Consider the following 107,034-nt stretch of genomic DNA (forward strand, 5'->3'; position numbering starts at 1 on the left):
AACAACGAAAATTCTACAGATAGCCTCCATTAAAAATGGGGGGATTACCAAAGAATCTAATTCTACTTTTTCCGTATTTTAGTATGGTATTAAGTGTTGATTAATTAACTAAATAAATACAAAATACGCGGCTTATTTACTATTTGCTTACTTTGCGTTCTGGGTTGGCGTCATTTACGAAAAGAAAACTGATAAATTATGCACAAATACTTCGATAAAACAGAAAGAGAATTAATAGTAAGGTTTTTCTCATCAATAGGCTTTATATCCACATTTTTGATGTCGTGTATTGCATTTACTAATAGCGAATATTTTCTTTTTGTGACACTTGTCGGTTCGACACTTATCTATATTTGGGCATTTAATATTTACAAAGAGGTAGAAAAGTCTGCAAATGCGATTTTATATAATCTTTATGGATTGATGCTTTACTTAGTTGTTACTGGCGGCGCTGAAGGTACAGGGCCAATTTGGATATTTATTGTATCACCAGTAACATATTCTATTCGAGGATTAAAGCGAGGGACATTTGATATATTCATATTTTTGCTAGCGATAATGTTAGGCTTTTATTGCGCAGATATGTTTAATATTTATGAATATAAACCAGCACAATTTCCTTATAGAATTGTATTTTCGTTTATTATTGTCGCTTTACTCACAGGCTTTTATGAACAATCAAGAGAGAAGTACAGCAATAAAATAATAGCTTTAAGTCAAAGAAATGAACGATTAGCAACAATCGATCCATTAACTGAGCTTCCTAACCGTCGTCATGCAATGAATAAGTTAAGTGAATTCAAAAAGGAACATGCTTACAAAGGCATACCTTTTGTATTGCTACTAGCTGATGTTGATAACTTCAAAAAAATTAATGATAAATATGGACATAACTTTGGCGATGAGGCACTTATTCATTTAGCTAAGATTTTTAAGAAAAATATTCCACAAAATGCTGTTGCTTCTCGTTGGGGGGGAGAGGAGTTCTTAATAGCAATACCTAATGTAAGTGTTGCAGAAGGGGTAAATGTAGCAGATAAAATCCATGATTCACTTAAAAAAGCAGCGGTAAGTTTACGTACTAATACTGTAAACTTAACAATTAGTATTGGTGTTGTTCAAAGTGAAGAAAACAGATCAATTGATCTTGATATTAAACATGCTGATCAGCAACTCTACAAAGCCAAAGAGCAAGGTAAAAATAGAACTTGCTCAGCTTAGTAACCATCTATATTTGCTAATCCATAGAGAAGGAGTCAAGAGAAGGTTTCGTTTTGGCCTTTCTTCGTTTTACACTCATGTAGCAAAAGAAATTACAGGTAATTTGGAGCGCAATAAGTATCGTGTAACTCCCTTTTAAGTATTGTGAATCTCTGTCAAACTCAACAGCTAAATATAAACCGGCGAATAACAATTGAAACACTAAAACTATATTTACAAAGCGTAATAAACGTTGTTTAAATTGAGTATGTTTAAATCGACTTAAAAGCATTAAGAGCACACATACTATTATTAAAAGCCAACTAAAACCTATACACATATAAATGACACTATTTTGCATTATATTTATCTCTTAGCAATTTGATACATGTTGATTTGTTATAAATCGGTAGCTAAATAGCACTAGGCATGTGCCATTATCAGTTCTTTTGCGTTAGCTTTAGCCGTCTTACTTACGTTGTCTCCAGCTAATAGGCGAGCTATTTCATTAACTCGTCCATCTTTATTTAAAGGCAGCATATGAGTAAATGTTTCACCTTGAGCAATTTCTTTAGCTACAAAGAATTGTTGATGCGCACTGCTAGCTACTTGCGGTAAATGCGTTACACAAATTACTTGAGTTGATTTACCTAACTGACGTAATAGTTTTCCAACTGCCGATGCGGTAGGGCCTGATATACCTACGTCAACTTCATCAAAAATAAGTGTTGGGGTTGTTACTTTTTGTGCAATAATCACTTGAATTGCTAAGCTAATACGCGAAAGCTCTCCCCCAGATGCTACTTTAGCAAGCGGTTGTAGTGGCTGTCCTGGGTTAGTTGAAACTAAAAATGATACATTGTCGTACCCTAAACTGTTGGGTGCACGCTCAACTTCTTGAGTTAATGCTATTTCAAATACACCATTTTCCATTGACAGGTTAGCCATACTCTCACTGATCAAAGTGTTTAGTGTATTTGCGTACTCTTTACGACTTTTGCTTAACTGATCGCTTGCCTGTTGGTATGTCACTCGCGCATTTTCTATTTCGGATTCTAGTTGTTCTAATCGAGCACTATTAGTACTAATTGACTCCAGTTCCTGTGAAATAGATTGATGAAACTCAACTAGGGCTTGTGGTTTTATATGGTGTTTGCGAGCTAAGTCCATTGCACCACTTAGTCTATTTTCTACTTCAACTAAGCGAGCCGGGTCTAAATCTGCTTGCTCAGTGTAACCACGCACTTCGCGACTCGCTTCTTCAACTTGTACAGCGGCTTCGCTAAGCATAGCAGCTACGCTTACTAAACTTTCGTCATATTGAGCCAGTTCGGTAAATTGCTGAGCACTATGCTGTAACAACGAGCACGCATTTTGTTCATCGCTTTCGTAAAGGTGCTGTAGCTCTCGTTGGCAGGCTTCTAAAATGGTTTGGCTATTACTGAGTTTATAATGCTCAGCCTCTATTTGTTCAAATTCATTTTCTTGCAAAGCAAATTCATCTAGTTCTGCAACTTGATATTCTAAAAGTTGTTTTTGAGCCGCTTGCTGTAATTGTTGCTGCTCTAGGTGCTTAAATTCTTTTTGTAAGTTAGCGAACAGCTTATAGTTTTGGCTCACGCCGTTCACTAAATCATTGTGACCGGCATAGGCATCAAGTAATTGCAATTGATGCTCAGCTTTCAAAAGATGCTGATGGGCATGTTGCCCATGAATAGAAATTAAATATTGACCAAGTTCTTTTAGCTGTGCGGCGGTTACCGCACTACCATTAATATAACTTTTACTGCGGCCATTTTTACATACCACCCTACGTAATAAGCACTCGTTATCGGCATTTGCTAACATGTGTCGTTCTAAAAAAGCGTTAGCTAGTGGAAGTGCACTTAAATCAAATTGTGCACATACTTCTGCCTTGTCAGTGTTAGGGCGGACCGCTGAGGCTTCTGCTCGCTCACCTAAACACAGTGAAAGCGCATCAATGGCTATAGACTTACCTGCACCTGTTTCACCGGTGATGGCGGTCATACCGTTTTGCCATTCGGTACTTAAATTACTTACTATTGCAAAATTTTTAACTTCTAAACCAATTAACATACTGTTTATCCATCCAGTCAATTAACTGTGAATTTATACAGTGTTTTGGTTTTTTGCAAATTAATTTTTTAGTATTTAAGCAACACTTGCCTCTTCGTTAATAGGAGAGTCATTAGTTTTTTGTTGCAAAAATTCAACTTCTTCTTTTTTATCAATGTGTTGATGGATGTCTTCTGTTTGGATAGTAAATATTAACGAAGGTAGTTCAGTGTCATAAAAAGCTTTGTTATATAAAATACCTTGATGAGGTAGCTCAGCTATAAAGTGCTGTAAGTTATCAATTAAACTTTTAGCCGAATTAGTTTGATAAGTTTTATTTAATTCGTTAGTTAAAGTGCTGACGAGTAAATCAGTTACATCTTCTAATTTTTGTAAATTGTCATCATTATGTGCTTGTACTACAAAAAAATTACTAACAATTGCCTGGACTCTAGGAACGTGTTTCGGGCGTATTACCTTAACATCCAACAATTCATTTAGTTTGCTTTTCAAACGTGTACTAATTTTTGAAACTCGATCATTAAAAATTCTCTTCTTGGTTTCGCTTGCTATACGACGATTATTTTCAACTATTAAATAGCTACCTAGTAGCGTAATTAATAACAAAAGTGAAAAAAATACAACATACGTCATTTGCTATAGTTCCTAATAATATTATTTTTTATTTTGCGATATTTTGCTCTAAAGTCTTACACTTGGCAATAAAATTAGTATAAACGACTACCCCAATTTAATTTAGTACGTAAAACGTTGTAGTAAGAATAATTTTTTGGATGAATTAAACGCAGTTTTTTATCTGCTTTCTTAATGACAACCTCATCGCCAGGTAAAACAGCAAGCACAACATGGCTGTCGCAACTTACCTGTAGGCTATCTGTATTTTCTAGGCTTAGCTTTAAGCGTACTTCGTTATCAGCATCAACGACTAATGGTCTGCTCGATAATGTATGTGGGAACATAGGTACTAACGAAATAGCATTAAGCTCTGGTGTCAAAATAGGTCCGCCACCTGAAAGTGAATACGCCGTTGAGCCTGTTGGTGTTGATACAATTAAGCCATCCGAGCGCTGTGAAAATACAAAATCTTTATTAATAAAGGCTTCAAACTCAATCATATGTGCAACTTTATCGGCATGAAGCACTGCTTCATTGACCGCAGAATTAGCGCTTTTTAATTCGTTGTGGCGGTATACCTCTACTTCAAGTAAAAAGCGATTTTCTTCAATAAAATCACCACTTAAAACTTGTTCTAAACTTGGTTCAAAACCTTCAGGGTTTAAATCAGTTAAGAACCCAAGGTTCCCCCTGTTAACACCGATTACTGCTACGTTGAAACGGGCTAAAACACGTGCTGCGCCTAACATGTTACCGTCACCTCCAACGACAATAGCCAAATCAGCTAGTTCCCCTAAGTCGACTAACTTAACTAGTTTATCTGTGGGTACATCAACTAACTGGCCACCAGTGCGTTTTTCTACGATAACCTCAAAACCAAGTGCCAGTAAAAATGTATGCAGACGTTGTAGTGTTGCGGCTGCACCAGGGTGGTTTGGTTTACCAATAAGGCCAATGGTTTTAAAAGGAGAATCCATAATGTGTACACTGTAAGTTTGAATGTTTGTAGAGTAACCCAAAAGAGAAGTGTTTGAAAATACAGATCTTAGCTTAAATTGGTATGATTAACTTACCTAGGTAATTAATTTAGTTTTATTAGCTACCAGCATACTATGTGACTTGAAATAACTGTAAATGCCCCGATATATCAGACATGCAACAAGATGTAGATAACATGAAATTAAATCCACGAGATCAGCAAATTTTTTCAGCTGTTATGAACATGTACTGTAATGGTGAGGGGTTACCCGTCCCATCAACAAAAATTGCTAAGCTTAAAGGCATGGCTGTGTGTTCGGCTACGGTACGTAATGCGATGGCTCGCTTAGAAAAAGTGGGCTTATTGTATTCACCTCATACATCTGCAGGCCGTGTGCCTACAAATGAGGGGTTTGATTATTGGTTTGACGAGTTCTTTCCACTCGCTGATATTGCTAATTATTGGCAACCAGAGCAATCACAACTCGTTGAGCTAGCGCATGGTTTGAGCCAAAAATATCAGGTTTGTTGTTGTGTGGGTTTGCCACAAGCCAGCTCGCAGCAAGTATTTAGAGTAGAGGTACTTGATTTTGATTCTACCGACTGGCTTATTTTATTAATAGACAGAGCAGGGCAGAGCCATAATATTTGTATTGATAAGCCTCATGATTCGTCAGACTCTGTTCGTTATCAGTTTGCAACGTGGCTAAACACCGTCTTTAGTCAACAAACCTTGATGGAAGGTTTATACCGTATGCAAGCTATGGCTAATACCGCGCCTCGAAATTGTCACGATTCGCTTAATCAATGGACGCGACAACTAAGCCAAAAATTAGGCTCAGATAACAGTATTGTTGTTGGCGAAAATTACCTTTACAAACAAATTGATTGTGAACAAAGCTTAAATATTGGCGTCTCATTTTTAAATTATGTAGAAGATAAGCTCGCTTTTAAAAATGGGTTATCGGTACTTAATAGCGAAAAATTACCTTTTACTGAGTGCGATGAATTGATTGTAATAAGTGTCCCGTACTTTCAAAATCAAGAATACCAAAGCCGCTTTTGTATAATTTGCCCTAAATCAGCGCAAATTGAAGAAATAATCCAAGAATTTAAATTAATTGAGACATCTAACTCTTGAATCTTTTTATTCAATCCCCATAATTACCGCAGTTGAAAAGAATTGGAGCACGTATTTTATGTCTGAGCAGACACAAAACCCTGAGCAAGAAGTAGAATTAAACGAAGAAATTTCTAAAATGCAGGCTGATGTAGAAGCAGCAGTAGAAGCCGCTGATCAACATGCAGAACAAGAGCAAAGCCCTGAAGCAGAAATTGCGATGTTATATGCAGAGCTTGAGGCCGCTAAGCAAACTATTGCTGATCAAAAAGATGGTGTTGTTCGCGCAGCAGCAGACGTAGATAATATTCGTCGTCGTGCAGCACAAGATGTAGAAAAAGCGCATAAATTTGCACTAGAAAAATTTGCTAACGAATTACTACCTGTAATTGATAACCTTGAACGTGCTATTGAGTTTTCTGATAAAGAAAATGAGACTTTAAAGCCGTTGCTTGAAGGTATCGATATGACGGTTAAGAGCTTCAATGACGCTGTTTCTAAATTTGGTGTTGAAATTGTAAACCCACAAGGTGAGATGTTTAATCCAGATTTTCATCAAGCAATGTCAATTCAACCAAGTAACGATGTAACACCTAATACAGTACTTGCTGTTATGCAAAAAGGTTACACATTGAATGGTCGTTTATTACGCCCTGCAATGGTTATGGTTTCTAAAGCTGCTGATGCTTAATTGAATTATTAGTTTTAAAAAATGCCTCATATTGAGGCATTTTTTTTGTCTTTTTTATAGTGAATTAACTGTACGAGCATAGTGAGTAACACGGCACTAAACATTAAGCTTGAAAATGGCACTGCGCTTTTTGCATGCATAATAGCGAGTAACGGGCCAACTAATGCGCCACTGCCAAAACGAAGTGTGCCAATTACGGCCGTTGCCGTGCCTGTGTTTTTTTCAAACTTCATTAATATTAGCGAGTCAGCATTACTTGCCGTGACGCCTAAGCTCATCATTAATGGCGCAATAGCAGCCACAATATAATAAAGTGATAAATGCAATAAGCTAAATGTTAATAGCGCAAGCCCCGATACAAACCCACATACAAGCCCAATATAGAGCATCTTTCGAGAGCCTAGCCTTGGTACAATTCGCGTATTTAAAAAGTTACCAAACATCAGCGCCATTACATTAAAGGCAAATAATACACCAAATAATTGTTCTGACACTTCATATAAATCTAAATATATAAAAGGTACTGAGGTTAAAAAGCAAAAAAATCCAAATGATACAAACATAGAACTGAGTATGTCGGCACGTGCATCTTTATTACTGAGCACTGTTTTATAGCTATCAAAAAATAAAGCGAGACCCTTTTTTTCATTTTTGTGAATAGGAATATCGATTAGATATACTTGTACAAACGCTAATATTAAAAAGCTATATCCAGCAAGCACCAAGAATATGGTTGACCAAACAGAAAACCCTAAAATAAACGAGCCAACTGAGGGGGCAACTAACGGTGCTACCATCATGATCATCGATACATACGACATTCCTTTAGCTGTGTTTTGCTGATAAATATGGCGAATAATACCCGGTACTACTACCGTTGCTGCAGCTCCCGTAAATGCTTGTACTGCTCGAAGAGTCCAAAAGGCATGGATTTCGGTGGTAAATGCAAGTGCAAGTGAGCTTGCGCCAAATAGGGTTAAGCCAATACGGGCGAGCTTACGGCGGCCAATTTGATCGGCAATCGGGCCAAAAAATAACATCCCCAATGAATAACCTGCTAAGTAAATACTCAACGATATTTGTACATTTGGCATATTAGTGTGTAAATCGTTTGCAATTACCAGCATGGCGGGCAAATACATATCAATAGCCAATGGCGTAATCGCCACAATACTGGCTAATAAAGGCAATAAAATACGGGTATTAAAAGACGAGGCTGAGGCGTCCATGTGTAAACTCAACAATCACTAAAAACAAGGACTGTAGTGTAACAGGGCATTGTATTTGGATAAACTTAGTTCGCCTGCTAAGTTTATCGTCTTATCGCATCTTGTTAATATAGCGCTATATAAAGCAAATATTTTAAATTGGTACTGTGTTTGCTATTCTACAAGCAATAAAAAATTAATTGCTTAAGAGAATTACCATGAAAAAACTAGTACTTGCAGTATTAGCGACAGCCGTTTTGGCTGGTTGTAAAACGTCGCCAACAGGACGCACACAAATAGCGCTTTATTCAGACCAACAAATGAGTGAAATGGGCACTGCTAGTTTTGCTGATATGAAAAAAAACCAACCAATTAATAAAGATGCAAAAACAAATGCATATGTAAATTGCATTGCTGAAAAAGTAGTGGCTGTATTACCAAAAGAATACGCTTCGCAAAATTGGGAAGTGGTTGTATTTGAAGATGAATCTGCTAATGCTTTTGCACTACCAGGTGGTTACATTGGTGTTCATACTGGCTTATTAAAAATTGCTACTAATCAAGACCAATTAGCAACAGTACTAGGGCACGAAGTAGGGCACGTAATTGCTGAGCATTCAAATGAGCGTGTTTCACAAAGCTCTATTTTAGATACCGGTATGCAACTTGGTAGTGCGGCACTTGAAATGGGTAACATTCAATATCGTAATGAAATTATGCAAGGCTTAGGTTTGGGCGCACAGTATGGTGTTGTTTTGCCATTTAGCCGCTCGCACGAATCAGAAGCCGATACTATTGGTTTAGATTTAATGGCTGAGGCTGGCTTTAACCCACAAGAGTCAGTAACCCTTTGGCAAAATATGAGTGCGGCAGGTAGTGGTACAACACCTGAGTTTTTATCAACTCACCCAGCGCCAAGTAACCGTATTAAAAACTTACAAGCGCAAATGAGCAAAGCACTTAGTGAGCAAAGTACTGCTAAAGCACAGGGTAAAAACCCACAGTGCACACTGTAGTTAAGCGCTTTACTATTTGAAGTAGTGTACGTTTAGTATTAATGCGTAATTAAAATAAAACCCCTGTAAGTATTTTACCTACAGGGGTTTTATTTTAGTTCTTAAGCGTGGTTATTCAGCAGAAAGTGCTTGTTTAAATACATTTTTAAAGCGTTCGAAATCTTCAATGTGCGGCAGATGCCCTAAGTTATCAAGCTCGAATAATTGTGCGTCAGGGATAAGTGTTGCAGCGTGTTTGCCTAATTTATCATATCGACCAAGCTCGTAATTAACACCCTCTTTTTTCCAGTTACGGCCAGGGCCGGTTCTATCCCGCGTACCTATAATTAATTTAACCGGCATAGTTAAATCTTTAAATTCGGTTATTACAGGTTGAGTGAAAATCATATCGTATGTTTTTGCATTCACCCATGCCATTTGTTCTTTATCTGATCCTTGTATTTGCCCTGTTATGAAGTCAGTTAAGGCTGAATATGTGGCATTCCACTTACCATCGTAGTAATTTTTTTGTTGATATTTTCTTACGCCTTCCGGCGTTTTTGAAAACTCATTTTTATAGAAAAAATTTGTATCTTTGTAATCAACATACTGCAAGTAGTTTTCAAGCCCAATAGGGTTTAATAAAATTAGCTTTTTAGTTGTATTTGGATACATTAATGCAAAACGACTCGCTAGCATTCCACCCATTGAGTGCCCTAATACAATCGACTCTTTTATATCAAGTGAGTCCATTAACGCATGAGTATGATGAGCAAGAGCCGCAAATGAATACTGGTAATTAGTTGGCTTAGACGACTTACCAAAACCAATTTGATCTGGAATTAATACCCCATAACCTAAAGATTGCAGATATTGCGCAGTGGTAGTCCAGTAATCTGCATTAAAGTTTTTGCCATGCATAAGTGTAACTGTTGGCATGTCGGATTTGGTTGGCTTTAAGTAAATATAGGCCATTTTTAATGATTGTTTTTGCGACTCAAGTGCAAAGTAATTTACTTTAAAATCGTATTCGTAATTAGTTAAAAGTGCATCATAAGAAAGGGCAGATGTATCTTGAGAAGTGCCAGCTAAGGCATTGTTTGTTAGTACTAATAAAGTAGAGAAACAAATAACTTTAATCGACGACATTCAGTTACTCCTATTAAAGGCGAGCGCTTGGCTTAAAAGAAGTACAACAATAACTAAGTATTTACACCTGTTCAATTAAATGTTTTACGTGGACGAAAAGAAGCGAAGCTAAAATAAAGCTTCGCTTATTAATTACTGAGTAAAGAGCTGATTGTTAAAGCTTAAAACGTCCACTCAATATGGATTTGTGGTACCGATTCAGTGACTTCAGTACCTAGTTTATTGTGCCAGTATTGTAATTCCATACCCAACAGGAGTGTGTTTTCTTTCATTTGAAGAGCGTGGCCCATATCCCACACTAAAATAGGCTGTGCGAGTATCCAAGCTTGTACATCGTTACCAAATTCATCTTCACGTTCAGCAATGTATTCAGCGTGGCCTTTAAAGCTAAACTTTTGTGAGCCAATAGAGAAAGGGTACTCAAAAGCTACATCAAGCATCCAGCTATTAGTTTCAATAGGTGCACCGCCTTTTGCTACACCTTCACTATCGTCAATGTAAGCTGTGAACAACGTTTGAAAAAAGTTAAAACCAGGTACATCCCAGCTTAATTTAACACCTGGTAGGTATTTCATTACTTTTGCATCACCAGCAACGTTAATACCGCCCGTAAGGCCAACATCTAATAATGCACCAGAGCCAATTTTTTCGCCGCTAATGGCCGATAAGCTTACCGTTGAGTACCATTCACCATAAAAATCAGCATCTTGGTAACCATCATCTATATCGTCTTTACTGTAATCGATAAAGAAGAAGTTATCGCCGTAGTCATAGCCCGATGCATGTTGAACCGAGTAAACGGTAGTATCGGACTCTTGTTTAGAAAATGGATTTTTTTGACTTCCATTATTAATGTGTAGTGCTGTACTGCTCCAATTAGCAGCAAAAGCCGACGATGATAAAGCAAGAGAAGTAAAAGTAATAAAAGGGAGTAATTTTTTAAATTTCATAACTGTTTAATAACTATAATTTTAGTGACACGCGGAAGCAGAGATTATAGCAGAAGAGATTGATTTGTTGATCGCTAATTTAACACATGTTGCAGCTTACTTTATAAGCTGCAACATGTGGAGACGCAATTTATTACGCTTTATTTCGGCGCAAGCAAATGATAGTTATTGCCGTAAATGCTAGGATAAAACAATAATAGGAAGAGGTTGATACTTCCCAAGGGCTTATTTTAAACGTAGCGCCAAGTAACAATGCTTGTGCGCCGTATGGTAAAGAACCCTGCGTTACACAAGCAAAAATATCTAGCAAACTTGCAGAGCGTTTACCGCTTATTTCACCATCATCAGCAAGCTTTTTAGCAATAGGGCCGGCCACAATAATAGATACGGTGTTATTGGCAATACAGACATTACTTGTTAAAACTAACGCAGCGATACCTAATTGATCTGCCACTTTACGGTGCCATTTGGCAATTATTTTAGTAATTGCTTGAATTTTTTGAGCAATGTAATCAAGGCCACCATTAATACGAATAAATTCAGATAAGCCACCAATAAACATTGATAGTAAAAATATTTCCTGCATATCGGTAAAGCCTTTGTAAATGTCTTTTACAAAGCTTGCGCCTTCATAACTTCCTGTAAAGCCCATTAATGCGGCAAAAATAATACCGCTAAACAACACTACAAAGACGTTCAAGCCAGCAACTGCTAGCACTAAAATAAAGGCATACGGAAGCACTAACCAAATATCGTAATCCTTGGTTTCAACAACTTGAGCAGCAGGTGTTAAATAAAACAATAAGCCAATAGTCAGTATTGCAGCAGGGACAGCAATTTTAAGATTCTCTTTAAACTTGTCTTTCATTTCACAGCCCTGCGTGCGCGTAGCTGCAATAGTGGTGTCTGAAATAATAGATAAGTTATCGCCAAACATAGCGCCAGATACAATCGTACCGGCCATTAATGCTGGATCTATACCTGTTTTAATTGATACCGCATAAGCGATAGGGCCAATGGCGCCAATCGTACCCATTGACGTACCCATTGCTGTTGATACAACCGCTGCAATTAAAAATAAACCAGGGAGTAACAACGAAGGTGGAATAAGCGATAGGCCTGCATTTACTACCGCATCTACACCACCGGTTGCACTGGCAACGGCAGAAAAAGCACCCGCAAGTAAGTATATTAAACACATGGTAATAATATTGTTATGTCCGGCACCTTTAATAAAGGTTTCTACACATTGGTTTACCGTGCCTTTATTTAAAATAAACGCAAGCATGATGGCGGGCAATATAGCAACAGGTGCGGGTAGTTGGTAAAAAGCATAATCAACCCCTTGCGATTGCAAATACAAACCTGAGCCTAAAAATAGCGCTACAAAGGTAAGTAGGGGAAGTAAAGAAAGTATTGCTTTGTTTTTATTAAATGATGGCTGCATCATAATCCTCATAACCAGTAAAATTTATCACAGCCAAAACTCCTCTTTTAGCTGAATTTAGCAGTACAACTTTTTAAAAAAAGTTGTTAGCCGCAGCGTCCGCAAGCCAAAGACCAAATCGACGCGAAAGAGAAGTTTAAATGTATAGATGGCTAAAGTAAACTGGTATTGTTATTATTATTAAATTAAAAGGTCACCTGACTATTGCATGACTTTTAGATAATATCTATAAAACAACGCGATTTTCAGCGATTAATATTTATCCAACTGCATAAAAATACCTACCTACGTATTTTGTAATGCCCGGATATATGGCTAATAAACGGATTCAAATTAAATTAGGTAAAAACCATGACTACAAATCGAATAGGTGTTTTTGGTGCTAACGGTAGAATGGGCTTAGCTCTATTAGAAGCCGCGACAATTAAAGAACAAACACAACTTACAGGTGCATATGTTCGAAGCAGTTCATCGCTATTAGGCATTAATGTAAATCAAGTAAACAGCGCAGCCGATAACAGTGTTAGCTTTAGCGACGAAACTACAATAGATAATGTAGATGTTTTAATCGACTTTACGCTGCCAGCGGGTATGAAAAACCATTTAAAAACCGCTGTAGTGCAGAAAATTCCTATGGTAATTGGCACAACAGGTTTAACAAATGATGATATGGCGCTATTACACGATGCCGCTAAACATATCCCTATTGTATTTGCGCGAAATTACAGCGTAGGTGTCAATGTATTACTCAACCTTGTGCAAACTGCAGCGACTAAGTTTGGTGACGATTTAGATATCGAAATATTTGAAGCGCACCACCGTCATAAAATAGATGCACCATCGGGTACCGCACTGGCAATAGGTGAGTCAATCGCGCAAGCGAAAGGCTGGGATCACGACGAGGTTGCGGTATATGACCGAAGCCAAGTAGAAACAGCTAAATCTCAAAATGAGATTGGTTATTCTGTCCTAAGAGGGGGCGATATAGTAGGTGAACATACCGCATACTTCGCTACAATGGGCGAAAGGCTTGAATTAACACATAAAGCAAGTTCGAGAATGACGTTCGCTTTAGGTGCTATAAGGGCTGCAAGCTGGTTGAAAAACAAACCTGCTGGACTTTATGATATGCAAGATGTGCTAGATCTTAAGTAGTTTAGTTACTATTTTAACTGTTTGGGTCTAATTTCACCTACAGTGACTTATTTGTAACAATTAACCAAATAATGTTAGACCTAAATAGCAACTTCATGTAATATGCAGCCAATTTGCCAAAAATTACTAAATGCGTGTTTCCAATTATACCCAAGTGGCTAGTAAATCCGGGGTTTCAGTGGGAATGAAAATAGTTTTAGGCAAGAAAAATGATTGAAGGTTGAATGCTTTACATCTGCATCATTTAAGACTGCGTAAAACAATTTAAGCTCACAAAAATCTGGTTTTGACGATCCCTCTGGGTATTGGCGGGGTGTTAAGCAATTGCTTACTCCCGTTTTTTACTGTTAGGAGGTTTAACTTGACTAAATCCGCTCTGTTAGTCCTAGAAGACGGCACAGTGTTTCGCGGTACTGCAATCGGCGCTGACGGCATGTCAGTCGGTGAAGTGGTATTCAATACGTCTATGACTGGTTATCAAGAAATTTTGACTGATCCATCATACGCGGAACAAATCGTAACTTTGACGTACCCACATATCGGTAATACGGGTACCAACAGCGAAGACGAAGAAGCGAATCAAATTTGGGCTAAAGGCCTAGTGATCCGTGATTTGCCACTGCTAGCAAGTAACTTTCGTAACGAGCAATCGTTAGATGATTACTTAAAAGAACGTAATATTTTAGGTATTGCGGACATCGACACCAGAAAGCTAACTCGAATTTTGCGTGATAAAGGCGCACAAAACGGGTGTATTGTTGCCGGTGACGAGCTAGACGAAAACAAAGCGTTACAAGCCGCGCAAGCCTTCCCAGGTTTAAAAGGTATGGATTTAGCAAAAGTTGTCTCAACCAAGGAAAATTTTGAGTGGCGCGAATCAAGCTGGACATTAGGTGAAGGATTTAAAACCCTTGACGCTGCTGATGAAAAGTTTCATGTTGTTGCCTACGACTTCGGTGTAAAACGTAATATTTTACGTATGCTTGTAGACCGTGGTTGTAAACTTACAGTAGTACCAGCGCAAACTTCAGCCGCTGACGTACTTGCTTTAAACCCTGATGGTATCTTCCTATCTAATGGCCCTGGTGATCCTGAGCCATGTACTTACGCTATTGAAGCCATTCAAGCCTTTTTAGAAACCGACACACCTATTTTTGGTATCTGTTTAGGTCATCAGTTATTAGCCCTTGCCTCAGGTGCTAAAACAGAAAAAATGAAATTTGGCCACCACGGCGCTAACCACCCAGTTAAAGACCTAGACCGCGATGTAGTTATGATCACAGCTCAAAACCATGGTTTTGCAGCTCAAGAATCAAGCCTACCAAGTACGCTTCGTGCCACGCATAAATCATTATTTGATGGAACGCTTCAAGGTATTCATCGTACAGATAAACCTGCGTTTAGCTTCCAGGGTCACCCTGAAGCAAGCCCTGGTCCACACGATGCAGCACCATTATTTGACCACTTCATCGATTTGATGCAAGCGCGTAAACACTAATTTAACTGGAGTAATAATGCCAAAACGTACCGACATAAAAAGCATTCTTATCTTAGGCGCAGGCCCAATTGTAATTGGTCAAGCTTGTGAATTTGACTACTCTGGTGCTCAAGCGTGTAAAGCACTTAGAGAAGAAGGCTATAGAGTTATATTAGTTAACTCAAACCCTGCAACTATCATGACCGACCCTGAAATGGCTGATGCTACCTACATCGAACCAATTCACTGGGAAGTGGTAGAAAAAATTATTGAAAAAGAAAAGCCTGATGCAGTACTGCCTACAATGGGTGGTCAAACAGCATTAAACTGTGCACTTGATTTAGACAAGCACGGTGTATTGGCTAAGCATGGCGTTGAGCTAATTGGCGCAACGGCTGATGCAATCGACAAAGCAGAAAACCGTGAACGCTTTGACGTAGCAATGAAAAACATTGGTCTTGAATGTCCACGTGCTGAGATTGCTCACACAATGGAAGAAGCAAAAGATACAATGACCCGCATTGGCTTGCCATGTATCATTCGTCCTTCTTTCACCATGGGTGGCACCGGTGGCGGTGTTGCTTACAACATGGAAGAGTTTGAAGAAATTTGTGAGCGCGGTTTAGACTTATCGCCAACAAACGAATTATTGATTGATGAATCACTCATTGGTTGGAAAGAGTACGAAACAGAAGTTGTACGTGATAAAAACGATAACTGTATTATTGTTTGTACCATTGAAAACTTTGACCCTATGGGTGTTCACACTGGCGATTCAATCACCGTTGCACCAGCGCAAACGCTAACCGACAAAGAATACCAAATTATGCGTAACGCCTCTATGGCGGTATTACGTGAAATTGGTGTAGAAACTGGCGGTTCTAACGTGCAGTTTGGTATTAATCCTGAAGATGGCCGTATGGTTATCATTGAGATGAACCCACGTGTATCACGTTCATCTGCACTTGCATCAAAAGCAACGGGTTTCCCAATTGCTAAAATTGCTGCAAAGCTAGCAGTAGGTTACACGCTTGACGAGCTTCAAAACGATATTACTGGCGGTAAAACTCCAGCATCTTTTGAGCCTTCAATCGATTACGTTGTAACAAAAATTCCTCGCTTTAACTTTGAAAAATTTGCCGGTGCGAACGACCGTTTAACTACGCAAATGAAATCGGTTGGCGAAGTAATGGCGATTGGTCGTAACCAACAAGAATCATTACACAAAGCATTACGTGGTCTTGAAGTGGGCGCAACAGGTTTTAACCCAATAGTTGCACTTGATGACCCTAAAGCGAAAGAAAAAATCATTCGCGAATTACGCGAGCCAGGTGCTGAGCGTATCTGGTACATTGCCGATGCAATGCGCCATGGTATGAGCGTTGATGATGTTTATGAGCTGACTAAAGTTAATCGCTGGTTCTTAGTACAAATAGAAGATATTTTAAAAGACGAAGCAAAAATTGGTGAAGTAGGTATGGCTGGTTTAAATGCCGACTTCCTACGTAAACTTAAACGCAAAGGTTTCGCAGATCCACGTATAGCTGAAATTGCTGGTGTATCTGAAGCTGAAATTCGTAAAAAACGCCACCTATTGAACATCGTGCCAGTATACAAGCGTGTTGATACGTGCGCCGCAGAATTTAGCTCAGACACAGCTTACATGTACTCATCTTACGATGAAGAGTGTGAAGCAAACCCAACAGATAAAGACAAAATCATGGTTATTGGTGGCGGGCCTAACCGTATCGGCCAAGGTATTGAATTTGATTACTGTTGTGTACATGCCTCGCTTGCGCTTCGCGAAGACGGCTATGAAACCATTATGGTTAACTGTAACCCTGAAACAGTATCTACCGATTACGATACATCGGACAGATTATACTTCGAACCAATTACACTTGAAGACGTACTTGAAATTGTACGTGTTGAAAAGCCTAAAGGCGTTATCGTGCAGTACGGTGGTCAAACACCACTTAAATTAGCACGTGAGCTTGAAGCGAATGGCGTGCCAGTAATAGGTACTTCACCAGATGCGATTGACCGTGCAGAGGACCGCGAACGCTTCCAACAACTTGTTGAGCGTTTAAATTTACTTCAGCCAGAAAACGCAACAGTAACTTCAACTGAAGAAGCACTACTTAAATCAGTTGAGATTGGCTTCCCATTAGTTGTACGCCCGTCGTATGTACTAGGCGGTCGTGCAATGGAAATTGTATACGACGAAGATGATTTACGTCGCTACATGACCGAAGCGGTACAAGCATCAAACGAAGCACCTGTATTACTGGACCGTTTCTTAGATAATGCGATTGAAGTTGACGTTGACGCAATTTGCGACGGCGAGCAAGTAATCATCGGCGGTATCATGGAGCACATTGAGCAAGCGGGTGTTCACTCGGGTGACTCAGCCTGTTCATTACCAGCACATTCTTTATCACAAGAAGTGCAAGATGTAATGCGCAAGCAAGTAACCGACATGGCGCTTGAGCTTGGTGTTGTTGGCTTAATGAATACACAGTTTGCCGTAAAAGATGGCAAAGTGTACTTAATTGAAGTCAACCCGCGTGCCGCACGTACTGTACCGTTTGTATCAAAAGCAACCGGTGTAGCGCTTGCAAAAGTGGCGGCTCGTTGTATGGCGGGTCAGTCTTTGGCAAGCCAAGGTATCACTAAAGAAGTGATCCCTCCTTATTACAGCGTTAAAGAAGTTGTTTTACCATTTGCTAAGTTTCAGGGTGTGGATCCAATTCGTGGCCCTGAGATGCGCTCAACGGGTGAAGTGATGGGTGTTGGTGATACTTTCGCCGAAGCATTCGCAAAAGCACAATTAGGTGCAAGCAACACTTTACCACGCGGTGGTCGCGCGTTATTATCTGTTCGTAATAGCGATAAGCCACGCATTGTTGAATTAGCCAAGATTATGACCGACTTAGGTTTTGAACTTGACGCAACGGGTGGCACGGCACAAGCTCTTGAAGAAGCTGGCATTGAAGTACGACGTGTAAACAAAGTATATGAAGGCCGCCCGCATATTCTTGATTATATCAAGAATAAAGAGTACAGCTATATCGTTAATACCACCGAAGGTCGCCAAGCGATCGAAGATTCGAAGGTGTTACGTCGTGGTGCATTGCAAAATAAAACCAACTATACGACAACCTTGAACGCGGCTTTTGCTAACTGTACTGCTAACAAAGCAGATGACCGTAGTAAAGTAACGTCAGTTCAAGAGCTACACCTGCGATTGAACTAAGGAAATGTGCCAAGGCCAACTAGGGCCTTGGTGTTAAGTGAGAAAAGTATGCAATCAATTCCGATGACAGTTCGTGGCGCAGATTTACTGCGCAAAGAGCTTAACGAATTAAAAACAGTTACCCGTCCAAAAATTATCGCCGACATTGCTGTTGCGCGTGAACACGGTGACTTAAAAGAAAACGCTGAGTACCACGCTGCACGTGAGCAACAGGGTTTTTGTGAAGGTCGTATTCAAGAAATTGAAGCGAAGCTTTCAAATGTTCAGATAATCGACGTAACTAAAATGCCAAATACGGGCAAAGTTATTTTTGGCACCACAGTAACTATAGTAAATGTAGATACTGATGCTGAAGTAAAATACCGTATTGTAGGCGATGATGAAGCAGATATTAAAAACAACTTAATTTCTGTTAACTCACCGATTGCACGTGGCTTAATTGGTAAACAAATGGACGACGCAGTGTCTATTGAAACGCCAAAAGGTATCGTTGAGTACGAAATCATTGAAGTTGAGTATCTTTAACGCATAACTCACTTTAACGTTTTAAATAAAAACCGATGTAATTACATCGGTTTTTTTATGCCTTAAATAAATCACTATACTGATAAGAGTGTTCATATTGCATAAAGAGTAAGCATGATGATATAGGTACATAATCACTTCATTAAAAGGAACACTCAATGGCTAATATACTTTACCCAGCGCCTTTGAAAGTAGGATCACAAATAGCAATTTGCTCGCTTTCATCAGGTCTTAAAGAAAAATACCATGCTCGATTAGACATTGTTATAAATGGACTAAAACAACGAGGGTATGATGTTGTTGAAGGGGAGTTTTTACGTCAAAACAAACCACGTGAACAGCTTAACGCAAAAGCGCATGCTCAGCAGCTAATGGTTTTTTTACTTGATGATGAAATAGATGCGATTATGCCGCCGATGGGTGGTGAGCTGGCAATGGAGATACTGCCACTACTTGATTTTAACGCCATTAAAGAAGCAAAGCCTAAGTGGTTAGTTGGTTTTTCTGATGTGAGTACTATTGCATGTGCATTAACAGCTAAGTGCCAATGGGCAACCCTTCACAGCGCTAATCTTATGCAGTTACACCCAGATGAAAAAAATCCGTATAGCTTACAAATATTTGAAACTCTGACCTACGAAGCCGGTAGTAAATTTGAGCAAGGTCCTTCTTCTTTATATCAAAAAAATAAGCCTGATTACGCGCAAAACCCGAACGAATTACTCAGCCCGAGTGAGCCCACAAATTGGCAATGTTTAAACTACACAGATAAACGTACCATAGAAATGTCTGGTCGGTTATTTGGTGGGTGTTTAGATACCGTAGGTTTATTGCTTGACTCGCCATTTTTAGCGCTGCATGAGTTTAAGAAGCACAGCGCACCTGAAGGACTTATTCTATACCTTGAAAACTCAGAGCTTACACCGACAACCGTTGCACGATTTTTACTGTCATTAAAATTAGCGGGCATATTTGACGACATCAATGGTTTGATTTTAGGGCGAAGTGAAATTACACAAAGTCATTACGATGCCTTTGATTATCGCCATGCGTTAGATGTAGCGCTAGGTGGGTGTTTATTTCCTGTAATTATTGATGCGGATATAGGGCACGTTCAACCTAACTTAAATTTGGTCAATGGTGCTACCTGTACGCTAGTTGCTGATATAAACGAAGGTATAGTAGATCGCGCATCGTTAAATATCCAACTTTCGTAGTTTTTATTGTATTTAGTTTTGAAAAACAAATAAATACAAGCGTATAATATGCCTACAGTAAGTGCTAATGCTTACTGTAAATTCTCAGGGCGGGGTGAAATTCCCCACCGGCGGTATGTTTAATGTTTTTTATGACTTAAACGAGCCCGCGAGCGCTTTATTTAACCTATTTTAGGTTAAGTAAAGGTCAAGCAGATCTGGTGAGATGCCAGAGCCGACGGTTACAGTCCGGATGAAAGAGAATATGGCTTATTATACTAAAACCAATTTTATTAAAGGCATGATCGTTGTATCGCGTTAAGTGAGCTATTTTCTTTGCGCTATAATTTAGTCACTAATTTAATGTTATTGGTATAACAGTGTGCGCTGCATTTTGCTGCGTGCTTTTTGTTATTTTATTTAAGCTATTTTGGTAGTGATTGCTTTAAATTTAAGTGATGTATTACTGATCCTTTCACAGTCCTGAATCTATTATTTTTATTTGGAATATAATGATGATTCAGTCTCTACTTACTCAATTCGGCGAAAGCCATACCCGCGTACAAAGCGCCATCACTGCACTACAGCAAGGCCAAGGCGTACTTGTTGTTGATGATGAAAACCGTGAAAATGAAGGCGACTTTGTTTTTTCAGCTGAGCACCTAACGACTTCTCAAATGGCCGAAATGATTCGCGAAGGCAGCGGCATTGTTTGCTTATGCATGGGGGAGGAGCGCATTAAACAGCTCGACTTACCGCAAATGGTAACCCACAACACAAGTCAAAATAACACCGCTTATACAGTCACTATTGAAGCTAAGCATGGCGTTACAACAGGCGTGTCTGCTGCTGATAGAGTAACTACTATAAAAGCAGCGACAGACGATAACGCCAAACCAAGTGATTTATCGCGCCCAGGGCATGTGTTTGGTTTAAAAGCACAAACGGGTGGCGTATTAGTGCGTCGCGGCCATACCGAAGCATCCGTTGATTTAATGCGACTTGCCGGCTTAAAACCATTTGGCGTAATTTGCGAACTGACAAATCCAGATGGTTCAATGGCGCGCTTACCTGAGGTGAGTGATTATGCTAATAAACATAATATGACCGTGGTTTCTATTGAAGATTTAGTGCAATACATTCAGGCTGCACAGCGCAAAGTAAGTTAAACTGCTTTAAAGCAAAAAAACCACTTATTTACATAAGTGGTTTTTTAATATTGTTATCATTTAAGTTTATAACGTATTACTTATAAAACCTGAATAACTTGCTCTTTTGCTAAGCGAGATTTAGGCAGTTTGGCATTATAATCTTTAGAGTCATCATGGTAGCCAAGCACTAAAGCTACATCACAAATATAGCCATCCAGCTCTTTTTCAAAGATTTCACCAATAAGTTCAGCGTCTACGCCTTCCATTGGGGTTGAATCAATACCTAAACGTGCTGCTGCATGCATGGTGTTACCTAGCGCAATGTAAGTTTGTGCTTTAGTCCATGTTGCATTGTTACCTTGCTCATCGGTATTCATATCAACAAATGCATAAGCACCAAAAGCTTGTTCGCGATTTTCTGCTTTAGTACGGCCATTTTTAATATCTGCATCAATAACTTGTGCGTAGTCATCGCGGGTATATTTAGGATTGTGAGCGAATAATATTATATGCGAAGCTGTTTTAATATGTGGCTGGTTAAACGCAAATTTATTAGCAAATGTACTATGCATACGCTCTTTAGCCTCATCTGATTCAATTACGATGAATTTCCAAGGCTGCGAGTTAATAGATGATGGAGATAGGCGCATAGCTTCGTAAATAACGGCTAAATCGTCTTGAGATACACGTTTCGTTGCATCGTAACGTTTTGCTGTGTAACGCTTTTCTAAGTCATTAATAATAGGGTGAGTCATTAGTTTCTCCATTGAGTAGGTGTTTTACCAGTATTTACTATGTTGAGTCAGTTTTAGTAAAAACAAACCCTTTTAAAAATTTATTACAAAAATAATATCGTGTTTTTAAATCACTCTACTTATTTAGTTCAATTGATATCTACGTAAAGTAAGGCCTATCAATATAGCTAGGTACGGATAGTAGTGGGTTATTACAATATGATAAACAGGTATATGGTTGAATCATTATCAAATATTATTAGGTAATAGTTTCTTTAATAAATATAAATACAGCCATAGCCACCCAAAATATTGGCTGAAGACACCAATTACATTGGTGCCTTCAATTAATTCAGGCTGCGCGTGTTTAGTATTTATGGAATTAAAAACCTTCCAACACTATTTTGCCAATAGAGCGACCTTCTTCAAGTTCTGCGTGTGCAATACGCAGGTTAGCCGCATTTATAATGCCTAAATTTTTACCAATCGTTGTTTGAATATGGCCCTGATCAATTAACTCAGCAACATGATTTAGTAACTTGCTTTGCTCAATTAAATCTTTGGCATTAAACATTGAGCGGGCAAACATAAATTCCCAATGTAGCGATAAGCTCTTCATTTTTAATTTACTCACATCTAATGACTCAGGATCGTCAATCATTGCAATTTTACCAAATGGTGCAAGTACCTCCGTATACGCTTCAAAGTAAGTATCAGTACTGTGCAGACTTGCTACATGTGTTACCGATCCAATGTTTAATGCGTCAATTTGAGCCGGTAATGGTTTTGTATGATCAACAACATAATCTGCGCCTAGTTTTTTAACCCATGCTTGTGAGCTTTCACGCGATGCAGTGGCAATCACTGTTGCACCAGTAATCGCTTTAGCAAGCTGGATAAAAATAGAACCAACGCCGCCTGCGGCACCTGTTACTAAAATAACTTCGTCTGAATTTGTTTTTGCATCAGCTGCTTGTTTTACAATGTTTAAATGCTCAAATAATAATTCGTACGCTGTTATTGCAGTAAGTGGTAATGCAGCAGCTTCAGCATCGTTTAAGCTCTGCGGTTTAAATCCTACAATGCGCTCATCCACTAATTGGAATTCTGCATTACTACCTGGGCGAGTAATATCACCTGCGTAATAAACCGCATCACCCGGTTTAAATGCCGTTACAGCTTCACCTGTTGCAACCACTTCACCAACGGCATCCCAACCAATAACTTTTACTTCACCGTTTGTTGGTGGCATATATAGGCGCACTTTATAATCGGCTGGGTTAACTGCAATAGCTTTAACTTTAATTAATAAATCGCGACCTGTTGCAACTGGCTGTGGTAATTCAACATCAATTAACGATTCAGGATTAGAAACAGGAAGAGATTTTTTATAACCAATGGCTTTCATAATAAGTGTCCTAATTTGTTTACATATAAGGTGCAAGCCATGCTTTGGCTAGCTGATGGATATATAGTAGACCTTGCTTTAATATAGATAAACCGCATAATTGTTGAATCATTATCAAATAAAAATAGATAATATGAACATAGAAGATTTAAAACTTATTTTAAAAGTAGCTGAGTTTAGAAGTATTACGCTCGCAGCTGCTAAGTTAGATATGCGTACAGCCACAGCAAGCGCTGCTATTAAACGTGTTGAGGCAGCCCTTGGTAGTGAGCTATTTGTTCGTACAACACGTCATTTAAGGTTATCGGCTGCTGGGGAGCGCTACATACCACAATGTGAGCAGGCTTTAGCTGTACTTGAGCTTGCAAAGCAAAATCTAAAAGGTGAGCATGACGAAATTGAAGGGGAGTTGCGCGTTGCCCTTTCATCTGACTTAGGCCGTAACTTAGTGATCCCATGGATTGATGAACTCATGGACACTTATCCAAAGCTAAGTTTAAGAACGCATATAAGTGATAGTAATATCGACTTTTACCGTGACTCAGTTGATATAGCGCTTCGTTATGGCTCGCCTAATGATGCTAGCGTTTATGGATTCAAAATTTGTAACGTACCGCGCTTGTTATGTGCAACTGACGAATATCTCTTACAAAACGGAACTCCCGTGCATCCTGATGATTTAGCATCGCATCAAGGTTTGTTTTATCAGTTGCAGGATATTATAAATAATACGTGGGAATTCACCGATGGTGAGTCAAAATATAAAGTTAAAATGAATGGCAGACGCGCCTCAAACGATGGCGATTTAGTAAGGCGCTGGTGCGTTGCGGGTAAAGGCTTGGCTGTTAAGTCAGCTCTTGATATGGCCGACGATTTACTCAATGACAGGGTGGTTACTGTAATGCAAGATTATCAACATGTTAATGGTGAACTTTGGCTTATTTGCCCAAGTAGGCGGTCAATAACTCCTGCGGTGCGTTTACTACGTGATGTATGCAGGGCAAAATCCCAAGCTATTTTGCAGCAGTTGGTCAATAAAGGCATTATTGATAAAAGCGTATTAAAGGATTAATACGCAATCAGATCAACTTAGCTTTTTATTAAAAAACTCAACGGTACGTTGCCATGCAAGCTCGGCATTGTCTTTATCATATCGACCTGTCGAGTCGTTATGAAATCCATGATTTGCCCCTTTATACATATGCATAGTGTATTCAACATTATTAGCTTTTAAATCTTGTTCGTAGTGTGGCCACGACGCGTTTACACGTTTATCCAGCTCGCCTAATTGAATCATTAACGGCGCTTTAATATTTTTACGCAAACTTTCACTGGCAGGAGTGCCGTAAAAAGGCACCCCGGCGCTGATTAAATTACTATCTACTGCCGCTAAATAATTAACAATGTAGCCACCAAAACAAAAACCGACAGCGCCTAACTTACCGTTGCTGTTAGCATGCGATTTTAAAAAGTGTGCTGCGGCTACAAAATCGTTTTGAATTTTAGCGCGATCCATGGTTTTTTGCATAGCGCGTCCTTCATCATCATTGCCAGGGTAGCCACCCAGTGGAAATAGCGCATCGGGTGCAAATGCAATAAAGCCTACCTTCGCTAAGCGTCTTGCTACATCCTTTACGTATGGGTTTAATCCACGGTTTTCGTGTACCACGAGTACAACAGGGAGCTTACCTTCTATGTTTTTAGGGGTTGCTAAGTAACCTTTGCCTTTACCGTGCCCGTCTGGCGAATCGAATTCTTCGTACGTTGCTTTAATATCATCGTCATTAAACGACACTTGTTCAGCCAATGCGTAATTAGGTAATAATGCTGATGTAAGTACAGCCATCGAAAAGCCAAGAGCAGCAAGGCCACCGAGTTTTTTCATAAAAGTACGTCGGTCCATTAAACCGTGGGCGTACTCGTCATACCAATCAAAGGCTTCTTGAGGAATGTGATCAGAGGGGGATGTATTCATGGCTGCTCCTTAACTTTATTATGTCTATTTATTATTTAAATACCATAACGTATTAGGGATAAAAAACGAGCAGTATCTCTCTCAATTATTAGGATTGTTAATAAATCCTGCTTGTTAAACAATGGGTAGTAGAGACAGTATTAGCAAATAGGTGAATATCATTTTTAAGCTAAAAATAAAAAGCTCGGCATAATATGCCGAGCTTTTTTGGTTGGGATATTACTTAATTTAGCTATTTGTAGGTGCTGGTTGGGCATCTACTAGTGGCGGCTTGCCACGCATTTTACGAACTAATCGTTTAGCATCTTCTAGTGCAACATACTGGCACGGTATAAGTATCAGTGTAATTACTGTGGCAAATAACACACCAAAAGCAAGTGATACAGCCATCGGGATAACAATTTTAGCTTGTAAACTCGTTTCAAAAATAATTGGCATTACACCAATAAAGGTAGTGATTGAGGTGAGTAGTATTGCTCTAAAGCGACGAGCACCGGCTTGTACTACAGCATCTTTAATTGCAACACCTTCGGCGCGGGCTTTGTTTACAAAATCAACCATAACGAGGGAATCATTTACGACCACACCCGCTACAGCAATTATGCCAAACATAGATAAGCTGCTCATAGTCATGCCTAAAATCATATGCCCAAACATCGCGCCAACTACACCAAACGGAATAACCGACATTATAATAAGTGGCTGTGAGTAAGAGCGAAGCGGAATGGCTAACAAGGCAAATATAATCATCATTGATATACCAAAATCACGAAGCTGCTCTGAAGCGCTATCCATTTCTTCTTGAATGCGCCCAGCTACATCACTTGTAACGCCAGGGTAGCTTTTAAGTAATGTTGGTAAGTATTCATCACGAATTTCTTCTGCAATTGCAAATGGTTCGGCTTGGTCGGTATTTACCGCAGCCCATACGTTTACAGTACGTTTAGAGTTTTCGCGGCGAATACGGTTTACACCGTCAACCAGTTTAACTTCGGCTATTTCGCTAAGTGGTACTTCAGCGCCTGTAGGCGTAATAATACGCACACTTGCGATGTCACTTATTGAATTACGTTCGTCTTCAGGGTAGCGAATCATGACTTTAATTTCTTCGCCTTCACGCAATATTCGCTGCGCTTCTAAGCCGTAGTAACTAAAGCTAACTTGCGATGCGACATCAGCAAGCGTTAAACCCATGCTGTAAGCGAGTGGTTTTAAATCAAGTTGCACTTCGTCGGTAGCGCTTTGCATTGAATCGTTTACGTCGCCAACGCCTTCCATTGTTTGTAATTTGGCTTTTAATTTACCAGCCACTTCTTTTAGCTCGTCAGCATTTTTGCCTTCAAGTTTAAAGCTAACGTCACCATCATCTCGACCGCCATTCATTATACTGTCTTGAATGGTCATGGTTTTAATGCCTGGTAGGGCGGGCATTTGCTCACGCCATAATGCACTTAGGGCAAAGGTATCGATAGGGCGTAAGTCAGGCTCTACCAAAATGGCCATAATATTTGCTTGCGTTCGGCCACGTAGACTTACTGATAAATCGCGGATCATCGGTTTACCGTATTGCTCTTGTAGTTGCTGATCGACCTTTAATAACACGCTTTCTATTTTACGCGCTGTTTCAAGCGTTGCTTGCTCAGATGAAGCAAGGTTCATTTCGATATCAATACGCGGAAAGTCGTGCGGTATTTTAGGGTTTGGTACAAACTTAACTAAACCACCTGCGAACATACCTGCGCTTACAATAAGCAAACACATAAAGCCGACAATCACTGTATAGCGATAATGAATACAGCGGCTAACAAAAGGAAGGTAGTAGTTATTCACAAAGCCTTTTAAGCTGCTATCAATCACCATACGTAAGCGATGTAATAGATTTTTAGGGTTTGGTTTACGTGGATTCATTGCTGCAATATGCGCAGGTAAAATTAGTTTTGATTCAATGAGTGAAAAAATCAAACATAAAATAATAACGCCCCCAATGGCTTTAGAAAAAGCAGCACCAGGGCCGGTTGCGAGTGTTTGTGGTAAAAATGCCGCAATAGTCGTTAGTACACCAAAGGTCGCTGGCATCGCAACACGTTTAACACCGCGTACTACGTTATCAAGTGTGTGGCCGTATTTTTCTATTTCGGCACTGGCTGACTCGCCCACAACTATGGCGTCATCAACAACAATCCCGAGTACAAGTATAAAGGCAAAAAGAGAGGCTAGGTTAATTGTTACATCTAAAAAGCCAATAGGCATAAACAAAAAGGCGCCCAGAAAAGACACCGGTAAGCCCATCATTACCCAAAATGCTAAGCGTAGCGGTAAAAATAGTGCCAGCACTATCATTACTAACAAGCCACCCCAAATCATGTTATCGACCATCATATCGAGTCGACCTTCAAGGTAGTAAGTTAAATCAACAATAGGAGAGAGCTTAACGCCTGCAGGTAAAAGTGGCTCTTTAGTTGCCATGTAGCTTTTAAGGACTTTTGCTACATCGGTAATGTCTTGATCTTTTGATGCGTTTACTTCAAACGAGAGTGAATTTTTACCATTGTATTTTGAATATTGTAGACCTTCTTCAAAGCCATCATTAATAGTTGCTACATCGCCTAAATAAATTTGTGCGCCATCAGCAAGGGTAATAAGTGGCAGTTTTTCAAACTCAAAACCACGGTAGGCTTGTTTTTCAACACGCATCGAAATATAACCATTTTCAGAGCGTATTTGCCCCGCCGACATATTTGCCGAAAAGTTTTGCACCGCGCCTGCAATATCTCTAAATGTTAAGCCATATTCGCGCAGTTTATCGGGGCTGACTTCTATACCAATTTCGTATTCTAAGCCGCCGTTAAAATTAACAAGATTCACGTGAGGCAGTGCTTGTAGCTCGTCTTTTATATCGTTGCCAAGCTCTTTTAACTGGTAATTACTCATGTCGCCGTAAAGCGCGAGTATCATTACTTCTTGTTCAAACTTATCGCGGCGCACAACAGGGCGCTCCATCCCCGCAGGAAAGGTGTTTATTGAATCAACTTGTACTTTAATTTCATCAAGTACTTCTTGTGGATTGTATTGTTCTTCTATTTCAATCCAGGCTTGTGAAAAACCACGGTTAGAGTAAGTAATTAGGCGTTTAATGCCTTCAATACCTTCGAGGTTTTCTTCAACCTTTATGGTTATGCCTTCTTCAACCTCTTGCGGGGCAGCCCCTGGGTAAACTGCTTGTACGCTTATCCAGTTACTTTCAAACTGTGGGAACATCTGTTTGCGAATGGTCATCGCCATTAAAATACCGCCCACTAATATAAATATCATTAGTAGGTTGGCTGCAACGGGATTTCGGGCAAACCATGCTATTAACCCTGTTTCACGAGTGTTCATGATTATTCCTCTTTCAGCGCAAGTTGAGTTACATCAGTTTTATCAGGCGCAATATCTTCAACTTTTACTGCCATACCTTCAGTTGGGTATTCAAGCGCTGAGGTAACAATTTGCTCGCCATTTTTTAACCCTTGGCTGGCTATAATCATGCCGTTTTGTTCGCGTATAATATTGAGAGTTTTAAACGACAATGTTAAATCGTCATTTAAAATTACAATTTTATTATCTTTAACTAAGTGGTGCGCAACAATAATTGCGTTATCAAGTGGGCGACCTTCAATGGTAGCGTTAATGTACGAACCAAAACGAAGAGGGCGTGTTTTATCGCCATAAGGTGTTGCAAGTTGTGCAACCAAGTAGCTCATACGGCTTGTTTGATCAACCACACCTTCGGTGCGAATTACTTTGGCCTGCCACATTGTTTGCTTACCCGCGTATTCTGCGTTAAATGTAACATTTGAGCCTACGCCGCCATTTTTTAAATATTGCAGTTCTTGATCGGCAACCGGTAAACGTACCTCTGCAACTGAGGTTGCACTCAATGCACCAAAACTATTACCTGGGTTTACTACTGACCCCAAGCTAATTGTGCGCTCATTAATAATGGCATCATAAGGGGCTTTAATATAAGTACGTTCAAGATTGCGGCTAGCACGCTTAACACTTGCTTGAGCAGAGCGGTAACGCGCTAATTTTTCTGCCAGCTGTGGTTTTCGTAAATAAAGTTCTGATGCAATAGCGTCGCTTGAGTCTGACTTAATACGCTCCCACTCAGCTTTTGCTACATGTGCTTGTGCGCGTTCTATTTCAAGTGCAGAGCTTGCTTGTGCTAAACCTGCTTGCGCTTCAATAAAGTCTGCCTCGTAATCATTTGCATCAATTCGTGCTAAAATATCGCCTTGCTTTACAAACGCGCCTTCAACAAATTGATCTGATACCGAAATAACTTGCCCGCTAACTTGTGCTATCAGCTCGGTACGGTCCTTTGGTTTAACAATGCCGTACGATTTAACATCGAGCGTTATAGAATCTAAAAGTACGCTTTGTGTTGCTACTAAAGGACGTAAATCTTGCTCTGGCTTTTCTTCAGGTGGCTGTTTCATCATCTTAAAGGCTATAGCTAGCGCAATGCCGCCTGCTAAAACAGCGATTGGGAGTATTATTTGTTTTGTAGTAGCCACAAGGCATTCCTTCATAATTGGTGGTGACAGAGCAATAATACGCAATAAAGTGTTTACAAGCTGTTTTAAGATGTAACAAAGCATTACATATGTGTGTTACAACTCGCTATGCGACTAATTAAGTTCCTAAAAAGAAATTAAAGTAAGTGTTTTTTATTCAGAGGAAATTATGAAAACCGAATCGATGAATTGCAGGCTAGGCTGCGGCGCATGTTGTATTGCGCCAAGTATTAGTTCGCCTATTCCAGGTATGCCAAATGGTAAAAAAGCCGGAGAGCGCTGTATTCAGCTGGACGAACGTAATTTATGTAAGTTATTTGGTGATGAAAGTCGGCCTAAAGTGTGTAGCGATTTTAGCGCCACGTTTGATGTGTGCGGGTCAACAAATGCACAAGCTCTAGCGCTTATTACAGAGCTCGAAGAGCTCACTTAGTGAGCTATTAAAATACACATATATTTACACTTATTTATTACTGTGTATTTATTTTAAGTAATTAAAAGCTGCGCTTTTCACGCGAGCAAGCTCTGCGTCTACCGCCAAAGTGTAGGTTTGTGTCTGTTTTTGCAGACGTAAAGCTTGCTTACGTAACGGGCATTGCCCGTCAATAAGGTTCACAAAGACGGTAAAAGTCGCTGGACTCTAAATAATTAAAAGCTGCGCTTTTCACGCGAGCAAGCTCTGCGTCTACTGCCAAAGTGGAGGTTTGTGTCTGTTTTTGTAGACGTAAAGCTTGCTTACGTAACGGGCATTGCCTGTCAATAAGGTTCATAAAGACGGTAAAAGTCGCTGGACTCTAAATAATTAAAAGCTGCGCTTTTCACGCGAGCAAGCTCTGCGTCTACCGCCAAAGTGTAGGTTTGTGTCTGTTTTGTAGACGTGAAGCTTGCTTACGTTACGGGCATTGCCTGTTAATAAGGTTCACAAAGACGGTAAAAGTCGCTGGACTCTAAATAATTAAAAGCTGCGCTTTTCACGCGAGCAAGCTCTGCGTCTACTGCCAAAGTGGAGGTTTGTGTCTGTTTTTGCAGACGTAAAGCTTGCTTACGTAACGGGCATTGCCTGTCAATAAGGTTCACAAAGACGGTAAAAGTCGCTGGACTCTAAATAATTAAAAGCTGCACTTTTCACGCGAGCAAGCTCTACGTCTACCGCCAAGGTGTAGGTTTGTGTCTGTTTTGTAGACGTGAAGCTTGCTTACGTTACGGGCATTGCCCGTCAATAAGGTTCACAAAGACGGTAAAAGTCGCTGGACTCTAAATAATTAAAAGCTGCGCTTTTCACGCGAGCAAGCTCTACGTCTACCGCCAAGGTGTAGGTTTGTGGTTGTTTTGTAGACGTGAAGCTTGCTTACGTTAATGGTTACCAACTATACGTTGCGCTTAACGTATATTGCTCACCGCGCCCAGGTGTACCTGGTATTTCTTCAAACGACTCATCCCATAAGTTATCTGCTGCTAAGGTGATAAATAAATTACTCAACTGTGGCGGCGTTATTTTAAGCGTTAGCTGGGTAAATAACGCGTTGTCATTGCCGTTTCTAAGTGTATTTTTGTGTTGTGTACGCCATTCGTTATCTATTCTAAATTCTAAAATATCAGTTGGGTTGTAAACAGCGCCAAGTGTTAAACGGTGATCAGGAAAGTTTAACGCGTAAAAACTGGCATCAATATCGGCTGCGCCGTAGTTTTCTGATTTATGTAAATAGGTGTAGCTTGCTATAAGTTTTGCTGTATCAAAGTGCTTAGTCGCTAAAAATTCAACCCCTGCAGTATCAATATCAACTGGGTTTGCAAAGCGCGCTGAAGTTGAATCAAAATTAAAGGTCCAATCGGTTAAGTTATTATCTTTTCGATAAAAAATAGCCGAGTTTAACTGCCAGCTTTGTTCTTCAAGTAATAAACCTAGCTCCAAGTTTGATGTGGTTTCGCGCTCAAGGTTGTAGTTACTTCTAAATAACCCGCCTGAATCACTGCCGCCAATGGCTGTGTAGCCTGCAACTTGACTCGCCTGCGCGTATGATAAGTAAAGAGTTTGCGCTGTGCCGTCACTATTTTGGGTGTTTAAGGTTATGTCACCAATAGCTGATACTTCAGCATCATCACGATTTGTATCGTCATAGGCTGCGCCTAAACGAAAGGTAAGTTGTTTATTATCCTCAAGCGCCATTTTGTATTCAGGCAATACGCTTAATTTATAATACTTACGAGAGGTAAAGTTGTTTTCAAGTGTGGTTGATTCAATCGAGTCATCAATAAATTGTGCAGAGTAATTTATTGCCAGTGCATCACTTTGTGCATGACGACCCGAAAGTCCAAGCGATTTAACTTCACTTTTATGAAAAGCTTCAAATGCACTAGGATTTTCGCGCGAGTAAATATAGTGATCGTCATGGGTACGATAATAAGAAGATACTTCAAAGTTGCTGTTACCAGCGTAGTTTTGCTTGTGATTAAGTATCCAAAGACGGGTTTCTAAATCTTCAGTTTCGTTAACGCCAAAAGGGGTGTACAAGTTAGGCCAGCCAAAAAACTTATCTTGTGAGCCAAAAAATAAATCTGTTTGGCTGTGCTCGCTAGCTAATTGAACGCGACCCGCTGCACGCGAAAAGTCATGATCGCCATTATCAATGGTGCCATCACTTTGCGAATGAGAATACTCACCTTCAAAGCCCAGAGTATAGTTAGCTAAACTATCAAGTTGTGTGTTTTTAGCAGCGTGAATACTTTGCAGATTAAAGTCGTTTGTACCAGTACCAAGGGATACACTACCGCCAGTAATAATCGGTTTCCAACCAAATGAAACCGTACCTACAGAGCTATTCATACCGTAAAGTGCGTTATCGGCACCGGTTAAAACATCTGGGCCGCTTAGCATTTGCGGTGCAATGGGGATTTCAGCAAAATAATGACCAGATTGCGGGTCAAGCAGGGTAGCGCTTCCTACTCTAAAACCGGTGTTTTCGAAAATACCGCCGCGTATAGTTACATCAGCCTGCGCCTCAGCCATATTACGCGATTGAAGGTCAACACGAGGGTCATATTCTAAATTAGAAATAGGCGAGTCGAATGTACCTACTGGCAACTTATTTGCAGTGGGTGAGGCCTCAACCGTTATTTTCTCGATTGCCGACTCATCAGATAGCGTATTAGCATTAGCAAATGCAGTAACGCTGCATAATATTGCAGGTATTATAAGGTGTGGTGTGCGATTCATGTGTTTCTCATCATTTTTTATTTGTAGCTGCGGTTACAATTAATTTCAAAGCTTATATTTGAGCATGATAAAATAACTAAATGTAACAGCAGTCATTTTGTGCGCGATTGTACATTAATTTGTTAATAACTGCATTTGATAACCATTTACGTAATACCGACTTTATTAAAAACATGGTCATTCTATCGTATTAAATAGCGCACTCACTGCGTTAAAAATTATTTATATAGAACAACTATATGTCATAATTTTCGCCTTGTTATTGCGCTATTTTCTTGGCGCTATAATAGAACACTATTTTAATGCAATCGGTATAATTACTTATTAGGTAACATTTATAATGGATACTAAAGAATATAATACTATTTACTTTGCTGGTGGCTGCCTGTGGGGCGTACAAGAATTTTTAAAGCACTTACCAGGCGTAATAAGTACTGAAGCAGGGCGCGCTAATGGTACAAGCAGAACCACTGACGGCGAATACGATGGTTATGCCGAATGCGTAAAGGTCATTTTTGATCCAAAAGCGGTTAGCTTAAACGAGCTATTTGGCTTCTTTTTTGAAATTATTGACCCGTATAGCATTAATAAACAAGGGGATGACGTAGGCCCTAAATATCGCACTGCCATTTATAGCAAAAGCCAAGACCATTTAAAGGTTGCTAGCAATTATATAAGCCAGCGAAGTGATGCTGATAAAATTGTGGTAGGGGTAGAGTTGCTAACTAACTACGTTCTAAGCGATCCTGAGCATCAAGACCGCTTAACTAATCATCCTGATGATTACTGTCATATACCGCTTGAGTTATTGCATAAGTATAAATCGTAAATTTAACGCGGTGTTTTTGTAGACGTGCAGCTTGCTGACGTGACGAGCGCAGCTCGTAATTTAAGGTTGAATATAGCGTTAGGTAAAGGTAAGTGATTAGAAGCTATCGCTTCTCGCGCAAGCAAGCTTAGCGCCTACAGATAAGATAAAGCTTATCGTTTACAGGTAAAGATTAATCGGTGTTTTTGTAGACGTGCAGCTTGCTGACGTGACGAGCGTAGCTCGTAATTACTTTATTTTAAAAGTCACAAAAATACACACCTACAAAAAAGCTCACGTACTGTGAGCTTTTTCAAAACTAACTTATAGCTAATTTTAACTTACTGCTGCTTTTGCGGCGGGAAGTTACTTAAAATTTCGCTCACTGTTTTATTAATTGATGCTTCACGTTGCTCTGGCGATTGATTTTTCTTTAATCGACCTTCTTTTGCGCCGCGCCATACTAGCTGGTTAGATTCACGGTCTACAATATCAATAATCAGTGTGCCCACTTCGTATTCACGCGCGGTTGTATCACGTTGAAAACCAGTACCCCAATAACCCCAATGCGGGCGGTAGTTTACATTAAATGTATCTACTTCAAGCTCTTTATCAACCGATGCATGATAATTAACAAGTACATCAGCATTTGCTGCATCAACTAATCTCATACCTAGTGTTTGGCTCAGCTCAGCGTTAACGGCAGTGCGAACACGTTTTTCCATTAGGCCATTAATTTGATAGTTATTTGTGTCTTTAGTTAGGCTGGCGTTTTCTACCCAAGCAAATGTTTTAAAATTACTAAAGTTAGCTGATTTATCGTAATCCCAATCTGGGGTTTGTGTACAGGCTGTAAGAAGTGCTAGCGCTGCAACAATAAGTATATTTTTCATTACGTTTGCTCCAATAAAATGCATTAATTTAAAATAACACATATTGTTTGAATGTGTATTATTTAAACGTCCTAAATATTAGTCTAAACAAGAGGGCTGAACGACTAATTAACCTATGTTAATTAGTCGTTGTTTATTAGCTAATGTTCAACTTCAATCCAATCTTTTTCATCCACCCAGTTTTGTGCACCGTCTTTTACCGAGCGAATCGGCACAATGTAGTCACAACTTATTTGTGGCTTAACTGAGGCAAATATAGGCACAAAACCAAAGCTTAGTGCGGTTTCTATAATCGCTTTTTGATTTTGTGGGTCAATGTCGGCCGCTTCATCTATATAAATTGGTATACGGTATAGGTTTTGTTCCTGATCGCTTAATAAGTAACGAATAAACAACATGCCACATAATAACTTAATCGTAATACGTGTGCCGTTTGAACCCGCCGAATCTATTTTTTCAAAGTGTTCGGTTTCACCTGCGCGGTTAACCACTTCAAATCGAATATCAAATAAATCGGTAAGTGTTAAACCCGCTTTATCTGATGCGAGTTTAATTAAGTGATCTTTCGCTTCGTTTACCGCACTTTCGCTGTAAGGTTCTTGGCTAAGTAAATCAAGCGTGTCACCTTGCTCAAACTGATGCGACGTACTGATAATGGTATCTATACTATCAACCAGCATTTTGCGCGGTATTACGTTAATTTTAAACGCTTGCAGGTTTGAAATACGGTGCTGGCTTATGCCTTTATTAAAGCTATTCATTTCGCGACGAAGGCGGTCTAAATCTTCTCGCAAGCCTTTAATAGTTGCGGCCACTTCGGTAAGTGCAACACGCGCTTGGCGTTCAACAGCATCGCGTTCGTTATCAATATTATGAAAGGCGCTTATTAGCTTTTGGTATTTAGTATATTCGTCGTTTTCGTTGTCGAATTTAGTAATACCCGCGTTATATACATGCAAATAGGTGTTACGCACGTTTATGTCAAAATTACGCAGCTCTTGGCAGTCTTTATTAAAGTGATGAACAAGGTCGCTTAAATTATCAAAGTCGACCGTAATATCAATCATGTACGGGGTTACTTTACCGCTGTATAAATCAAGCGTGTGGTCAATTCGCTCGCTTTTAACTTGGCGTAAGCGCTCAGTTTGGCGATTAATTTGCTCTTGTTTCGATTTAATTAACGAGCGACGATCGGCAATTGAGCCACTATTTTTTTGAATATCTTGCAGGTAGTCGTCAACTTGTTCGCGCTCAGCTAATAACTGCTCTTTTAGCATGGCTTGCGCTTCAACCGACTGCTGCATTATATCAAACTGCTCTAAGCGTTTTAGCGCGTTCTCTGCGCTCATAAGCTCATCGTATAACGCGTCTTTCTCTTTTTGCTTGTCGGCAACGTTTGCTGCAACATCGCGCTGTTGCTTAAACTCTTTAAGTGAATGCTCAAGAGCATTTAACTGAGCGGTTAATTGCTCTTTGTTTTCGCCGCTTTGCATTTGCACAGGCGAGAGCTTTTTAAGCTTAATGCTCGCACCTGGTAGCGTTAATACGCCGCCTTTAACGTTTTCACTTAATAGCGATAAAAACTCACCAAAGGCGACTTCGTCATCAATGGTTATATCGCCATTAGTGGTGGTCGCAAACGAGAGAATATCAGGATTTAAAATCCGCGATATTTCTTCTACTTCTTTTAACGAGAGGTCTTCGCGCATGCGGGTAAACAAATTAAACTCAAGATTTTTAAGTTGCAGCTTTAAGCTTTTAATTTGTTTTTGTGTTTCGCTAATGCGGTAGTCAAGCGTGTGTAGGCTTTGCCCTTGTGCGCTGGTTATAGAGTGCGAAAGCGACTCGTAATCTTGCTTTAACTGAGTCAGGCTGGTTTTAAGCGTGGCTTTATTTACTAGTTCAAACTCGCTTTTAAGCGCATCGTAATCTAAAAACCATTGCTCAATTTGAGTTTGTCTGCGCTCTATATCACGCGATTGCTGTACGTATAGGCTTTGTTTTTGCTCAAACTCGTGTTTTTCGTGCTCTATATCTTCAAGGGCTATGGCAAGCTCAGAGAGTTGCGATTCTTGATAGGTATCAAAATCAATCAGTGCTTGGTCAATTTTAGGTGCGTATGCGGCTAATTTACCTTTAAGCACGGTTTGGTTTTCAAGCATTGATTCAAGCGCGGCTATTGGCTCTTGCATTGACTCAAGGGCTTTTAATTCGCGTTTTGAGCGATTTACTTTATCAAACGAGCGACGCCATACTTCATAAAAGTCGACTTTAGAGTTCGACATATGGCGTTCAAACACGCGTAGCATAAAGCGTTTTACGTCGCTTGCGCCTAATTTGTGTAAGTTAAGAATACGTCTAAATATTTCTTTATAAATAGAGGAGTCTTGCACATTATTAAGCGGGATCATTTTTAAGTTAATGTCGCCGTCAAATGGGGTTGCGCCGCCAGTCAATAGCGCGTTTAACTCTTGTGCTTTTAACTCAATAGGGTTGTAGTTAAGCGATTTTAAATGGTTGAACAGCTTGGTAAATTTAATAATAGTTTTACCTTGCGTATACTGCTCTAAATCAAGCTTTCCTTGATAACAAAAGTACTGATGCGCGTAACCGGCAATTTTACCAAGTCCCGCAACGCCTATTACTACCGAGCCATGAGGCAAGTTAGCTTCTAGTAAAATGTACGACTGATCGGATGAAAAATAAAACTTACGGGTTTCATCTAAATCGTGTCCGTCCCATTCTGTTAAGCGTAAATCGTTAATAAGCGGGAACTGCAGGGCGTTAATAACCGAGCTTTTACCTGTGTTATTGGGCGCGCAAATAGAGCTGCTTTTATCAAGCGGGATCACACATTTTGCATAGCCTGCGGTGTTAAGTAGGGCGAGTTTACTTAGTCCGTATAGATTTTTCATTCCTCGTCCTCTGTTAAATAGGTTTCTTCGTTTACTTCCATGAGTGCATCTATGTAGCGGTGAATTGGCGCTTGTAGCATAAAGCCGCCTTCTACTTCACGGGCTAAACCTAAGCGCACCATGCGCAGGTAAACGTCTTTACGCAAATCAGATCCCGAAAATATCTCAAGCTGATCAAACAAATGTTTGTTAATTTGCACCAGCGTTTGCATAAGCTCTAAATCGTTTACGTCGTCAAACAATGCGCGCATTGGGTCTTTACCCGTATTGGCGTAGTGCTCAATTAAAATGTAAATGGTGAGCGCGATAGCGCGAGATATTTTGCCCATATTGGGTGTGCTTTCATCGCTACCAAAATAATAAAAGCCACGGCTATCGTGTTTTAAATCGTTACCTAGGGCGGTAAATAGGGCGGTGTAGTCTTCTATGTGTTGGTCAAGCTCTTGCCACATTACGTTGTCTTGCTCGCAAATGTGATAACCCGCTACTAATTTTTTATTAATGGCTTGTAGATGAGTTAGCTCGTCTAAGTTTATGTGTGTCATGGTTTATTTACCTGCCTTTGGATCTGGCTGAGGCTCTGAATTAAATGGATATAAAGAAAAGTGCTGACCGGCAATTTTTACGCGGGCTTTTTCATCGCTTTGAATTATTTTAATATCGCTGTCGCTGACCAATTTTTGATACAAAAATAGCATTTCGTCGGCATCGAGATCTGGATAGCTTTCGTCTAAAAATTGCAGCAAGGGCTGCGGCTTTTTGCGTTTTTTATTAAAGCGCTTAGCAAAGCTGGTTTTAACATCGTTGTAGTCAGGAATATTAGGTGTAACAAATGCAGGCACGTCTTGCTGGTCAGGCAATTGGTATTCTTCGTGTTCAAATTCAACCAAGCTTGCCATGTAAGCCACAATATGGCGTTGCTGACCAAGCGAATATCGCTGCGCGTCGCTTACAAAATGTGGTTGCACAGCACTTAGCATATTGTCTACGCCATTTTTACGTACAAGCCCAAGTACTTTGGCTGCTTGGCGAGTAATTAAGTTATTACGACGTAGCTCCTCGCGCAGTGGCATAAGCATATCGGCACTTTTACGCAAGCTTTCTCGGCCTATTAAATGCATTTCGAGTATACGGGTACGTAATTGCTCCAGCATACGTTTGTCGTTATATGCTTTACCTGAGCGCTCAATGTGCAGTATTTGCTTACTTATTTGCTCTTCAATGAGGGTAAAACATGCATGAAACTCACCACGAATATCAACCATTTCAAGCATTGGCTCTATGTATTCATCAAAGGCTTCTATTACCGCTTTATAACGCTTTTGCAGCGATTGCACTGCATTATTTGATTTAGCTTGTTCAACTATATTTAAAATAGCGTTTTCGTTGTGCGTATAGAGCTTCATTATTTTACGCACCCGATCATCCATAATACGGCTGTAGCGGCGTAAATCGTCAAAGTCTTCTATTTCGCCAGCGTTATCTAGGCGATTACCTAAACGAGCTAGGTCGTCGACTAATACGCTAATTTCTTGCGCTAAGCCTAAATGCTCTTCTTGCAGTAAAAACGTAGCAAAATCAGCAATGGCACGATTTATTTCAAGCTGAGAAGATTTAGCCAGTGGAATTAAAATATCTTGGTTTAACAAACGATTTGTTTCTTTATAAATGCGTTCGTTTGACCACGTAGGCTGCTTTTGCTTAATCGCGTTTTGTACGTCTTTTAGGCTAAAGTCAGCCATTTTAAAACGTTTAAATAATAGCGCTAATACACCCCAATGTTCGGTTATGGTGTTTAGCAGCTTTTTAGCTGGGATCATAAGAGGTTACAACATCCTAGTATTTTATTATTGAGTTCTTTTAGAAGACTCATTATTACGTATTTTTAATTAACCTTGTCTGTATATAGTATTCGTTTTTAAGACCATTTAATAATAGTTTTTGCATAGAGGCAGTGCTAAAATTCGCGCCGAAAATAGGCACATGAAATGGAATGTTATTTGTGTGTTCTTTAAAACTATATCAAAGGTTGTTTAACTACCATGGTTTCCTCGATTATTCTAACCCTGATAGCGATTGCATTTTTACTGATCGTTATAGAAGATATAATCCATGTAAATAAAGCTAAAACCACGCTGTTTTTTGGTACGCTTTGCTGGATTCTTCTTTTTATATACCCCCTACACGGGCAAAGCCCCGATACAATTCAACATCTTTTAAATGAAAATATTTTAGAAATTGCCTCATTATGGCTATTTTTAATGGCTGCAATGACCTTTGTAGCGTATTTAAATTCAAAGGGGTTTATAGAAAATATTGTGCACCGTGTTATGCCAAAAAGTATTAGCGAAAAAAAGCTCATGTTTTTAGTGGGTGGTTTTGCATTTTTGTTTTCGTCGATTTCAGACAACGTAACAGCGACGCTTATATCGCTTGCGGTTGTTATGTCGTTAAAACTTGAACCTAAAAAACTCATTAAATACGCCACGCTTATTGTGTTTGGCGTTAACTCAGGTGGGGTATCGCTAATAACCGGTGACGTAACCACACTAATGATATTTTTAGATGGCAAAGTAACCATTGCTCATTTGTTACTACTTATAGCGCCAGCACTTGCAAGCGTTATGCTGCTTGCCGCGTTACTTTCTATAGGTATGAAAGGGCGTGTTGAGTTTGCTAGTGCAGGTAAAACCCGCATTGAAAAAACCGACATAACCATTGCTGTTATATTTTTATCTACTGTAGTGAGCACACTTACGCTGAGTGTAATTTACAGCGTACCACCTCTATTAACCTTTTTGTTTGGCTTATCAGTGATGTTTTTAGTGGCGCAATTTTTAATGCGCAAAAAAGACATAAACAAAGACATAATCGATTTTGTTCGCGATATAGAATACGACACATTATTGTTTTTTGTAGGTGTACTTTTACTTGTAGGCGCACTTAAAGAAATTGGTATGTTGAGTAAATTTACCGATCTATACACGGTAATGGCACCAGAATACGCAAACTACTTAATGGGCATATTATCAGCAGGGGTCGATAACGTACCGCTTACCGCTGCCTTATTAAAAGCCGATATAGTAATGAGCCAACAACACTGGTTGTCGTTTACGTATGCAACGGGTGTGGGCGGTTCAATGCTTATTATTGGTTCGGCTGCGGGCATTATTGCCATGAGCAAAGTTAAAGCGCTTACCTTTATGAGCTACTTGCGTTTATCGCTGCATTTATTAATTTGTTACACGGTTGGATATGCGGGCTCGTATTACATGGGCAGTTTTATTTAACTCATAAATTATTAAATGCTTGACAGCTAGACGTCTAAACGATAACTTTCAAAGCCCCGCTACTTAGTGGGGTTTTGTTTTATTAGCCACTGGTTAATAAAGCATTCAGAAGAGGTGCGATACTTAGGTACTTAATGTTAGGCGACGAAAGCCGATGATCATTAAGGAGGGAAGTACTCGCCGAGGAAAATAATGGTACGTCGTCATTGTTTTTCGGTTTATGGGGCTGAATCCTCAAAACTGTCACCAATATAGGTGGAGAGCTTCTGGCAGTGGACTTATCTTCAAGCATTCCTTTGCCAAGTTCTTCTTGTTTTATTGCGGTTTGGATACCGCGAAAGGAGACTAAATGACTACCCAATCAGTGCCACAAACAGTATCAGGCGCAAAATCAGATTACATCGTTGCCAAATTTGGCGGAACCAGTGTTGCAAATTTTGAAGCGATGAGTCGCTGTAGCGAAATTATTGTTGCAGATAAAAGCGTACGTATTGTTGCCGTGAGCGCCAGTGCCGGCGTAACTAATCACTTAGTTGCACTGTGTAAATCAAGTATTACCTCAAGTGAGCGCCAAGAACACATAAACGGCATGCTTGCTATTCAACAAACTATTTTAGATGAATTATCGCTAGATGCCGATTTAGCGGTTGGCTTTAACGAAACCCTAAAAGCATTTCAAACATTGGCTCAAGAGCCACTAACAACCGATCAGCAACACGACGAGCTACTTAGCTTTGGTGAGCGTTTGTCGTCGTATTTGTTTGCACAAGTGCTGCGTTTACAAGGCTTAAATGCCGATCGCTTTGATGTGCGCAAGGTGCTTAAAACCGACAGCCAATTTGGTAAAGCAACGCCTAATGTTGCTGCCACAGCGCAAGCTGCTAAAGAGCATTTAATTCCGCTGTTAGACACTCAAGTAATTGTGACTCAGGGATTTATTGGCAGTGACGAATACGGTCAAACCACAACGCTAGGACGTGGAGGTTCAGACTACAGCGCTGCATTACTAGCTGAAGCAATTAACGCTAAAAGCGTGCATATTTGGACCGATGTAGTGGGCATTTTTAGCACCGACCCGCGTTTGTGCGCAAAAGCGACGCCTATTGCACGCTTAAGTTTTGACGAAGCCGCTGAAATGGCAACCTTTGGCGCAAAAGTATTGCACCCCGCGACTATTTTACCAGCAAGCCGTAGCCACATTAACGTGTTTGTAGGTTCTAGCCGAGAGCCAGAGCGTGGCGGTACATGGATTGAGCGCGAAAAATCGCAGCAACCAGGTATACGCGCAGTAACGCAACGTAAAAACCAAATATTGCTTACGCTTAAAAGCCCAGAAATGCTCCTAGCAAGCGGCTTTTTAGCACGCGTATTTACACTATTAAGTGAATACAATATATCGGTAGATTTGGTAACTACGTCAGAAATCAGCGTAGCCATAACCCTTGATAACGCGCAAAACGCCTCGCGCCCAGAGCTTGATCAAGAATGCCTAGATAAGCTTGCAGAATTTTGCCATGTTTCGGTAGAAAACAACCTAACATTGGTGGCACTTATTGGCTCTGAGATTCAATTACGCCAACACGAAATGAACTTAATGAGTGTACTAAAAGACTTTAACATTCGATTAATTTGTCACGGTGCTAGTAAGCACAACCTGTGCTTTTTAGTAGAGCAAACTGAGTCAGATAACGTAGTACAGTCTATTCATAGCCGTTTATTAGAAAACGATTTTGCTGCGTAAATAACCGTTATTCAGGAAAGCGATTTATTAAAGTTAACTAGTAAAATCACTTGATAAAGTTACTTAACAAAATCACTTAACAAAATCATTTAATAAAAAGCATCGCCAGTCGGTGCTTTTTTTATGCACCACACTCACATCAAAACAAACATTGCTGTCACTGCTATCAGCTACGGTAACGCGATTACTGCAAGCACTCAGCTTTGCACTATGTAATTCGTCAAACACATTAGGGCTAAGTAACTTTGCAATAGGGCGGCTGGTGGCTTTAGCAAGTGACTCTTTTAATGTCCAAATTCTAAAAAACGTATCTGCTTGGGCTTGGGTATTAGTGGGCTTGGTGATAAGTGAAATTTCATCATTATGATAAAAATGCTTAGCAAGCTTTTCAAACGGGCGCTTTAAGCTTACTTTTTCAATATCAAAACCAAACTCACTTTTATCAAAATTTAGCGCGACCCCAACCAAACCATGCGAGTGCGAAATACAGGTATTAATAACATCACCATTTACGTGTATTTGCAGCTTTGAGCTTGCCTCGTCAAATTCGGTACTTATTTTATTAAGGGCTACACGCGCATGTTGCGGCTGCGCTACTTTAATAAGGTGTTTTAACAATAACCGCGTCGCTAAATACTCTTGCTTAGCTTGTGGGCTTTTACGGCGGTTTATAATGTTTAACTCAAACGGGCTTAAGCAATCGGGCAAATTAAAGTCACTAAGCTCAAGTGTTTTAGCATTAAATAATAAAATGCTGTTACTCGCTAAAGACAAATTTGCCAATTGAGTTGAAGTAATACTCAAGGCGTTTTTTAAATAGTGTTCAGTCATAAAAGCCCTAAAGCAAAAGAAGTCGCTGATATTGTGAGCGGTTAGTGCCACTAATAAAGGCTGGGTACAATTTTATTACTCAGCTGGCATGAAATATGGTTTAATTCACAATAATCAAAATAATAACAGATTTGTAGATGTATGGCACAAGTGCGTGATGGGTTTCAAAGCCGACTTGGTTTTGTTTTAGCCGCTGCTGGCGCAGCAGTGGGTTTGGGTAATATTTGGGGTTTTCCTACGCAAGCGGCCAACCATGGCGGCGGTGCTTTTTTACTGGTTTATTTTATTGTTATATTTTTACTTGCGCTTCCTGCGCTGTATACCGAACTTTATTTAGGTCACAAAGCACAAGCTAACCCGGTAAAAGCATTGGGCGATGCATGGCAAAACACTAGCCGTAAAGTAGGTGCAGCAGCCGGTTACATAGGTCTTGCGGGCGCAGTTGTTATGCTAAGTTTTTATTCAATAGTGGCAGGGTGGATGCTTTCGTACGCTATTGAACCCATAACCACCTTTTTAGGTTTCACAGGCGCAAGCGAATTTTTACATAGTGACTCAGTGCTGCGTAATTTTGTATTTACGCCGCTTATGCTTATTTTAACTGCCAGTATTATTTTGAAAGGGGTTAAATCGGGAATCGAAACCTGGTCGCGCCGTTTAATGCCACTGTTGCTTGTGCTGCTTGTTGGTTTAATTGCCTACATTGCAACACTAGATGGCGCAAGCGAAGGCTTTGCCGCGTATTTAATTCCTGATTTTAGCCAAATACTCGACCCTAATTTAATTATTGCCGCAATGGGGCAAGCGTTCTTTTCGCTCTCGTTAGGTGTAGGCTGTATGATGATTTACGGCTCGTATTTACAGCCAGATGCTAATTTACCAAAGCTCACAGCCGGTGTTGCCTTACTTGATACTGGCGTTGCTTTTTTAGCTGGGTTACTCATTATTCCTGCTATTTATGTGGCGCAGCACAACGGTGTAGAAGTATTTAGTGGCGGTAAACTGATTGGCGAAGGGCAACTTATTTTTGCTATTTTGCCTGAGCTATTTAGCACCATGGGCGAAATTGGTTTATTAGTCGGTTTATTGTTTTTTGTATTAATGTCTATTGCATCGGTTACGTCAACTATATCGACGACTGAAATTCCGGTAGCGTTTTTAGTCGAAAACCATAACGTTAGTCGCACCAAAGCAACATGGGCAGTGAGCGCCGTTGTACTTGTGTGTGCAAGCGCCATTATATTAAATTTTGATTGGTTATTTGGTTTGGTTATTATGCTATTCACCCAATACCAATTACCGCTTATGGGTTTATTTTACTTTATTACAGTAGGGTGGATGTGGCAGCGTGGTAACAAATTACATCAAGCAACAACCGGCGTACATTACTGGTTTGCTCAGTATATTCGTTTTGTTTGCCCAATATTAATGACCTTAGTATTTGCAAACGTCGCCTTTGGCTAAGCGCTATTTAAAGTGAATTTTTAAACAAAAAAGCGAATAGGGCTCACCTTATTCGCTTTTTTTGTACCGGTTATTTAGGTAAAGCCTAGGTCTTTATAAAACCTCATTAGTTAAAGGTTTACCTTCACTTACTTCAAGCGCGTTTAGTAGGGTTGTGTTTGCTATCTCGGTAAGTGCTTCTTGGGTAAAAAAGCCCTGATGCCCCGTTACTAATACATTTTTAAAGCTCACTAAGCGCGAAAATATATCGTCTTGGTTTATTTCGTCGCTGTGGTTTTTAAAAAATAGCTCCGACTCTTGCTCGTAAACGTCGAGCCCTAAATACCCTAATTTTTTAGTTTTAAGTGCATTAATGCACGCTTTGCTGTTAAGCAGTGCCCCGCGAGAGGTGTTAATAAGCATAACGCCGGTTTTCATTTTACTAAATGCCTCATCATCTATTAAATGATGAGTTTGTTCCGTTAATGGGCAATGCAAAGAAATCACATCGCTTTGGCTAAGTAAGGTGTCTATATCGGTAATTGTATAATTGCCAGGTTGCGCGTATGGGTCGCACACTAATACTTTAGCACCAAAGCCATTTAAAATGTTACACAGCGCAAGGCCAATTTTACCGCAACCTACAATACCCACCGTTTTATTGTGCAAGTTAAAGCCTAGTAATCCGTTTAAATCAAAATTGTCTTCGCGTACGCGGTTATACGCTTTATGGGTTTTACGGCTAAGCGTTAGCATAAGTGCAATACAATGCTCGGCTACGGCCTCAGGGCTGTAAGCTGGGACGCGTAATACTTTAATTTTATGTGCTTTTGCTGCAGGTAAATCAACGTTATTAAATCCTGCACAACGTAGCAAAATAGTATTTATGCCTTGGCTTGCCAGTTGTTCAATAACCGTGGCGTTTACGGTGTCGTTTACAAATACACATATGGCATCAAACCCGTTTGCTAAAATAGCCGTTTGTTCGCTTAGAGCTTGCTCAAAATACGTTATTTTTATATCACGATTATCGCGTGTACTTTGTTCAAAAAAAGGCAGTTCGTACTTTTGAGTACTAAAAAAAGCAATGTTCATGGTAATAGCTCCGACGCTTAAGGAAAAATAATAGTAACATTAAACTACTTTACAAAAACGTGCCTAATTAGTTCTCCTGCTACTAATTTAAGCTTTAAGCGAAGTAAATATAGGTGTTTTAGGCGATATTCTTTTATCACTTTTTGCTGTGTTTACCTTTGCTGCTTGCAGTAGGTTGCTTTCTATTACTTGTTTAAGTGTTTCGGGCTTAGTGCGCGGTGCATAGCGAGCAACCTGCTGACCTTGCGAGTTAATTAAAAACTTAGTGAAGTTCCACTTAATTGCACGGTTTTGTGAAATACCCCGAGTATGTGATTTCAAATAATTAAACAACGGGTGAGTTTCTGGCCCATTTACCATTACTTTATCAAATATCTCAAACGAGATATTAAATTGCTCTTGGTAAAAGTCTCTAATGGCTAAATTATCAAGTGGCTCATTTTGACCAAACTGATTACACGGAAATGCCAATATTGTAAATCCGCTACTTTTATATTCTTGATATAGCTTTTCAAGCGCACTTAATTGCACCGAAAAATTACATTTACTCGCTGTATTAACAATCAGTATGGTTTTTCCCTGTAGCTTACTAAGAGGAAAGCTTTCGCTGTTGTAAAGTGGTGCATTAAATTGATAAATACTATCCATAGGTTACCTACTTACATTTCCGATTAAGGAAATTTTATAAAGATTTTCATTCGCTTTTTTACCAGTCGATTGACATAATCGAAGCCTAGTTTCTAAGTTATCAGTTAAATAGGTCATTTTTATGTCAATGAAAGTCGCATTTATAGGTTTAGGCGTAATGGGTTACCCAATGGCGGGGCATTTAGCAAAAGCAGGGCACAGCGTATGCGTTTATAACCGCACTCAAGCTAAAGCACAAGCGTGGACTGCAGAACATTCAGGAAGCTTTGCACCAACTCCGCGCGAAGCTGCCAGCAATGCTGACATCGTATTTATGTGTGTTGGTAACGATGACGATTTACGCTCAGTAGTGTATGGCGAAGACGGCGTGTTAGCGGGCATGTTGCCACACACTGTTTTGGTTGATCACACCACAACCTCAGCGGAAGTAGCACGCGAAGTGGCTGCTAAAGCGGCTCTGCAAAATATCGACTTTATAGATGCGCCTGTATCGGGCGGACAAGCTGGCGCCGAAAACGGCGTATTAACGGTTATGGCAGGTGGCAGTGAAGCCGTATTTGCTAAAGTGCAGCCAGTTATGGCGGCGTTCAGCCGTTTTAGCCAATTACTAGGCGGCGTTGGCTCGGGTCAACTTTGTAAAATGGTTAATCAAATTTGTATTGCGGGCGCAGTACAAGGGTTAGCCGAAGGCTTACATTTTGCCAAACAAGCAGGACTCGATGGTGAAAAAGTTATAGAAACCATTTCTAAAGGTGCAGCCGGTTCGTGGCAAATGGAAAACCGCTACAAAACAATGTGGGCGGGTGAATACGAGTTTGGTTTTGCCGTCGATTGGATGCGCAAAGATTTAGGCATTGCACTTGATGAAGCTAAAAACAACGGCGCTACTTTACCAATGACCGCAACGGTCGATCAATATTACGCCGACGTACAAGCACTTGGCGGCGGTAGATACGACACCTCAAGCTTACTAGCACGCATTGAAGCGCTGCATAAAAAGTAACGCTGTAGACGCAAAGCTTGCTTGCGTATAAAAACACAGTTTTAAAATGGTAAAGATATTAAAAGCTGCACTTTTCACGTGAGCAAGCTCGACTCTTACTGCCAAAGTGCAGCGGTGAGTTTTACTTGTAGACGCGAAGCTTGCTTGCGTATAAAAACATAGTTTTTAAAATGATAAAGATATTAAAAGCTACGCTTTTCACGTGAGCAAGCTCTACGTCTACTGCCAAAGTGTAGCTGCGATTTTTACTTGTAGACGCGAAGCTTGCTTGCGTATAAAAACATAGTTTTTAAAAAGGTAAAGATATTAAAAGCTACGCTTTTCACGTGAGCAAGCTCGACTCTTACTGCCAAAGTGCAGCGGTGAGTTTTACTTGTAGATACCAAACTTGCTTGCGTATAAAAACACAGTTTGTAAAATGATAAAGACATTAAAAGCTGCGCTTTTCACGTGAGCAAGCTCTACGTCTACCTCAAAAAGATATGAGTTTACTTGTAGACGCAAAGCTTGCTTGCGTATAAAAACATAGTTTTTAAAATGATAAAGGTATTAAAAGCTGCGCTTTTCACGTGAGCAAGCTCGACTCTTACCGCCAAAGTGTAGCTGCGATTTTTACTTGTAGACGCGAAGCTTGCTTGCGTATAAAAACAGAGTTTTTAAAATGGTAAAGATATTAAAAGCTACGCTTTTCACGTGAGCAAGCTCGACGTCTACCGCCAAAGTGTAGCTGTGATTTTTACTTGTAGACGCCAAGCTTGCTTGCGTATAAAAACGTAGTTTTTAAAATGATAAAGATATTAAAAGCTGCGCTTTTCACGTGAGCAAGCTCTACGTCTACACCGAATTACATACTTTGTGCGTAGTTATACAGTGCCTTTAAAATTGTAAGATTTTTTTCGCTGTCGTCATGTTCATGGGCTAGGTTTTCAAGGGTTATCATAAAATCTTGCGCATTAATCGATGGTTGATCTTCCCCATGCATTAACTTGTTTTGGCAATACTGACGCCATTGGTCAAGCTCTTGCTGGTTTAGCGTTTCAGGCCAGTTACGGGCGCGGTATCTAAACAACAATGTATTAAACTTTTTATCTTCAAAGTCTAAATTCAAACCGGCTAACTCATCTGGTTTAGCATCACGAATAATTGCAAACTTAGCCTTGTCGGCATGGCTTGTAAAGCCATCGTAAAGTAAGTAGTCAACGTTAGTGGTTGCGCTGTAATCACCTTTTTCGTTAAACACCTCCGTTACTTTATCGCGAAGGTTGGTATTGGCTCTTAAAATAGCTAAATTAGCGAGGCACTGCTCGCGATCAATCCCAAGGCGGGCGGCATTTTCAGGTAATAATGTTTTAGCTGGGGCTAAAATAGGGCACTTGTTTAAATGCACCAGCTTTAAACCAACAGGTAAATCGCCCTCGGCTAAATCAACACGTTTGGTGTATAAACGTTTGCGTAATTCTTCTACGTTTAAATCAATGAGTACTTGCGGGGTTTGGGTTAAATCAAAACAAATAACCGCGTTCTTATTAACCGGATGAAAGCTCATTGGTGCAACCCAGCTTGTACAGCCTTGTGTTGCAGGTATGCGCGACGTGGTATGCACCAGCGGCGTCATGTTAAATACATCAACTAATTCAGCAAGGGCTTTTTTATTACGCAGCCCAAAAAAGAAGTTATATAGCTTTGGCTGTTTTTCTTTTATTAGTTTAGCCAGTGCAATAGTGGCGGTTACATCGCTTAGTGCGTCGTGCGCAGCGGCGTGTTCAATACCATTGGCTACCGTTAAGTGCTCTAGCTTAAAGCTTGGGCTGCCGTCTTCTTTTAACGGCCATTCAATGCCTTCAGGACGCAGTGCGTAACAAGCACGCACTAAATCAATAATATCCCATCGGCTATTGTTATTTTTGTATTCGCGCTCGTATGGGTCGTAAAAGTTACGGTAAAAACTATAACGACTTACTTCGTCATCAAACCGAATACTGTTATAACCGGCAACACAGGTGTTTGGCACGCTAAATTCGGCATGAATTTTTGCTATAAACTCAGCCTCAACCAAGCCCTTTTTCATCGCTACTTGTGGCGTAATACCCGTAATTAAACACGCATCAGGGTGAGGCAAGTAATCCGCTTGCGGCTTACAATATTCAATAAGCGGCTCGCCAATAATATTTAAATCAAGATCGGTACGAACACCCGCAAATTGGCTCGGCTTATCCTTTTGAGGGCTTGCCCCCCAAGTCTCGTAGTCGTGCCAATAGATTGTTGCTTGATTTTGCTCTTGATATGCCATGCTGAAAACCCTGAGTAGTTAACTTTAAAGCGCCTAAATACGCGCCAAGTTACTAAAATAATGAATTATTTAGATTATGGCATATGGGCGAAGGAGTTTATAGGTTTAGGGCCGGGTTTAATTTTTGCTTGTAGGATTTCAAACGACATGATGCTGATTTTTAGTAATAATATATACAATAGATATTTTTACTTACTCAACTTTGCCGAAAAAGAGGAGTTTAGAGTGTTAATATAATGATTACATTGACCATTTATAGGTTTGGATTTATTCTGTGAACATTCAGATATGCTGCGATTGTCAGCCAAATACTTAATTAAGCCTGAACAATAGTGTGTAGTATTTAAAAGCTGATTTCAGCAGTGTAAAGATAAAAATTTAAAGAGATAAACATTTTACAAATTTCAATATTCACGGTGCAAAAATATTGCTTACTTTAATGAATAATTCTTTTGTATAAAATAAACAAACCGCTTTAAGAAGTAGCAAATATAAATGACCCAAAAACTAACATTACAAAAATTATCAAGCACCTTATTTGAAGCCTGCGACATACTGCGTGGCAAAATGGATGCGTCGGAATACAAAGAATTTATTTTCGGTATATTGTTCTTAAAACGTATGTCTGATCAGTATGAAAAAGACTACAGCGACAAAGCCAAAGCCTATCGTGAACAAGGCGTATCCGATGAAAAAATTACTAAGCTACTACAACCCTCTGCTTTTGATTACTTCGTACCAGAAAACGCCCGCTGGCAACAAATTGAGCATTTAAAAGAACGAGTGGGTGACGGATTAAACAAAGCACTTTCAGCATTAGAAGACGAAAATAAAGGCTTAGAAGGCGTTCTTAAACACATCGACTTTAAAAAGAAAGTCGGTAAAAACACCATCAACGACAAAACACTCATTCGTTTTATTCAGCATTTCAACGGCCTTACGCTAACAAATGACTGCTTTGAATTTCCTGATTTATTAGGCGCGGCTTACGAGTATTTAATTAAGTACTTTGCCGACAGTGCCGGTAAAAAAGGCGGCGAATTCTATACCCCTTCTGAAGTCGTACGCTTATTGGTTGAAATACTCGAACCGCAAGAAAAAATGGAAATATACGACCCAACCTGTGGCTCGGGCGGTATGTTGATCCAAAGTTTACGCTATGTGCAAGAATCCGGTGGCGACGCAAATGAAATAGACTTGTTCGGCCAAGAAGACAACGGTGGTACTTGGTCTATTTGTAAAATGAACATGATTTTACATGGTATATCAGGTCGAGGGATCGAAAACGAAGACACCCTCCTGCGCCCACAGCATCATAACGACAACGGTACATTAAAATCGTTTGATCGTGTTATTGCTAACCCGCCGTTCTCACAAGACTATGCTGAAAGCGAAATAGAAACAGACAAGCAACGTTTTAACACCTTTATGCCAGAAAAAGGCAAAGCCGATTTTATGTTTTTACAGCATATGATCGCTTCGCTAAAAGGGGATGGTAAAGCCTCGGTTATTTTGCCCCATGGCGTGTTATTTCGTGCAGGCGATGAAGGCAGTTACCGCAAGCGCCTTATTACTAATGGGTTATTAGAAGCGGTGATAGGTTTGCCTGCTGGTTTATTTTACGGCACAGGCATTCCGGCTTGTGTTTTGATCATTAACAAAAAAGGGGCAGAGACTCGTAAGCAAGTATTGTTTATTAATGCCGACCGAGAATACAAAGAAGGTAAAAACCAAAACAGTTTACGTCCTGAAGACATCGAAAAAATCACCAGTGTTTATAAATCGTTACTTCTTAAAACAAATAGTGATAACAATAATGACAACAAGGTTGAAAAATACGCAGAATTAATTCATCAAGACACACTCAAAAAAGAAAACTACAACCTTAATATTCGCCGTTATGTTGATAACAGCCCAGCGCCAGAACCACAAAATGTGCAAGCCCATTTAAACGGTGGCATCCCGACGGAAGAAATTAACGCCCTATCAAAATATTGGCAAGACTACCCGCATTTAGAAAACGAACTGTTTACAGAACAAGCGCCCAATGCCATCAACCCATCGCCAGAATTTCAACAGTTTAGCTCGCTAATCAAAGACAGCAGTGACATTAAAAAAGTGATAGAACAATCAACCAATGTCATGGCCAAGCATGAAGCATTTACTCAGCTACTTGAAACATGGTGGCAAAGCGAGCAACGTTTATTTGCCAAATTGGGGGACGAAAAACAAGGTAATAAAGGCGTGTTTTACATTCGTAAACAAGGGTTGAATAGCATAGAGCAGCAATTAACGCCGTTAGCCTTGTTAAACAAATACCAAGTAAGGGGCGCGTTAGCAAACTGGTTTAAACAGCGTGAAGCCGATTTTAAATCCATCGCCGCCAGTGGTTGGAATGCCGCGTTAATTCCTGACGAGGTGTTATTTAATAGCCAATGCCCTGAGATTGTTGACCAATTACAACAAAATCAGCAACGTATAGAGCAACTCATCACGCTGTTTAGCCAAGCAGAAAGCAGCGACGAAGATCAAGACTCAGAGTTAGCAATAACCGGCGAGCTTGACGCTTCACCGACAGCCCTACCTAAAGAGAAGGTCGCTAAATTAAAACAACAACAAAAACACTTAAAAGCAGACATTACCGATGTAATTAAACGCCTAAAAAGCCAAATCAACGATGCCCTCGTCGAATTTTTAAGTCATACCCCTTTACCTAAAGGCACTAAAAAAGGTGACTTCAGCCAAGGCTTAAACGCTAAAGACATGCACTTTTCCGTGAGCGAAAAAATCCTATTATTGGCTCAGCAGCAAAAGATTCAACTTATCAATCAAAACCGTATTGTTGAATTACAGCAACAAGGCGAAAACCAATCTGCGCAATTACGCACAATAGAGAAACAACTTGAACAACACCTACAACTAGAAACTGAGTTAAAAACCTTAAAACAACAAAATAGCGCAATAGAAAAGCAAATGGACGACTTAATTATTGCTGCCCGTAAATCCATCAGCCCAGCAGAGGCCAAAGCATTAATTTTAGACGATATGAAGCAGGCTTTATTTAGCGAATACCAAGGTTATATTCGCGCTAATACACTCCACTTAATTGCCGCGATAGAAACGCTATTTGCCAAATATTCCGTTACTTTAAAACAGATAGTACAAGCACGCGACGAACAAGCACAGCTGTTGTCTGAATTTATGTCGGGGTTGGGTTATGAATAAGGAATTAATACCTAATGAGTGGGAGGTTAAAACACTTGGAGAACTCGCACACTATATAAATGGATATGCTTTCAAACCAGAAGACTGGAGCAAAGAAGGTATAAAAATAATTCGCATTGAACAGTTAAATAAACCAACTGGTTCATATGATTATTTCAATGGAATTATTCCCCAAAAAAATGCTATTACGAATGGTGATTTGATTTTTTCTTGGAGTGCCACACTAAAGGTAATTATCTGGCAATATGGCAACGCAGTATTAAATCAACATTTATTTAAAGTTATCCCATTCAAAGATTGCGATAAATTATTTTTATTTTACCTACTAGATTTTTATATGGATGAGCTATCAGGATCATCCCACGGCTCAACAATGAAGCATATAAAAAGAGGTGATATAGATTTATTCAAAGTTATTATTCCAATACAAAAGCACCAACAACAAAAAATCGCGAAAGTACTATCAACCATAGACAACCAAATAGAGCAAACTCAAGCCTTAATTGAAAAGTACACGGCGATTAAACAAGGGTTAATGTCGGACTTATTTAGCCGTGGTATTGATATTAACACCGGCAAACTACGCCCAAGTTACCAACAAGCCCCAGAGCTTTATTGGGAGAGTGAGTTGGGGTGGATACCGAATGGTTGGAATGCTCCATTACTTGATAAGTTTGCGAAAAGAAACAGCGGTCATACGCCTGCTAAGACAATTTCAGAATATTGGAATGGTGGAGTTAAATGGGTTTCATTAGCAGACTCTAACAAGCTAGATAAATTGTATATTACAGCTACTAGGTTTGAAGTCAGTCAATTAGGAATTCAAAACTCTTCAGCGATTGAACTTCCTAAAGGGACTGTGATTTTATCGCGTGATGCAGGTATAGGAAAAAGTGCAATTTTGGCAAAAAGAATGGCTGTAAGTCAGCATTTTATGGCATGGACATGTAATAAATCATCTAGCAACCTTTTTCTATATTATTGGTTGCAAAATATGAAGCCAGTTTTTGAACAAGTTGCTATGGGAAGTACAATTCCAACTATAGGTTTAGATTTCTTTAAAAGATTACAAATTGCTTGTCCTGATAATATTGAGGAGCAGAAAAATATAGGATTAAAGCTGAAAGAATTAGATTTATTAATTTTTAAATTTAAAAACGAAAAACAGAAATCACAATCCCAAAAACAAGGCCTCATGCAAGATTTGTTAACCGGTAAAAAGCTGGTGGATAACTTGCCTGATAGCATCTTAACGTCAACGTCATCCTCTCAAGAAGTAGCACAATTATAAGGAAAGCCTGTGTCTGAATATCAGTTTGTCGAAAAACCATTATTAGCCCAATTAAAGTCATTGGGCTGGAAGGTATTAGATTTAGGGGAAGGTATTCCACAAGATCCTGCCACTAGCTTGCGTGATGATTTTCGGGAAACGGTGATAAAAGCCTTGTTTGTGCAAGCGGTTTATCGGCTAAACCTGATAGCAGAAGGTGAACATAAAGGTAAACCTTGGTTAACGGATGAACAGTTAAACACCATATACGATGACTTTACCCGTTTGGGCAGCGACAAACTGCTGGCCGCTAATCAACAGTTTTTAACTTGGCTGTCGGATTATAAAGTAGATAAAAACCATGTCACGGGAGAGAACAACCCGCGCGTTACCATTATTAATTTTGACCACTGGCAAGCCAATAGCTTGTACGCCATAAACCAATTTAGAATAGACACACCGGGCAGCAGTAAAAAACAGATCCGCCCTGATATTGTGTTATTTGTGAATGGCTTACCTTTGGTGGTGATTGAATGCAAACTCCCCGATGCCACCAGCGCCAACCCGATTTATGAAGGCATAGAGCAGTTACGCCGTTATGCGGATTTGCGTGAACCCGCTCATAGCGTTAACAGAGAAGGCGAACCTAAGCTTTTTTATACCAACCAGTTAATGATCAGCACCTGCGGTGAACACGCAAAATACGGCACTATTACCTCGAAACAAGAACATTATTTTGATTGGAAATTAGAAGAAGCAGAACAGCGTAAATTAACGGCTCAGCAAGCCTTAGTCGAAGGCATGTTACACCCTGTTCAGTTGCTTGATATTACTAAAAATTTCACCTTGTTTATGGGCACTGCGGGCAAACAAGTTAAAGTGATTTGCCGTTACCAGCAATATCGAGCGGTGAATAAAATTATTGCGCGCATGCACCAAGGCGAAACCGGTTTAGAGCGCTCTGGCGTGGTATGGCACACCCAAGGCAGTGGTAAAAGCTTAACCATGGTGTTTTTAGTGCGTAAATTACGTACCGATAAAGCCTTGCAGCAATATAAAGTATTAATGGTTAATGACAGACGGGACTTAGAAGACCAACTGGGTAATACCGCCATATTAACCGGTGAATACATCACTAAAATCACCACACTGGCTCAAGCAAAAACGGAACTAGCCAAAAGCAGCTCTAATTTAAATTTAGTGATGATGCACAAGTTTAGAGAAGACGCCGCGAAACACTTGCCACCAGCCGTTAGAAAACAACTGGCGCGACTAGAAGACAAAGGCGAATACGATGCTGAATTAGACATTCAGTTGTTTAAGCCTTTTGACGTGATTAATAACGACCAGCGCATTCTCATTTTAGTGGATGAAGCCCACCGGACTCAGCGTGGTGGTAAAGACAAACCGAGTTTGTCTGATAATTTAATGGATGCGTTTCCACAAGCAACGCGTATTGCTTTTACGGGTACACCGTTAATTGCAGAACACCATAAAGAACCCACATGGAAACGCTTTGGCATTGACCAAGAGTCGGCTTACATCGACAAATATAAACTCAAAGATGCCGTCAGTGACGGGGCTACTTTACCGATTATTTATGAAGGTAAAACCGCAGATAGCGCCCTTGAAAATAAATCGGAATTTGATCGCAAATTTGAAGATTTATTTAAAGAACGCAGCGATGAAGAGTTACTTGAAATTCGCAAAAAATACGGTGCAGAAGGCGATATTTTAGAAGCTGAAAAGCGGATAAAAGCCATTACTCAAGATATTGTGGAGCATTATACGAGTCGCATATTGCCAGCCGGCCTTAAAGCACAAATTGTCTGTTCAACCAGACAGGCGGCGATTTATTACCAAGACTATTTTAAGTTGGCATTGGATACGCTAATTGTACAAAAGCAGCAAGCGGCAACCAGTGATACCGAGATTGAGCAACTTAATTTATTAAAGTTTGTTAAAACCGCTGTCATTATTTCATCAGGGGATAATAATGAAAGTGCCGCCCAGCTAGCGGTAAGGCAATATAGCTCAGAGCATAATGCGATTGAGAATTTTAAGCGCCCCATTGATTTTACTGAACCGGATACCGGCATTTGTATTTTGATTGTGTGTGACATGCTGCTAACTGGCTTTGATGCACCCATTGAACAGGTTATGTATATAGACAAGAAAGTAAAAGAGCATAACTTATTGCAGACCATTGCGCGGGTAAACCGAACTTACCCAAACAAAACCCATGGCTTTATTGTAGATTATATTGGTTTAACCAATGCGTTAGACGATGCCTTAAAACTCTATAACTCGGATGATCAAGCCGATATTCGCTCAGAACTAGGTAGCATTGAAGATGAAGAGCCTGTTTTAGCCCAGCGTTACCAACGTGTTTTACAGTTATTCATTGAGAACAAAGTCAAAGATATTGAATTGCTGGTTACACAGCAACTCGACAGCGAACGCCATTATAAAATACAAACCGATGCCATTGACTGCTTAGACGACATTAGATTACGTGAGCAATTTACGGTTTTTTATAAGAAGTTTCTACAAAGCATGGATGTAATTGTGCCGCATCCACAAGCTGACAAGTACAAAATCCCTATGTACCAGTTTGCTCGCCTTCAGCAGTTAGCCAAATTACGATACCGAGATGACAGCCTTAACTTTTTTGGTGTCGGCGCTAAAATTCGTCAGTTAACCAATGAACATTTAATTAGTTTAGGTATTAATCCGACCATAGCACCGGTTGATTTATTAAGTGATCAGTTTGAAAGTAATATAAAGACTCGTGTTGTAGCAGAAGATAAAAAATCGACAGCCAGTGAAATGGAACACGCTATTCGTAAACACTTAAAAGTGGAAATGGATAGTGATCCCGTTTTTTATAAAAAAATGAGCGACAAGTTAGAAGAGGTTATTCGTAAACATGCCGGTAACTGGGAGCAAATGGCACTGTTATTAGGAGATTTACGTGTTGAAGTGATAAAAGGACGCGGCCCAAGTGCAGGCCAAGATGAACCCTTTTTTGATTTAATTACTGATCTTGCCTTTAAAGAGGGCGGTTTAGCCGAGCACATTGAAGAAGTGCAGGCGATTAGTAAAAATGTTGTTGAAGATATTATTGATAACATTAATGGGATGAATTTTTGGGATAGAGAAGACGAGCTTGTTAAGCCGTTGCGTCAAAAATTACGCGAGCATTTTATTTTAAGTGATGTACCACAGCTTGAAGAACATGCTGAACTACTCGCCACTGAAATTTTAAGTTTAGCTAAAAAGCGCGATCAAAAAATAAAAGAGTTTATTGATTTGCCTAGCATGAACAGCGATTCTCACATTGATTGGGAAAGTTTAAAAACCCATGTAAACGGCACCGATTTATACTTTGTTGAGGAATTGGCGAAACAAGTTCCTTATATCTCTATTGGCGAATTAAGAGTTAAAACCGATATTGAATATGATGCGCCATACGAGTCTAATTATTTAGTCCCTGAAGGTTTTGCTCGTTATGGTATTCATAACGACAAGGTATTAAAAGGCTGTACGGATTTAATACAGCTTTGTAATGAGCATTTGATCGTTGGTGAGAGCGTTGGTGTAGAGCATATTAAAGAGCTGGATGGTGAGCCAGTTAAACTTTTTTGGGCTATACGCAAAGCCGAGAAAGGCTCTACAGATATTACCTTAGAGTTAATTGCTGTTGTTTTTGCTGGCATTGGCATGTATCAAAGTGTTGAACTAATCGGCGTCAGATTGTGGGGGCTTTTACAATGGTCAGTTAAGACCATTGGCGGATACTTACCTGCGCTGAAAGAAAACAAAAATATTAGAGATCGTATAGAGCCTTATATTGGTGATTCCTTTAATATTTTGGAAACGAGTGATTCCATTGATAATAATCAACCTCCCGAAGAATCTATAAAAGTAGCTGTTAAAGAAGGTAAAGCACGAGCTAGGCTTCTAAGTGACGGAACTTATATATACACACCTGCTATTTGTTCTACAAAAGGAATAACAAAGTCAGTTAAAAAGATAGAAGGCAAAAATGATTGAAGCGCTTAAGTATAAAGATATAAATTACTCGTTAAAAAAGAGTGATCGCAAAACTATCAGCATTTTTATCGAGCGTGATGGTTCGGTGAACATTTTAGCACCTGCACCTTACCAGTTAGAAAAAATAGAAGAAGTTATAGAAGCAAAACGCAGTTGGATTTACCGAAACCTTGCTGAATGGGAAGACTTAAACCGTACTCAATTACAGCGTGAGTTTGTTAATGGTGAAGGCTTTATATATTTAGGTCGTAGTTATCGTTTAAGTCTTGAAGAAAACCAAGAAACAGATTTACTGTTGAAACGCGGTCGGTTTTTATTAAGAAGAGATAAAATTCATAGAGGCACTGAGATTTTTAAAGCTTTTTATAAACAAAAAGGGCTTAAAAAAATTAAAGAACGCATAGCGTTATATGCTCCTAAAATTGGAGTGAAAGTTAATAATATAAAAGTACAAGAATTACAAAATCGCTGGGGTTCTTGTAGTGCTGAAGGTAATCTAAATTTTCATTGGAAATGCTTAATGGCACCCGTTTCAGTACTCGATTACATTGTTGTTCATGAACTTACGCATTTACAGCATAGAAACCATGACAGCCACTTTTGGAATACTGTTGATAAAGTCATGCCGGATTATCACAAGCATATGAAATGGCTTAAACATAATGGTGCGGACATGAGTTTATAAACAAGTTTCTGTACTTAGTAGGTTTTAATTATAGGGCGGCTAGTTTGTTAAAAAATCTCGGAAAATCTATTTTTTGCTCACTTTTCATATCTACTAGTACTTTAGCTGGACTGGCTAAAGTTCAAGTAAATGGCTTTGACGTTGAATACGAGCTAGCAGGTAAAGGTAAACATACTATTTTACTTGAAGCGGGCGGTTCTGCTGGTTTAAGTGACTGGGTTCCGGTTTTTGAATCACTTACCAAGCACGCTAAAGTTATACGGTATTCTCGTATTGGTAATGGCGGTTCTGCACAAATAAAGAAAAACTATAGCTCAGAAGAATATGCAGCTGAGGCTTTGTTATTACTCAAAACACTGAAAATAGAAGAGCCAGTTGTGTATGTTGCGCACTCTTATGGTGCTTATATTGCGCGTGTATTTGCTGCAACATACCCTAATAATATTAAAGCATTAATGTTAATTGAGCCTGCATCAGAGCACGATGTAGATATTATGCGCGCGATTGACTTGCCTCGTGCTGAAAAAGAAATTGCTGCAATAAAGCTCGACGATATGAAAAATGGAATGTCAAATCAGTATTTAGATTTTTGGGCAAAACGCCCACTATCTGATTATCCACAAATTGCTGACATACCCGTGACAGTAATTGCCTCAGTTAAAAAATATAAAAAGCCATCGGTATTATTTTTTACCGACAAAGCGCGTGAAATGTGGGGCGATTTACACTCAAAGTGGGCTAATGCATTTCCTCAAGGTGAAATAGTAATAACAGATAAAAGCTATCACTACCCGCAAAATGATGAGCCAGAAATGGTTGTAGCCCAAGTAGTTAAGTTACTTGAGCGCACTAAATAAGGTGTGGGTTTGGTTGCGAATTATATAAATATCAATTGACGTAAATTAGTGGTTCGGCATTAGACTAAAGTCTATAGATTAATTTTCTTCACTTATTAGGTTTGTTTTAATCGTTTGTCGTTTTTGTGTTAATTCTCTAAAGTTCAGTTGTCGGCAACAAGCACGGCTTAACCAACAGGACTACGACCATGAAACTTACTCTTATCAAAACTATCGCTCTTAGCTCACTACTTACATGTTCAGCTGCTGCAGTAGCTGATGCAAGTGATTACAAATTAATGGTTATTGAAGCTGCCACAGCGCCACAGCCACTTGAGCAATCATTTAACAGCTGTGCATTGAATGTTAAGTCAAAAAATTATGCAGAAGCTGAAACAATTTGTACACAAGCAATCGCGCTTTTAAAAGACGCAGATGGCCCTAAATTTAAAGTACGTCAACTTACATCGTTTGCATTAAGTAATCGTGGTGTTGCACGTTTAAAAGCGAACAACGACACTGCTGGCCTTGCTGATTTATACGAAGCAAACCAAATGTCTACAAGTACAATGGTATCGCACAACTTAACTCGCGCTAAAGAAGATCTTTCTTTATAAGATTTATTAATAAAGTGCTTACTAAAGCATGATATAAAATAGCGACAGTACAAAAAAGCCATGTTAGGTTTACTCCTAACATGGCTTTTTTGCGTTTTTCGGGTATTACCATACGAGATTGAATGATGCCTAAGTTAGATCAACACGCTCTAAATTAAACCAATAAACATTGGCTATATTAGATATTTTACATGTAATAGACCACAGTTTTAGCATAGATAAAAACCGAGTTTAACGCATTTACACTGTTTTTTAATTTGGCGTAAATACAAAACCACAGATAACGTATGTATTACGAAAACAATTGAAGGGCAATGGGTTAGAGATACTCGCCGAGAAGATGGAACAATGCGAATAGTTTCTCCTTAAAGTATGAATGTTAATTATTTATGCTAATTAACCTGAACTCTGGATAATAAATCTATCTCAAGCGGCTATTTTCAGCGCTTTGAATAAAACGACAAAATGTTCAACATTAAAAACCACGTTAGGTTAATACCTACCGTGGTTTTTTTATTTTAACTAAAGGTGCTTATAAATCATGTGGTTATGTTATTTTAATCTCAGCTGTAACGCATGTAATATTGGTGTAATAGTAAGATTTTATCCCGTACGCTAAAGTATTTTAGAAGGAACATATTTAGAAATACTTAAATGATCCGTGTTTAAGTTTTTAGGGTGTTCGGGGTATTAATATCTAGGAGAAAACTACAATGCAGCAAGAAGCAATAACTAAACTTAAAAACCGTAACATTAGTCACCTCAAAGCCGATTTAGCGTGCGTAAAAGCAATAGCTCAAGCTGCTATAAATGTTGAGCTTTTCACTATTCCGCTTTATATGGTATCGCTTTATTCTATTAAGGGAATGCATCAAATTAACAGTGCCGGAAGTAAACTTTACACTGGGCGCTGGTGGCCAGGCTCTGGTGCAACGGCCGCAACTAAGGAAAAACCACGAACAACCAATGAAAATGTATTTAATAAGGTATACAGCGTTTTTATTGAAGAGATGTTGCATCTACAGTTAGCTTCTAATATGGCTAGCACGATAGGTGTCACGCCTATTTTTACAAGTAAAGCATTACAAAGCGACGATTATGGTTGGCATTGTTATAAAGCAAATTCAACATTAATACCGCATATTTTAGATTTTACAGACTGGAAGGGCAAAGATCCTGATTTAAGTAAGTTAACGGTAGAGCTGAGGGCAATGAATGAGGCGCAGGTCGATCTTTTTTTATCGATTGAAGAAAAAGCTGAGCGTGGACATGAGATGTTATTTAACCCCCCAGTAAAGCGAAAAAACGGTGATGTGGGAACGAAGTATTTTGAAGCAGCGCCATTTAATTGGTTTACACCGAGTATGGGAGAAACTGATTTACCATTATTTGGCTCTATTGGTCATATGTACTTGTGTTATTGGGATTACTTAGAAATTACTTATTCTGATGGTAGCCATTTACTATCGCACTTAATTTCACCTGCAAAAGACAATGGTTTACAGCGAGATCAATTTAATAATACCCCGCCGAGAGAAGCTAAGCAGTATCCAGGTATTAAAACTGAAATAGAATGCACAACTCAAGATTTGAATAACGTAAAACTACAGCTCATTAATAATATTAATGCTATTACTGACCAAGGTGAAGGTGATGATGTGGTTAAAACGATTATAGAGCGTTGGGTAACTGAGCCTTGGGCGGTTTCGTTTGAGAAAGCTCAAACAAAAAAAGCGGGTATGCTCAGTAGCGTGCAATCTAAGTTTCAGCCGAGTAAAGAGGGCTTAATTAAAGATTACCCAGGGTATGATGATCAAGGAAATCCTACAGCGGCTGCATCAGGTTCAGCTCAAGCGCGCTTTGACAATGGGGGGAAAGATCATTTTGAACTATTCGACGAAGTTAAAAGCTTAATAGCTAAAGATGATTATATTACCTGGGATGTATGGCATGAAAATAACCCAGATACACCTTGGAATGCTGCAATGCTAGGTATTGATGGTGCACCTCACCTACCTAAAACATCCGATATTGCAGCGGCTTTAAATCGATTAGGTTCACCAGCAGAAATAGATAATACGTTTACTATTTTTAGCTCTTCTGCTGTTGGTACCATTAAAGGGATTACAACATCACTGAACAAATATTGGGCTGATCCTAAGTCACAATTTCCTTCGCCTGCGATGGGTGGCTCTGGAGATCGTGTTTCTATTTGTTGGGCTGTTACGGGCCGTTGTCCTGATCTAGTTACAGGCATTGAAAATCAAACAAAACAACAGTTGTATCATGCGTGTCAAGGTATGGCGATAGATGAAAGTAGTGGTGATGATAAGAATGTGTGTGCTGATAAATTGGCGTATCACAGCTGTAAAGGGTCGAACGAGTGTAAGACACAAGGTGGTTGTGGCTTTGTGCAAAGCGCAACGGGTGGCGGTAATTGCGGTAGTTCTGCGGCAGCAGGATTAAAAAGCGCGCCAGCAGATAATTTATGTGGCAGTTTGGGAGGTTGCGCTGTGCCTATTTCAGCATCACAACTTTACCCTGCACAAAGTGATGCTAATTATGAAATGCAGTTATATAAATTTGGTGAAGCCCCACACTTTCATGCACAAGAAATACAATGGCCAGAATTAGTTGCAAGAGATATGTTACCTCCTACTGTTGTTGAAAAAAACTCTATGCCTTATCACCAAGGTGAAGCTGTTTACGATGTTGCATGGCGCAGCTACTGTGCTGCAAAAGGTTTGGTGAAAGTGCAAGGTAGTGGCCATAATAAATCCATTCATATTCCTTCATCGCCGGCACCATCTGATATTCGTTTGGTATTACCGCCTTCAACTTAAGCGATTTTTTCAATAGCAAAATTAGTGTAATCAATTCAGTGCACCATTACACAGCTATAAACCGTAAGGCTCCTTTATGGGGGCTTTACTCATTTATAAGGACCAACATTTTGACGAAAAATATGCTTAATTTAGAGCCATTGGGATTTGGGGTTGGATTAAGAACACAGCATTTCCCTTATCTCATGAATGAAAAAGACTGGGGGATTGATTGGTTTGAAATAATTAGTGAAAATTTTATTGATAATTATGGCTATGCTCGTCACGTATTAGAAGAAGTCCGTGCAAAAAAACCGATTGTAATGCACGGTGTGTCAATGAACATTGGCAGTACAGATCCCTTAAATCAGGTATACCTTGAAAAGCTAAAAAAACTTGCTCATGAAATCGAACCTGAATGGATTTCAGATCACCTTTGTTGGACAGGTACAATGGGTGTTAATAGTCACGATCTTTTACCTATGCCACTAACTAAGGAAAGTTTTCAGCATGTGGTTTCAAGAATTCATTATGTGCAAGATTTTTTACAACGCCCATTAATACTTGAAAACCCTTCTAGTTATTTAGAATTTCAACAAAATACTTTTACTGAATGGGACTTTTTATCAGAACTAGTTAATCAAACTGGCTGCGGACTGTTGCTAGATGTAAATAATGTTTATGTGTCATCTTATAATCATGGTTATGACCCTGAAACATTTATTAAAAATCTCCCTCATGATCACATTGTGCAGATACACCTAGCAGGACCTACATTAATGGGAGACTGCCTTATTGATACGCATGACAGACCCGTGCCTGAAAAAGTGTGGTATTTATATCGACTGGCTCAGTCACTTGCTGGCGGTAATATTGCTACTTTACTAGAATGGGATGCCAATATACCTGACTTTCCTACGTTAGTGACTGAATTGAATAAAGCGCGTTCAGTTCTTAGAGGTGCCATGCCAAGCACAGATAATATTTTTAGTACAATAAATGACACAATAGCACTCTCTACTCCAATAGTCCGTTAAATAACATATGGTTAGATCAAAGTATGAATGAAGTCACGCTGAAGAAAACACAAGAATGGATGATGACGATGTTAGTTGTACGTGGCGATCTTAGAGAAAAAGTGATGCAAGCTTCTGCACATACTGATTTATCTTGGGAGTTATTAACCGAAGGTAAAGAAAGATCAACATTTTTTCGTCGCTTAAACATATATGCTGCAGGGTATGTTATGCGCTTAGTTGAGTGCTTAAAATCTGAATATCCAACTCTTGAGAGCTTTATGGGGGAAATAGTTTTTGCAGATTTTGCAAAAGCATACATTGTTACTCTTCCCTCGGAAAAGCCAAGCTTGTATGACTTAGGTGCTGGATTTTCACTGTTTCTTCAAAGTACTCGCCCAGAAGGTAATTATAGCTCTGAGGAGGAAGCCTTTTTTTCTTTGCCGGCTGAAATTTCTCGTGTTGAGCGAGCACAGGCGGAGGTATCATTAGCTAAAGGATTTGAAGGAGAGCAAGATGAACTCGCTGTATTAGATTTTTTTTCGATACTACAACAAAAGCTTACTGTAAAAACACCTCCTTGTTTACGTTTAGTTGAATTAGCTTACCCAATTATACCATTGATGGAAAAGCTCCAATTACATGATGGATATGATATGCCTGTAGCAAAATTAAATTTTGTCGCTTTGTCTCGTATTAATTATAGATTAAGTACATTAGCGCTTGAATCTTGGCAGTTTGAATTTTTAAAAGTGTGTGAGCAAGAGCCTCTTTTATCAAATTGTATTGAAATTACGTCAAAAATCACTGGTTTAGATAAAGGTGATTTATTAGCGCGTTTATTGTTCTGGCTGCCCAACGCTACTGTGCATGGATTACTTAAAGTAACTTATTAATATAATCAAAAATATCACTTTATTCCGGCTTTTAAATTACAGCTTAAACTCTATTTTATTTATTAAACACTTTTTAATCTGTTTTTTACCTAGCATTACTGTAAAATTATCGGCTTAACATTTGTATAGCAATATTTACAATTGTTATTGCTCGTTAAGTATTTAAACTAATTTAAGTAGAGCTTATGATTTTTTACATTATAGGGTTAAGTTTACTTGTTATTATTTTATGCGTTGCGCTTTATGTAATTTACAGCAATATAAATAAAAGTCGAGTAAGAAAATCCAAGGAATACAACGTACTGTTTGATAAAGACACGATAGTGGATGATTTAATCACTCAACTAACAGAAAAAAATCAAACACAAGAAAACCAAGATAAAACAGCTAAAGGTAAAGAAGAAATCCTTGCAACATTTGTTGAGTTACATCGCTCTGGTAGCTTTTGCGCACATTTGAGTGAACAGGAAATTATTTACTTTGTGAAAAAGAAATTAAACATGGAGAGTAATAAAAATGGATAGCGAAAAAGCAGTCCCAGCAGTAAAAAGTGACTCATTTATGAGTCGGTTTGGTCGTCGTAATGTAATTATAGTGTCATCAATTGTTGTTGTATTGGCGGTAATTGCAACGCTTACATCGCAAGTTGTTTCGTGGAATGAAGCCGATGAGCGTTTAGTACATCAATCGGCTTTTACAGGTAACTTAACCGTAATAAATCAAGCCGGCCCTTATTTAAAAGCGTTTGGTAGTACATCTGCTTATAAAAAAGTAATTTCGATTAATTTTACGGGCGATGCCGGTGCAACAGCAAGCGCAATCGTGCCGTTAATACCAATTCGATTTTTAGATACCACAACGGGCGGCGCACGAGGTGTTTCTCGTTTTAGGTTACCAGGCAATGTACCAGCAGCTGAGTCGGGTGCTCTACGTGGTTTACTTAAAATACACGAAGAGTTTGGTTCACAAGAAACATTAATATCTAATTTATTAATGCGTGCAACCACTGAAAATGTAAAAGCGTCGGCGCGTATGATGTCGGTAGAGCAACATTACTCTGGTGGTAATGGTCAATTAAGCCAAGATTTTGCTGATCAATTAACCAACGGTATTTTTGTTACTGAACAAATTATTAGTACCGGTGAGCGCGATAAATCTGACGATTTAGGTAATTTAAGTAAACAGCAACGTGTCACTATTAATATTAAAGTGGACGATGAAGGTAATACATTGCGTAACGCACCTATTTTAGGCGCTTACGGTATTACAGTAGTTGATGCCAGCATTATTGATATTGACTACGAAAGCAAAGTAAATGCTCGCCTTGAAGCCCAAAAGCAAGCAGCTGCTGATGAAGCACTAGCGCGTCAAAATCTTAAAAAAGCTGAGCAACAAGCACGTACTGAAGTGGCTTTAGGTGAACAAGCAATTGCTAAGCAACGTGCTGAATCTGAAAAGCTAAAAATTAAAGAGCAAATTGATGCTGAACGAATTAAGGCAAATGCCATTATTTCTGCGCAGCAACGAGTGGCTGTAAAAGCGGAGCTTGCAAAAGAGCAAGAAGAGATTTTAAAGCAACAACGTTTAGAAGCATTAGGTATGGATGTTTTAGCTGAGGCTCGTTTAAGAGCTAAGTCTGCTGCACTTGATCCAAAGTATGTATTTGATGAAACGCTAAAAGCAGAGGTTAAAATTCAAACTGCTTTATTTACAAGCTTAGGTAATAGCCGTTTAGTGCCTGAAATTGTAATAGGCGCAGGCCAAGGTGAGCAAAGCAATGGATCTGAGTTTATGCGCTTATTAGCCGCCGATGCAGCATTGAGTCTTAAAAAGCGTTTAGAAAAAGAGAAAAAATAAACGATTAGTTAAGTATTGCACAAACAATAAAAACGTTGGCTGATTCGCATTGGCCAGCGTTTTTTATTGCGTAAATTTTGTTATTGTATGGTGCGGCTTAGCTTGTGAAAACAAGCTTTTTAAATTATGAAATAAAAGAGTGAGCAGTACTTATGGATTCCAGTAATCAATTTATTTTAGATTTAGGGCTAGAGCATATTACCATTCAGCGACGATATGAAGCGCTGGGAGCGTTTAACGATTTTTTGATTGCTGTGTGGTTTTTAATTGGCAGTTTTTTCTTTTTAAATGACTCACTAATAGAAAGTGGCACATGGCTGTTTATAGCGGGCAGTGCTCAATTACTTATCAAACCTGTTTTGAAGTTGATCAGCTTAGTACATGTTAGTCGGGTATTTCATTCAAATAAAACACCATAAATATGACTCATGATGAGTTCAGTTAATATAACTAATAATTTACCTGTATAAGTTATTTAAATATCAAGGATAGAAAAGTGAAAGTACTTAAGTGGATTGCAATTGGAATAGCTACTTTATTAATTATAGGCTTGCTAATTCCCGAAAAAATAATGATTCCGGTACAAGGTGCCACAAGTAAAGATTGGAACCATAACACGTTTTGGTACGAGCCTTGGGGTAGGTCGGGTGTGCACAAAGGAATTGATATTTTTGGCACAAAAAATACCCCCGTAGTTGCCTCAACAAGCGGTGTTGTTATATTTGCAGGTGAGCTAACCCGAGGTGGTAAAGCGGTTGCAGCACTTGGGCCTAAATGGCGTATACATTATTTTGCGCATTTAAATGACTACTCGGTAAGTACAGGTGATGTGGTAAGCATAAACAGTCAAATTGGTTTACTGGGCGATACTGGAAATGCTGCAGGAAAACAGCCTCATGTGCATTATTCTATTTTATCGTTAGTGCCCATGCCGTGGCTTTTTACAACGCAAAATCAAGGGTGGAAAAAGATGTTTTTTTTGAGCCCACATAAAAAATTAACGATTAAGTGACCATTGTATTTACTATAAAATGACCTTTTAAATTTAGCTGTTAATCCCGTATAAAATGGGCTTAACAGCTTCAAAGTAATAAATTTTAATTGTTAATACTGATTTTTCGTTTACTGCATTGCTACTGCGAGCTGGTGGTATAAACCAATACCAACAATCACATTAAACGGGAAAGTTACACCGAGTGAACTCAGCATAGCAAGACCAATATCGGCTTTAGGGATTGCCGCCTTTATTGCAGCGGGTGCGGCTATGTATGAGGCGCTGGCTACTAAGCTGCCTAAAATAACTACCGAGCCTAATTCTAAATTTAAAAGTGTGCCGACTGCTGTGCCAATTATGCCTAAAAATAGCGGGGTGACAATAGCAAATACCGCTAGTTTCCAATGTTTCCAAGGGATAGGACGAAGAGTTTGCGCGGCTACTAAACCCATTTCTAGTAAAAATAATGCCAACACAACCTTAAAGCTACTTGTTAAAAGACTCGTTACTTGGCTGCCTTGCGCCGTGCCGTACATCATACCGATAACCACGCCGCCAACGAGCAAAATTACGCTTTTGTTCGTGAGAGTTTCGTGCCAAAGGGCTTTTAACGACAACTCATTATTTTGGCCGTTTTCTTTATCAAGCTTTCGGTAAAGCAATAAACCAACAATGATTGCAGGGAGTTCTAGCATCACTAAATAAAGGGTTACTTCTACACCTACTACTAATTTAGCCGACTCGGCATAGGCGAGCGCAACAGCAAATGTACCAGCACTCACTGAGCCGTAATGAGCGGCAATGCTGGCGCTATTAGCAACAGAGAGTTTAATCACGTATTTTAAAATTGGGTAAAGCATAAGGGGTATAAGTGCACCAAGGAGCATAACCGATCCCATTTCGGGCAGTAGTTGCCAGCTTAAGTTACCGTGCAGCACCATACCGCCTTTTAAGCCGATAGTTAACATAAGCAATAAGCTTAATGTGTCGTAGGTGGCTTTTGGAATGGCCAAATCAGAGCGTAAAATACCCGCTACTAATCCTAAAATAAAAAACATAACAACAATATCTGGCACTGGCTTTCCTTACTAGGTGGTAAATTAAGTAGCGCTATTGTAGATAAAACTTTGTATAGTAAATAATAAAATAAATGCGAGTTAGTTATAGGTTTTTATCTATGAGTTGCTTATTAGATAACTATTATTAGGTACATTATGAGGTAGGTATGGATTTACGACATATATCGTTTAGGTTGCTTGAAGTATTTATGAGCGTGGTTAAAACGGGTTCAATAAGCGAAACCGCAAGGCGTTTACACCTAACACAGCCAACGGTATCGCTACAAATAAAGCGACTGCAAGAAGCGGTAGGCGAGCCATTACTCCTTATACAACAGCAAAAGTTACACGTGACCGATGCAGGGCTTGAACTGTTTAAAACATGCCAACAGGTGTTTGGACATTTTGAAGACTATCAAGATTTTTTAACCGAGCTTAATGGTGGATCGCGCGGCCGTTGTAAAATTGCAATGGTTAATACGGCGCAATATATTTTACCAAAACTACTTGGACCTTATAGTAATTTACATCCCCATGTTGAGCTCCCGCTTGAAATAGGTAACAGGGCTGAGGTGCTTGATAGGTTTGAGCGAGGGGAAGACGATATTTATGTATTTAGCCACCCGCCGTCGCTTGAACACGCACAAGCTGCGCGTTTTTTGCATAATCCACTGGAATTTATAGTGCCGCTAAACCATCCGTTAGCTCATGTAAAAGCCGTTAAATTAACTGATTTAATGCAGTATCGTTTTTTACTACGAGAAAATGGCTCAGCAACACGTATGTTATTTGAAAGCGAGTTACAAAGCCGAGGGTTAGTGCTGAGCGATAGCGTGCAAATGGCGAGTAATGAAGCAATACGCGTCGCGGTTGCATCGGGTATGGGTATTGCGGTTTTATCACGCCATGTTCTTGCAACAGACGATACTAGTTTTAAAGTGTTAAACGTAACCGATACCCATTTAGCGAGTCATTGGTATTTTGTAATGCGAACAGATAGGTACATATCGCATGCTGCACGTAACTTTTTAAAGTTTGCGCAGCAGCACGTAGAGCAATATTTAGATACGCAGTGGGTGCGCAATGAGTTACATAATTTAGATTTAAACTAGATTTAAATTAGGTTTAAAGTTAATTAATATCCGGTGTTGAGTCTCTTAAAATAAGCTTTGGCTGAAACACGTGCTTTACTGTTATGCCGCTTTTTTTATAAATGTCTTTAAGTACTAAGTTAGCCGCAGCTCGGCCCATTTCGGGAACTGGGTTATCTATTGTAGTCAGTGTTGGGTAGAGGTAATTGGTAAAAATTACGTTATCGAACCCAATAATGGCTAAATCTTTTGGCAGGTTAAAACCGTGTTCGCGGGCGTATTTCATGGCACCCGATGCCATTTCGTCATTGGCACATACAAGGGCAGTTATTTGCGCTTTATTTTGAATAAAATGCCTTAAGCCGTCGCTGCCGCCGGTTTCTTTAAAGTCGCCTATGTAAAATAGGTTTTCGTCAAAGGTTAGGTTGTACTCTGCTAGGGCTTGTTTGTGACCTTTTAAACGATTTGACGCGTCTTCTTTAAACTGCGGGCCTGCTATGTACGCAATGTTTTTATGGCCTTTGTTGATCATGGCTTTAGTGGCTAAGTAGCCGCCCATTACGTTGTCGAGGCTAATGCAGTTTTCTTCAATTTCTTTAACGTAGCGGCTCATTAAGTAAATAGGGGTTTTGCCTTTACTTAACTCAATTAGGTACTCGTTTGATACCGCTTCTACGTGGGCAATAATAGCGTCGCAATTACGGCCTATTAAAAACTCAAAGCCGCTTTTTTCTTTTTTCTCATCACTGTGCCCAGGGGTAATAATAACGTGTTTACCTGCAATACGAAGGTGCTCTTCAATGGCTGACATCATTTGACCAAAAAACGGACCATCCAACTCAGAAACTAAAATACCGACGCTGTTTGTAGTGCTAGACGCCAAAGAGCGAGCAATAGAACTTGGCTGATAGCCTAGCTCTTTCATTGCTTCTAATACCTTTTTTTTAGTTTTTTTGCTTACGTAGTCGTTGTCGTTAAGTACCCTTGAAACAGTTGATAAAGACACACCTGCCATTTCTGATACTTGATAAATTGTCGCCATTGATGTCCTAGCTTATATGTGTTTTTAATCGCGCTTTATAAAATATAAAGCGCGAAGGGTCATTAAAAGTTAATTTACACATTACTGCGTCTAATTGCTAAGTCTTCTGTTATTTTTTGCGTCATCGCTGAGGTTAGTGGATAAATAAGCATCAATGCGGCGCCTAAAAAAGCAAATGCGGCAGGTATCCAGCTCATAAGTAGCTGCATACCAGGTAGGGCTTGCGTAATTGTTAGCTCATCCATGCCGTTATAGCCGTAGCCTGCAAGTACCACTAATACTAAAGCACCTGCAAAACCACCACCGGTTTTTTGCACAAATGTACCCGCAGAATAAATAAGGCCAGTAGCGCGGCGTTTGTTTTTCCACTCTGAATAATCGGCCGAATCACCAAGCATACTAAAAAATAATGTTGGCATCATCGCGGCAAAAAATTCAGCAGCGCAACCAAAGGTAAATACAGCAACCAGGTTATCGCTAGGTACCCAGTAAAATGCAGTAGTGAGTATGCCGCTTAGCATTAATGATGCTATAAATAGGTTTCGTTTACCCATAATTTCGGCCAGTTTACCTGTGGCAAGTGCGCCTAATATAGATACAACCAACAAGGCAATAAAGTATTGCCCAGCCATGAGTTCATTAGCTACGTGGTACTTAAAGTAGTACGCAATTACACCGTATTTTATGCCATTAAACATCATGGTTAAAAAACCAATGCCGAGTAACACCAACCAAGGTTTGTTGGTCAGAAGATCAACCATATCGCGCTGTGAGCCCGTTAAGCTTTGCTTATCTTTACTGAGCAATTTTTTAATAACGAATGTCATTGCAGCCATAACAAGGGCAAAAAATACGCCGCTGTATAAATCGCGGTAATAAAAAAACAGGGTGGTAGCAAGCAAAGGTAGGATTATAAATGGCAGGCTTTTGGTTAAATCAAATAACTCTGATTTTAAATTCCCTTCATTTGAGGCGTGCGGTGTTACACGCTCTTTGGTGGTCGCAAACGTTATAATCATTAAAATAATAAGTAAGCTGGCAAATAAGTACATAGTAAGCTGATAGCCTTTGGCGTTGTCGCCGCCACCAAAAAATGCCACTAGCTCAGGTAAAAAACCCATAACCAATAAGCCACCCGTAAACGCACCGGCAAACCTAAAACCAGAGAGCTTTGTGCGCTCTGTATCGTCTGGTGTCATTACGCCCATAAGTGCCGAGTAGGGCACATTACTTACGGTGTAAGCAAGCGTTAAACCAATGTAGGTTACGTAGGCATAAATAAGTTTGTTGGTGGTGCTAAAGTCGGGTGTAGTAAAACACAACACCATAAACAAGCCCAAAAACGGTGCCGAGTAGAGTATCCACGGGCGAAATTTACCAAAGCGCGACTGCGTTCTGTCGGCAATCATACCCATAATAATATCGGTTACGCCATCAGATAGCCTTACCACCAAAAACAACATGGCAGCGGCGGCTGCCGATATGCCAAATGTATCGGTGTAAAACACCGCTAAATAAGCAAGCGCACCGCGCCATACTAAGTTAGCGCCGGCATCGCCCATGGCGTAACCTACTTTTTCGTATAAAGGGAGTTTGTTCACAGTGTGTGTTCTTATTGTTATAAGCCGATAAATTATCGGCTAGTTATTAGGTTACTGTACGCTTTACCGCTGGCTTTAACAGTTCGTTTTTGTGTGTTGTAGTCTACGTGTACTATTCCAAAGCGCTTTAAATATCCTTCTGCCCATTCAAAGTTATCCATTAGGCTCCACGCAAAGTAACCATCTACTTTTACGCCTTGCTCGGTTGCGTTATGCAGGGCATTTAAATGCTCGTGGTAATATTCAATACGGTCGATATCTTTTACTTCACCGTCTTTAAATTCGTCAGCCATGGCTGCGCCGTTTTCGGTAATATAAATAGGCGGTAGGGTGTATTTTTCGTTTAACGATACAAGTAATTCTGTAAGCGCTTTAGGGTAAATTTCCCAGCCTATATCGGTCATTGGCGCTTTATGTGGCAGCTCATGGTAAAAGTCGGTTTCGCTTGCTTGATAATGCATGCGGGTATAAAAGTTAACCCCTAGGTAATCTAGCGGTTGAGCAATTATTTCCATGTCGCCATCTAAAATATCTGGGCGGTGAGCTTTTGGTAATTGCTTAATAATATCAGGGTATTTACCTTGCATTACAGGCTGCATGTACCATTGGTTTATGTAGTCATCAGCAAATGCAGTGGCTTTTAAATCGTCTTCACTTTGGGTAACTGAGTAACAAGGCGTAAAGTTAAGTACAATACCGTTTAGCGTATTTGGGCTATTTTTAGCAAGTACTTGCATAGCTAAACCGTGACCCAGTAATAAGTGGTGCGCGGCTTTACGACCAAATTCACGACCTACAATGCCAGGCGCATGTACGCCAATTTCGTAACCTAAGTAAGAGCTACAAAACGGTTCGTTTAAGGTGGCGTAAGAGTGCACACGTTCCCCAAATGCTTTGGTAATTAAATCTGCGTAATGGGCAAATTCGTAAGCGGTGTTACGGTTTAGCCAGCCACCTTCGTCTTCAATGTGTTGTGGTAAATCCCAGTGGTACAGCGTTACAAAAGCTTTAATGTTACGACGTTTTAATTCATCTAAAATGTCGGTATAAAACTTAACGCCTGTCGGGTTTAAGTGACCGCTTTTAGTCATTACGCGTGGCCACGAAATTGAGAGTCTGTAAGCGTCTACACCTAATGACTCAATTAGGTTTATATCGTCTTTCCAGCGAGTGTAGTGCTCGCAGGCTACATCGCCATTTGAATTATCGACTATTTTGCCTTCTTTACTGCAAAAGGTATCCCAAATACATGGCAAGCGATCAGCTGCGCCGCCTTCAATTTGAAATGAGGCCGTAGCTACACCATAAGTAAAATTTTTGGCTAAAAGTGGTGAGCCACTAGGTAAAGATAATTGTTTCATTAAGAGAAAACCTCTGCTTCTTTTTTGGTAAAGTTTGCTTTGTATAGAGCGTATATTAAATTCATTATTGGAAGCGCTTCCATATTTAATTTGATTAATCACTAAGTATGGTATTTAATAACTTTAAGGAAGCGCTTCCATATTTAGGTTAGTGGCTATTGTTAAACAGGTCAATAGTTAAATTTAAATAACAAATGGGCGCTCACAAAATCACACTGACACAACACAGGGCTATAAAAATGAAAAAAAGCTTAAACACTAACAGGTTACACATGCTCCCCATTTTAATTGGAGGATTGTGCGTTTTAAGTGGGTGTAATAAACAAGAGATTAACGCAAATAATAGCCAAAGCGCCGTAGTCAAAAAGACTGAGCATGAGCAAGGTGATTTATCACTTTGGCCAACCCTTAAAAGTAAGGTAGTTAAAACCCCTGAAATTGAAAATACAATTGCACAGTATTTAAAAACAATGACGCTTGAGCAAAAAGTAGCGCAGATGATCCAACCTGAAATTCGCGATATTAGTGTTGAAGATATGCGCAAATACGGTTTTGGTTCGTATTTAAATGGCGGTGGCTCGTTCCCGAATGCTAATAAGCATGCAACGCCTGCAGATTGGATAACACTTGCTGAGAGCATGTACCAAGCCTCGGTTGATGACTCAATTGATGGCAGTAAAATTCCGACCATGTGGGGCACCGATGCCGTACATGGCCATAATAATGTGATTGGGGCGACGTTATTTCCGCACAATATTGGTTTAGGTGCAGCAAATAATCCTGCATTAATTGAGCAAATTGCAGCAGCTACGGCAATAGAAGTAATGGCAACAGGCATAGATTGGGTGTTTGCACCAACTGTTGCGGTTGTGCGCGACGACCGATGGGGCAGAACGTACGAAGGCTACTCAGAAGACCCTGCAATTGTACGTGAGTATTCAGCCGCAATTGTAAACGGATTGCAAGGCAGAGCCGATGAAGACTTTTTAAGTGATAAACGCGTAATTAGTACCGTTAAGCACTTTTTAGGCGATGGCGGCACAGTAGATGGTGACGATCAAGGCGATAACATTGATAGCGAAGAGGTGTTATATAACATTCATGCGCAAGGTTATATAGGTGGCTTAACCGCAGGTAGTCAGTCGGTTATGGCATCGTTTAATAGCTGGAATGGTAAAAAAAATCACGGCAACAAATACTTACTTACCGATGTATTAAAAACAAAAATGGGTTTTGATGGCTTTGTTGTAGGAGATTGGAACGGACACGGACAAGTTGCAGGCTGTACAAATGAAAGTTGCCCACAGGCTGTTAATGCGGGGCTTGATATTTTTATGGTGCCAACGGGGGCTTGGAAGCCACTTTATGAAAATACAATTAAACAAGTAAAAGCGGGCACAATAACAATGGCGCGAATAGATGACGCCGTAGCACGTATTTTACGCGTTAAATTACGTGCGGGTTTATTTGATAAACCGAGCCCCGCAAATCGAAAATATTCAGGTAAATTAAAACTAATAGGTGCGCCAGCACATCGCGATATTGCCCGCCAAGCGGTACAAGAGTCGCTAGTACTGCTTAAAAACAACAACCATTTATTACCGCTTAACCCATCAAGCAACATACTTATAGCGGGCGATGCGGCCGATAACATAGGCAAGCAATCGGGTGGTTGGAGTATTACGTGGCAGGGAACTAATAATCAAAATGCAGATTTTCCTGGGGCAACGTCTATTTATGCGGGGCTAAAAACGCAAATTGAGGCTGCTGGCGGTAACGCTATTTTAAGCCCAACGGGTGAATTTAATACCAAACCCGATGTAGCCATTGTTGTATTTGGTGAAGAACCATACGCAGAGGGGCATGGTGATAAAGACAACCTTGAGTTTGAACGTAACAATAAACGTTCTCTTAAAATATTAAAAGCATTAAAGCAGCAAGGTATTGCGGTGGTATCGGTGTTTATATCAGGCAGACCAATGTGGGTTAACAGCGAGCTAAACGCGTCAGATGCATTTGTAGCAGCATGGCTTCCTGGCACTGAAGGGCAGGGTATTGCTGATGTTTTATTAGCGGATAAAAATGAGCAGGTACAGTATGACTTTAAAGGTAAATTGTCGTTCTCGTGGCCTAAATCGCCACTACAAACCGCAGTAAATAAGGGCGATGCTGATTACTCGCCATTATTACCCTATGGCTTTGGCTTAACGTATAAAGATGAAAGTACGCTTAGCAATAATCTAAATGAAGACTCAGGTGTTGATATTAGTAACCTTGCGCCGCTATCTATATTTAATGGCAGCTTTAAAACACCGTGGCGTTTGTTTTTAAATTCAAACAGCGAGCAGCACCAAGTAGCAAGTAATAGTGTAAAGCTTGGCGGTATTACTTATCGCACTGAAGACAAAGCGATTCAAGAAGATGCGATGCAATTTAATTTTGATGGCACTGCAGCCAGCTACATCGAAATTAATAGTAACTTTACCGAAGACAAAGTGGCCTACATTGAAGCAAATTCAGCCCTAAGCTTTAGCTATAAAGTAAACCAAATACCTAGCTCACAAACATACCTTGCAATGAAGTGCGAACAAGGCTGTGGCGGCGAGCTTGATATTACCCGTGATCTTGAAAATGCTGATTTAAATAAATGGCAAACCATGAGTATAGATTTAACGTGTTTTGCTAAAAAGGGCGTTGATTTTGCCAGAGTAACCAGCCCTTTTATTATTAAAACGGCAGGCGAGCTTAACGTTTCAGTTGCAGATATTAGCTTTGAACCACAAGGCGCTGAAACAGCAAAAATAAAGTGTGAGTAGTAGAGTGCTTATAAGTTAAGTTTATTGTGTGTTGTCTCAAAGCCCTTAGTAATAAGGGCTTTTTTTAAAGAGGATATTTATGCTGGGCAATACTGCTTTAAAAACTCATGATGAGGCGGTAATTGGCTGACGCGTTGCTCTATTTGTTGCTTAATACCGTGTAAAAAACGGGTGAGTTCTTCGTCGCTCATCATGCTGGCTATTAAGTGATGTTGATTAGGCTCAATACCTTGACCAAGCATAACTTGCACCCACGAATCGACTCTAAAAATGTCGCCATCGTCTAGAAATACACGGCCTGTTTGCTTAAACAAATCAATTTTATGTTGAAGTGTTTTTGGCACTTCCATGGCATTACAATGCTGCCAAAACTCGCTGTCATCGCGATTAGTTACTTTGTAGTGCAGCACGATAAAGTCGCGAATATTTTTAATTTCGCTTTTAAGCTGTTTGTTGTATTCATCAATGGCGTGATTGGTAATGCCATTAAACGGAAATAAACGCATAAAGCGAATAATACCCGACATAATTAAGTGAATGCTGGTGGACTCAAGTGGCTCTACAAAACCGCTAGCAAGGCCAAGCGCTAGGCAGTTTTTGTTCCAGCCTTTTAAGCGACGCCCTGTTTTAAATTTAATAATACGCGGCTCTGTAAGCGGCTCGCCCTCAATGTTATTTAATAATAGCGCTTTGGCTTGTTCGTCATCCATATATTGGCTGCAATAAACTAATCCGTTGCCGACACGGTTTTGCAGCGGTATACGCCATTGCCAGCCGCTTTTGTGGGCAATAGAGCGGGTAAGTGGCAATACGGTCTCGCTGGTTGATTTTGTTTGCACGGCAATGGCGCTGTTACACGGTAGTAAATGAGACCAGTCTTCGTAGCCAGTATGCAATGCTTGCTCTATTAATAAGCCTCTAAAGCCGGTGCAATCAATAAAAAAGTCGCCGTTAATGTGCTCACCACTATTTAAAATCAATGATTCTATATGGCCCGTTTTAGTGTTTTTTATTACTTTTTGTATTTTACCTTCAATGCGTTTTACACCTAATGGCTCTGAAAATTCACGTAAAAACTGCGCGTAACGCGTGGCATCCATATGGTAAGCATAGTTAATGGGGTTTTGCTGATTAAACGCAAATTTACCGGCTTTAGCCGCTTGCAGCTCGTAGCAGTAATCGCCAAATGGGTTGTTTATTCCAAGTACTTGACCTTGCAGCCAAAAGTGATGAAATTCACCCGCCCAGCATTCTTTGCCCGTTGCGCCAAATGAGTGAATATAATGCGTGTTTTCATCGCCCCAGTTTTCAAAGCTAATACCTAATTTAAAGCTTGCTTGAGTGGCTTTCATAAATGCTTGCTCGTTTATACCCAGCAATTTATGGAATGTACGAATAGGCGGAATTGTAGCTTCGCCAACACCTACAGTGCCAATATCGTCAGATTCAATAAGGGTTATGTTTATATTGTTACCAATTAGTTTAGCAAGTGCCGCTGCGGCCATCCAACCAGCGGTGCCGCCTCCAGCAATTACTACGTTTTTAACAGCGTTTGTTTTAGTCATTATGTGGCTGCCCATTATTTGATAAAAGGTGATTTAAAAGCGCGCGATTACTTGGCAGCCCATTTAAGCACTGCGCTATTTTTTCGCGATTTTGCTGGTAATAATAATCCCCAGCACGTGGGTCGTTAAATGTATTTTGTGCAGAGACTGTTTGTGTATTAAAGCCCATGCCATATAAAACGTATTGGTAACTGCTTGATGAAAACACTTCTTCGTTTTCAATAAAATCAAAGCGGCTAGGGGGCTGAAATTGCCAAAGTTTAAGTAAGTTTTGCAGGCGCTCGGGCGCGGTATTTAAATTACTAATATCTTGCCAATAAGGAGTATCGTCGCGCTTGCTTAGCACATAATGAAGTTTTAAAAACTCAATAACGCGTTGCCAACGAGTGCTAAAACGGTCATTAAAACGCGTTTTAAGCTGGCTCATGTGGGTGCGGTTTTGCGGGAGTTGCTCGCTTATCATGCTAATTGAAAGCTCAACCATAGCAAGAGCTGACGCTTCAAGTGGCTCTAAAAAGCCAGCTGACATACCTACGGCAACACAGTTTTTAATCCAAAACTTTTGTCTGTAACCAGGGCTGAATTTTAATACGCGGTAGGTAAGTTGCTCAGCTTGTTGCTCACTGGTGCTTTTGGTTATGTAGCTTTTTAGAGTATTTGCTGCGCTTTCATCACTTTGATATTTACTACTAAATACATAACCTGTGCCACGGCGTGTTGGCAGGGCTATGTCCCAAATCCAACCGTTACTTTGCGCTGTAGATAGCGTAGCAGAGGCAATTGGTTGATTGATGTGTGCATTAGGTATTTGCGCCGCAACAGCGCTGTTATTAAATAAAATATGATCTTGCGCTATAAACTCACTATTAAAATGATCACCAATTAAACGAGCGCAAGAGCCTGAGCAATCTATAAATAAATCACCCGTTATATCGCCATTATTATTTGTTTTTAATGCGGCAATATAGCCATGCTCGTCGTTAATAACCTCGGTTACATCGTCAGTAATATGAGTAACATTTAGGTTTTTAACGCAGTAATTTTTTAAAAACTCAGCAAATTTACCCGCATCTAAATGATAGCCATAGTTGGTAACTGCTGCATATTCGGGAGTTTGTAATTGTTTTGGTGCAAGTGCTGCTTGGCATACAAAGCTTTGCATATTAACAACGTCGGCAAATTTTTGGTTAGGTGCAATACGTTGCCAACTGGCGTGTAAATTAGTGTGCTCGTAGCCTTGTGGATTCATAAAAGGGTGGTAGTAGTTTTCTCCCTCGCTGAGGTTTCGCCAATTTATAAATTTAGAACTTTGCTTAAATGATGCGTCGCACTGGGTTATAAAATCACTTTCTTTAATGCCAATGCGCTTTAGCGTATTACGCATTGACGGCCATGTACCTTCGCCCACACCCAATATAGGCACATTTGCCGACTCCACTAACGTTACATTAAGGTGCGGGTGTTCGGCGGCTAATAAGCCTGCGCTTAGCCAGCCGGCAGTACCACCACCTAAAACGACTATTTTTGTTATTGGTTTGGTCATGAGTTAACCCCCTAAAGTTGATAACAATTAAACTAGCATTAATACTGTTTTAAATACAAAAAAGCCGCTAGTAAAAACTAACGGCTTTACTTTGTATTACCTTTAGAAGTTGTAACGCATACCAATATTGTAACGTGCACCTAGCTGTTGTAGGTTCCACAATTGAACTGACGTACGGCCATGTTCGCGGCTGTTTTGTTCAGTAATATTAAGGCCTTCAACAAAAAACGATAGTTGTTCGCTGTAGTTGTACGCAACATTAAAGTCGATTTGATAATATTCTTCAGTAAAGCCTGGCTCGTTTACGTATCGAGCTGCGCTATTTAAAAACTTATCACGCCAGTTGTAAGCAATACGTGCCTGAAAATCATCGTTTTCGTACATTGCTATAAAGTTAGCTGTATCGCTTAAACCCACTAATGCAAATTGTGTTGTAGTAGGGTCAGCGTTTACATCAAAGTCTATGTCGCCATTAACTGTGGTGTAGTTTGCTTGCACACCAAAGCCGCTTTCACCAAAAAAGTGCTGAAAGGCAATTTCGAAACCATCAATAGTGGCATTTTTATTGTTGGTAGGTACTTGCGCTGTAAATTCTAGTAATGGGTCATCGCTGTTAGCAATTACATCGTAAGCGGCTTCAAACTCTTCGTAAGTCATAGAGTCAAAATCAACGCCATTTTCTGTTGCGGCAACCATTTGAAATAAGTTTGAATCGGTTAGAGCAAGTCCGCGAGATTCTAGCTCAGCAATGGCAGCTTGAGCGCGAGGACCCGCTGTTGCATCGCGTAATCCGTAGTAGTTTTGCGTCATTGGTGTTAAACCAATAAAGTTTTCGATGTCTTTAGTGTAATAACCTACCGACACATAACTTGTTTCTGCAAAGTACCACTCAGCCGATACATCAATATTATCTGATTCAAGCGGCACTAAACCAGGGTTACCCGTTGACGCAGTAGCCGGTGAAGAACCCGCTAAAAGAGTAGGGGCGCCCGGTACACCAACAGTCGCTGCTGAACTTAAGTTGTCGTAAGTTGGGCGAGCAATTGTTGTGCTATAAGAAAAACGCGCTTTTATGTTTTCGATTACTTCTATGTCAAAGTCAAAGCTTGGTAAAAAGTGATCGTAGCTAGATTTAAGCGTGAAATCTTCTTTAGCTGAGCCAAAACGAACATTAAAGTCGTTATTACCTTCCCACGCTACTGCGTTAGGTAAGTCGATATTAGCCGTTGAGGTAATGTCGGTAGACTCTTGGCGCGCGCCAATTACAATGTTGTATGGCATATCGCCAATGTATCCGTTGTAAGTAAATTGCACAAACGCTGCGGTTATATCTTCTTCAATGGTGCGGTTAGTTGCAAATGCGCCATCGGCTGCAAAGTTAAACCCGTATTCTTCACCTGCCCAGTAACCAATTTGCGATGCGCTGCCAGTATAACCTTGGTTGTACGAGCCCGATGTATCGTAGTCGTCAAACTCAGCTAAAAAGTTTGTTGGGTTTAGGTAGCCATCAGGCAGTTCGCCTGGGTTTTCGATACCCCAGTTACCCATTGTATTACGTGTAAGTGATTGCAGTGAATGGCTTTCCATAGAGCGAGACTCTATACCAAAGTCAATTGCACCGTTTTCAATTTCGTATTTACCATGGATTCTAAATTCTGTTATTTCAGACTCTTGGCGAGCAAAGTTAGAATCTAAAATAGACGTACCCACATCAGAGGCATCTAACGTGTTATTACAATTTAGGTTATCTCGGCGGCAATCATCAAAATCGATACTCATTGATGGAAGTTCGCGGCTAAAATCAACTTCTTGTGCGTTAACTACGTTTGCACCCAAGCCTGCGTTTACCCAGCTGCCGTAAGGTGCATCTGGTTTGCTAGTGGCTTTTGAATTGTGCGCATCAAACATAAAGCTCAATTCTGAATTGAAATAGTACTCAACGTTTAAACCAATAGAGTCGTTTTGGTTAACTTGGTTTAACTCTTGAAACGCTAAACCTAAATCGCGTGTTTGCTGATCGCGACGTTCTTCTCGGTAATAAATAGGAGTTTTTACCGTGTTATCGTCAAACGTTAGCGCGCTTTTGTAGTTATCCATCCATATTGATTGCTCAGCACGGGCTTCGAATAAATCTTGCTTAGAATATGTGTAATCAAGCGTGGCTGTTAAATCGTCAATAGGGCTGTACTGCAGCGTTAATTGCGCGTTTGTACGAGTACGTTCTCTGTCGGCAATGGTGTAGCGCAAATCTGATGGCATTGAATAAAGCTGGCCAACGGCGGGTGCATTAGTTAAAACAATATCGTCTGCAGCTTGTGGGATTGTGCCGTCAAAAGCTGATGTATTCCATTGATTTACAAATGCACCTGTTGATGAGCTATCGCGCTGTTGCATACTTGCAGTTAACGAGGCACCAAATTTAGCTTCACTGTCGGTCCAGCTAATTAACCCCGAAAGCTCTGGTGTTATGTCATCACCAACGCGGTTTGTTGAGTCGTGTAATGCTTTTACGCCAATGCTTGAAACAAAGCCTGGGTTATCAAGTGGGCGAGCGGTATTAATATTAATTGTTGCGCCAATACCACCTGATGCAATGCTTGCTTTACCAGTTTTATATACTTCAACCGATTTAACGCTATCAGACGCTAAGTTTGCAAAGTCAAAAGCACGAGAGCTGGGTGTACCACCGCCTGCAGGCAAAGATGCCGCCGGCATTGTACGCCCGTTTAGGGTTACCATATTGTAGTCGGGGCCAAAACCACGAACCGTTACTTTAGAGCCTTCACCATTTGAGCGATCAATCGACACACCCGTAATACGCTGTAGCGACTCGGCTAAGTTGGTATCGGGGAATTTACCAATATCTTCAGCTGATATAGCATCTACAACACCAGCGGCGTCGCGTTTTAAACGAGTCGACTCTTTAATACTGCTTTTAAAACCAGTAACTTGAATTACTTCAACATCTGTATTTGCTTCTTGTGCATATACAGGTAAAGAGATTGATGCGCCTAAAATCAGAGATAGGCTAGTGGCTATCTTTGTTTTTCTTACAATATGGTTGGACATTCGGTTTCCCTCGCGCTTTTATCATTATTATTAACAGCTTGTATGGGGCTGTTATTGTGTAGTTATAAACATTGTCAAATGTATGGAAGCGCTTCCAGAAAGGTCTGTTTAACTAGGCTTTGTGGAAGCGCTTCCAGAAATGCTAGTTTAAATTTTGTATAGGGTCAACTATTGTTTTAATAAAATGAGACTAAATTGTTTTTAAAATGTATGTTTATTGGATTTGATTTTATTTAAATTATAAATTACAGGTGGTTATAAAAAACCATTTGAAATGGTGGTGTAACAATATTTTATTATAAGGAAGCTGGTTATTGATTCATTTAGTTATTTACACACTGTTATGAGGTGTTTAAATCAGCTTTTAGTAAGGGCTAAAGTTAATAAATCGGCCGTGGTCACTCAACAAAAAATAGGTACATTTGCTAACTTAGCGAAAATGCCGATGTAGTGATTATGTAAAACGCAATTGATGAAAACGCATCAAGCGGCGGTACTATCTCACTTTATGAATAGGTTATTAAAAAACCAATAATTGTTTAAAAAATCGTTAAATAAATCACTAAAAAGTAAGGTAGTTTTTGCAGAATATGGTTTAACCATAAACTTATAAAGTATTACGCATAAGGGAGTTGCGAGTCGCTAGTTTTATCGCTATTTTAAAGGTTCTCTCATAGATGGATTTTTTATGCGCAATAAATTTTTAGCGAGCTTTTATTCTTTTTTCTTATTAGTACTATTTGGGTGTGATGATCAAGTTTCGTCTTCGCAGAAAAAAGCCCATTTAGAGGATTTAGTAAAACCATCTTCAGATTCAAAACAACAAGAACAATTTACTAACGTTGAGGATCCAGTGTTAGTACTAGGGTTAGTTGCAACACATTGTAAAATGAATGAAACCGCTTATATAAACGCTAAGATGCAAAAAGTGCTGCGTAATCCAAGTGAAGATATTGCTTATAAACTTGAGCCTACTGATAACGTACTTTCTATTTGTGTTGCTAAAGACGACTCATCATTGAGCTATCGATTTGGTCGAATTAATGACATAGGGCTTGAAAAAGAAGCTACACCAAGTGCACCATTTGGTAGTTACTACAGGCAAGTAGGGCGTATTGGCGAGAGTATTTTATTTTTTAGTAATGGCGAGTATCATTATTATATTATTAACTCAGGCGGCATGGGCAGTGGTGTAACCGTTAATGTTTATAAAAATAAAACGCTAATAACTGAGCTTTTTTCAGGTAACGATCCTTATGATGACTTTGTTATAGCAACTGATTTAAATTTACCAAAAAAGCTGGTCAGTGAAAGGCAGCCTTTTAATAAGAAAATGCAGTAAATAATGACTCCACAACAGCAAAAGGTGATTGAACAAGGACACTGGTTTAAAAACCGCAGCCCTTATTTAAAAAGCTTTTTATTAACGCAAGGCAAAACGCTCACGCTAAAAGCCCAGCAATCATTATTTTTGCGAGGTGATAAGCACGATGGAATTTATGCCGTACTTAGCGGCGTGGTACGTATTAGTGGCGTAAGCAACGAAGGCAAAGAAGCCGTATTGAGTTTTGTAGATACGTCGCTGTGGTTTGGCGAAGTTACCTTGTTTGATGGTGGCCGGCGCACTCATGATGTATATGCACAAACTGATGTTGTGCTTTTTTACGTACCCCAACGCGCGCTTGAACAGCTTTTAAATGAACAGCCACAATATTGGCAAGAGTTTGGTTTATTGCTGGCACAAAAGTTACGGCTAATGTTTACCTCAATGGAAGATCACGCATTATTAAGCGCTGAACAAAAAGTATGTAATCGGCTTTTAATGTTGAGTGAACACACAGAGCATTTAACACCGCTTGTTTTATCTCAGCAGCAACTTGCTGATATGACCTACCTAACGCGCCAAACTATTAATCAAATACTGCAACAACTTGTTAGCCTACAAGCTATTAGCTTGGGGTATCAACGTATTACTATTATAGATAAACAAAAGTTACAGGCCTGTGCTGCACAAGCTTAAATAGGCTGGGTATTTTTAGTTGGAACCAAAATTGCTAAAGATAATGTAATGCAACAATGGATTTGAGCTAATGACAACAATAACCTTTAAAAATCAATATAGTAACTATAACTCATCGATTATAACTAAAGCGGCAAGCCCGAGCGAAGTTACGGCAACTAATGTCCTCCCTAATGAAAAAACAAGTGAAGTTAAAGGCATAAGCTCAGGCCCTCAAGAGCAAACATTTTTAGAAAGCGCGCAAGAAGCGCTGGTTTATCAGCGCTTAGGTGTAAATAAAGACAAGATAGACGAGCTCAAAGCGGCAATAGAAGAACTCACTAAAGAGCTACAAGGTGAGGGCGCAGACCCTGACGCAATTGCTGATAAAATTGAGGAACTTCAAAAAATGATCGATCAAGAGTATCAACAAGGGCGCGAGCGAATTGATATGCAAGGTGAGCATGAGCCGGGTAAAATAATTTCTGCATTTGCTTAATTTACACAATGTCGGATACCTGACATTGTTGTTGTGTCTACTTTTGCTAAAGTAAGTTTTACACATAAATTAAAGGCAATAAAATGAAAACACTTCAACAGCAACTTGGTAAATATGGTTTGTATCATCGTTCTAAGCGTAATGTACTAACGCACTTTTTTGGTATTCCGCTCATTGTATTTGCAGCGTTGTGTTTACTAGCGCGCATTCAAATACCCCTTGGTAGCTTTGTAATTGATGGCGCACAACTTTTTGTATTAGCGTCGGTTGTTTATTATTTTATGCTGAGCTTTTCGCTTGGCTTTATTATGGCCGTGATATTCACTTTACTCCTTGTTGGTGCTCAGCCTATTGCGGCAATGGCGTTTTGGCCGTGGTTGAGTATTGGCGTAGGTGTGTTTGTATTTGGCTGGGTACTGCAGTTTATTGGGCACTATTACGAAGGTAAAAAACCAGCGTTTGTAGATGACCTAATTGGTTTAATTATTGGCCCTTTGTACGTAACTGTTGAACTACTATTTTTAATGGGTTTTTACAAAACATTAGAAGATGAAGTAAACGCAATAGCGGGTCCTACAAGGGCGTAAAATACTTTACTAAGTACCTTTATAAAACCTAATAAATAACAATAAAAGGGCAGATAACGCATGCAATATAATAATAAAACCGTGTGGATCACCGGCGCATCATCAGGTATTGGTAAAGAGCTTGCTATACAATTTGCCGAGCTTGGAGCGCGCGTTATTTTATCGGCGCGCAATGTAGATAAACTAAACGATTTAAAAGCAACGCTTAAAGGCGAAGGGCACTTAGTTGTGCCGCTGGACTTAGCTCAGCCAGAGCATGTACAGTAACAGCAAAAATGAACGAGCTTCCTGCAATTGATATTTTAATTAATAACGGCGGCGTATCGCAGCGTAGCTTATTTTTAGAAAACGACTTTAACGTGTATCGCCAATTAATGGAGGTTAATTACTTTGGCTTAATTGCACTTACTAAAGCTATATTGCCTGCTATGGTGGCAAGGCGCAGTGGCTCAATTGTGTCTATTAGTAGTGTGGCGGGTGAAGTTGGTTCAAAATTTAGAACGGGATATTCGGGTTCTAAATATGCGGTTGTTGGTTTTATGGATTGCCTACGTGCAGAAGTTGCTGAACATAATATTCATTGTTTAACAATTTGCCCAGGTTCTATTAAAACAGCAATTGCGCATAACTCACTAAACGAGCAAGGCATAGCGCAAAATAAACCAGAAGAGTCGATAGAAAATGGCATGGATGTAAGCGTAGCAGCTTCAAAAATGATTCGTGCCATTAGTAATAAAAAAGACGAAGTGATTATTGGCAAAGGTTTAAGTGGTTGGGCGCCCACAATTAAACGCTTTTTTCCTACTTTGTTTAATCGCATTACTGCAAAAACAAACTATAGGTAGCGTCGTTTATTTCAAAGGCGTAAAATGCCGTAAATTTGATCAATTTAGAAAAGGATTCTAAATGAAGTATTTATGGCTGAGCCTGTTTTTTATTGTATTAATTTGGTCTGGTATTAACCCAAAAGATCAATTTACATGGCTGCTTGAAGTTATCCCCGCAATTATTGGCTTAGTGCTGCTAGCAAGTACCTATAGCCACTTTAAACTTACCCCTATTTTATACACTTTTATTTTAGCGCATTGTATTGTGCTGATGATTGGCGGGCATTACACCTACGCCGAAGTCCCTTTTTTCGACAACCTATTTGGTAGTGAGCGTAATAACTACGATAAAGTAGGGCACTTTTTTCAAGGGTTTGTACCTGCACTACTAGCTCGCGAAATTTTACTGCGCAAAAAAGTAGTAAATGGTCGAGGCTGGTTAATCACCTTTGTTATTTCGGTATGTTTAGCATTTAGCGCGTTTTACGAATTAATAGAGTGGTGGGTTGCAGTATTAAGCGGCGAAAACGCAGAAGCATTTTTAGGCACGCAAGGTTACGTGTGGGATACCCAATCAGATATGGGACTGGCGTTATTTGGGGCTATTTGCTCATTGTTAGTACTTTCAAGAGTACACGACAAACAGCTAAAAAACGTTAAAGATTATTTATAGGCTATAGGAACGTTCTATAGAAATGTTTATAAAAACATTGATAAAAAAGACTACTAACGTATGACAGTAAACACTAGTAACTACTCAATAAGTACAGACAAAAGCAAACTTAACTTTAACGTTATTTATAACTTTATTGCTAATAGCTATTGGGCCAAAGGCATTCCTAAAAGCGTGATGCAATCGGCTATTGATAACTCAATGTGTTTTGGTGTTTACAGCGCTCATAACGAACAAGTTGGCTTTGCCCGAGTAGTGACCGATAAAGCAACCTTTGCTTATTTAGCAGATGTATTTATTGCCCCGCACTTGCAAGGTAATGGGCTGAGTAAGTTACTTATTAAAACGATAGTAGAGCACCCTGAGCTACAAGGGCTCAGGCGCTTTTTATTAGCGACTTCTGATGCACATGGCCTTTACGCGCAATACGGGTTTAAACCGATAGACAACCCCGCACTACTAATGCAAATAAGTCCTGAGGATGTGTATGGTAAAAATTATCGTGATACCTATTAAATGGGGGAAGAGTAAATTCCGTCTAATGTTCTTGTTAGGTGTTTAAGCTTGATAGCATCATATATGTGACAAATGCAAAAAGACAAATAGGCACTAAAATATATGCGACTACATCTGACATACATCAAGTCCCTTCAAATAGCTGATCCCTTCTAAAAAGAGAAATAGTTGTGCCGTAAACAATTATAAGAACAACAGCTATTATTGGCATCCATGAAATTTCATCATTTGCCAAAAGCAATAATGGCAGCAATAAAGATATACACCACAGAGTAGCTACAAAACTTGCGCTTTTATAAAAGCTTGCCAAATACTTCATAACATCTAACGTCCGCATGCTGGTTGGCTAATATCCGAAGCGTAGGAGCCAACCAGTATTTATCATTGTTGAAGCGTTTGTTAGCTGTGCATTACACCCAAACATCATCTTCTGCTGTAAGTTCGCTACCTGAATCACCAGTATTAACAACACCTTTAGGTTCAACTATCATGATTTTACATTCTGAAGTTGCTATAGGTTTATGTTCAATGCCTTTAGGGATTACAAACATTTCACCTGATTCTAATGTAACGACTCCATCGCGAAATTCAATGTTAAGGCACCCTTCAATTACAATGAAAACTTCGTCAGTATCCGGGTGATCATGCCATACAAATTCACCTTCTACTTTGACCAATTTAAACTGATAGTCATTCATTTCTGCAATTACACGAGGAGACCAATGATCTGTAAACTTAGTAAACTTTTCTTTAAAATTGATTGCATTATGTTTCATGAAAACTTCTCTATAGCTAGTACAGCTAGCGCCCGCATAAAATGCGGATAATGCTTGGCTAAAATTAGCGAAGAATGAGCGTCAGCCAAGCGTTTGACGTCATTTTTGATGCGCTTAAGTTATCTATTTAGACGGTATAAGCCACATTCATTAGCCCATTTTTCAATTTTTTCTGCGTGTTTAGGATTACGTAAATAGAAAACATTAGTGTCGTCCCAGCTTTCAAAATATACAGCCTCCAACTCAGGCAGCATCACTTTATAAAAATGACTACTATCTACATTATGTGGAGCGCACATTAGGTAAGCTTCTTTAGCAGCGTCCGAGGTAAATTTGCGAAACTGTGGTTTAGCTGAACTCCAACGACCTTTAAATGTAAAGTTTAGAACCTCAGTGTTGTCGATTAATTTTTTCGCAAATTTAACGAATTTTGCATCTCTACTTTGTTGCTCCTCATCAGCAACATCAGATAAGTATTTAATTGAGTCTTCTGCTCCCAACCAACGATCGAAAACCGAAACCGCCATGTAAGTATATGCATCAGTATCTTCTACAGCATACAACTTATCAAGATCTGGATACTTTTCTCGCAAGTCTATTTGAGATTGTATATCCAATGCCAGAAATTTACGCATATCTTCCTTGGTAACTTAACGAGCCTGTAGATTAACTCGTTTTTTAATTTTTTTATTGATAAATAAACCATAGCTGAGTTCCTATTTTGGTTCAATTGATTACTGTATTTTTACGTAGAATATTGAAGTGTTTGATATTGTTTTAATTAGCGTTTTGGAAGGGGGGACGGGTGTTTGAGTGGCTTTTATTTAGGGTAAAATGGCTTATCCTTCTTAATGCATCGTGTTTTGCAGCTTTTCTATATTATGAACAAGGCAATACAGTTGCCGCAGCGTGAAGTAAGGCATTCACTTTCATTTGACCCCGTAAGGTCAATTTATTCATACCTTTGTTCACTGTAATGTTCCGCTTTTTATTTAAAGGAAAGTCGGTTCAAGGTAATTAGGATGGGTGTCATCCTAATTTCTGCCCATTGCGGACCCGCATGATGGGTGTTGTGGGGGCTGGAGGTTAGAGACCTCCGGCTACCCGATTAAGTTCTATTTTTTAAGATTTGCTTCTTTTCAATATAAGCTAAGAATTCTTGCCCTTGCTTAGTTAGAGAAAAACGACGATATTTTACAGATGCGACTTTTTCATTTATTACGAGATTATGTATTTGTAACTTAGGAAGTATATTTTGATAAACAAACATGGTTAAATCATCAGTACCATGCTGATTTGTAACACCTGTAATTAGATGATCTTTTAGCCACATCAGCGCAGCGAACAAATTCATTTTAGGCTGTTCCATAGCCTTCGGAAAATCAATTTCAATTGATTTCAAGATCAAAGCCAACTCTTCATTTGACGAATCTTCCTTAGATGATGGTGCATTTTTAAGCTTGTCTTGAAGAGAGCCCATCTCATTTGTCAGTTCTCTATTTTCTTTAGTTAATCGTGTTATTTCATCAACCAAGCTTTTCGTATCTGGTACTTCTGCGCCTGATATCCAACCGTCTAATTCTCTAGTTGCAGCAATCTCAGGTAAACTTTCCAGAACACATAATCGAATATCTTTTTCATCTTCGTAAAATGATGACATATTAGATAATACTTTTTGTTTAAATGCTTTCAATTCGACTGGATGATCTTTTTCGAAAACAGAAGCACCAACTTTTTTAATTTTTTCATCTAACGCATTATCGTTTATAACAACTGCGAATAATGGTTTCCCTATATCTAAAGCATAATTGTATTCTAACTCTGTATAACTTAAACCACTGTCTGGCTCAACACTTCCATATCTTCCACCTAAAATTAACATATAAACATCTGATTCATCGATCCAACGCTTAATAATACTCCATTGGCTTTGATCTCCGGCTGTAAATAATTCCATCCCAGCAGGTATATGTCCTGATTTCAAAATTGCGGACACAGCGGCTTGTCTTTCAGGAACTAAATCTAAATAGGTTGATGAGACGAATACTTGTAATCTTTTTTTCATTAATTTCTCTTTAAACACAGAAGGTAGATAGCAACACGGGCACTTAACACTTTAGTATTTATGCAACACGTAGTTTGTGTTGCATAATCGCTTGTTGGACTGAGGCGCTACCTGCTCGGTGTGTTCGCGTTGGTATTGTTTATGCTATGGACTTTACTTATAAAGAAAGGCTTTTTATGGCCTAACCGATATTTAGCCAATTTCATTGACGTGTATATCGTATCTAAGCTATCCCTGCGTTACTCAGCGTTTATTATGTCCCCATTAAACCTAATATTTAACTGTTAAGCAATGATATTTTCACCACGCACAGTCGCTACTAACCTGAGCAATTAAGCAGGTTAACTCATTGATTCTATTCAGCAGGCTCGCCCACTAACTCGTTCGCTCTGTTGTAAGAATTGCTGTTTCCGACGCTGATATACCAATAAATCGTAAGTAACTGCTTTAATTACACTTGCTTGTGTAAGCATATTATAAAGGGTGGTTTAGGGATGGTGGAAGCTGTAAAAAACGAGGTCATAAATTATTTACTAAACGCGTCTTCCTGCTTTTGAAACAGGGCTGACACGTTTAAGTATACTTATACCAGTCGACTTAAATATTTAGCCTTTCTAGCGTGCTAAATAAAGCGTTAACGGCGTTATAAATTTCTCATGTAGAACAACTACATGTCGAAATTTATGCCTTGTTATCACTCTATTTATCCGTCGCTATAAATGTCTAATAACTTAATACGATTGGTATTATTTGGCTTTTTTAGCCTCTAGAGTTTCTATTTCACTCCAGATTTTTTCGGCTTCTGCGCTTAACATTGCAAAGCTTTTAATGTCGCCTTTTCTTTGTGCCTGCATGCCTTGCTCTAGTATTACGTCGTATTCTTTACGCAGTTTTTTTACGGGATCAGGCTTTAAAAATGAAAACATTAGTATTCTCTTAATTTATTAAGTTATATGTAATTAGTGTACGCATTAATGGGCTTAATAGTTCTTTGTTTGGTGAAAATGTTTACTTTGCGCTTTAAAAGCGCAAAGTAAACACGGTGTAATTATTAACGTACTGTGTGCTAGTTCTGGTTCTAGTGCTAATGTTTACATTTCTGGCTCTAGGCGTTTAATACCTTGCCCATCAATACCTAAATAAATAAAACCATTACTGCTTTGGGCTAAGCTGCGTACTCTGCCAATTCCATCGAGTATTTTATATTGCTTAACAACCTTACCTTTTGAGAGCTCTAGTGCGCTAATGAATGCAAATTTCATTGATGCTAGTAATAGCTTACCTTTAAGCTTTGGGTATTTATCACTCGTTACATACAACATATCGGATGGCGCAATAGAAGGGGTCCAGTGTAATGCGGGCGATTGCATGCCGTCTTTTTCTTTAAGGTCGGTAAACTTGGTACCGCTGTAGTTAACGCCATAGCTTACTAAAGGCCATCCGTAGTTAGCGCCTTTTTTTATTATATTAAGTTCATCGCCGCCGCGTGGTCCGTGCTCGTGAGACCATAAAATATTGTTTTGATTATTAAACCACATGCCTTGTGGATTACGGTGCCCATAAGACCATGCCGCATGTTTTGCATCTTTTTGTTTAACAAACGGATTGTCGCTTGGGATATTACCGTTTTCGTGTAAGCGATAAATTTTACCGCCATCACGCGTGAGATCTTGCGGGTTTATGTCGCGCGAGCCGCGATCGCCAATTGAAAAATAAACATAACCTTCATTATCAAACACAATACGGCTGCCGTAGTGCTGGCCTTTGGTACTATTATGCTCGCCTTTGTATAGCAATTGCTGATCAGACAGCTGCGTATGATCGCTATTTAGCTTGGCGCGCATTAAGGCGGTGTTACTTCCGCTTCCTTTGCCCTCACTACTTGAGTAACTAAAGTACAGCCATTGGTTTTGCTTACTATCGGTGTGTAGTGATAAATCAAGCAATCCACCTTGGCCATTAGCATCAATGTCGGGAAGCCCTGAAACCTTAGTTAATTTAGTGGTATTTTTAGGTAATAAAAATAACGCTCCGCTGCGCTCAGATATTAGTAAATCACCATTAGCTAAAGGCTCAATAGCCCAAGGTATAACCACACCTTCTGCCGCTGTTATTGCGTTAACGCTAAGCGATAAAGTATCTAGCTGTTTATAATTTTTTACGTAATCGCTTTTTGCATGCGCGGGTGCGTTAGTAGCAAATATAGCAACGGCTAAGCCTGCATTTATTAGTTTAGGGTGAGTGTTATGTGACCTTAAATTTATCATTATGGCTTCCAAAATTAATCCAATCTTACATAACCTTATCATGGCATAAATAAATTTGTTAAGTGTTGAGTTGAATGAAAAATGCACACTTATATATTTTAAAATTACTTCTTCACAGGAAATTGTTTTAGCAAATTGCGCTAATAAAAATTGAATAATTACTCTATTGGGGTTGAAAACTAAAAATTTCAGCGTACACTTGTGCGCTGAAGTTTGGGCGTACACGTGTAAGTTCAAAGTAATTAAGATTTGATAGAGATTTAACCATGATGACTCAAGTATTAAACCAATTTTCAAAATGGTTTTTACACCATCAAAGTTTTGCAGGCTACATAGAGCCAATAATGCAGGTGTTTAAACCTGCGTGGCGTGCAGGGCAGTTTAGAGCGCAAGTAGTTAGTACCGCTGTGCTTGATGGCGGTTTTTTAAGTGTGCAACTTAAGCCAAGCAAACAATGGCAGGCACATACGTCAGGGCAGCATATAAGTTTAACGGTTGAAATTAATGGGCGATTATTAACACGCGTTTTTACCGTGGCCTCAAGCGCTCAGCAATTTAAAAATACAGGTTTGGTGCGCTTACTAATCAAAACAAATGCGCAAGGGCGCTTTACAGGCTTACTCAGCAGTGCATTAAAAGCGGGGTTGTGGTGCAATATTTCTGCGCCAAGCGGCGACTTTGTTTTTAAAAACACACACACGCCAGCCACTTTTATTGCAGGCGGCTCGGGTATAACACCTATGCTGGCTATGCTTGATGATTACTTAAGCCAAACTACGCAAAAAGTGTCGTTAGTGTATTACGCAAAAGCCACTGAGCATCAATGTGTTGATGAGCTAAGTGAGTTGGCAGCGCAATTTGAGCATTTTTCGTTTTTATTATTAACGCGTGAGCAATCAAGCGATATAACCAGCAATATTAAGCCGTGGGAAAACCCAGACATTTACTGCTGTGGCCCTGCAGCATTTATGCAAACGGTGAGCGATTTTGCTAAAACGCATAAGCTAAATTACTACCAAGAGGCCTTTGGTTTGGCGCTGCCTACCTTAAACGACGACAGCCAATTTAATGTAAAAATTAACGCTAGTGCCCATGTTGTATCGGGCAACGATGTTTTACTGACTCAGTTTGAAGAAAAAAAGCTCCCCGTTAAACGCGGTTGCGGTATTGGTATTTGCCATCAATGCCAATGTATTAAAAAGTCAGGCGTGGTACGTAATTTAAAAACAGGTGAATTGAGTGACAACGGCGAGCAATTAATACAACTTTGCGTAAGCCAACCTGTTAGTGATTTGGAGTTACAATTATGAAAAACATTAACTATGACATGCTCGCAAGCGAGCTAGATGCCATTAAAATGGACACCCTTGGCAAAGTAGGCCAACAAGATGCCGACTATATTCGCTCTGTTGTGCGCAAACAGCGAGTGTGTGAATGGAGCGGGCGAATTTTGCTAATGCTCGGTTTTATTCAACCATTATTGTGGGTTGCAGGTGTGTTGTTATTAGCGCTTGCTAAAATTTTAGACAATATGGAAATTGGCCACAATGTAATGCATGGTCAATACGATTGGATGAACGACAAGCAACTCAACTCACAACATTATGAGTGGGACATAGCGTGCGATGGACAAAGTTGGCATCGCGTTCATAACTTTGAACACCATACGTATACTAATATTATTGGTAAAGACAGAGACTTTGGTTATGGCTTGTTGCGTTTAAGCGATGATTTTAAGTGGCGTTTTAAAAATGTATGGCAGTTTTTTACGTATATTAATTTAAGTGTGTTATTTCAGTGGGGCGTGTCGTATCACGAGTTAGCAGCAGAGCGTGTTTTTATTGGTAAAAAGAAAGAAAACCGCGAAGGGCTTGTTTCACACTCTACATTAAAGCATCGCTTTTTTAGTAAAGGCGCTCGCCAATTAATTAAAGATTATGCGATATTTCCGTTACTTGCAGGGCCTTTATTTTTATGGGTATTGGCGGGGAATTTAGTAGCAAACTTAATCCGTAATTTATGGACGTCGACCATAATATTTTGTGGTCACTTTACTGAAGAAACGCAAACTTTTAAACAAGAAGACTGCGTAAACGAAACCCAAGGGCAGTGGTATTACCGCCAAGTATTGGGCTCGTCTAACATTAAAGGGTCGCATTGGTTTCATGTTTTAACAGGGCATTTGAGCTGCCAAATAGAGCATCACTTATTTCCAGATATGCCGTCTTCGCGCTATCAAGAAGTTGCACCTCAAGTACAAGCCGTTTTGAAAAAACACGGCATTGATTACCATACAGGTAGCTTTTTTAAACAGTATACCTCGGTGTTAAAACGTATTATTAGGTATTCGTTCAAGTAAATTATTTACCTTTAAGAATCGGCTAGTGCAACTGCATTAGTCGATTTTTTTGTTTATAGCACCCAATGCGGTTGATTAGTAAACAGTACTTGCAAAAATTTCTCATAGTTAATTAAAAAAGCCTTACTTTAGCTATGGTTAAATGGCGGGTGATTGTCATACAATGGGGGAAAATAGACCACACAAGAGAGATTAAAATGGCCGCATTTGGTACCGTGTTTATGCCGCAGATGATTCAAGCGCGTTTTTCTGATAATAAATGGAGCGAAAGCTCAATTGTCCCTTCCGATAAACTTGAACTTCATGCTGGTGCGCACGTTCTTCATTATTCAAGTACATGTTTTGAAGGCTTAAAAGCCTTTCGCCATGAAGATGGTTCTGTTTATCTTTTTAGAATGGATGCAAACATTGCACGCATGCAACAAAGCTCAGCGCTATTAAGCTTACCGAGTTTTGACAGCGATATGCTAAAAACGATGATTATCGATATTATGCGCGAATACGCAGATGAAACGCCATTACCGCCGGGCTCTATGTATATTCGCCCAACACACATTGGTACTGAGGCGGCAATTGGTAAAGCAGCAGCGCCATCAATGAGCTCGCTTTTGTACACGTTACTATCGCCAGTGGGTGATTACTTTGCAGGTGGTGCAACTGCACTACGCGTACTACTTGAAGAAGATGGTATGCGCTGCGCGCCGCACATGGGTATGGTAAAAAGTGGTGGTAACTACGCCAGTGCTCTAGCACCTATTAGTGCTGCACGAACTAAGTATCAAGCAGATCAAATTTTATTTTGCCCAGGTGGCGACGTACAAGAAACCGGTGCTGCTAACTTTATTTTAATTGATGGCAACGAAATTATTACTAAAGCGCTTGATAGCACGTTTTTACATGGAGTAACGCGTAATAGTATTTTAACCATAGCCAAAGATTTAGGTATGACGGTAAGCGAGCGTAACTTTAGCGTTACTGAGCTATTAGAGCGTGCTGCTAAACCAGGTACTGAAGCGGCGCTTTCGGGCACTGCAGCTGTACTAACTGCTGTGGGGACGTTTATTCATAACGATAAAGAATACAAAGTAGGTACTGGCGAGCCAGGCCCAACGACTGCGCGCCTTCGCCAAGCATTGAACGATATTCAATGGGGTAAAAGCGAAGACAAACACGGCTGGTTAACTAAAATCTAATTATATATTTAATAGCAACTCGCGTTAAAAAGCCACCTAATCGGTGGCTTTTGTGTGTTTGGTTACTTTAAGCTGTGCTTATTAAAACTTCATTTCTATTTTACCGTACACGTAGCGTCCGTTAAATCCATACGCTGAGAAGCTAGAGTAAGCAAATAAACGCGAGAAGGTTGTTAAATCGTCAACATTTTCACGGGTTGCGTCTGGGTAAACATCAAAAATGTTATTAGCCCCTAAGCTCAGCGATACGTTGCTAGTAAGCGAGTAGGCCACATCTAAGTCAGTTATCCATTTAGGTTTAAGCACTTCGTTACGTTCTGGGTTATCTGAAGGGTCTTGTGTTTCACCGTAACGCGTTGTTCTAAGCGTGGTGCGCCATTGATCCATATTCCATGTTGCACTTAAATTGTATTTATTACGCGGTGTACTTACTTCAAAACGACGTAGTTCGTTACCAGAGAATAAGTTGTCTTGATCAAACCCAGCACCTTGCAGAGCTGCTGGTGGGTCAATTATATCGGTAACTTCATTTTTACCGTAGTTATAACCTAAGTTAAAGGCAACATCGCCGTAACCATCGGTTGGTACATTATAAGAAGCTACAACATCAACACCGCGCGTTTTACTGTCAATTGCGTTTAAGAAAAAACGACCTTGGTTAGCGCCTGTACCTTCAAGAAGTTGCTCAATAGCAGCGCCCGATAAGTTGTTTGATAGCACAATGCGGTCATCAATTAATATTTGGTAGTAATCAACCGATAAGCTGAAATTAAAGTCGGTAGACCATGTAAAACCAACGCCGTAGTTTGTGGCTTCTTCAGCATCAAGACCCGGCGAGCCCAGTGCTTTTGCTACATCGCTGCTTGGTGCAAAGGTACCGGTTTCGGTTGGTTCACCATCAACAAATACAGTGGCCACTGAGGTAAAGTATTGTTGCTGCAAAGAAGGTGCTCTAAAACCAGTAGAAACAGAGGCGCGTAGTGCTAAGTCTTCAGTTAATGAGTAACGAGTTGCAACTTTACCATTAACGGTATCGCCAAAGTCTGAGTAATCCTCGTAACGAGCGGCAACTGTTAGGTTCCAATCATCGGTAAGGTAAGTTTCAAGGTCTATATATAAGCTCACGTTATGACGGCTATTATCACCTTCGGATTCCGGTGTAAATCCAGGAAAAACTTGTGATCCCGCTGCGCCAAATGGGCCATCAACAGGGTCGGTTACTGCACCGCCTGGGCCAAATGTGCCTTGTGCGTATGAGGCTTCTTCGCCTGCATCTATTTGGTAACCTTCGCGGCGATACTCAGCACCTACAGCTACGTTTACAGAGCTTTCTAAAAAGCTGACGTCTACTTCACGGCTAAAATCAACGTTTAAGGTAAGTTGATCGTAAGTAAGTGTTCCGGCATCAAAGCTTGTTTGGCTAGTAGGGCCGTATGAAGTATTTAAGCTGTTGGTAACACCAAATTCAAATGCATCTTGACCATATACGGCCGATACATCGTAATTCCATTCGCTTACAAAACCTTTAACACCCAGAGCTAATGAAAAGTCATTTATATCTGAGGTAATAACCGGTAAAAAACCATCAGGATAAATCTCTTCTACGTTACGACTATCGCTTGCGCGACGATAAAACCCGCCGCCTTCGCCTTCACGTTTGCTGTAAGAGCCAAATGAATATAAATCGGCGTTGTTTGTTAACTGGTAACCTGCGTTGTAAAAAATAGAGAAGTCTTCAACATCGCCATTACCAAAATTATGGTTATATCGATTTACGGTCAGTTCGCGTGGGTCGAGTGAGCCATCTTCTAATCGTGCATAGTTTTCACGTTGGTCGTAGTCTGAGCGGTTAGTTGAATGGCGATCGCGGTATTCTGTTGAGATGTTTAAAAAGCCATTATCGCCTAGTTCAAAACCCATATTACCTTGTAGGGTTAATGTTTGACCGTCGGTTAACGAGCGATCGCTACCCTCGGTAAAGGCTAAATCACCATCACTGCCTTCAGATACTGACTTTAGCTGTGGTACACCATCCATTTCAGTAACGTTAGCGCCATAGTTTGCTGAAAACGAGCCACCGCTGCTGGCACTTTTAAGCACAATATTAATAACACCGGCTATAGCATCAGAGCCATATTGCGCTGCTGCACCATCACGTAATACTTCAATGCGGGCAATAGCATTTGCTGGTATCGCATTTAAATCAACCGATGATGAACCACGACCCGTTGAGCCATTTAGGTTAAGCAGTGCATTACTGTGGCGGCGCTTGCCATTAACAAGCACTAGTGTGTGATCGGGTGCTAAGCCACGAAGTTGGGCAGGGCGCACATGGTCGCTACCATCTGTAAGGGATGCCTGCGGAAAGTTAAAGCTTGGTAATAAACTGCTAAGCAGGGCATTCGTTTCAGTAAAACCTGAATTATTGAGTGCATCAGCACCTATAATATCAATAGGCACTGAACTATCTTCTACTGTACGACCTAATCGGCGAGAGCCTATGACGCTTATTTGTTCAATATTTTCTTCTGCTTTGGTGTTTTGCTCTGCAGCATTTACTGAGAGCGAACCCAGTAGTGCAGCAGAGGCGCTCATGGCGAGTAATATTTGTGGTACCGATGTCTGTAATTGAAATAATGGCTTTTTATTCATGTTCTATTTCCCTCATTCGAAACCCATTGAATTATTCTATTTTTTTATACAAAAAAGTGGGTAAACCTCTTTGTTACTTTGAACATATACTTAATTAACAAAGTCAGTCAATTGAATAACATTCAATTAATCTAGGGATTTTTATAATTACATTTGGTTGTTTTTTATAATGACCATTGTTTTAGTTATATAGCTAAGGTGATTGCTAAGTAATTGATGAATAATGAATTATATTTAAAAGTTAAATTTAACGTTTAGTTAACTGGTAAGATGAGGTTGATGGCTTTAATTAATTGAGAGTAGGAAGCCGTTTTTATTGGGCTGGCAATAAACAGCTGTTGAGCTATAAATATTTTTAAAAAATGTAAAATACAAAACCACCCATTAAATGTTAACTAAATTAACATTTAATGAGTGGTTTATAAATTATGTACTACTTATTAGAACCTATACTCTAAAGCATGAAGTAATTTTGTTTTTATAAGTAATTGGTATAAAAAAGAGTGCTAAAAATAGTGTTAAAATTTAATTTTTCCTACAAGCATATCTTTAAACATTACCCAATCTCCCCACAAACTGTAAAAAGGGTGTTTAAAAGTAGCAGGGCGGTTTTTTTCAAAAAAGAAATGCCCGACCCACGCAAACCCATATCCAATAACAGGTAATAGCCATAATAAACTGTATTGTTGTTTTATTAATGCTATTGCGCTTACAGCAAGAACCAGTGTACTTCCTATAAAATGTAAGCGGCGGCAAATAACGTTGCGGTGCTCTTTTAAATAATAAGGGTAGAAGGCTTTAAAACTTTTAAATGTGGGGTTTGTACTTTGCATTGCGTGCTCTTTTATTGTTTTTTATTTTATGAAGATTGTGGGCTATTAAAGCGCACCTTTACATTTGTTTACAACGACAAATAGCATTGAACGCATCTTAATAGACAAAAGGATTAAAAGTTAATAACTTCTTATGCTATTAATAATAAATAAGAACCGAACTCACCATGTTTAAGCAAACTTTAACATGTGCTGTACTTATGGCACTTAGCGGTTGTTCAGAGCCAACTAATACAGTAACTCAAGAAGAAGTAAAAGTATCAATGAAACAAGTAAATACAATTGTGTACCCAGAGACTAAAAAAGGTGAAGTGGTAGACACTTACTTTGAAGAATCGGTGACGGATCCATATCGTTGGCTTGAAGATGATATGAGCAGAGAAACTGCCGATTGGGTTAAAACGCAAAACAATTTAACGTTTTCTTATTTAGAACAAATACCTTATCGCGATAAGTTAAAGCAGCGCCTTGAAAAACTAATGAATTACGAAAAAATAGGCGCTCCTTTTACTGAAGGCGATTACACCTATTTTTATAAAAACGATGGCCTGCAAAATCAATATGTTTTGTACCGCAGTAAAGAGGGCGGCAACGTTGAAGTATTTTTAGATCCAAACAAGTTTAGTGACGATGGTACGACGTCTATGTCGGGTTTATCGTTTTCCAAAGATGGCTCGTTGCTCGCATATCAAATATCTGAAGGTGGTAGCGACTGGCGTAAAATTATAGTTATTGATGCACATACTAAAGAACAAGTTGAAGAAGCACTTGTTGATGTTAAGTTTAGTGGCATAGAGTGGCTTGGCAACGAAGGTTTTTATTATTCAAGTTACGAGAAACCTAAAGGCAGTGAGCTTTCGGCTAAAACAAATCAGCATAAAGCGTATTACCATAAGCTAGGTACTGCTCAGTCTGCTGATAGTGTTGTATTTGGTGAAACTGATGAGCAGAAACATCGCTATGTAGGCGCTGATGTAACTCATGACGGCCGCTACTTACTTATTTCAGCTAGTACGTCAACCTCAGGTAATAAGCTGTTTATAAAAGACTTAACAAAGCAAAACAGTGAGTTTGTAACGGTTGTTGGAAATACTGATTCAGATACATCAGTGATTGATAACGAAGGCAGCAAGCTATTTTTAGTTACTAACCTTAATGCACCAAACAAAAAAGTAGTGACAGTTGATGCAAGCAACCCAAGCCCAGAAAATTGGGTTGATTTAATTCCTGAAACCAAAAACGTACTAAACCTTACAAAAGGCGGCGATACCTTTTTTGCAAACTACATGGTTGATGCGATTTCGCAGGTAAAACAGTACAACAAAAAAGGCGAGCTAATTCGCGAAATTACATTGCCAGGCGTGGGTACAGCACGTGGTTTTGGCGGTAAAAAAGATCAAACAACGCTTTATTATTCGTTCACTAACTACAAAACACCAGGTACTACTTATACGTTTGACGTAACTACGGGTGAATCGGGTGTTTATCGTAAGTCGGCTATTGATTTTAATAGTGATGATTACACGTCTGAGCAGGTGTTTTACACATCAAAAGACGGTACTAAAATACCGATGGTAATTACCTATAAAACAGGCATTAAGCTTGATGGTTCAAACCCTACAATTTTATACGGTTACGGTGGTTTTAATATTAGTTTAACGCCAAGCTTTAGCCCCGTTAATGCAGTATGGCTTGAGCAAGGTGGTGTATACGCCGTTGCTAATATTCGCGGTGGCGGTGAGTACGGTAAAGACTGGCATAATGCAGGCACTAAATTGCAAAAGCAAAATGTGTTTGACGACTTTATAGCCGCGGCTGAGTACTTAAAAGATAAAAAGTACACCTCTAAAAAACGCTTAGCACTTCGCGGTGGATCTAACGGTGGCTTATTGGTTGGCGCCGTAATGACGCAGCGCCCAGACTTATTTCAGGTGGCTCTTCCTGCTGTAGGCGTACTTGATATGCTGCGCTACCATACATTTACTGCGGGCGCTGGTTGGGCATACGACTACGGCACTAGTGAGCAAAGCAAAGAAATGTTTGAATACATTAAAGGTTATTCACCACTTCATAATGTAAAAGCAGGTGTTGAGTATCCAGCTACTATGATCACAACTGGCGATCATGATGACCGTGTTGTTCCTTCGCATTCGTTTAAGTTTGCAGCTGAGCTTCAAGCAAAGCAAACAGGTAATAACCCAACGCTTATTCGCATAGAAACCAATGCGGGGCATGGTGCAGGTACACCAACGAGTAAAACAATTGAGCAGTACGCTGATATATTTGGTTTTACGTTGTACAACATGGGCGTAAAATCTTTATAAAACGTTCCAACTAAATATAAAAACTAAAAAGGCCGAGTAAATTAAATTTACTCGGCCTTTTTAATGTTTGTTAGTAGTTAGCAGTTAGCAGTTAGCAGTTAGCTATTGCATAGGTGAAAACAATCGTTGATACGTTTTATAAGCGTACTCGTCGGTCATTCCGCTTAAGTAATCGCAAATTATACGCATACCTTGGTTTTGCTTTTGCGCTTCTATGTATTGTGCTTGTGTTGTTTCGGGCAATAAACGCAGCGGATCGCTAGCAAACGCGGTAAATAACTCTATAAGTAAGTTTTGACCTTTAAATTCTATTTGCTGCATTTCGGGGTCGCGTATTAAACGTTGAAACACAAAATGCTTAAGTATTTGCAATACACTGTCGTATTGGGCATCTAATTTAGCGGTATACTTTAAAATAGGGCATTCAAAGTCATCGTTTTGAATATCCAAATGTATATGAATAATAAAGGTATTAACCAGCTCACCTATGGCATCTTTTCGCTCATAATCATTTTTTGAAAACAAGCGCTGGGTCAGCGATTCAAGCATGTCGTTTAGCCAGTCAAAGTTTAGTGCTTTTAAATGGGGCAGAGCATGGGTTTGCCAATCGTCTAATGTGAGTACGTGGGTTGCAATGGCATCTTCTAAGTCGTGTACGGCGTATGCTATATCGTCGGCATGTTCCATTATGGCGCTGTCGAGCGATTTATACGTTGTTTTAGCGCGGTACTTATCAATAGCGCCATGGTTACCTAACAATGTTTTATCGTTTTGACTCAGTGGTTCTACTATCCAATTGAATATGGCTGCATCGTCGTTGTATAACCCTTTGGCAGGTCGCCAATCATCCGCTTTTATAAATGCACGACCGGTTGTGGCATCGGGAATGGTATGCCAAAGCGTATTAATAAACGCGGGGTATTTTATAAAACCTAATAAAGTACGACGAGTTAGGTTCATGCCGTGCCCATTACTGTAGGGCTCAAGTTTTGCAACTATGCGCAGTGTTTGTGCGTTACCTTCAAAACCACCGTGATCGCGCATCATGTAATTTAGCGCTATTTCGCCACCATGGCCAAAAGGTGGATGACCAATATCGTGCGCCAAACACAGTGTTTCGAGCAGTCCAGTTGATGGAAAGTGCGTAAAGTCGCTATGTTGCGCTTTTAAATGGCGCAATATGCCGGTACCAATTTGCGATACTTCTAAAGAGTGGGTAAGGCGAGTGCGGTAAAAGTCGTTTAGGCCAATGCCCATAATTTGAGTTTTAGCTTGCAAACGCCTAAATGCAGCGGCATGAATAATACGCGAACGATCGACCTGCCACGGCGAGCGGTTATCGTTAGGACGATGTTTATATTGCTCTATTATTCGGCTTTGCCATTGTTTATCCATACTGCTTACTCACACATAGTTAATATTATTAAACTTTGCTCAGTATACCCATGCACTTATAAATTGCGAATGAACAAATGCACTACATAGGCTCTGTTTTATCTAAAACCCAAATACACTGCTGAAAATTCAACCGTAAAAGGTCATCAAACCCCAGTTATTCGCGTTTATAAAGTGGCTTAGGTATAATGCGCCTTCGTATGCTTGTGTATAAACCATGCATAGTTGTTGTTTCAAAGAGAGAATACATGTTAAAAACGATTTTTAAGCTTTTACTAACCGTGTTTTTTGTATGGGCGCTTGCATATCCGTTTATACAAAGTGACGATGTTGAATCGGAAGAACAAACGTCAGAACAACCAAAAAAAGTGAAGAAAAAAGAAAAACCATTACATAATGTAAAACTGCCAAAGTTTTCAGAATTTAGTGATGTTAAAGAAAAAAAACATGCATTTTTTAGCTTTATTCGTCCGCACGTTGAAGCCGAAAATAAAAAAATACTACAGCAACGCGCTAAGCTTGAAATAGCACGCATGATGCTTGAGGATAACGAGCCACTGCAATCTAAACAAAGCAAAGATATTGTTAAAATTTTAAAGTCGTACGGCTTACCAACCACGATTGATACGCTAATACTTACACAAGCACTACGTCGTGTTGATATAATTCCTAAAGAATTAGCGCTTATGCAAGCAGCGAATGAATCTGCGTGGGGCACATCGCGTTTTGCACGTATTGGCCTTAACTTTTTTGGTCAGTGGTGTTATTCAAAAGGTTGTGGCATGGTGCCAAGACGCCGTAATACAGGTGCTGTGCATGAAGTGGCTGCGTTTAAGTCGGTAAGAGCGGCTATAAATTCTTACTTTAAAAATATCAACACGCATCCTGCTTATAAAGATTTACGCGCGATTCGCGAAAATTTACGCCTTGAACAAAAGCAGATCAAGGCGACAAAACTAACGCAGGGTTTAATGTCATATTCTGAACGTGGTGAAGCGTACATTGAAGAATTGAACACTATGATCAACCAAAATAGAGCTTACTTTGATGAATAAACGTATTCTAAATTGCGTGAGTGTTATCTCGTTGTTGTTGCTTAGTACGACGGTATTTAACGCCAATGCGAGAGAGTTTGTGATGTCGTACGACGGTTTTTACGATCGCTTAAAGGTAGTTAACAAAGGCGATTTTCAATATGCGCGAGTTAACTTTTATATAAGTGATATAGCAACTAACGAAGCGTGCGCAATAAAAAGCGGTACTATTTTAACCGAAAAAAACGAGTATCCGCTCAACTTTACCGATAAAGCACAGCTACTATTACCGTTCGATAAACAACTTGATAGCGATAAAGCGGTGATTGTTGTTCAGCCACAAAACCCTGAACATGATTGCCAATTAAAGTTACAAATAGAAGCAAATGAACTTGAAGGTTTAGCGCTTTCAAAGCAGTCGTTATATGCCATTAACGAAGAACTTGATGAGCTGTTAACTGATCTGTCGGGCTTTTTTATAAGTAAATTAATGTGGTTTTTATTACCAGAGCAAAAGGGCGTAGCAGTTACATTTAAAAGCCCAATGCAATTTGATGATAAGAGCATAACGTGCGAAAAGTCTGTGTGTTATTTTGCAGTTGAAGATAACTGGGAAGATGATACCGCAGCACTTGGCGATATATCGCAGGTTATTAAAGTAACGCCTTGGATTGTTAAGTAGCCCACATACAAAAGCGGCATTTAGCTTAATGCCAGTCAGTTAAGCTGACTGGCGTTTTTCTTTTTATGGGGATACTTAGACGGTTTTGGCTTAACCCATCGGGGATATCTTCTATCCTCTCGTCTAGCTGGAAGCTTAAATAAGACCAGTGTATTGAGTAAGTGCCGCCAGTGTATTGGAATATTCCCTGGACTCATTATAGATACTGACGAGAAATACTGAATGACAGCCATCGAACTGCTAGAGAAACTAAGCTGGTTAGGCCATATCCCTGTAACTGTCGCCGCCATCGTCATTATTCTTCGTATTAAATTATAGGCGAGTAACACGCCCCATAGCTCCTGACGCACCATGTCTGGACGTTTACTTCTCAAATGATATGCGCTATCAAGCATGGTTTGTTTGATTTCTCTAAACCCAAGTTCTATCTCCCAACGATGACAATATAATTCAACTATTTCATTACCTGGATAACGCAATCTATCCGTCATCGAGGTTAGTATACGGTAGCTTTTACCCTTTATTGTTTTACTGATTAATCTCGCTTTAATCGTTTCAGGAACATCGGGAAAGTTTTTTTGTGCATGCTTTGTTGTTTTCAATTCAATGACATGGTCATTTTTACCCGCGCTGGAAATGATTTCATACTGTAAGTCGGGCCTTGCTGGTATCAGCCAGTGCCTCATTTTTCCAGTTTGGTGCCAACGATTTAACAGGCCTAAAGAATAATATCCTTTATCAAACATAGTCAGTGAATTATCCGGTGTACGTTCAATTAAACGCTCAGCTAATTTCATCTCGTTGGTTTTATAGTTATCAAACTCGCTACTGAGCAGTTGATGGCTGGTCAATTTCATATGACAGACCATGCGTATT

At 39.6% G+C, this 107,034-nt stretch carries 81 protein-coding genes, 2 pseudogenes and 2 riboswitches; of the genes and pseudogenes, 45 read left to right on the forward strand and 38 right to left on the reverse strand.

Annotated features, from left to right (window positions below; all coding sequences use genetic code 11):
* Window positions 1-198: 198 nt before the first annotated feature.
* Window positions 199-1,221, forward strand: a complete 1,023-nt coding sequence (locus DC53_RS15895; RefSeq protein ID WP_239462834.1) for a GGDEF domain-containing protein — start codon at window positions 199-201, stop codon at window positions 1,219-1,221.
* Between the two features lie 402 nt (window positions 1,222-1,623).
* Here the strand turns inward: DC53_RS15895 and recN are convergent, their stop codons facing one another.
* The 3 genes from recN to nadK all read right to left on the reverse strand — a co-directional run bounded on the left by recN (window position 1,624) and on the right by nadK (window position 4,889).
* Window positions 1,624-3,297 (reverse strand): DNA repair protein RecN, encoded by a 1,674-nt coding sequence (gene recN / locus DC53_RS15885; protein WP_033028719.1) that lies wholly within the window; start codon window positions 3,295-3,297, stop codon window positions 1,624-1,626.
* Window positions 3,298-3,372: 75 nt separating this feature from the next.
* On the reverse strand, window positions 3,373-3,930 hold the full coding sequence (locus tag DC53_RS15880) for a hypothetical protein (protein ID WP_033028720.1): 558 nt from the start codon (window positions 3,928-3,930) through the stop codon (window positions 3,373-3,375).
* 74 nt (window positions 3,931-4,004) lie between these two features.
* Window positions 4,005-4,889 (reverse strand): NAD(+) kinase, encoded by an 885-nt coding sequence (gene nadK / locus DC53_RS15875; RefSeq protein WP_007375835.1) that lies wholly within the window; start codon window positions 4,887-4,889, stop codon window positions 4,005-4,007.
* 176 nt (window positions 4,890-5,065) lie between these two features.
* On the opposite strand from nadK, the gene DC53_RS15870 reads away from it, so the two are divergent.
* Both DC53_RS15870 and grpE read left to right on the forward strand, forming a co-directional pair.
* On the forward strand, window positions 5,066-6,031 hold the full coding sequence (locus DC53_RS15870) for a hypothetical protein (RefSeq protein ID WP_007375834.1): 966 nt from the start codon (window positions 5,066-5,068) through the stop codon (window positions 6,029-6,031).
* Between the two features lie 58 nt (window positions 6,032-6,089).
* Complete coding sequence (grpE, locus tag DC53_RS15865) at window positions 6,090-6,701, forward strand: nucleotide exchange factor GrpE (protein ID WP_033028721.1); 612 nt, start codon at window positions 6,090-6,092, stop codon at window positions 6,699-6,701.
* 26 nt (window positions 6,702-6,727) lie between these two features.
* On the opposite strand, the gene DC53_RS15860 is transcribed toward grpE, so the two are convergent.
* On the reverse strand, window positions 6,728-7,930 hold the full coding sequence (locus DC53_RS15860) for a Bcr/CflA family efflux MFS transporter (protein ID WP_004335389.1): 1,203 nt from the start codon (window positions 7,928-7,930) through the stop codon (window positions 6,728-6,730).
* Window positions 7,931-8,127: 197 nt separating this feature from the next.
* On the opposite strand from DC53_RS15860, the gene DC53_RS15855 reads away from it, so the two are divergent.
* Window positions 8,128-8,925: a M48 family metallopeptidase gene (locus DC53_RS15855; protein ID WP_008134732.1), complete on the forward strand. Its 798-nt coding sequence runs from the start codon at window positions 8,128-8,130 to the stop codon at window positions 8,923-8,925.
* 111 nt (window positions 8,926-9,036) lie between these two features.
* Here DC53_RS15855 and DC53_RS15850 read toward each other — a convergent pair whose 3' ends face one another.
* The 3 genes from DC53_RS15850 to DC53_RS15840 all read right to left on the reverse strand — a co-directional run bounded on the left by DC53_RS15850 (window position 9,037) and on the right by DC53_RS15840 (window position 12,450).
* Complete coding sequence (locus DC53_RS15850) at window positions 9,037-10,053, reverse strand: alpha/beta fold hydrolase (protein ID WP_033028722.1); 1,017 nt, start codon at window positions 10,051-10,053, stop codon at window positions 9,037-9,039.
* Between the two features lie 161 nt (window positions 10,054-10,214).
* A complete protein-coding gene (locus tag DC53_RS15845) occupies window positions 10,215-11,003 on the reverse strand; it encodes a nucleoside-binding outer membrane protein (RefSeq protein ID WP_033028723.1) in 789 nt (262 codons plus the stop codon).
* A gap of 133 nt (window positions 11,004-11,136) precedes the next feature.
* The gene (locus tag DC53_RS15840; protein WP_008134735.1) at window positions 11,137-12,450 is read right to left on the reverse strand and encodes a Na+/H+ antiporter NhaC family protein; all 1,314 of its coding nucleotides are present in this window, start codon (window positions 12,448-12,450) and stop codon (window positions 11,137-11,139) included.
* A gap of 351 nt (window positions 12,451-12,801) precedes the next feature.
* On the opposite strand from DC53_RS15840, the gene dapB reads away from it, so the two are divergent.
* The 6 genes from dapB to ribB all read left to right on the forward strand — a co-directional run bounded on the left by dapB (window position 12,802) and on the right by ribB (window position 21,228).
* The gene (gene dapB, locus DC53_RS15835) at window positions 12,802-13,605 is read left to right on the forward strand and encodes a 4-hydroxy-tetrahydrodipicolinate reductase (protein WP_033028724.1); all 804 of its coding nucleotides are present in this window, start codon (window positions 12,802-12,804) and stop codon (window positions 13,603-13,605) included.
* 361 nt (window positions 13,606-13,966) lie between these two features.
* On the forward strand, window positions 13,967-15,103 hold the full coding sequence (gene carA / locus DC53_RS15830) for a glutamine-hydrolyzing carbamoyl-phosphate synthase small subunit (protein WP_008134738.1): 1,137 nt from the start codon (window positions 13,967-13,969) through the stop codon (window positions 15,101-15,103).
* Between the two features lie 16 nt (window positions 15,104-15,119).
* Window positions 15,120-18,338 (forward strand): carbamoyl-phosphate synthase large subunit, encoded by a 3,219-nt coding sequence (gene carB, locus DC53_RS15825; protein ID WP_033028725.1) that lies wholly within the window; start codon window positions 15,120-15,122, stop codon window positions 18,336-18,338.
* A 48-nt stretch (window positions 18,339-18,386) separates the two neighbouring features.
* A complete protein-coding gene (gene greA, locus DC53_RS15820) occupies window positions 18,387-18,863 on the forward strand; it encodes a transcription elongation factor GreA (protein WP_007375825.1) in 477 nt (158 codons plus the stop codon).
* Window positions 18,864-19,021: 158 nt separating this feature from the next.
* Window positions 19,022-20,080 (forward strand): S66 family peptidase, encoded by a 1,059-nt coding sequence (locus tag DC53_RS15815; protein WP_033028726.1) that lies wholly within the window; start codon window positions 19,022-19,024, stop codon window positions 20,078-20,080.
* 76 nt (window positions 20,081-20,156) lie between these two features.
* Window positions 20,157-20,328: riboswitch (FMN riboswitch) on the forward strand.
* A 246-nt stretch (window positions 20,329-20,574) separates the two neighbouring features.
* The gene (gene ribB, locus DC53_RS15810) at window positions 20,575-21,228 is read left to right on the forward strand and encodes a 3,4-dihydroxy-2-butanone-4-phosphate synthase (protein ID WP_033028727.1); all 654 of its coding nucleotides are present in this window, start codon (window positions 20,575-20,577) and stop codon (window positions 21,226-21,228) included.
* A gap of 80 nt (window positions 21,229-21,308) precedes the next feature.
* On the opposite strand, the gene DC53_RS15805 is transcribed toward ribB, so the two are convergent.
* Window positions 21,309-21,965 carry a nitroreductase family protein gene (locus DC53_RS15805; RefSeq protein WP_033028728.1) on the reverse strand — a complete coding sequence of 219 codons (657 nt, stop codon included), beginning with the start codon at window positions 21,963-21,965 and terminating at the stop codon, window positions 21,309-21,311.
* A gap of 361 nt (window positions 21,966-22,326) precedes the next feature.
* Window positions 22,327-23,352, reverse strand: a complete 1,026-nt coding sequence (locus DC53_RS15800; RefSeq protein WP_033028729.1) for a zinc-binding alcohol dehydrogenase family protein — start codon at window positions 23,350-23,352, stop codon at window positions 22,327-22,329.
* Between the two features lie 133 nt (window positions 23,353-23,485).
* On the opposite strand from DC53_RS15800, the gene DC53_RS15795 reads away from it, so the two are divergent.
* A complete protein-coding gene (locus DC53_RS15795) occupies window positions 23,486-24,424 on the forward strand; it encodes a LysR family transcriptional regulator (protein WP_033028730.1) in 939 nt (312 codons plus the stop codon).
* Window positions 24,425-24,436: 12 nt separating this feature from the next.
* Here DC53_RS15795 and DC53_RS15790 read toward each other — a convergent pair whose 3' ends face one another.
* The 3 genes from DC53_RS15790 to DC53_RS15780 form a co-directional block, all read right to left on the reverse strand.
* Window positions 24,437-25,327: a dienelactone hydrolase family protein gene (locus DC53_RS15790; protein ID WP_033028731.1), complete on the reverse strand. Its 891-nt coding sequence runs from the start codon at window positions 25,325-25,327 to the stop codon at window positions 24,437-24,439.
* A 228-nt stretch (window positions 25,328-25,555) separates the two neighbouring features.
* Window positions 25,556-28,705 carry an efflux RND transporter permease subunit gene (locus tag DC53_RS15785; protein WP_033028732.1) on the reverse strand — a complete coding sequence of 1,050 codons (3,150 nt, stop codon included), beginning with the start codon at window positions 28,703-28,705 and terminating at the stop codon, window positions 25,556-25,558.
* Window positions 28,706-28,707: 2 nt separating this feature from the next.
* Window positions 28,708-29,886: an efflux RND transporter periplasmic adaptor subunit gene (locus DC53_RS15780; protein ID WP_033028733.1), complete on the reverse strand. Its 1,179-nt coding sequence runs from the start codon at window positions 29,884-29,886 to the stop codon at window positions 28,708-28,710.
* A gap of 169 nt (window positions 29,887-30,055) precedes the next feature.
* Here DC53_RS15780 and DC53_RS15775 point away from each other — a divergent pair, with 169 nt between their 5' ends.
* On the forward strand, window positions 30,056-30,319 hold the full coding sequence (locus tag DC53_RS15775) for a YkgJ family cysteine cluster protein (RefSeq protein WP_008134548.1): 264 nt from the start codon (window positions 30,056-30,058) through the stop codon (window positions 30,317-30,319).
* A gap of 927 nt (window positions 30,320-31,246) precedes the next feature.
* Here the strand turns inward: DC53_RS15775 and DC53_RS15770 are convergent.
* Window positions 31,247-33,100: a TonB-dependent receptor plug domain-containing protein gene (locus DC53_RS15770; RefSeq protein WP_033028734.1), complete on the reverse strand. Its 1,854-nt coding sequence runs from the start codon at window positions 33,098-33,100 to the stop codon at window positions 31,247-31,249.
* A 340-nt stretch (window positions 33,101-33,440) separates the two neighbouring features.
* Here DC53_RS15770 and DC53_RS15765 point away from each other — a divergent pair, with 340 nt between their 5' ends.
* Entirely contained in the window at window positions 33,441-33,929 is a 489-nt protein-coding gene (locus DC53_RS15765; RefSeq protein ID WP_033028735.1) for a peptide-methionine (S)-S-oxide reductase, read from the forward strand.
* A gap of 320 nt (window positions 33,930-34,249) precedes the next feature.
* Here DC53_RS15765 and DC53_RS15760 read toward each other — a convergent pair whose 3' ends face one another.
* From DC53_RS15760 to DC53_RS15745, 4 genes are all read right to left on the reverse strand, one after another.
* Complete coding sequence (locus DC53_RS15760) at window positions 34,250-34,801, reverse strand: DUF4136 domain-containing protein (RefSeq protein WP_007375807.1); 552 nt, start codon at window positions 34,799-34,801, stop codon at window positions 34,250-34,252.
* 140 nt (window positions 34,802-34,941) lie between these two features.
* A complete protein-coding gene (locus DC53_RS15755) occupies window positions 34,942-37,716 on the reverse strand; it encodes an Mks condensin complex protein MksF (RefSeq protein WP_033028736.1) in 2,775 nt (924 codons plus the stop codon).
* Window positions 37,713-38,261: a condensin complex protein MksE gene (locus DC53_RS15750; protein ID WP_033028737.1), complete on the reverse strand. Its 549-nt coding sequence runs from the start codon at window positions 38,259-38,261 to the stop codon at window positions 37,713-37,715. Before DC53_RS15750 ends, DC53_RS15755 begins: the two co-directional genes overlap by 4 nt.
* Before the next feature lie 3 nt (window positions 38,262-38,264).
* Window positions 38,265-39,536, reverse strand: coding sequence for an MksB family condensin complex protein (locus DC53_RS15745; protein ID WP_033028738.1), 1,272 nt, complete (start codon window positions 39,534-39,536; stop codon window positions 38,265-38,267).
* 222 nt (window positions 39,537-39,758) lie between these two features.
* On the opposite strand from DC53_RS15745, the gene nhaD reads away from it, so the two are divergent.
* Together nhaD and lysC are read left to right on the forward strand one after the other, a co-directional pair.
* Window positions 39,759-41,006, forward strand: a complete 1,248-nt coding sequence (nhaD, locus tag DC53_RS15740; protein WP_033028739.1) for a sodium:proton antiporter NhaD — start codon at window positions 39,759-39,761, stop codon at window positions 41,004-41,006.
* A gap of 101 nt (window positions 41,007-41,107) precedes the next feature.
* Window positions 41,108-41,280: riboswitch (Lysine riboswitch) on the forward strand.
* Between the two features lie 75 nt (window positions 41,281-41,355).
* Window positions 41,356-42,747, forward strand: a complete 1,392-nt coding sequence (gene lysC, locus DC53_RS15735) for a lysine-sensitive aspartokinase 3 (RefSeq protein ID WP_033028740.1) — start codon at window positions 41,356-41,358, stop codon at window positions 42,745-42,747.
* A 72-nt stretch (window positions 42,748-42,819) separates the two neighbouring features.
* Here the strand turns inward: lysC and DC53_RS15730 are convergent, their stop codons facing one another.
* The gene (locus DC53_RS15730; RefSeq protein WP_033028741.1) at window positions 42,820-43,578 is read right to left on the reverse strand and encodes a 4'-phosphopantetheinyl transferase family protein; all 759 of its coding nucleotides are present in this window, start codon (window positions 43,576-43,578) and stop codon (window positions 42,820-42,822) included.
* A gap of 141 nt (window positions 43,579-43,719) precedes the next feature.
* On the opposite strand from DC53_RS15730, the gene DC53_RS15725 reads away from it, so the two are divergent.
* Window positions 43,720-45,042 carry a sodium-dependent transporter gene (locus DC53_RS15725; protein WP_007375800.1) on the forward strand — a complete coding sequence of 441 codons (1,323 nt, stop codon included), beginning with the start codon at window positions 43,720-43,722 and terminating at the stop codon, window positions 45,040-45,042.
* Window positions 45,043-45,135: 93 nt separating this feature from the next.
* Here the strand turns inward: DC53_RS15725 and DC53_RS15720 are convergent, their stop codons facing one another.
* Together DC53_RS15720 and DC53_RS15715 are read right to left on the reverse strand one after the other, a co-directional pair.
* Window positions 45,136-46,116 (reverse strand): 2-hydroxyacid dehydrogenase, encoded by a 981-nt coding sequence (locus tag DC53_RS15720; RefSeq protein ID WP_033028742.1) that lies wholly within the window; start codon window positions 46,114-46,116, stop codon window positions 45,136-45,138.
* Window positions 46,117-46,203: 87 nt separating this feature from the next.
* Complete coding sequence (locus DC53_RS15715; RefSeq protein ID WP_033028743.1) at window positions 46,204-46,764, reverse strand: glutathione peroxidase; 561 nt, start codon at window positions 46,762-46,764, stop codon at window positions 46,204-46,206.
* Window positions 46,765-46,885: 121 nt separating this feature from the next.
* Here DC53_RS15715 and DC53_RS15710 point away from each other — a divergent pair, with 121 nt between their 5' ends.
* Entirely contained in the window at window positions 46,886-47,767 is an 882-nt protein-coding gene (locus tag DC53_RS15710; RefSeq protein WP_033028744.1) for an NAD(P)-dependent oxidoreductase, read from the forward strand.
* Between the two features lie 844 nt (window positions 47,768-48,611).
* Here DC53_RS15710 and sbcB read toward each other — a convergent pair.
* Window positions 48,612-50,057, reverse strand: a complete 1,446-nt coding sequence (sbcB, locus tag DC53_RS15705) for an exodeoxyribonuclease I (protein ID WP_033028745.1) — start codon at window positions 50,055-50,057, stop codon at window positions 48,612-48,614.
* A gap of 495 nt (window positions 50,058-50,552) precedes the next feature.
* Between sbcB and DC53_RS15700 the strand changes: the two genes are divergently transcribed.
* The 13 genes from DC53_RS15700 to DC53_RS15645 all read left to right on the forward strand — a co-directional run bounded on the left by DC53_RS15700 (window position 50,553) and on the right by DC53_RS15645 (window position 68,349).
* A complete protein-coding gene (locus DC53_RS15700; protein ID WP_033028746.1) occupies window positions 50,553-53,282 on the forward strand; it encodes a type I restriction-modification system subunit M in 2,730 nt (909 codons plus the stop codon).
* Window positions 53,275-54,573 (forward strand): restriction endonuclease subunit S, encoded by a 1,299-nt coding sequence (locus DC53_RS21355; RefSeq protein ID WP_050484121.1) that lies wholly within the window; start codon window positions 53,275-53,277, stop codon window positions 54,571-54,573. The genes DC53_RS15700 and DC53_RS21355 overlap by 8 nt, the downstream gene beginning before the upstream one ends.
* Before the next feature lie 9 nt (window positions 54,574-54,582).
* Complete coding sequence (locus DC53_RS15695) at window positions 54,583-58,608, forward strand: type I restriction endonuclease subunit R (RefSeq protein ID WP_065427716.1); 4,026 nt, start codon at window positions 54,583-54,585, stop codon at window positions 58,606-58,608.
* Window positions 58,601-59,293, forward strand: coding sequence for a M48 family metallopeptidase (locus DC53_RS15690; RefSeq protein ID WP_033028747.1), 693 nt, complete (start codon window positions 58,601-58,603; stop codon window positions 59,291-59,293). Before DC53_RS15695 ends, DC53_RS15690 begins: the two co-directional genes overlap by 8 nt.
* Window positions 59,294-59,337: 44 nt before the next feature.
* Window positions 59,338-60,150, forward strand: a complete 813-nt coding sequence (locus tag DC53_RS15685; RefSeq protein WP_033028748.1) for an alpha/beta fold hydrolase — start codon at window positions 59,338-59,340, stop codon at window positions 60,148-60,150.
* 188 nt (window positions 60,151-60,338) lie between these two features.
* Window positions 60,339-60,746 (forward strand): hypothetical protein, encoded by a 408-nt coding sequence (locus DC53_RS15680; protein ID WP_033028749.1) that lies wholly within the window; start codon window positions 60,339-60,341, stop codon window positions 60,744-60,746.
* 713 nt (window positions 60,747-61,459) lie between these two features.
* Entirely contained in the window at window positions 61,460-63,589 is a 2,130-nt protein-coding gene (locus DC53_RS15675; protein WP_033028750.1) for a ferritin-like domain-containing protein, read from the forward strand.
* A 122-nt stretch (window positions 63,590-63,711) separates the two neighbouring features.
* Window positions 63,712-64,605, forward strand: a complete 894-nt coding sequence (bufB, locus tag DC53_RS15670; RefSeq protein ID WP_045984408.1) for an MNIO family bufferin maturase — start codon at window positions 63,712-63,714, stop codon at window positions 64,603-64,605.
* A gap of 23 nt (window positions 64,606-64,628) precedes the next feature.
* Window positions 64,629-65,480, forward strand: coding sequence for an HvfC/BufC N-terminal domain-containing protein (locus DC53_RS15665; protein ID WP_081824541.1), 852 nt, complete (start codon window positions 64,629-64,631; stop codon window positions 65,478-65,480).
* A 185-nt stretch (window positions 65,481-65,665) separates the two neighbouring features.
* Window positions 65,666-66,004 carry a hypothetical protein gene (locus DC53_RS15660; RefSeq protein ID WP_007375493.1) on the forward strand — a complete coding sequence of 113 codons (339 nt, stop codon included), beginning with the start codon at window positions 65,666-65,668 and terminating at the stop codon, window positions 66,002-66,004.
* Window positions 65,997-67,337, forward strand: a complete 1,341-nt coding sequence (locus tag DC53_RS15655) for an SPFH domain-containing protein (protein ID WP_007375492.1) — start codon at window positions 65,997-65,999, stop codon at window positions 67,335-67,337. Before DC53_RS15660 ends, DC53_RS15655 begins: the two co-directional genes overlap by 8 nt.
* 152 nt (window positions 67,338-67,489) lie before the next feature.
* Window positions 67,490-67,756 (forward strand): YrhK family protein, encoded by a 267-nt coding sequence (locus DC53_RS15650; RefSeq protein ID WP_008137864.1) that lies wholly within the window; start codon window positions 67,490-67,492, stop codon window positions 67,754-67,756.
* Between the two features lie 77 nt (window positions 67,757-67,833).
* Window positions 67,834-68,349, forward strand: a complete 516-nt coding sequence (locus DC53_RS15645; protein ID WP_033028753.1) for a M23 family metallopeptidase — start codon at window positions 67,834-67,836, stop codon at window positions 68,347-68,349.
* A gap of 110 nt (window positions 68,350-68,459) precedes the next feature.
* Here the strand turns inward: DC53_RS15645 and DC53_RS15640 are convergent, their stop codons facing one another.
* Window positions 68,460-69,407: a sodium-dependent bicarbonate transport family permease gene (locus DC53_RS15640; RefSeq protein ID WP_033028754.1), complete on the reverse strand. Its 948-nt coding sequence runs from the start codon at window positions 69,405-69,407 to the stop codon at window positions 68,460-68,462.
* 149 nt (window positions 69,408-69,556) lie between these two features.
* Here DC53_RS15640 and DC53_RS15635 point away from each other — a divergent pair, with 149 nt between their 5' ends.
* Complete coding sequence (locus DC53_RS15635) at window positions 69,557-70,501, forward strand: LysR family transcriptional regulator (protein WP_033028755.1); 945 nt, start codon at window positions 69,557-69,559, stop codon at window positions 70,499-70,501.
* Between the two features lie 19 nt (window positions 70,502-70,520).
* Here DC53_RS15635 and DC53_RS15630 read toward each other — a convergent pair whose 3' ends face one another.
* The 3 genes from DC53_RS15630 to DC53_RS15620 all read right to left on the reverse strand — a co-directional run bounded on the left by DC53_RS15630 (window position 70,521) and on the right by DC53_RS15620 (window position 74,484).
* The gene (locus tag DC53_RS15630) at window positions 70,521-71,522 is read right to left on the reverse strand and encodes a LacI family DNA-binding transcriptional regulator (RefSeq protein WP_007583313.1); all 1,002 of its coding nucleotides are present in this window, start codon (window positions 71,520-71,522) and stop codon (window positions 70,521-70,523) included.
* A gap of 74 nt (window positions 71,523-71,596) precedes the next feature.
* Window positions 71,597-73,123 (reverse strand): MFS transporter, encoded by a 1,527-nt coding sequence (locus DC53_RS15625; RefSeq protein ID WP_033028756.1) that lies wholly within the window; start codon window positions 73,121-73,123, stop codon window positions 71,597-71,599.
* Window positions 73,124-73,155: 32 nt separating this feature from the next.
* Entirely contained in the window at window positions 73,156-74,484 is a 1,329-nt protein-coding gene (locus DC53_RS15620; RefSeq protein ID WP_033028757.1) for a GH1 family beta-glucosidase, read from the reverse strand.
* A 239-nt stretch (window positions 74,485-74,723) separates the two neighbouring features.
* Here DC53_RS15620 and DC53_RS15615 point away from each other — a divergent pair, with 239 nt between their 5' ends.
* Window positions 74,724-77,300, forward strand: a complete 2,577-nt coding sequence (locus tag DC53_RS15615; protein ID WP_033028758.1) for a glycoside hydrolase family 3 protein — start codon at window positions 74,724-74,726, stop codon at window positions 77,298-77,300.
* Between the two features lie 77 nt (window positions 77,301-77,377).
* Here the strand turns inward: DC53_RS15615 and DC53_RS15610 are convergent, their stop codons facing one another.
* The 3 genes from DC53_RS15610 to DC53_RS15600 form a co-directional block, all read right to left on the reverse strand.
* Window positions 77,378-78,865: a tryptophan halogenase family protein gene (locus tag DC53_RS15610; RefSeq protein ID WP_033028759.1), complete on the reverse strand. Its 1,488-nt coding sequence runs from the start codon at window positions 78,863-78,865 to the stop codon at window positions 77,378-77,380.
* Window positions 78,858-80,408: a tryptophan halogenase family protein gene (locus tag DC53_RS15605; protein WP_033028760.1), complete on the reverse strand. Its 1,551-nt coding sequence runs from the start codon at window positions 80,406-80,408 to the stop codon at window positions 78,858-78,860. The genes DC53_RS15610 and DC53_RS15605 overlap by 8 nt, the downstream gene beginning before the upstream one ends.
* A 102-nt stretch (window positions 80,409-80,510) precedes the next feature.
* Window positions 80,511-83,477 carry a TonB-dependent receptor gene (locus DC53_RS15600; protein WP_033028761.1) on the reverse strand — a complete coding sequence of 989 codons (2,967 nt, stop codon included), beginning with the start codon at window positions 83,475-83,477 and terminating at the stop codon, window positions 80,511-80,513.
* A 688-nt stretch (window positions 83,478-84,165) separates the two neighbouring features.
* On the opposite strand from DC53_RS15600, the gene DC53_RS15595 reads away from it, so the two are divergent.
* The 7 genes and pseudogenes from DC53_RS15595 (at window position 84,166) to DC53_RS15570 (ending at window position 88,578) form a co-directional block, all read left to right on the forward strand.
* Window positions 84,166-84,819 carry a hypothetical protein gene (locus tag DC53_RS15595; RefSeq protein ID WP_007375480.1) on the forward strand — a complete coding sequence of 218 codons (654 nt, stop codon included), beginning with the start codon at window positions 84,166-84,168 and terminating at the stop codon, window positions 84,817-84,819.
* 3 nt (window positions 84,820-84,822) lie between these two features.
* Window positions 84,823-85,497: a Crp/Fnr family transcriptional regulator gene (locus tag DC53_RS15590; RefSeq protein WP_007375479.1), complete on the forward strand. Its 675-nt coding sequence runs from the start codon at window positions 84,823-84,825 to the stop codon at window positions 85,495-85,497.
* Between the two features lie 70 nt (window positions 85,498-85,567).
* Window positions 85,568-85,975 (forward strand): hypothetical protein, encoded by a 408-nt coding sequence (locus DC53_RS15585; RefSeq protein ID WP_007375478.1) that lies wholly within the window; start codon window positions 85,568-85,570, stop codon window positions 85,973-85,975.
* Between the two features lie 83 nt (window positions 85,976-86,058).
* A complete protein-coding gene (locus DC53_RS15580; RefSeq protein ID WP_007375477.1) occupies window positions 86,059-86,562 on the forward strand; it encodes an Mpo1 family 2-hydroxy fatty acid dioxygenase in 504 nt (167 codons plus the stop codon).
* Between the two features lie 60 nt (window positions 86,563-86,622).
* A pseudogene (locus DC53_RS0120370) lies at window positions 86,623-87,407 on the forward strand (SDR family oxidoreductase).
* A 61-nt stretch (window positions 87,408-87,468) separates the two neighbouring features.
* Window positions 87,469-88,062: a DUF2238 domain-containing protein gene (locus DC53_RS15575; RefSeq protein WP_007375475.1), complete on the forward strand. Its 594-nt coding sequence runs from the start codon at window positions 87,469-87,471 to the stop codon at window positions 88,060-88,062.
* A 60-nt stretch (window positions 88,063-88,122) separates the two neighbouring features.
* On the forward strand, window positions 88,123-88,578 hold the full coding sequence (locus DC53_RS15570) for a GNAT family N-acetyltransferase (protein WP_007375474.1): 456 nt from the start codon (window positions 88,123-88,125) through the stop codon (window positions 88,576-88,578).
* A 410-nt stretch (window positions 88,579-88,988) separates the two neighbouring features.
* On the opposite strand, the gene DC53_RS15560 is transcribed toward DC53_RS15570, so the two are convergent.
* The 6 genes and pseudogenes from DC53_RS15560 to DC53_RS15540 all read right to left on the reverse strand — a co-directional run bounded on the left by DC53_RS15560 (window position 88,989) and on the right by DC53_RS15540 (window position 93,686).
* Window positions 88,989-89,354 (reverse strand): cupin domain-containing protein, encoded by a 366-nt coding sequence (locus DC53_RS15560; protein WP_007375472.1) that lies wholly within the window; start codon window positions 89,352-89,354, stop codon window positions 88,989-88,991.
* Between the two features lie 119 nt (window positions 89,355-89,473).
* Window positions 89,474-89,989, reverse strand: coding sequence for a hypothetical protein (locus DC53_RS15555; protein WP_033022982.1), 516 nt, complete (start codon window positions 89,987-89,989; stop codon window positions 89,474-89,476).
* 213 nt (window positions 89,990-90,202) lie between these two features.
* Window positions 90,203-90,335, reverse strand: a pseudogene (locus DC53_RS22950) (transposase); the annotation flags it as partial.
* A 127-nt stretch (window positions 90,336-90,462) separates the two neighbouring features.
* The gene (locus DC53_RS15550) at window positions 90,463-91,419 is read right to left on the reverse strand and encodes a DUF4062 domain-containing protein (protein WP_007375470.1); all 957 of its coding nucleotides are present in this window, start codon (window positions 91,417-91,419) and stop codon (window positions 90,463-90,465) included.
* A 746-nt stretch (window positions 91,420-92,165) separates the two neighbouring features.
* Window positions 92,166-92,345, reverse strand: a complete 180-nt coding sequence (locus DC53_RS15545; RefSeq protein WP_033028763.1) for a DUF6435 family protein — start codon at window positions 92,343-92,345, stop codon at window positions 92,166-92,168.
* Window positions 92,346-92,510: 165 nt separating this feature from the next.
* The gene (locus DC53_RS15540) at window positions 92,511-93,686 is read right to left on the reverse strand and encodes a PQQ-dependent sugar dehydrogenase (protein ID WP_033028774.1); all 1,176 of its coding nucleotides are present in this window, start codon (window positions 93,684-93,686) and stop codon (window positions 92,511-92,513) included.
* A 266-nt stretch (window positions 93,687-93,952) separates the two neighbouring features.
* Between DC53_RS15540 and DC53_RS15535 the strand changes: the two genes are divergently transcribed.
* The 3 genes from DC53_RS15535 (at window position 93,953) to DC53_RS15525 (ending at window position 97,238) form a co-directional block, all read left to right on the forward strand.
* Window positions 93,953-94,996 carry a flavin reductase family protein gene (locus tag DC53_RS15535; RefSeq protein WP_007375467.1) on the forward strand — a complete coding sequence of 348 codons (1,044 nt, stop codon included), beginning with the start codon at window positions 93,953-93,955 and terminating at the stop codon, window positions 94,994-94,996.
* Window positions 94,993-96,045 carry a fatty acid desaturase family protein gene (locus DC53_RS15530; RefSeq protein ID WP_033028765.1) on the forward strand — a complete coding sequence of 351 codons (1,053 nt, stop codon included), beginning with the start codon at window positions 94,993-94,995 and terminating at the stop codon, window positions 96,043-96,045. Before DC53_RS15535 ends, DC53_RS15530 begins: the two co-directional genes overlap by 4 nt.
* 134 nt (window positions 96,046-96,179) lie before the next feature.
* Window positions 96,180-97,238: a branched-chain amino acid aminotransferase gene (locus DC53_RS15525; RefSeq protein WP_269634966.1), complete on the forward strand. Its 1,059-nt coding sequence runs from the start codon at window positions 96,180-96,182 to the stop codon at window positions 97,236-97,238.
* Window positions 97,239-97,319: 81 nt separating this feature from the next.
* On the opposite strand, the gene DC53_RS15520 is transcribed toward DC53_RS15525, so the two are convergent.
* Window positions 97,320-99,890, reverse strand: coding sequence for a TonB-dependent receptor plug domain-containing protein (locus DC53_RS15520; RefSeq protein ID WP_033028766.1), 2,571 nt, complete (start codon window positions 99,888-99,890; stop codon window positions 97,320-97,322).
* A gap of 518 nt (window positions 99,891-100,408) precedes the next feature.
* A complete protein-coding gene (locus DC53_RS15515; protein ID WP_007375463.1) occupies window positions 100,409-100,723 on the reverse strand; it encodes an Mpo1-like protein in 315 nt (104 codons plus the stop codon).
* A gap of 167 nt (window positions 100,724-100,890) precedes the next feature.
* Here DC53_RS15515 and DC53_RS15510 point away from each other — a divergent pair, with 167 nt between their 5' ends.
* The gene (locus tag DC53_RS15510; protein WP_033028767.1) at window positions 100,891-103,047 is read left to right on the forward strand and encodes a prolyl oligopeptidase family serine peptidase; all 2,157 of its coding nucleotides are present in this window, start codon (window positions 100,891-100,893) and stop codon (window positions 103,045-103,047) included.
* A gap of 102 nt (window positions 103,048-103,149) precedes the next feature.
* Here the strand turns inward: DC53_RS15510 and DC53_RS15505 are convergent, their stop codons facing one another.
* Window positions 103,150-104,442, reverse strand: a complete 1,293-nt coding sequence (locus DC53_RS15505) for an anti-phage deoxyguanosine triphosphatase (protein ID WP_033028768.1) — start codon at window positions 104,440-104,442, stop codon at window positions 103,150-103,152.
* Between the two features lie 248 nt (window positions 104,443-104,690).
* Between DC53_RS15505 and DC53_RS15500 the strand changes: the two genes are divergently transcribed.
* A complete protein-coding gene (locus DC53_RS15500; protein WP_007375460.1) occupies window positions 104,691-105,497 on the forward strand; it encodes a glucosaminidase domain-containing protein in 807 nt (268 codons plus the stop codon).
* Complete coding sequence (locus DC53_RS15495) at window positions 105,490-106,158, forward strand: DUF2987 domain-containing protein (RefSeq protein WP_033028769.1); 669 nt, start codon at window positions 105,490-105,492, stop codon at window positions 106,156-106,158. Before DC53_RS15500 ends, DC53_RS15495 begins: the two co-directional genes overlap by 8 nt.
* A gap of 35 nt (window positions 106,159-106,193) precedes the next feature.
* Here DC53_RS15495 and DC53_RS15490 read toward each other — a convergent pair.
* On the reverse strand, window positions 106,194-107,034 hold an 841-nt coding region (locus tag DC53_RS15490; RefSeq protein WP_033028775.1), incomplete at its 5' end, for an IS4 family transposase.

It is taken from the genome of Pseudoalteromonas fuliginea (assembly GCF_000690055.1).
Classification (GTDB): domain Bacteria; phylum Pseudomonadota; class Gammaproteobacteria; order Enterobacterales; family Alteromonadaceae; genus Pseudoalteromonas; species Pseudoalteromonas fuliginea.

Bases quoted from the DNA above. Each gene is read 5' to 3' on its own strand.
- DC53_RS15620 (WP_033028757.1), bottom strand. From the start codon at position 74,484: ATGAAACAATTATCTTTACCTAGTGGCTCACCACTTTTAGCCAAAAAT.
- DC53_RS15570 (WP_007375474.1), top strand. From the start codon at position 88,123: ATGACAGTAAACACTAGTAACTACTCAATAAGTACAGACAAAAGCAAA.
- DC53_RS15590 (WP_007375479.1), top strand. From the start codon at position 84,823: ATGACTCCACAACAGCAAAAGGTGATTGAACAAGGACACTGGTTTAAA.
- DC53_RS15665 (WP_081824541.1), top strand. From the start codon at position 64,629: ATGAATGAAGTCACGCTGAAGAAAACACAAGAATGGATGATGACGATG.
- DC53_RS15775 (WP_008134548.1), top strand. From the start codon at position 30,056: ATGAAAACCGAATCGATGAATTGCAGGCTAGGCTGCGGCGCATGTTGT.
- DC53_RS15525 (WP_269634966.1), top strand. From the start codon at position 96,180: ATGGTTAAATGGCGGGTGATTGTCATACAATGGGGGAAAATAGACCAC.
- bufB (WP_045984408.1), top strand. From the start codon at position 63,712: ATGCTTAATTTAGAGCCATTGGGATTTGGGGTTGGATTAAGAACACAG.
- DC53_RS15545 (WP_033028763.1), bottom strand. From the start codon at position 92,345: ATGTTTTCATTTTTAAAGCCTGATCCCGTAAAAAAACTGCGTAAAGAA.
- DC53_RS15505 (WP_033028768.1), bottom strand. From the start codon at position 104,442: ATGGATAAACAATGGCAAAGCCGAATAATAGAGCAATATAAACATCGT.
- DC53_RS15850 (WP_033028722.1), bottom strand. From the start codon at position 10,053: ATGTCGTCGATTAAAGTTATTTGTTTCTCTACTTTATTAGTACTAACA.
- DC53_RS15800 (WP_033028729.1), bottom strand. From the start codon at position 23,352: ATGAAAGCCATTGGTTATAAAAAATCTCTTCCTGTTTCTAATCCTGAA.
- grpE (WP_033028721.1), top strand. From the start codon at position 6,090: ATGTCTGAGCAGACACAAAACCCTGAGCAAGAAGTAGAATTAAACGAA.
- carB (WP_033028725.1), top strand. From the start codon at position 15,120: ATGCCAAAACGTACCGACATAAAAAGCATTCTTATCTTAGGCGCAGGC.
- DC53_RS15845 (WP_033028723.1), bottom strand. From the start codon at position 11,003: ATGAAATTTAAAAAATTACTCCCTTTTATTACTTTTACTTCTCTTGCT.
- DC53_RS15690 (WP_033028747.1), top strand. From the start codon at position 58,601: ATGATTGAAGCGCTTAAGTATAAAGATATAAATTACTCGTTAAAAAAG.
- DC53_RS15575 (WP_007375475.1), top strand. From the start codon at position 87,469: ATGAAGTATTTATGGCTGAGCCTGTTTTTTATTGTATTAATTTGGTCT.
- DC53_RS21355 (WP_050484121.1), top strand. From the start codon at position 53,275: ATGAATAAGGAATTAATACCTAATGAGTGGGAGGTTAAAACACTTGGA.
- DC53_RS15745 (WP_033028738.1), bottom strand. From the start codon at position 39,536: ATGATCCCAGCTAAAAAGCTGCTAAACACCATAACCGAACATTGGGGT.
- DC53_RS15730 (WP_033028741.1), bottom strand. From the start codon at position 43,578: ATGACTGAACACTATTTAAAAAACGCCTTGAGTATTACTTCAACTCAA.
- DC53_RS15550 (WP_007375470.1), bottom strand. From the start codon at position 91,419: ATGAAAAAAAGATTACAAGTATTCGTCTCATCAACCTATTTAGATTTA.
- DC53_RS15700 (WP_033028746.1), top strand. From the start codon at position 50,553: ATGACCCAAAAACTAACATTACAAAAATTATCAAGCACCTTATTTGAA.
- greA (WP_007375825.1), top strand. From the start codon at position 18,387: ATGCAATCAATTCCGATGACAGTTCGTGGCGCAGATTTACTGCGCAAA.
- DC53_RS15515 (WP_007375463.1), bottom strand. From the start codon at position 100,723: ATGCAAAGTACAAACCCCACATTTAAAAGTTTTAAAGCCTTCTACCCT.
- DC53_RS15765 (WP_033028735.1), top strand. From the start codon at position 33,441: ATGGATACTAAAGAATATAATACTATTTACTTTGCTGGTGGCTGCCTG.
- DC53_RS15580 (WP_007375477.1), top strand. From the start codon at position 86,059: ATGAAAACACTTCAACAGCAACTTGGTAAATATGGTTTGTATCATCGT.
- DC53_RS15560 (WP_007375472.1), bottom strand. From the start codon at position 89,354: ATGAAACATAATGCAATCAATTTTAAAGAAAAGTTTACTAAGTTTACA.
- sbcB (WP_033028745.1), bottom strand. From the start codon at position 50,057: ATGGCATATCAAGAGCAAAATCAAGCAACAATCTATTGGCACGACTAC.
- DC53_RS15610 (WP_033028759.1), bottom strand. From the start codon at position 78,865: ATGACTAAAACAAACGCTGTTAAAAACGTAGTAATTGCTGGAGGCGGC.
- DC53_RS15895 (WP_239462834.1), top strand. From the start codon at position 199: ATGCACAAATACTTCGATAAAACAGAAAGAGAATTAATAGTAAGGTTT.
- DC53_RS15555 (WP_033022982.1), bottom strand. From the start codon at position 89,989: ATGCGTAAATTTCTGGCATTGGATATACAATCTCAAATAGACTTGCGA.
- DC53_RS15855 (WP_008134732.1), top strand. From the start codon at position 8,128: ATGAAAAAACTAGTACTTGCAGTATTAGCGACAGCCGTTTTGGCTGGT.
- DC53_RS15785 (WP_033028732.1), bottom strand. From the start codon at position 28,705: ATGAACACTCGTGAAACAGGGTTAATAGCATGGTTTGCCCGAAATCCC.
- DC53_RS15660 (WP_007375493.1), top strand. From the start codon at position 65,666: ATGATTTTTTACATTATAGGGTTAAGTTTACTTGTTATTATTTTATGC.
- DC53_RS15750 (WP_033028737.1), bottom strand. From the start codon at position 38,261: ATGACACACATAAACTTAGACGAGCTAACTCATCTACAAGCCATTAAT.
- DC53_RS15815 (WP_033028726.1), top strand. From the start codon at position 19,022: ATGGCTAATATACTTTACCCAGCGCCTTTGAAAGTAGGATCACAAATA.
- DC53_RS15675 (WP_033028750.1), top strand. From the start codon at position 61,460: ATGCAGCAAGAAGCAATAACTAAACTTAAAAACCGTAACATTAGTCAC.
- recN (WP_033028719.1), bottom strand. From the start codon at position 3,297: ATGTTAATTGGTTTAGAAGTTAAAAATTTTGCAATAGTAAGTAATTTA.
- DC53_RS15630 (WP_007583313.1), bottom strand. From the start codon at position 71,522: ATGGCGACAATTTATCAAGTATCAGAAATGGCAGGTGTGTCTTTATCA.
- dapB (WP_033028724.1), top strand. From the start codon at position 12,802: ATGACTACAAATCGAATAGGTGTTTTTGGTGCTAACGGTAGAATGGGC.
- DC53_RS15520 (WP_033028766.1), bottom strand. From the start codon at position 99,890: ATGAATAAAAAGCCATTATTTCAATTACAGACATCGGTACCACAAATA.
- DC53_RS15585 (WP_007375478.1), top strand. From the start codon at position 85,568: ATGACAACAATAACCTTTAAAAATCAATATAGTAACTATAACTCATCG.
- DC53_RS15805 (WP_033028728.1), bottom strand. From the start codon at position 21,965: ATGACTCACCCTATTATTAATGACTTAGAAAAGCGTTACACAGCAAAA.
- DC53_RS15605 (WP_033028760.1), bottom strand. From the start codon at position 80,408: ATGACCAAACCAATAACAAAAATAGTCGTTTTAGGTGGTGGTACTGCC.
- nhaD (WP_033028739.1), top strand. From the start codon at position 39,759: ATGGTTTCCTCGATTATTCTAACCCTGATAGCGATTGCATTTTTACTG.
- DC53_RS15870 (WP_007375834.1), top strand. From the start codon at position 5,066: ATGCAACAAGATGTAGATAACATGAAATTAAATCCACGAGATCAGCAA.
- DC53_RS15500 (WP_007375460.1), top strand. From the start codon at position 104,691: ATGTTAAAAACGATTTTTAAGCTTTTACTAACCGTGTTTTTTGTATGG.
- DC53_RS15880 (WP_033028720.1), bottom strand. From the start codon at position 3,930: ATGACGTATGTTGTATTTTTTTCACTTTTGTTATTAATTACGCTACTA.
- DC53_RS15725 (WP_007375800.1), top strand. From the start codon at position 43,720: ATGGCACAAGTGCGTGATGGGTTTCAAAGCCGACTTGGTTTTGTTTTA.
- DC53_RS15760 (WP_007375807.1), bottom strand. From the start codon at position 34,801: ATGAAAAATATACTTATTGTTGCAGCGCTAGCACTTCTTACAGCCTGT.
- DC53_RS15595 (WP_007375480.1), top strand. From the start codon at position 84,166: ATGCGCAATAAATTTTTAGCGAGCTTTTATTCTTTTTTCTTATTAGTA.
- DC53_RS15635 (WP_033028755.1), top strand. From the start codon at position 69,557: ATGGATTTACGACATATATCGTTTAGGTTGCTTGAAGTATTTATGAGC.
- DC53_RS15755 (WP_033028736.1), bottom strand. From the start codon at position 37,716: ATGAAAAATCTATACGGACTAAGTAAACTCGCCCTACTTAACACCGCA.
- DC53_RS15600 (WP_033028761.1), bottom strand. From the start codon at position 83,477: ATGTCCAACCATATTGTAAGAAAAACAAAGATAGCCACTAGCCTATCT.
- DC53_RS15795 (WP_033028730.1), top strand. From the start codon at position 23,486: ATGAACATAGAAGATTTAAAACTTATTTTAAAAGTAGCTGAGTTTAGA.
- lysC (WP_033028740.1), top strand. From the start codon at position 41,356: ATGACTACCCAATCAGTGCCACAAACAGTATCAGGCGCAAAATCAGAT.
- DC53_RS15495 (WP_033028769.1), top strand. From the start codon at position 105,490: ATGAATAAACGTATTCTAAATTGCGTGAGTGTTATCTCGTTGTTGTTG.
- DC53_RS15840 (WP_008134735.1), bottom strand. From the start codon at position 12,450: ATGCAGCCATCATTTAATAAAAACAAAGCAATACTTTCTTTACTTCCC.
- DC53_RS15530 (WP_033028765.1), top strand. From the start codon at position 94,993: ATGAAAAACATTAACTATGACATGCTCGCAAGCGAGCTAGATGCCATT.
- DC53_RS15650 (WP_008137864.1), top strand. From the start codon at position 67,490: ATGGATTCCAGTAATCAATTTATTTTAGATTTAGGGCTAGAGCATATT.
- DC53_RS15720 (WP_033028742.1), bottom strand. From the start codon at position 46,116: ATGAACATTGCTTTTTTTAGTACTCAAAAGTACGAACTGCCTTTTTTT.
- nadK (WP_007375835.1), bottom strand. From the start codon at position 4,889: ATGGATTCTCCTTTTAAAACCATTGGCCTTATTGGTAAACCAAACCAC.
- DC53_RS15510 (WP_033028767.1), top strand. From the start codon at position 100,891: ATGTTTAAGCAAACTTTAACATGTGCTGTACTTATGGCACTTAGCGGT.
- DC53_RS15710 (WP_033028744.1), top strand. From the start codon at position 46,886: ATGTCAATGAAAGTCGCATTTATAGGTTTAGGCGTAATGGGTTACCCA.
- DC53_RS15770 (WP_033028734.1), bottom strand. From the start codon at position 33,100: ATGAATCGCACACCACACCTTATAATACCTGCAATATTATGCAGCGTT.
- DC53_RS15715 (WP_033028743.1), bottom strand. From the start codon at position 46,764: ATGGATAGTATTTATCAATTTAATGCACCACTTTACAACAGCGAAAGC.
- DC53_RS15540 (WP_033028774.1), bottom strand. From the start codon at position 93,686: ATGATAAATTTAAGGTCACATAACACTCACCCTAAACTAATAAATGCA.
- DC53_RS15535 (WP_007375467.1), top strand. From the start codon at position 93,953: ATGATGACTCAAGTATTAAACCAATTTTCAAAATGGTTTTTACACCAT.
- DC53_RS15790 (WP_033028731.1), bottom strand. From the start codon at position 25,327: ATGAATACATCCCCCTCTGATCACATTCCTCAAGAAGCCTTTGATTGG.
- DC53_RS15655 (WP_007375492.1), top strand. From the start codon at position 65,997: ATGGATAGCGAAAAAGCAGTCCCAGCAGTAAAAAGTGACTCATTTATG.
- ribB (WP_033028727.1), top strand. From the start codon at position 20,575: ATGATTCAGTCTCTACTTACTCAATTCGGCGAAAGCCATACCCGCGTA.
- DC53_RS15860 (WP_004335389.1), bottom strand. From the start codon at position 7,930: ATGGACGCCTCAGCCTCGTCTTTTAATACCCGTATTTTATTGCCTTTA.
- DC53_RS15680 (WP_033028749.1), top strand. From the start codon at position 60,339: ATGAAACTTACTCTTATCAAAACTATCGCTCTTAGCTCACTACTTACA.
- DC53_RS15615 (WP_033028758.1), top strand. From the start codon at position 74,724: ATGAAAAAAAGCTTAAACACTAACAGGTTACACATGCTCCCCATTTTA.